This is a genomic window from Campylobacter sp. BCW_6466, from assembly GCF_001762835.1.
GTDB lineage: Bacteria > Campylobacterota > Campylobacteria > Campylobacterales > Campylobacteraceae > Campylobacter_D > Campylobacter_D jejuni.
In genome coordinates this window covers 1-110,140 of the sequence record NZ_MJXO01000072.1, presented here as the reverse complement: position 1 = coordinate 110,140, position 110,140 = coordinate 1, and the positions used below count along the sequence as shown (strand labels likewise).

Sequence of the window (110,140 nt, the reverse complement as noted above, 5' to 3'; positions counted from 1 at the left end):
TAAGAGAATAGGGTGTTTTTAGGGGTTTGGAAGGTTTAGTATATTTGTATGGATTGTATAAATTTAGTTCTTTTAAAAAAGTTGTTTGGGTGATCGGCTACTTGGTTTATTGATAGAATTTTAAATAAAAAATAGAAATTAATATATAAATTCACGATGAAATTGTTAATTTTATTAATTATTAAGTTTAATTAACATAAACTTTATATATAAAAGTTAATATAATTTAAATAAGATAATTTATATCTTAAATTATTTATTTCATAATTATATTATCTTAAAAATTTTATTTATAAGGTGTATCTTATGAAAAAGCTTATTTCTAAGGGAAAGGTTTTAACCCTATTGCTTGGGGTGGGATTTGCTTTAAATGTGAGCAGTGCAGAAAATTCAAATGTTCTTATTCAAGGAGAAGCTGCACAAGATGGCGATACTAAACCAAGAACGCTTGAGGGTTATGTGCACCAAGAAGATGCGTTTTTTAAATATCTTAAAGAACATCATCCTATGTTTAAATATGAAAAAGAAGGTCGTATAGTAGGTAAATATGCTATTAGTGATAGGGAAGAAGAATATGTAGAATTTTCTAATGGTCCTACTTTTGCACAGCAAAACAATCTAGCTCATACTTCAGTGACTTATCGTTTAGGAATGGAATCTTTTTTAGATTTTCCAAATAAATTTGTAGGTCCAAAAAAATGTGGTGAATGTCATCCTGCTCAATATAAAGCTTGGGAAAGATCACGTCATGCAAAAACCGTTCGTTTTCCTGATGAGTTTGAAGAAGTAGGAAATGATTTAAAAAAACCTATGTATAACTCACAATCTACTATTTTACCAGATGGAATTTATCCTGATGATGTCTATGCTGTAATTGGAACACCTAGAACAAAATATGGTTTTATTGATAGATGGTTGGTTCGTGGAACTTATCATGTTGAAGATGGAAATCTTAGCAATATGACAGGAAAAATAGTAGCCGGAGGTAATCAATTTTCAAGACTTTGGAGTGAGTTTTTAACACCTGAAATGACCAAAAAAATAGCAGAATTTTCTCCAGGTTTCCCTACTACTATGGAACAATTTGGAGGTAATGGCTCTCAAGTTTGGGGAACAAATTCTTATGCAGCACAATATCGTAAAAATATGCTTTTTCAGCCTGCAAGTTCTTATTGTGAAACCTGTCATAGTTTTAAATTTGATTTTAAAAGCAAAGAAGAATTTTATAAAGCTTTAGGAAATACTCAAGAGCTTAGAAAACATACAATTTCAAAAGGTATTTCTTGTGAAGAATGTCATGGTGCAGGTGCTCATCTTTATGGTGCTAGAGGTGCAGGTATGCCATCAAACTGCGAAAGATGTCATCAAAGATTTTCTTATAATGAAGAAGATGCTAAGAAAAATCCTAGAAAACCATTTAATGCCTTCTTTAAATCTAGCTGTCCAGCTTGTGGAACTGAAGGTGCGCAAATGTATAGTTCAGCTCACTATGATAAGGGTATGAGATGTTCTACTTGCCACGATCCTCATGAGGTTACTTTCAATGATTGGAAAGATGGATATACTAAAGTAGGGCTTAAAAAAACTTGTACAGATTGTCATGACACACAAGCTAGCTTCTTTAAACAAGGAGGAATTCATTCAAAAGATAATTGTACAGCTTGTCACATGCCAAATATGATGAGTTGTGAAAACTTTGGAGCAGTTCAAAATCCTGATAAAGGTGGATTTGATAATGTTAGAGCTTCTCACATTTGGAAAATAAAAGTTGATAAAACTGCTAAAACTCTTAATCCGCCAGAAGGTAAAGAAAGATCTCCAAAAACTCCAGGATGGACCATCGCTAGAGATGATGATGGAAGATTTTTCCTTGATTTAATGTGGGCTTGTGGACGTACAAGTTTTAGTGATCCAAATTTAATGGGGCCAGGTGCAAGTGGATGTCACAGTGCGGTTCAATCAAATTTACCTAAAAAACTTCATTTTACAGATCAAGAGACTATCTACGACATTGTCGTAGGTTGGCAAAAACCTGTAAAAGATGGATATGAAAATATTCTTAAAGGCGTGAAAGAAATTGATAAAGCTATGGCTGAAAATCCTAAGCTTTCTGTAGAGAAAAAATCTCGTGTTATTACTTTGGCAAATCAAGCAAGGGCTATTGCAGAAAAATTGCAAAAAGATGGTTCTTGGGGTGTGCATGGTCCTGTTTACTCCAAAAAAATAGTAGATGAGGCTTTGGTTTATATACAAGAAGCTAAAAATATTTTAAAATAAAATTTTCGTCCATTTTTTTGGGCGAGTTTAAGGAGTAAATTTTGAAACAAAGTTTAATAAAATTTATATTGCTTGCTGTTTTTTGTTTTTCAACCCCTTTTTTACTTGCCGACGGAAAAATTCAAATAGGTATAGTTGAAGGTGTAACTCCTATCAGTATGAAAGATGCTGAAAAACTTTTAGGGCAAAAAAATGTATATTTTGTGGATGTTAATTCCAAGGAAGAAAGAGAGGTTGCAGGTAATATACCTAATGCTGTTTTAGTTGATGCGCAAAATTGGCAAAATTTATTACCTGATGATTTTAATGCAACTTTAATTTTTTATGGGTCGAATCGTTTTACTTTTGATGCTTCTAATATTGCAAATTTAAGCCAAAAATTAGGCTATACCCATGTTTATGTTATGTTAGATGGTATAGAATCTTGGGTGCTTTCTGGAAGAAAAGTTCAAAAAGAACAAATAGAAAAATGGCAAAACGCTAAAAATTTAGATGATTTTAAAGATAGCATTCATTCAAGAATGTATTTTGGAGATGTTCCAAGTTGCAGGGATTGCCACGGAAAAGGCGAAGATAAAAAATCTATTCGCTACAATAATGCTGCAAATTTAGATCTTATCAATAAAAACTGCGCAAGTTGTCATAAAGATATAGATAAAGAATTTAAACACAGCATTCATCAAAATATCAGCCAAATACAACTTGATAAAGATGGAAAAAAGAAAAAAATTCCAACTTGTACCACTTGTCATGATATCCACAACAACGATCCATTAATGAATGCAATGACCTTAAAACAAAGAAGTGATTTTAAGTGCGGTGAATGTCATCAAGATAAACAAGATCGCTATCATGATACTTTTCATGGTAAGGCTATGGTATTAAATAGTCCTGGTAGTGCTCCAAAAATCGCAGCCTGTTATGATTGTCACGGCAAACACAATATTTTAAAAGTTGAAGATTTAAACTCAACCCTATCGTCTTTAAATCGTGTTCAAACTTGTGCACAGTGTCATCCAAATTCTAATGAAAATTTTGCCAATTTTATTGCACATGCTGATCATAGTGATGGAGAAAACTATCCTTTACTTCACGGTGCTTATATCTTTATGACCGCTTTAGTGATAGGAGTTTTTGTATTCTTTGGTTTGCATACTTTACTTTGGAGTATAAGACTGATTTTAGCAAGATTTTCACATCCTGCAGAATGGAAAAAAGCAAAAGAAAATGCACACAATGACAAGGTTTTAATCAAACGTTTTTCAACCTTCCATAAAATTCAGCATTTCTTTATGGCGGTAAGTTTCTTAGGACTTGCTTTCTCGGGTTTGCCGCAAAAATTTTATACCGCTCCTTGGGCACAAACCATGATAGATCTTATGGGCGGACCAATCGGTGCAACCATAGTGCATCATATTAGTGCTATTGTTATGTTTATAGTCTTTTTCTCTCATATTGGAGAAATCATACTTGTAAACTGGAAAAGAAGAGATTTAGTGCGTGATCCACAAACAGGAAAACTTGATAAAATGAAAATTTTAAAAGCCCTTTTTGGACCTGATTCTTTAATGCCAAATTGGCAGGACTTTAAAGATATGAAAGCACATTTTAAATGGTTCTTTGGCATGGGTGAAAGACCACAATTTGACCGCTGGACTTATTGGGAAAAATTTGACTATCTAGCAGTATTTTGGGGTATGTTTGTTATAGGACTTTCAGGATTGGTTTTATGGTTTCCTACTTTCTTTAGTACCTTTTTACCAGGTTGGATGATCAATCTTTGTTCTTTAGTGCACTCTGATGAAGCTTTACTTGCAACAGGATTTATCTTTGCAATCCACTTCTTCAATACTCATTTTAGAGCAGATCGCTTCCCTATGGATATGGTAATTTTCTCAGGAACCCAAAGTGAAGCCGAGATTAAACAAGAAAGAAATGCGTATTATCAACGCCTAAAAGAAAGCGGAAAGCTTGAAAGTTTATATGAGAAAAACTCTAAATTTGATTCTTATAAAGGCATTGCTAAATTAGCAGGTTATTTGATGCTGATTACGGGAATGATCTTTTTATTCTTGATGATTTATGCTTTTATAGTGGATTTGTTAAAATAATAATTGCCTAGATTTTCTAGGCAATTTTAAATGAAAGGATTTGATGTTAAAAAAACTGATTTTAGGATTTATAATATTGTTATTTTGTGCTTGTAATGATGAAAAAATAGATGAAAATATTCTTTCTAAAGGAACAAAAACTACAGAACAATACAAACAAGATGCAAACAATCTTGATCTCAACTCTTACAAAGAAATCGCAGAATTTTTTAAAGACAATCAAAATATTGTTTTTTCTGACAAACCTGTGCTAATTATTTTTAGTGCAAATAATTGTGTTTATTGCGATAAATTAAAACACGAAATTCAAAACAACAAAGAAGTTCAAAATATCTTAAAAAACACATATAATTCTTATTATATCAATACAAGTTATCATAAAATTCATAATTACGACAATAAAAAAACAAGCACAGAAGAACTTTCAAGAGAATTCAATATAGACGCTACGCCTACTTTGGTATTTTTTACTCCTAAACATAAAACTTTACTGATTTATCCTGGTTTTATGAGTGCTAAACGCCTTGCTTTGACTATGGAAATTTTAAAAGATGAAAAAAATCAAAAGCTTAATGAAGATAAGCTTTTTAAAACACTTTTTCTAGCATACAAGGAGAAAAATGTTTAAGAAAAGCTTTTTTTCCTTTTGGATGAGTCTTATTTTACTTTTTATCTATGCTCTTTCTTGTGCAGTAGCGACTTTTGTCGAAAATGATTTTGGCACAAATGCTGCTAAAGCCTTAGTTTATAATGCTTTATGGTTTGATATCTTACACCTTTTGCTTTTAATCAATCTTATAGGTATTATTTTTATACATAAACTTTTACAAAGAAAAAAATACGCTTCCTTGCTCTTGCATAGTGCTTTTATAGTAATTTTACTTGGCGCTGCAATCACGCGTTATTTTGGCGTAGAAGGAGGTATGCACATTAGAGAAGGACAAAGTTCTGATATCATTGTGACAAGAGATGAATTTATAGCCTTAATGTTTTATAATGATGAAGGTAAGGTTATAGAATATCAATCCTTTGGAGTAGCTTTTAATCCTTTACTCCATAATAGTTTTGAAAAAAAAGTTTCCATGCAGCAAAATAAAACTATAAATTTAAAATTACTTGATTATGAAAAAGCCTCTAATGTAATGAGCAATCCTATCATCAAAATGCAAATTTCTTTTAATAATGAAAGCAAAGAAATTTTACTCACTCCAAATTACAACAATGAAAATGTTTTACCTTTTAGACTAGGAGGTGAAATTTTTGCACTCAACTGGGGTCCTGAAGAGATCAAACTGCCTTTTTCTTTGGCTTTAAAAGATTTTATCCTAGATCGCTATGCAGGTTCTATGAGTCCTTCTTCTTATGCTTCAGATATAGAAGTGATCGATCAAGATAAAAGTTTTGAGTATAAAATTTTTATGAATAATGTTTTAGATTATGGCGGATATAGATTTTTTCAAAGTTCTTATGATCAAGACAAACAAGGCACCATACTTTCAGTCAATAAAGATCCTGGAAAAATTCCAACCTATATAGGCTATACTTTGCTGACTTTAGGTTTTTTATGGATTTTATTTGCTAAAAACTCAAGATTTCAAAAATTATCAAACTATCTTAAAAATCAAAAAAATCTTTTATTAATTCTTTTTTGTCTTTTTGCTTTTAATATAAAAAGTTTTGCCGATGAAAATACCTTAAAGCTTATACAAAATATCAAAGAAAATTCTGCAAAACATTCTATGCTTTTTGGAAGCTTACTTGTGCAAGACTTTGATGGCAGGATAAAACCTATCGATACTTTAGCGATGAATTACATCCATAAGATTACCAAAAAAAATGATTTTTTAGGTTTAAACTATAATCAAATTTTTCTTGGTATGATGATGTATCCACAACATTTTAGACAAATAAAAATGATTAGCGTAAAAACTGCAAAGCTAAAAGAAATTTTAGGCGTGGATAAAAATGAAAAATATCTTGCTTACGATGATGTTTTTGATGGAGATTTTTACAAACTTTCAAACTATATAGAAGAAGCAAATCGCAAAAAACCTGCTCTAAGAGATCAGTTTGATAAAGATATTTTAGCTCTTGATGAAAAAATCAACACTGCTTTTTATATCTATAGCGGAGAAATTTTTAGAATATTTCCTGATCCAAGCCAAAAAACCTATACTTGGTATTCTCCTGCTACACCTATGCCTTTTGATTTAAAGGATATAGAAAATATACAAAGCTTATTGGCAAAATATTTTTTTGATTTTGAACAAGCTCTTAGTACCAAAGATTTTTCTAAAGCCGATGAAAGTTTAGAAAGACTTAAAAATTTTCAAAATTTCTACGGAGCAAATCTTATCCCTACACCTACTCAAATTTCTTTAGAGCTTTTTTTAAATCATTATAATATTTTTGACAATCTCACCCCTATTTATCTTTTACTAGGTAGTATGCTTTTTATCTTATTAGTCTATGAAATTTTAAGCCTTAAAAAAGCTCCAAAAATGCTTAAAAATGCAATTTTTATTCTCATTGCTTTAAGTGTTTTAGCTCATGCTTTAGCTTTAATCTTTCGTTGGTATGTAGGAGATCACGCTCCTTGGAGTAATGCTTATGAAAGTATGGTTTATATAGCTTTTGCTTGTGCTTTTGCGGGACTTGTTTTTTATAAAAGATCTTCTTTAGCGCTTTGTACTGCAAGTATTATGGCTGGAATTTCTCTTTTTGTAGCACATCTTGGTTTTATGGATCCACAAATTACAAATCTTGTGCCCGTTTTAAAATCCTATTGGCTTAATATCCATGTTTCTATCATCACTGCAAGCTATGGATTTTTAGGACTTTGCTTTTTGCTTGGAGTATTTAGCTTGATTTTATTTATGTTAAGAAATCCAAAAAAAGCTCAAATAGATCAAAGTATTTTAAACTTACATTGTATCAACGAAATGGCGATGATAATAGGACTTGCTTTACTCACTATAGGAAATTTCTTAGGTGGAGTTTGGGCAAACGAAAGCTGGGGAAGATACTGGGGCTGGGATTCTAAAGAAACTTGGGCTTTAATTTCTATTATTGTTTATACTATGATTTTACATCTTAGATTTATCTCAAAATTTAACAATCCTTACGCCTTTGCAAGTGCGAGTGTTATAGGATTTTATTCTATTTTAATGACTTATTTTGGGGTAAATTTCTATCTTTCAGGATTGCATTCTTATGCAGCAGGAGATCCTGTGCCTGTGCCTAAATTTTTATATTTTTTCATTGCTTTTACAGTGATTTTAATTTTAGGAGCATTTTTTAAAAGAAGACTTAAAAATCCTGTATAAATTTACCCTTGAAATTTCAAGGGTAAATAAGAAGTTAGAATTCTTTTCTTGTATCCATGGAGCCTACGATTTTTCCAGTTTTTGGATCGACCATGATAGCATTTACATCACCCATATAAGGTTCTTTGGTGATTTTATAGCCCATTTTTTCAAGATTGTTTTGCACATCTTTGATGATTCCAAAAGGCTCTGTTCTGATTTCATCAGGTAGCCACTGCATGTGAAATCTTGGAGCTTCTACTGCTGTTGATATGTCCATTTTATGATCGATCACATTTGAAATCACTTGTAAAACTGTCGTGATGATCCTAGAACCACCTGGACTACCTACTACCATAAATACTTTTCCATCTTTTAGTATGATAGTTGGACTCATAGAGCTTAAAGGTCTTTTTTTAGGTTCTATAGCATTAGCTTCTCCGTCTACAAGTCCGTATAAATTTGGCACGCCTGGTTTGATTTAAAAATCATCCATTTCATCATTGAGTAAAAACCCTGCCCCTTCAACCGCAGCGCCCGAACCATAACTCGCATTGATAGTATAGGTAATGCTTACAGCATTGCCTTTGCTATCTAGTACAGAATAATGAGTGGTATTATATCCTTCGTGAATTTGCCCTAAACCAGGTTTTACTTTTGAGCTTGGTAAAGCCTTATCTTTTGGAATTTTTGCATAAATTTCTTTGGTGTATTCTTTGCTTGTAAGTTTATCAAGTGGGATTTTTACAAAATCAGGATCGCCCATGTATTCTGATCTATCCGCATAAGCTTGACGCATGGCTTCAGTCATTATGTGTAAAGTTTTAGAGCTTGCAAAGCCTAAATTTTCTATATTGGCATTTTCCATGATATTTAAAATTTCGATGATATGAGCACCCCCACTGCTAGGTGGCGACATGGAAATGATATCATAACCCCTATAAGTGCCTTCTACAGGTTTTCTCCAAATAGCTTGGTATTGTGCTAGATCTTCTTTAGTGATAATGCCTTTTTTTTAGCCATATCCGTTGCTATTAAATCAGCGATTTTTCCCTTACAAAAAGCATCAGGACCTTCCTTTGCGATAAGTTTTAAAGTTTTTGCTAGATCTTTTTGGACAAATAAATCCCCGCTTTTATAAGTGCTGCCATCTTTTTTAAGGAAATATTTGCTTGAACTAGGAAATTCTTTAAACATATCTTTAGCTTCTAGCATGGTTTGTTCTTGTCTATCATTGATGAGATAACCTTTTTCAGCTAGTTTTATAGCAGGAGCCATCAAGTCTTTTAGTTTCATAGTGCCGTAGCGATCAAGTATAGCACTCATACCTTTAACCGTTCCTGGTACTCCAGCAGCTAGATAACCTATAGTTGAAGCATCTTTTATAACTTCTCCTTTGCTATCAAGATACATATCTCTGCTTGCTTTTAAAGGTGCCATTTCTCTAAAATCAAGCGTGGTATTTTCTCCATTGGCTAGATGAATGACTGCAAAGCCACCACCACCTATGTTTCCTGCTGCAGGATGCACTACAGCCAAAGCATAACCTACAGTTACAGCTGCATCTATGGCATTTCCGCCTTTGTCAAGAACTTCTTTGCCTATTTTATTGGCTAGCTCGTGACTTGATAAAACAAGTTCTGTGCCCGTTCTATCTTGTATAGGTGGATTAGCTGCACCAAAACTTAGCGTGATTGAAATCGCAAATATAGCTAAATAACGCATTTTACTCCTTTTTAATGATATATAGAATTATTGTAATAAAACTAGGGGTATTGATAAATTTAAAAAATGATATATTTTTATAAAAATATTTAAAATTTTAAAATTTTGTATCAAATATTCTCATTTTATATAATTATTTTTTTATAAAATTACAAAAAGTAACTTTTAAATTTTATACCAAACTTGAGATTTTTTTGCTAAAATATTTAAAATTTATTGAAAGTGCAATATGAAATTTGAAGCTATAAATGAAAAAGAATTTTTAAATCCCTACCACCGCAAAAAGCCTATCTTAGAAACAGAACTAAACGAATTTATCAAAACTTTAAAAGACTATAAAATAAATTTAGAAAACAATCTCAAAAACAACGAAGATTCCCTTGTGGCAAACGCTCTTAGCAAATTTTTTGAAAATTTATCTTTTCAATGCGAAGTCAAAAGCATACACAAAGGCAACAGCGGTATAGACTTAGCCTTAAAAAAAGATGGCCTTACTCAAGTCATCATCGAAGCAAAATTGCCTAATTCTAGAGAATTTTTTAGCCCAAGCAAACCTAATTGCAAGGCTTTACATGAGTGCATTTTATACTATCTTCGCGAAAGAAAAGCGCTAAATTCATCGCTTAAGCACATCATCATCACGGATTTTTATAGCTTTTTTATCTTTAAGGCGGATTTGTTTGAAGAGCTTTTTAACAAAAGCAAGTATTTTAAAGAAGCTTTTGAAAATTTTGAAAGCAAAAACTCGCTTTTTAAAGGCAATACCGATGAAATTTATCAAGAATTTGAAAAGATTTTAAATGGCGATAGCACTTTAAAAGGGCTTTTTGTGAATTTAAAACCTATCTTAGAGCAAGATAAATTAAGCTTTAGTAAGCTTAAGCCTTTGTTTAAAATTTTTAGCAAGGATTGTTTGCTAAGTGAGTTTAACCCCAACGATGCAAATTCACTCAACAACGCTTTTTACAAAGAACTTTTATACATCTTAGGGCTTTATGAGAGCAAACAAAACTCAAAACTCATCATCACAAAAAGCGAAGAAAGTAAAGAAGAGCAAGGAACTTTCTACACCGCTATAAACTCTAAGCTCAAAGAAGAAAATTTTGAAACCATCTTAAAGCTTTTGATCTTATGGCTTAATCGCATTTTGTTTTTAAAGCTTATAGAGTCAAATTTGGTGCGTTTTAATGATGATAAAAATTTGAAATTTTTAAATTTCAAAAAAATTCCTGATTTTGACAAGCTTAGCGAACTTTTCTTTGAAGTTTTAGCCAAAGAAAAAAGCACGAGAAAGAAAAGCGAATTTGCTTATCTGCCTTATCTAAATTCTTCTTTGTTTGAAAAACAAAGCATAGAAAACACACTTGAAATTTCAAGCTTAAGCAATGACTTAAAGCTTTTTTACTATAAAAACACCGTGCTAAAAGATGATAAATGCAAGGCTAAAAAAGGACAATTGGGGCTTTTGGAATACTTGTTTGAATTTTTGGATAGCTTTGATTTTGGTAGCGATGATGAGCAAAGCGAAATTTTAACTCAAAAAGAACTCATAAGTTCAAGTGTTTTAGGAAATGTGTTTGAAAAACTCAATGGCTACAAAGAAGGAAGCTTTTACACGCCAAGCTTTATCACTTCTTATATGTGTAAAGAAAGCATCACAAAAGTTGTGCTTGATAAATTCAACGCTCAATTTGATCTTGATGCTAAAGATATAAGCGAACTAAGAAAGTCTTTAAGAAAAGAAGATAAAAAAGCACAAAAAGAGCTTTTAAACTCTATAAAAATTTGCGATCCTGCGGTGGGAAGCGGGCATTTTTTGGTTTCTGCTTTAAATGTTATGTTGAGCATTTATGATGAGCTAAATCTTTTTGATGAAGAGTTTTACCTAGAAGTGCAAAACGATGAAATTCTCATCACGGGTAGAAAAGGCGAGTTTATAGAGTATAAACGCCCAAGTACGCCTAAAGATAAAGCCCATCTTATCCAACAAGAACTTTTTCACACTAAAAAAGACATCATAGAAAACAACCTTTTTGGAGTCGATATCAACCCTAGCTCATGCGAGATCACGAAGCTAAGGCTTTGGATAGAGCTTTTAAAACATAGTTTTTATCAAAGCTTTGATGATGAGAATTATCACGATCTTAAAACATTGCCAAACATCGATATAAACATAAAATGCGGAAATTCTTTGGTATCTTACTTTGAAACAGGCAAAAGCCTAAACCACTATCCTAACATCAAAGAACGTATGGGCAAATACAAACGCACAGTAAAAGACTATAAAGAAGGCTTTTACACAGATAAAAGCCACATCAGCCAAGAGATAAAAAATCTCAAAATTTCTTTTAAAAATTTGTGCTTTGCGGATAAATTTAAAAAAGAAATGAAAAGCTTTAATGATAAATGTGAAAAATACTCTAAAAAATACGGAAATTTCTTAGCCGTAGATGATGAAAATTTGAAATTCTTTGTTAGTGCGAATTTGACTCTTTTTGACTTTGATGAAAAAGAAGCCGCAAAAGAATTTGCAAATCTTAAAAAAGAATACGACAATATCTTCAACCTAGAAAGCAATCATCCTTTTGAATGGCGTTTTGAATTCCCTGAAATTTTGGACGATGATGGAAATTTCAAAGGCTTTGATCTAATCATCGGCAATCCACCTTATATAAGACAAGAGGAGCTTAAAGAACTCAAGCCCCATTTAGCTAAAAATTATAAGGTTTATAAAGGCACGAGTGATATTTATACTTATTTTTATGAGCTAGGATTTAATGTTTTAAAAGATAGGGGGGGGTATTGAGCTATATCACTTCTAACAAATACACGCGTGCAGGATATGGGGAAGCTTTGCGTGAATTTTTGCTTAAAAATGTTAAGTTTTTAGAATACACTGATTTAAACGGCATAAAAGTTTTTGATAGTGCTACGGTGGATACTTCCATACTTTGTTTTGAAAAATCAAAAAGTAAAGATAATAAATTCAAATACCTTGCCCTAAGCAATGAAATTTTAAAAACTTGTGCCTATAACATTGGCTTATATAAGGACTATGCAGAATTTTCGCAAAATTCTTTAAGCAAAGAAAGCTTCACTTTTAGCAATGAGAATACTAGCGCCTTAAAGGCTAAGATAGAACGCATAGGAACTCCGCTTAAAGAATGGTATGGGCTTAATATCAACTATGGGATAAAAACAGGCTATAATGAAGCCTTTATCATCACTACTGAAAAAAGAAATGAAATTTTAGCAAATTGCAAAGATGAAGCTGAAAAAGAACGCACCGCTAAACTCATACGCAAAATGCTACGCGGACGCGATATAAAAAGATATAGCTATGAATGGGCGGGGCTTTGGATAATAGTTTTTGAATTTGGAAGTTATAAAATTTTAGAAAAAGATTATCCCGCCATATATAATCATTTAAAACAATATAAGAAAAAACTTCAAGCTAGAGGACAATGCACCAATAAACCTGTGACAGATCAAAAGCAGTATTTGGGGCAACATCATTGGATTGAGCTAGACAATAATCCAAACAAAGATTATTTATTACAATTTGAAAAAGAAAAGATAGGTTGGCAAAGAGTAACACAAGAGCCGAGTTTTATTTTAGAAAAAGAATGCATTTTGTTAGACTCTATGGCTTTTATGGTGGCAAATTCTAAAAATGAACTCAAATATCTTTTAGGGTTTCTAAATTCTAGTTTGATATTTTATTATTTTAAAAATATAGGGCATTTGTATTCTGACAAAGGCTTTTTATTATCAAATCAATATGTAGAAAAGTTTCCTATCCCCAAAATAAATTCCAAAAATGAAAAATTAGCCAATGAGCTTATAAATTTAGTCGACGAGATTTTAAAAGCCAAAGAGCAAGACAAAAACGCAAACACATCACCTTTAGAAGAAAAAATAAACAATATGGTTTATAAAATTTACAACCTAACCGAAGAAGAAATAAAAATAATCGAAGGAAAATAATGAATAAAATAAATATTGAATTATTAAAAATGAGATTGCATATAGAAAAAGATGAAAAACGTCGTAAAGAAATAGAAGATATTTTAGAAAAAGATGATGAAGAGTTAGCAGATTTGTATTTGAAAAAACACTATAAAACAATAAAAGAGAAACAATGGATAATAGCTAATGCTTTAAAAATAAAAATAGATGATGTTATTTATGATAGAGCTGAAAAATTTATATCGGGCAATAGAAATAAATTTGAAATTTATAATAAAGCAATAGAGTATTTTGATTTTTACTCTTTAAATGAGTATGAAATACATTTTTATGATTGTGATGTAAATTTTGTTATTTCAAAAGGACCTTCGGTATATGCAGAAGATATAAATTTTAAAAGCTTGTATTTTTTTAATTGCAGGATAAATATTAGTATTTATGATAATTTTTGTTGCGAAAATATGTATTTTAAAAATTGTAAAATCAATTCTTTAAAATGCAATAAAGTTATTGTAAATGGAAATATCAAATTTTCAAATTCTAATTTTATAAATAAATCTATTTTTAATAGTTGCATTTTTAAAGATAATATTTATTTTAATAATTCTCATTTTAAAGATTATGCTGATTTTTGTGCATGTGAATTTGAAAAAACAGCTTGTTTTTATGGTGTTGAATTTGATAAAGCTCCAAATTTTAGTGCTTGTTATTTTAAAGAGCAAAAAGCAGTAAATTTAATAAATGTGAATATAGATAAGCTAGATTTTAGATCAGCTGAAGACTATATAAAAGATAATTATCAAGATGGAAATTATAAAAACGCAATTAAAAATAATGAAAAAATACAAAAAGATGAAAAAGAGCTTTATAGGATTGAAAATGAGCATAAATTAAGATGTGCTAAAAATTTAAAAGATTCTTTTAGGGTTATAAAAGATGTTTTGATAAATCAAAATAATACTTTAGAAGCTCAAGAATGGCATAAATTAGAACTTTATGCGAAAGAGAAAGAATTGGAAATTCAATTAAGTAAAAATAAAAATGACAATTTAAAAAAAGAATCTAAAAATCAAGTATATAATCCTAAGAATTATGAAAAATTTAATTATTCAAAAATTATACCTCTTATAATATTTTTATTAAAAATAATTGGACATTTATCTGTAAATATGTTAATATTTGTTGAGTTAGTTTTGGTCGCTCCATTTTTTACAATAATGTTTTATTGTGTTTATGTTGTATTTTTTATATATAAAATTTTGACATTTATTCTAAAATCATTTTATCCTTTAGATATAAATAAATTTATAATCTTTTGGAGGATAAAATTTAATAAAATTAAAAGAAAATTGATAGTTTCCGGAAGAAAGATGCTAGATTTTACTTTGTGGTCTGATTGTGTTTTGTTACAAGTTTATAGGAATACTAGCAATCACCATACAAATTTCTTAAAAATTTTAAATTTTACAATTTTAATGATTTCATTGTATGCTTTTATGGGTTTTGTATTTTCAAAAACCATAAATTTTATATTATCCTTTAATTCAGTATCGATAATTATAGCAAGCTATATTATTTTGCTTGTATTTGCTTTAATGCTTGTTAATGTTAAAAAACAATTGTATCAATATGGCGTTATTTTGATTTTTATGCTTTGTGGTGCTTTTACAATATCTATGATATTGTTTTTATCATCAGAGTATATTTCAATTTTTTGCTTTTTGATTTATTTTTTAGGCGTATTGATTTTTTATCTTTTTTTTATTTGTAAAATTAAATTATTTATTTTTCTTGTGAGATTTTTTGCTTATATGATTTTTATTGCAATGATTATAACAAAACCACAATTTATAAATCCTTTTACAGGTGTATTTTCATCAGATAAGCTTTATGAAAGTCAATTTGAAAAAAGTTTAAATGATTTAAATGCGAGTGCTATTGTAAATCTAGCAAGCATATTGCAAAATGATTTTAATCTCCATTTAAAAGATCAAAATATTTCTTTTACAGAGTTAAATTCAGCTAAAGCTTTGATAATAGCAAATAAAGAAAAATTAAAAGAAATTTTATCTAAAGTGTATAATGATAAATATGTAAGTGATTATAAAAAGGTTTTAAATGAGCTAGAAAATAACACATCAAATGTAAAAAATATCATAGAAGAGATAGACAATAAAAACAACAATAGCGTTGTATCTGCTCAACTTAATAAATTTTTAAAATTAAATTTTATTCAAGGAATAGATATTTTATATATGATAAAAAGTAATTTTTCTATATCTGAAAAACTATCACCTGAGCAAATGGCTTTTTTTGATCAAAAAGACAGTCAAGATAAATTAAAAAGCGTCTTGGCTCTTTTGAAATTTAAATCAAGTTTTGAAGGAATTTTGGAAGTAATAAATCAAGATGAAATTATCCAAAACACCATAAAATCTACCAGTGTTTTATATAACATTATCCTTTTGCTTTGTATATTCTCTCTCCAAAAAACCGCACGAAAAAATTCCATAGTGCCAAGTTGAAAGGTTAAGTAAAGGGTTAAAATGAAAGAATTTGATGAAAAATTAGCACAATATGGAATTTTTACTATAAATGTTGTGGAAAATATAGATTTAATTAAAAAAGAAATTGTTTTAGAAAATATCAGTATAGAAAGAATAGATTTTAATATTTTACAAGAAAAAGGCATTAAAAGATTAATTATAAAAAATAGTGAAATTTTAGAAATTTATTTTTCTAAGACAAATAATTTTTTTATATATTTTTTAAATTGCGATTTCAAATGTAAATTAATTGCTAAAAAATGTATTTTTCAAGATCAAGTCAAATTTATAAAATGTATTTTTGAAAAATGTGTCGATTTTAATGCTTCAAAATTTAAATCAAAAGTCAGTTTTACAATTTCAATTTTTAAAGAAAATGCTAGATTTATAAAAACTGAATTTTTAGCAAAATGCAATAATCATAAAATTATTGAAAATAATTTTAAAGAAGTAAAATTTTGTAATAATGTTACTTTTAGAAGAGCAAAATTTAAATCAAAAGTTAGCTTTGCAATTTCAATTTTTAAAGAAAATGCTAGATTTATAAAAACTGAATTTTTAGCAAAATGTAATAATCATAAAATTATTGAAAATAATTTTAGTGAAACTATTTTTTATAATAAAACTAATTTTTATAAAGCAAAAATTGTTTCAAAAATAGATTTTAAGATTTCTCGTTTTAAAGGTGAGATTAGATTTGCTGAAACTAAGTTTTTATCAAAATTAGATAATGAAATTGCAAATAATTTTAGAGAAGTTGTATTTGAAGATAAGGTTTATTTTAATAAAACAAAAATTAATACTCAAATAAATTTTAAAATGGCAAAATTTAAAAATAATGTTGAATTCGTAAATTTACACAACAATGTTAGTTTTAATAATGTTAATTTTAAAGGCATTGTAAATTTTGAAAATTTAAATATTAATACTTTAAATTTTAAAAATGTTATATTTAACAATATAGTTAGTTTTGATAATATTAGATTTGATAATAATTGTAAGCCAAATTTTGAAAACTGTACTTTTTCTGATCAATTTAATATAGAACATAAATATATAGAATATAAATTTGATGAGATTGAAAAAACACAAGAATATGATAAATTATTAAATTATAGAGATTTATTTAGAAAATTAAAAAGCAATCGTATAGCTCATCATAATCTAATTGACGCTTCAGAATTAAGAGCTCAAGAGCTTTATGCTAGAGAATTAGAATTAAAACATAAAGAAAACAAAAGTTTAAAAGAAAAAATAGAACGATGGCAACTTGTCTTTTATCGCAAGCTTTGTGATCATCATACAGATTTGCTTTTAAATTTAAAATGGTTGGTTGTAGTGATAGGCTTGTTCGCTTTACTGTATTTTGTTTCACGAATGATTCAGGATATTAGCTTGTTAAAAGCTTTAAATCAATACGGAGTATGTTTAAGTATAGTTGGTGTTTTTAATTTGCTTTGTTTGTATTGGTTTGGATGTATAAAAAAAATTGATTTTTTTGTGTATCTTAATTTGATTGTAGTTTTATGGGTGATATGTTATATGCCGAAAATAATCTTTGGAATAGTAAATATTATAGGTGATAAGAGTTATAATGGCTTTGAAAATGCTTTGATTACGATTTATACCATACTTTTAGCTTTAGTCCTTTTCTCACTCCAAAAAACCGCACGAAAAAATTCTATAGTGCCAAGCTAAGCCTTAAAGCTTAGCTTGAATTTTATCATCAATCTTTTAAGTAGTATTCTATAGTAGAAACCACTCTTATGGTTTTGATGTAAGGGGTGTTTTTATCTCTGTTGCTGATGCTAAATTGTCCTTGAGAAGCCTTTTTTATCTTGCCTAGATGGCTGTTTGAATCTTGTGCGAATTTTATCGCTGCATTTCTAGCATTGAGCGTTGCTTCTTCTATCATTTGAGGTTTTATCTCATTTAGCTTGGTGTAAAGGTATTCTATGTCATAATTATCGATTTTCGTTACTATGCCAAATTTTGCAAGACTTGAAATGTTTTCTAGTATGCTTTTTCCAAGTTTTACGTTTTGCGTATAGATGAGTAAATTCGCAGTGCCTATGTATCGGTATGTAGCTTGAGTGTCGTTGCCATAAGGATCGCTTAAACGATCTATGATGTTTGGCGAGTTGTAGCTGATCTCATCTTCTTTTACACCTTGTTTTTTTAAAAATTTAATGATATTTTCTTTATCTTGTTCTAGTTCTTCGTATAAATTTGTAAGATTGTTATTTGATCTTGTGAATTTTATAGGAAGTATCAAAGTATCTGCTTCGACTTCTTTTTGGCTTAAACCCTTTACACTTACACTTCTTTCAAGTGTTTTAAAATCACTTAAAGCCTTATTAAATCCAAAAGCTAGAATCAAACTTGCCAAAACTATGGCTAAAGCCATAAAAATATTATTTGTTTTCATTTTTTCTCCTAGTTAAAAAATACACTCCATTAGCAACTAGCACACAAGCACACATTACAAAAGCAAGGATTATCGGCGTATTTGCGTTAATAGCTCCAACCACAAAAGAAATAAGCCCTGCAAAACCAAATTGCACCGTTCCAAGCACCGCAGAAGCAGTTCCGCTATGCTCTTTAAACCTTGCCATAGCCAAAGTCGTGGTATTGGGTGCGATGAAACCAAGCATAACGATACTTGTAAAAATACTAAGTTCAAAAAGTAAGAAATTTGGGTGAAAAAAGGCATTTACAAGCAAAATCACAGTCGATATAAACATTATCATCAAAGCTTTTGCTAAGATTTTTTCGCTTTCATATTTTAAAACCAATCTCGCATTGATATTTGCACAGATGACAAAACCTAAAGCATTTGCCCCAAAAAGCAAGGCAAATTTTTGCTCACTTAAGCCAAAAAACTGCGTAAAAACAAAGCTTGATCCTGTGATATAAGCAAACATCGCCGCCAAAGCAAAAGAAGCACATAGTATATAAACCAAAAAGCGTTTATCGCTTAAAACAAATTTGTAGCTTTTCATCGCTTCATGATGGGAAAATTTTTTGTTTTTAAGATGAGGCGCGGACTCTTTTAAGCCAAAAAGTATCATCAAAAAAAGCAAAATTCCCAAAGCAAACAAAGTCGCAAAAATACTATGCCATGAAAAATACTCTAGCAAAATTCCCCCAAAAGTTGGCGAAAGCATGGGAGCAAGAGAACTAAAAACCATCATCAAAGCAAAAATCCCTGCAGCTTCTTTGATCTCAAACAAGTCATTGACAATAGCCCTTGCGATAACCACACCTGCACAACCCCCAAGTGCTTCAAAAAATCTCAAAGCGATAAAAGCATAAATATCATCGATAATCACACAAAACAAACTCGAAACGATGAAGAAAAATATCCCTACCAAAGCTGGAATTTTACGCCCAAAAATATCACTTAAAGGCCCATATATAAGCTGTCCTAAAGCAAAAGCGATAAAAAAACTTGCGATGCTAAGTTGGGTTAAAAAAGAATTAGTTTGAAAACTTTGCTCCACATGAGAAAGTGCAGGCAAATACATATCTGTAGAAAGCGGTGCTATGCTTGACATCAAAGCAAGGATAATAATGAGTTTAAATTTAGCAAAGCCGTGAATTTTGGTGTGTTTTTGCATTTGTAATCCTAATTATTCTAAAAGAATGATTTTAACAAGTCAATCTTAGAATAATCTTTGTTTTTCTATGTTAAATTTAGGGAAAAATTCTAAGGAAATTTTTATGCAAAATTTAAACCAAAATGAACAAATCAAATGCCCAAGTTGTGGAAGTTTTATCGATATCAGCGCTGCTTTATATACTCAAATTTTAGATAAAGCTAAGCAAGAAATGCTAAAACAAAAAAAGGAATTTGATGATGAGGTAAATGCCAAAAGAGCTGAATATACCAAAGCTTTAAATGATTTAAAAACTCAAAAGATAGAACAAGAAAAATTCATAAGCGAGCAAGTAAGCCAAAAGCTTCTTTTAGAAAAGCAAAAATTTGAACAAGAACTTCTCATACAAAAGCAAAATTTCCAAAAAGAATTCAGCGAGAAATTTAACAAAGAGCATGAAAATGAAATGAAAATCATGCAAGAAGAACTTGAGAAAAAAAGCAAAGAACTTAGCGAGTTTTTAAGCATAAAGGCTGAAAATGAAAGACTTAAAAGAGAACAAAAAGAAAATGAAGAAAGATTGAAATTTCAAGCTAAAGAAGAGGCTTTTAAAGAATTTAAAGAACAAGAAAACAAAAATTTGGAATTTGAAAGAGAAAAAATGCGTCTTGAATTTCAAAAAAGCACTCAAGAGCAAGATCTTAAATACAAAGAACTAGAAACGAATTTTAAAAGCGTAGCTCAAAAGCTAGAAGACGCACAACGCAGGATAGAACAAGGCTCACAGCAACTCCAAGGCGAAGCAGCTGAACTACTCATAGAAGAATACATACAAAGTGAGTATTTAAGTGATGAAGTAAAAGAAGTGCCAAAGGGCGTAAATGGAGCTGATTGTCTGCATATAGTAAAGGATAATTTTGGAAATATTTGCGGAAGTATTTTGTATGAGAGTAAACGCACTAAAGAATTTAATAAAGAATGGCTGGATAAACTTAAACTAGATAGCATAGCTGCAAAAAGTGATATAGCGGTTTTGATTACAAAAACTATGCCAAAAGATAAAGAAAAAACGCATTTTAAAGAAGGAATTTTGATATGTACTTTTAATGAATTTAAAGGTGTTTTAGCAGTGCTTAGAGAAAGCATTATAAACGCTTATAAACTCAAAAATGCCCTGCAAAACAAAGATGAAAAAAATCACATTTTATACGAATACTTAAATTCTAAGGAATTTAACACGCAAATCACTTTTATACTCAAAACTTACCAAAATATGAAAGAAGAGTTAGAAGCTGAAAAAAGGGCTTTGCAAAATATATGGAAAAAAAGAGAAAGAGCTATAGAAAATCTAAGTTTTAATTCCACTGCCATAGTGAGTTCTTTAAATGCGATATTTAGCGACTTACAAGGTGGAAATTTGATAGGCGAAGAAGGGATTAAAAGTCTTGAAAATTTAGCCAAAGATGAGGATTAATTTTGGGCTTGGCCCAAAATTAATCATTCTCCTGGGAAGTGATTTGGATTTTTCCAAGGTCCGTATTTTACTTTTATGTATTCTTTAGGATCTAAATTTTGTTGCGGTGAGGCAAAATACTCAGGTTTTAATGATGGGGATTTGCTATAAGCTGTATCAAGTCCTGCACGATTTTCTGTAGTGGTTATAGGCATTCTTACAAAACCTGTATTGACATAAGCTGCTATATCTAGTGCATCTTCATCGCTTAATATAGGATTATCCGCACTCGCACCAAAAGGCATGGCTGATTTTAAAAATCTTGCTAAAAATGGTATCATAGCCATGTGTCCACCATCAGGATAGATAAGTAAAGATGGATATAAATGTCCGCTACCTTGTTTGTAATTATCATTTTTTACCCCAAGTCCTCTTTCGCCATGGCAAGCAACGCAATTTTCTTCAAAGAGCTTTTTCCCACGTACAGGGTCAGCTGGGCGATTTGGAAAATTCATCTTAGCAAAAAAATCTCCTTCAAGCTTTACGCCGTCTTTGATACCATAGGCTTCTTTTAGCCATTTAAAATAAGCTAAAATTGCTTTCATTTCTTTAGAATCATTAGGAAATCTATGAGAGTCAGTTCCGCCCATTCCGCGAATTCTATCTTCAACAGAGATGATTTTCATCGTTTCTATATCAAGTCTTGGATAATTGTTTAGGACATTTAAAAATGGAATAACATATTTTTTTGTCCCTGGTAAACCATTGCCGTCATTGTCCATGTGACAGGAAATACAGTTTACTTCGTTGCTTGTCTTTTTTAGCTTGCTATAGGGTCCTAGAGTGCTTTCTGTCTTGCTTAAAAGCTTTATGCCATAACGGATTAAATCCCCTTGCTTGCCTTTTGGAACATCATTGATGCTTAAATTTTTATTTGGCCATTCTTGCACAGGTCTTTTAGAAAGTTCCTTAAAATACTCTACTCCTTCCTTGTCGCTTAATTCTTCTCCTACTTTGTAGTCACTCACGCTTTTAGCACTAAGACTCAAACTAAGACATAAACCAAGCAATAAAATGTGTTTTTTCATGATTTTCCTCCTTTTTATTTGTAGTTCAAATTGATTTTAGTGTATTTTTTCTTAAATATTAAGCATAATAAGAATAATTTAAATAAAATTAAATTTTAAAGTGTTACTAAAAGTAATATATTTTTAAAGTATATAATTAATATTTATTAAAATTTTATGATATTAACTTTATGTTAGTTATTTAAATAGTTTATTTTTTATAGAGTTTAGATTTTCTTCTAGATTTTTGAAATTGTTTTCTAAATCTTTTTTTATATCTATAAAGAAAGGATTGCTTAAAGTAGCGATAAGATAATGATTTTCTTTAGAAAAGATATGATTTAAAGTGAAATTTTTATCTTGAAGTTTGATATAAATTTGTTCTTCGTTTTCAAAGCTAGGATTTTTGTTTGCACTTAAAATTTCGAGTAAAATTCCGCAAAAAAAGCGTTTGTTTTCGTCCAAAAACTGAATATCGTAAATTTTAAAATCCTTAAATTCAAAGCAGTTTTGACTTTTAAATTCTTTCAAATCCTTTGTAAGTCCTAGTTTTAAAAAGTCTTTTTGGCTTAAACTTTGCTTTTTAAATTTCGCCCCAAAACGACGCAAAAATAAATTTAAAGCGTCAATTTGTAATTCTTTTTGTGCGAGTTTTAGTTTTTTGGCTGTAAAACGAAAGAAAAAAATACCTACAAAAACAGCTAAAATTACTGCAATTAAGGAATCTCTTATAAAAACAAAGGCTAAAAAGCCTACAAGCAAGGCTTCGATAATGCTTAGGAATTTTAAGATCCCTAAGCGTTTAAGTATATAAAGTCTATTATTTTCTAAGCTTTTTAAATCCATTAAGATTTTGCTTTTTCCATTCTTTTTCTTTGAGTTGGATCAAGATAGCGTTTGCGAACACGCACATTTACAGGCGTAACTTCTACAAGTTCATCTTCTTCTATCCACTCTAAAGCTCTTTCAAGGCTTAATTTTCTAGGTGGTACAAGCTTGATTGCATCATCGCTTCCGCTTGCTCTTACATTGGTAAGATTCTTTCCTTTGATAGGATTAACATCTAAATCATTTGGACGAGAGTGCTCACCTATAATCATACCGGTATAAACTTTAGTTTGAGGCTCTATGAAAAGCACTCCACGCTCTTGAAGGTTAAACAAAGAATACCCTAAAGCTACGCCATTTTCCATAGAAATTAACGCTCCATTGTTACGCTTTTCAACCGCACCACTAAAAGGACGGAATTCTAAAAAACTATGATTCATCACGCCTTCGCCTTTAGTATCGGTTAAAAACTGGCTTCTAAAACCTATAAGTCCGCGTGCTGGAATTTCAAACTCAAGTCTTGTTTGTCCATCGCCTGTTGGTGCCATAGTTTTCATTTCAGCTTTTCTTTTGCCAAGTTTTTCTATTACCGCACCACTAAATTCCTCAGGCACATCGATAACTAAATGTTCAAAAGGTTCTGTTTTAACCCCATCTTCAACCTTTACGATAACTTCAGGTCTTCCCATGCAAAACTCAAAACCTTCACGACGCATATTTTCAGCTAAAATAGTGATTTGAAGTTCACCCCTACCGCTTACTTTAAATTTACCTTCGCCTGTGCTTTCGTATTTCATAGCAATATTAGTTTTCATTTCAGCTTCTAAACGTTCAGCAATTTTATTTGAAGTTACATGTTTTCCTTCAGTTCCTGCTAATGGGCCATCATTTACAGAAAATACTATGCTTAAAGTTGGCTCTTCAATGTGCAAAGGATCAAGTGGCATAGGATTGTTTGGATCTACAACGCTATCACCCACATCTAAAGCTTCAAAACCTGCTATAGCTACGATATCTCCACTTCCTGCTTCTTCAATATCCATTTTTTCTAAGCCCATAAAGCCAATGAGTTTTGAAATTCTACCATTTACTTTGGTGCCATCAGCTTTTGCAAGCATTACGCTTTGGTTTTTCTTCACAACCCCATTGAAAATTCTAGCAATGCCTATTTTACCTACGAAATTATCATACCCTAAAGTGAAAACTTGAAGTTGTAAAGGATTGTCATTTGTGCCACTTGGTGCTGGAACGCGTTCAAGTATGGTTTTAAAAAGTGGCTCCATATTATCACTTTCATCGTTTAGATCAAGCTTAGCATAACCATTTTTTGCTGCAGCATAAACTATGGCAAAGTCGAGTTGCTCATCGTTTGCATCTAGGGCTACAAAAAGATCAAAAATTTCATTGATCACTCTTTCAGGATCAGCAGCTGGTTTGTCGATTTTGTTGATTACAACTATAGGTTTAAGCCCTAAAGATAAAGCTTTTTTAACAACGAATTTAGTTTGTGGCATAACACCTTCTTGAGCATCTACTAAAAGCAAAACTCCATCAATCATTTTTAAAACGCGTTCTACTTCTCCGCCAAAATCAGCATGCCCTGGAGTATCTATGATGTTGATTTTTGTGCCTTTGTAATTGATCGCTGTGTTTTTTGAAAGTATGGTAATACCGCGTTCTTTTTCTATATCGTTGCTATCCATAACGCGTTCTGAAATTTGTTCTCTTTCGCTAAAGGTGCCTGATTGTTTTAACAATTCATCTACCATAGTGGTTTTACCATGGTCAACGTGAGCTATAACTGCTATATTTCTAATGTTTTCCAAATTTTCTTCTCCAAAGCTAAATTTTTAAAAGCTTAGATTATACAAAAATTTAACTTAAACTACAAAGTATCAAAACTTGGAACACTTCTTGCTTCAAAAACTTATGAAATTAAAATTTTAAAAAGGAAGTTAAAATGTCAAAACCATTAAATGAAGAGATTTTTGTTGAATTTAAAAGCGATTTAGCTGAGAGAAAAAATGAAGTTTTGCTTCAAGTTTTAGAACTTTTAGAAACTTTTAGATCAGATGAAAACGAAAAAATGGCAAGAATTTCAAGCGAGCTTACAGAAATTTTAGAAAATGAAGAAAATTTAGAGAAAATTTTAAATGCTAAAAATTTAGAAGAGCTTTTAAATATCTTAACTGCTTTAAATGAAGATAAGATGATTAAAGTATATGAAGATTCTTATTTGAAAGAAAAATTTCCTAATGTAATGGTAGATAAATTTTTAAAATAATTTTTTTGAAGGAAAAGTGATGTCAAATTTAGCTCCGCAAAATGATGTTTTAAATCTTACGCCGAGTAAAACTTCTACTACTAGCAGTTCTTTTAGCAAAACCAGTAAAAATAAGGAACATGAAAGTAGCGATAGCAAAAATTCAACTAAAGATGATACGGAGAGTTTTTTAAATTCTTTGCTTAATTCTATCGATGAAACCAATGAATTTTTACCTGATCATATGAAGATCAGTCAAAAAGAAGTTGTTAATGAAGCGATGAACAGACTTCAAAAAGGAGCTTTTGATGAGAGTGATAAGATAAGCATTTTCGAATCTGCTTCTTTTATGCAAATTCTTTCTTTGTTGGATAAGCTAAAAACAGATACAGCAGATGTTAAACTGGCAAATCTTTCTACTCAACTTTCGAGTCTTATCAAAACAGAGGCTAATTTTAATGCTTTAAAAGGCGCATCAAATCTTAGTGAGCTTTTGGACATAGCTAAAGATCTGGGCTTAAATGTAAAAAATATTAAAGTAGATCGTCTTCTTGATCTTAAAGCAACTTTTCCAAATTTAGATAAGGCTGATTTTTTTAAAGGTGCTGTGGATAATGTTTTTAAAGAAATCATCAATAATAAAATTTCCAATATGAGTAAAAATTTAAATCACAATTTACAAAATACAACTCATACTACAAGCACTCATTCTACGCAAAAAACAAATTCTAAAGATAGCGGTTCTTTGCTTTCTCAAACTTTAAAAAATTTAGATTCCATGCTTTCATCCAAAGAAAGCAAACACGAAAAAAATGATAAAGTTAAATCAAAAATAGAAGAAGATACTACAGATGCTAAAAATACTTTAAAAAATATCAAAAATGATGAGTTTGCAAAAAATTTAACAGAAGAGTTAAATATAAAAGATAAAAAAAACCAAGATAATTTAAATAAAGATAACAATCTTAAAGATTTGATTAAAGATAGTACAAAACAAGATAAAAATTTAAACAAAGAGTTAAAAGACAATGCAAGCACTCAGGAGCTTACAAATCTTAAAGATTTAAATAAAGAAAACAAAGATTTTAATAAAGAGTTAAATAAAAATCAAGAAAAAAACAATTTAAATCAAGAGAATATACAAGATCAGAATAAAAATTTAAAGAACAATAATCAAAATTTAAATCTTGATAAAAATTCAAATAAAGAAATTGTCAAAGATACTCAGAATTTAGTTTCAAATTTAACACAAAAAGATTTTAGTTTAAATAAAGAGCCTAAAAACAACAACAAAGAAAATAAAGATATAAAACAGAATTTCTTTGATCAAAAATTAAATTTTGAAAATTTAAATAAAACTCAAGTAGTTCAAAACAAAGAGAATAATGCTAATTTTAACAACAATACCAATAAAGAAACTTTTACTCAAGAGCAAACAAAAACGCACAGTGAAAATGTAGATAAAAATAATTTAGATGACTTAAATTCTTTAGTCAAAGATTTAAGTAAAGTAACACAAAACAATGCTCGCAATATCACGCCTAAAGAGACTTTGCAGTATTTTTCACAAGATTTAAAAGAGGCTGTAGATCAATATAAAGCGCCTATCACTAAACTTAGTATCACTCTAAATCCTAATAATCTTGGAGAAGTGGAAGTAACTTTGATACAAAGAGGTAATAACCTTCATATCAATTTCAACTCCAATACCAATGCAATGAATTTGTTTATCCAAAATCAAGTCGAGTTTAAAAATTCTCTTGTAAATATGGGATTTACTGGACTTGAAATGAATTTTAGTGATCAAGGTAAAAGAGAGCAAAATCAAAATCAAGGAAAAAATCGTAGTGGATATGGTTTTAAAGATGCTTTAGATGGAAAAAATGAAAGTGAAAAAGTCAATCTAGAGCTTGTTTTAGCGAAGTATTTCTAAGTTGGAACACTTATTGCTTTTAATTAAAAAAGACTGAATGTAAAAAAAGGATTTTATCATGGCGACAACAAATTGGAATAGCAATCTTAACTGGACAAATACTGCTAATACTAACCAAACAAGCAACAAGGATACGAAAGTGGATAATTCATCTAGTAGCAATAGCTCTGGTGTGGTTAGTAATCCAAATGCTACCTTAGATAAAGATGCGTTTTTAAAACTTCTTTTGATAGAGCTTCAACATCAAGATCCAACAGATCCTATGGATAGTGATAAAATGCTTACACAAACCTCACAGCTTAGTGCACTTGAAATGCAACAAAATACCAATACAACTATGCAAAAAATGGTTGAAACTATGGAAAAACTTTCCAATTCTTTTAGTACGAGCATGAGTACTGCAGCAGTGGGAGCTATAGGAAAAATGGCTACGGTAAATGAAAACAAAGTCAAATTAACAGGCGCGGATGAGGTTATTGCACTAAAAATGTATTTGCCTGAAGATTCGGATGATAAAGGAATCACCTTAGAGGTTTATGATAAAAATAATAAGTTGGTATTTAGTGAAAAAAGTAATGAGGGAAAAGAAGTATCAAAAGGTTTATTTACATTAGAGTGGCCTGGTAGAAATAATGATGGTGTTTATGCTGGGGATGGAGAGTATAGTGTTAAAGTGGTTTATAATAATAAAAACGGGGAAAAGATCACTGCAAATTATGGAACTTATCCTATAGAGGGTATTAAATTTGTTGATGGGGTTGCTTATGCAAAAATGGGTGGTCAATATGTAAGTTTTGATGATATTGGTGAAATTAGTGATTATAAACTTGGTTCATCTTCAACTTCCGTTGGAGATAGTTCAGGTGGAGACTCAAGTGATGGAGATTCTTCTAATTCTGGATCTACAGAAGAAGGCGACAAAGAGGAAAAGGCATAAGCCATGATGAATTCATTTTATAATGGAATTTCTGGAGTTAAAACAAATAGTTTTGGTATTGATATTTATGCAAATAATATAGCTAATGTTAATACTACAGGTTTTAAGTATTCTGATGCTCAATTTAAAGATATTTTTTATAGCACCATAACTACTCAATCAACTAATCCTGCTCAAGGTGGATATGGCTCAGGATCAGCTTCTTCTAATGTGGTTTTTGAACAAGGTTCTCTTGTGGCAAGCGATAGCGAATTTGATGTGGCTTTACAAGGAAAAGGATTTTTTGGGGTTTTGGGAGCGGATGGTAATGCTTACTATACTAGAAATGGATCGTTTAAAAGAGATGCAAATGGATATTTGGTAGATTCTTATGGAAATTTTGTTTTAGGAACAATGAACCCTGCTTTTACCGGTATCAACTATAGCGATAGGGTTGCGGGGCTTATGGGGGATTATCTTAACACAGGAACTCCGGTAAATAATGGTTTTACCGTAAATTCAAATAATTCTTTCGGTATAGGCACAACCGCTTCTCAAGGGGCTATTAAAGTACCTGTGAATATGTATTTACCTCCTCAAGTAACTCAAAATGTAAAATGGAGTGGAAGTTTAAATACTAACACAACAACAGAAGTGGTCAAAGTGGATCTTGATCCTGGTAAATTTAACATTACAAAAACCGAAGATGGAAAATATGTAGTTAGCGGTAGTGTTAGCAAAGAAGATGTGTTTAGTGCTAAAGTGGGTGATAGGATCATTTTAAATTTCACTGACGATAATGGCGTAAAAAAAAGCTTTGAAGCAACTTTAGATGAAAATCTTAATTTTAAAAGCAATGAGCTTGATTTAAAGGGTTTGGATGAAAATAGCATCAAGCTTGATACAGCTCAAATTTCGACAGAACAACAAAAAGCCAATAAAGATATTTTAGAATCCCCTATTTATAATGCAGATGGAAGTAAAAGTACTTTAAGGGTTACGCTTGAAAGGGTTTTGCCGCAAGAAGGCGATAATATACAATATAAAGCCATTGCCCAAATTTATGATTCTAATGGCAATGCCGTAGGCAATCCAACTGAAGGAAATATGGTTTTTGATAAAAATGGTGCTTTGCTTCAAAACAATATTACAAGCATTGCAAACCCAAATGGCGGAACAATTAATATTGATTTAGGCTCTCCTTATGATGCTAATAAACCTGGTTCGGGTTATAGTGGGATTTATATTAAAGAAGGCGTTGAAAAAAATGTAGTTACACAGCAAGATGGTGTAGCCGAAGGATTTTTTAAGCAATATGATATATCTGATGATGGAAGTATTGTAGCACAATTTAGCAATGGTAAAAATGCCATAGTTGGAAAGCTTGCTTTATATAATTTTATCAATGAGCAAGGATTGGTTGCTATGGGCGATAATATCTTTGCTGCAACAGCTAATAGTGGTGATGCAAGTTTTATTATGAAAAATGGACAGATTATTAATACAGCTAAATTTAAAGGTGGTTTTTTAGAGCAATCTAATGTTGATTTAAGCGTAGAGCTTTCAAATCTTATAGTAACTCAAAAAGCCTTTGATGCAAGCTCAAAAAGCATTACCACAAGCGATCAAATGATACAAAAAGCTATTAATATGAAAAGATAATTTTTAGGAATTATCTTTTTCTAATTTTTCAAAAATAATTTTAATTTCTTCTATATCGCTTTCACTGTAATCCTGACTTGATTTAATATAGCTTGCTTGTTGTCCTTTTTCAAGGTATAAAACCTTTTCATAATCTTTTAAATTTATATGATGTTTTAGTTCAAGGTCGGTGTTTGTTTTAGGATAAAATTTTAAAAAATTATCCTCTCCAATATTTTCGGCTTTTATGTATATTTTTACATTATAAACCATTTCATCTAAAAAATTTAGCTTTGCGTCAATATGATATTTTAATTTTATAAGTTTTTTATATAAGACGCTAAGATGATTGTATTTTTTTATGATATCATGATAAAGATTTGAAAATTTCATATCTATAGCATTAAGTTTTTCAGCTTTTTGAAGTTTGATAATCTTGATTTGATTTTTGACTAGATAATCATAGTAATTTTGCATTTGACTTATGATATTATCAAGTTTACTCTTTGTTTTAAGGCTTAAATTTGTAAGATTTTCAGTTTCTGAGTTTGATTTATTGTTAATAAAATCTAGTGGAGAAATTATAATATTATTTTTAAATTTTATATTATTTGTTATGATTAGATTTTTTTTGGGGTATAAGATATTATCTGCTAATAAATTGCAAATATAGATATTTTCTGCTTCTATTTTTCCACCCATGCAATTTTCAACAAATACATTTTTGGCTATAACTATCCCGTTTTCTAAATTTTTTATATACACAGTATCAGCTTGCAAAGTGCCTTTGTGTGTTGTAATAAAAATATCTTGTGCAAAAATTTCGCTTTTTGCGTGAGTTAGGCCTTTGATGCTAATATTTTTTCCGTAAAGTTTTGTCGCCCCAATGCTTCCATTTACTTTTATATCTGAAGCTTGAACATTTACAATGCCTGATTTAACAGCATCATCGCTTATATCAAAATAAGTGATTTCTAAGTTTATATTTTCATCGATATTTGTTTTGATTGAACCGGTTGTTTTAAGCCCTACTTGTGATAATTTTAAATCATTTGTAACGCTATATCCTGAACGACCTTTATTTAAAAACCCATAATTTGCACTAAAGTATTTAATCCTATCTTCTAATTCTTCTGTGTAAATACTTTCATCTTTTATGATAAAAGGATTATCAAAAAAAGCTATTGGATTTAAATGAAGGATTTCTCCTCTTAAATTTCTACCTTCTTTGCCAAGAATTCTATAAATGTATTCAAAAAGCAGTTCATCTTTTTGAATAGGTTTACAGTAGCCTCCTTCGTCATAGTTAGTATTTTCATCAAAACATGTTTCTTCAATATCTCGATGATAGATAACTTCATCGCTTTTGTGTTCAATCTTATCTACACCTTTGGCAATTTCAAGCTCTATTTCTTTAATAGATGGATTTTTTTGTATTGATAAGATAAAATCATCAATCTTGTCAAATAAATTTTTATCAAGTCTTAAGATTAAAAATTTTTGCTTGATCATTACTTTATAAATATTTTGCAAAATGTCAAATTTTAAATTTGGATAGTATTTAAAATTATCCAAAAAATTAATATTGACCTTAAGATAAGTTAAACTAGGATTAGATTTAAGCTTAACCACGAAACAGTTTTTTTGTGTTTTTGGATAAATTTCTATAAGAAATTTTTGCACCATGGTATTGTAATTTTTTACAAAAAAATCATCCGCATAAAATAAGTCAAAATCCTTTCTTTCATAAGTTTTTGTTTTTGCTGGTTTTATATTAGAACACAGAAGTTTAAAATCTATAATTCTAAAATCAAGAATTTGATCTGTGCTGGCTTGTTCATATTTTAAACTTTCAAAAGGATTGAAAGTTTCTAAAGTTTTTATTTCATAGCTCATCATTACACTCCTATGTTTTCGAGGATATGATTTAACATTTCATAATTTTGATTTAAATCAATATGATCTAAATGCACTAAAATTTGTCCACATTTTTCACATTTTAAAGTATTTTCTTTGCTAACAAGTTCTTCGTGTATGGTTTGTGGAACTGCATGAGTACGCAAATAACAGTTGCAAATATAATCATAGGTTTTTTCAGTCTTTAAATCTTGCCTAATCGATTTTAATTTTATGTATTGCTCTAGATTATAATGAATCTCTTGAAGATGTAGAGCTTTTTTTGTGAAGTTAGCTATCCATAAATCTTCAATAGCAAAATGATCTAAAATCCAATCTTTGGTCAATGTTGAAAGTTCAAATGACATTTTAACAATATCATTTGAGTGTTCTAAAAGTTCTTTAGTCTTTTTTAATAATATTTGATGAGATTTTCTATGTTCTTCAATCAAAGGAAAATCAATGCTTTCCATAAATTTTTCTTCATCTTTGAAATGAATTTTTACATATTGGAATAACTTTGTAAGAATTTGTTTTAAATCATTTTTGTGTTGCACATCATTATCTTGAATTTTTAAAGCTAAATCGTTTGCAATTTCAGCAATTTCAAAAATTAGTTCGTGTTGTTTATCTAATTGCATGTTTTTAATGCTAAAATCTTTACTCCATTTAACTTTCATGATTTTTCCTTAAAAATTTATATAATATATCTATATAATCGTATTTCCTTGAAAAAAACAATAATTTTGCAAATTAAATTTAAAAATTTATATAAAATATAACCAATTTGTTACATATTTATACATTTTTATATTTAGTTTTTATAGCTCAACACTTTTTAAGTATATTATGATATAATTTCTTTGCCTTTTCTTAGACCTGTGCAATGCTATTTTTAAGCACCGCTTCAGGGTGGGAACACAGCAGAGCACTTGATTTTAGTGTGTGCCGCAGTTATCTGGGGAAGGGTTTTCTTCATTTAAAATTCCCTATTTATTTTTCAATTAGACTAGCTTCTTTATAAAGTAAAAATTATGTATATTTGTAACAATAAATTAAAAATTTATTTAAAAATTATAATTTTAAGATTTATTAAAATATTAGTTAACTAGAATTTAAGCATTGTAAATTACATTACCAATATCAAAGGATAAACAATGGATAGAAAGAAAATTCCCTTGTTGGTGCTGTGTATTTTAATTGCAGCTGTGTTTTGGCTTATACCTACTCCTGTAGGTTTGGAAGATAATTCTTGGCATTTTCTTGGGCTTTTTATTGCTGTGATTATGGCAGTGATTTTACAAGTAATGCCTTTGGGGGCTGTTTGTATGGTAGCTATTGCCATAGTAGCTCTTAGCGGCATTACCACTACCCAAAGTTCTGTGCGTGCTACACATATAAAAACTCTTGAGGGAATTGTTTTAAGAGATAATTCTAATATCTATAAAACAACTATGGATGAGGCAGTTGAAGCCACTATTTTGCAGGCTTTAATCAATGCTAATATAAGTAGAAATTTAAAAGCAAAAGTTAATGAAATTTTAAAATCAAGCACAGATATAAATTACCAGATTGAAAATCTAAGTAAAATTTACACCAAGGCTACTTCAAAAACTTCTACGCAACAACTTATTGATGAGACTAAAATTTCAGCTTTAAATACTTTAGCACTTGATTTTTTATCTCAAAAGAGTATAGATGAAAAGGTAAATACTGCTATATCAAATTTAAAATCTAAAACAGGTATAAAAGATGCTTTAAGTGGTTTTTCAAATTCTCTTATTTGGCTTATAGTGATTTCTATTATTGTGGCTCGTGGAGTTATTAAAACAGGACTTGGAGAGCGTTTGGCTTATCATTTTATCAGTATTTTTGGTAAAAAAACCTTAGGTATTGCTTATTCTATAGCTTTTTGTGAAACCATTTTAGCTCCAGTTGCTCCTTCAAATACTGCAAGAGCAGGGGCTATCATAAATCCTATAGTTCAAGCTATTGCAAGAAGTTTTAAATCCACTCCTGAAGATGGAACGCAAAATAAAATAGGTACTTATCTTTCTTTGGTAAATTATCAAGCTAATCCTATTTCATCAGCTATGTTTATTACAGCTACAGCTCCAAATCCTTTGGTGGTTGATCTTATAGCACAAGCTACAAATTTAGAAGTGCATTTAACTTGGGGGCAATGGGCTTTAGGAATGTTTTTACCTGGTATAGCTGCTATGCTTTTGATGCCTTTGGTGCTTTATTTTCTCTCTCCACCAGAAATTAAATCCACGCCTAATGCTTCCACTTTTGCTAAAGATAAATTGAAAGAACTTGGAAAAATGAAAAATAGTGAAAAAATCATGCTCAGTGTTTTTGTCTTGCTTTTGCTTTTATGGGCTGGGACTTTTGGTTTGCTTTTTGGAATTTCTCTTGATGCGACTAGTGTGGCTTTGCTTGGGTTGTCTTTGGTGTTGATTAGTGGAGTTTTAACTTTTGGGGAAGTTTTGGCTGAAAAAGCTGCTTGGAATACTTTAGTATGGTTTTCAGCTCTTGTAATGATGGCAACTTTGCTTGGCAAACTTGGTGTTACTCAGTTTTTAGCTGAAGCTTTAGGTGAATTTGCTTCTGCTATGGGACTTGGGGAAATTTCTATTATGATATTTTTAAGCCTTGCTTTTTTATATACGCACTATTTCTTTGCTTCTACTACAGCTCATATATCAGCAATGTTTTTTGTTTTTTATAGCGCAGGGCTTGCCTTAGGAACACCACCACTTCTTTATGCTTTTATTATGATAGCTTCAGGTAATGTTATGATGGCATTAACTCACTATGCAACAGGAACAGCTCCTGTTATTTTTGGAACAGGCTATGTAACTCTTAAAAAATGGTGGAGTATAGGTTTTGTGATTTCCATAGTTGATATAGTAGTGATGATAGCTGTTGGACTTATTTGGTGGAAAATTTTAGGATTTTATTAATAATTTCTAGGAATTAATTCCTAGAAATTATTCTATAAAACCGCTTGCTATGACTTTATCATAATCATAAAAGACTGCCATTTGTCCGCTAGCAAGTCCATAAACAGGATTTTTTAGAGTGATTTTTGCACTTTTATCTTCATAAATTTCTACCTTGCAAGGTGTAGATTTTGAACGATAGCGGATTTTTACTTCGCAATCAAGCTCTTTAGCATCTATAAAAAGATTGATATTTTTTAGCTTAAATTCACTGATTTTAAGTTCTTCTTTGGTTCCTACGATGATTTGATTTTGCTTAGGATTGATTTTTAAAACAAAATGTGGTTCATGTGCCCCACGCACTTCAAAGCCTCTTCTTTTGCCTATAGTATAGTGCATATAGCCCTCATGTTTGCCTACTACTTTTCCGCTGCTATCTAATACTTCTCCAGGAATTTTTGTATCCATAAACTGATCTAAAACTTGCACATAAGTATCTTCAACAAAGCAAATTTCAGAACTTTCCTTTTGAGTGGCAAAAGATTTTAAAACCTCTATAGTGGAAGCAAATTTTTTCACATCTTCTTTTTTCATTTCGCCTAGCGGAAAAATAAGATATTTTAAAGCTTCTTTATCTGCACTGGCTAAAAAATAGCTTTGATCCTTGCTTTCATCTACTGCGGTTTTTATTAAGTTGTTTTCAAGTCTTGCATAATGCCCCGTGGCAAGTTTTTCACAACCTAAACTTTTAGCAAATTCTAAAAGTTTTCCAAGTTTGATAAAACGGTTACATAAAGCGCAAGGATTTGGTGTTTTACCCTCTTTATAAGTATCTACAAAAGGCATATAAACTTTGTTTTTAAAATCTTCTTGTAAGTCTAAAATATGATAAGGAATTTGTAAAAAATTTGCAACTTTTTCTACTTTTTTGATATTTTCTTCGTGGTAATTTGGTTTGCCATGAAGCTTCATATAACAACCTATAACTTCATGACCTAAATTTTTAAGTTTATAAGCAGTGACTGTACTATCAACTCCACCGCTCATAGCGACTAGAATTTTCATTAAATTTCCTTTAAAGTATTAATTATAAAATTCAAGTCGTCAGTGATTTTATACTTTAACTCATCTCCTTTAGAAATCACTTCAAGTTTGAGCAAAGAATTTCTGACGAACTCATCAAAACCTCGCCAAAATTCACCCCCAAACAAAATAATAGGAACATCTTTTTTAAATTCTAGTTGTTTTAATGTAAGAATTTCACACAATTCATCAAGTGTTCCAAAGCCGCCTGGGAAGATCACAAAAGCTAGACTCTTTTCAATAAGAGCCATTTTGCGTATGGCTAAGCTCTCAAAAGTAATATTATATTCTACAAAATCATTAAGTTTTTGCTCGTGAGGTAAAAATATATTAAACCCTACAGAACTCATTGAATTTGTATTATTTTTTTGTGAAAAAGCACCTTCGTTGGCTGCACGCATAATACCTCCTCCTCCACCGCTTATCACACAAAAACCATTTTGAGCACATTTTTGTGCCAAAATTTTAGCCTGCTGATAATAAAAATTATCTTCTTTAAGTCTTGCTGAACCAAAAAAAGTAACAGCCTTTTCTAGTTCGGGTATATTTTCAAATTTTTCAACATCTTTTATGATTTTTGTATCCATCAAATACCTTTTTTAGCAAAACTATAAAAAATGATTATAGCTAATTTTTTTAAATTTATAGAGTAATTTTATCTTAATTGCTCTAATCTTTCTTTTTTAGATCCGATTTCTGTGATTTGAACACCAAAGTTACCATCGACAATTACTACTTCACCATAAGCAATTCTTTTATCTCCGATTAAAATTTCAAGCGGATCATTTGCAAGTTGATTAAGCTCTACAACTGAACCTATATCCATAGTTAAAACATCTTTTAAAAGCATTTTTTTATTGCCTATACGCACACGAACAGGTAAGCGTACATCCATGATAAGATTGATATTTTTAAGTTCTTCGCTAAGCATGATTGTTTTTTCTTCAGTATTGTGATTAGAATCAGTGCTTACATTTCCTGTTTCAGCAGGTTTCCCGCTTAGGATGTTATGGAGTGTTTGATCCATGGCTAAAGAAACTTGTTCTTCTAAATCGCCTATTTTTACATCATATAAAAATAATTTTTTAAAATCTTTAAAATCTACGCTTTCAGGCACAAATTCACAAGATTCTATACTAAAATCCATTTTTGGAATGTCTTTTTGGGCTCCTAAGGTTGTAGAAAATGCTGAAACGATGTTTTGGATAGCTTCTTTAGCTGCATCCATTTCATCAGGACCTAGTTTATCGTTTTTGGTGATCTCTTCTTCACCCATCATCCATTCACCAATAGCACTCATTAAAACAGCACCAGCTAAAATTCCTATTTTTCCACCATTTGCTATATCAAATATAGCATACACTAAAGGTGCTTTTAAAGTATCACTTGCATTGACATCAAATTCTTTATATTCGCTAAATTCAGCACTTTTTCCTGTTAAACCTTCAATGGTGCTGATGCATTCATTTGTAAACATTTTTAAAAAATCATTGATCATATTTCTTCATCCTCCTCTTCAGGCTCATCATAAACACTAGCTTTAGCTTTACGTTCTTCTTCGTATTTTTCCAAAATTTCTTTGATTTCATCTTTATCTGTGCGTATGAGTTCTAAAATTTTAATAGATTTTCTAAAACGATGCAATCCAATTTGTGCTAAGAAAACATCTTTTTTATCGATGCTTACTATAGCTTTATCATCTGCTTCTCTATCAAGCCTTAAAATATCGCCTTGTTTAAGTTCTAAAAATTCATGAACATTAATTAAGGTTTTTCCTAAAATTGCCTCATATACCACTTCAGCACGACCGATTAAAGTTTTAAGTTCTTTGTTACGTGATTTTTTGGCTGAGGTTTCACCCATCATAATATCGCGGTTTGCCAAACGGCTTAATATACTTTCTAAATGCACTACAGGATAGCAGATATTTACCATTCCGCTTGAATTTCCTATGATGATTTCCATTACCACCATGATAACAATCTCATTTTGAGATACGATTTGTACAACATTTGGACTTGATTCTTTAGCTTCAATACTAGGATAAATTTCAGTTACAGTAGCCCAGCTTTCTTTAAGTCTTTGCATAATGATACGCAAAATAGAATCAAGCAAATTAAGCTCAATATCCGTAAGCTCACGCGAAGCTTCATAGCTATCACCTTGACCACCTAAAAGCCTGTCTATCATAGGAAAAGCTATGCTTGGATTGATTTCTAAAACACAGTTTCCATCTAAGGGTTTGATAGAAAAAACGTTAAAGCTTGTTGGACTTGGTAAAGACATTAAAAATTCTCCATAAGTCATTTGATCGACTGAATGAAGTTTAGTTTCAACAATACTTCTCATCATCGATGAAATTTGAGAGGCTAAATTTCTTGCTAATTTATCATGTATGCCTTTGATTGTCCTAAGTTGTTCTTTTGAAACTCTGTTGGGACGCTTAAAATCATATACAACGATATTTCTTTCATCTTTTTCATCTTTTGAATTTGAGGCTATGGGTGTGTCGGTGTTATCATCGACAACTTCAAGCAGGGCATCAATTTCTTCTTGGGAAAGTATCTCAGCCATTACACTAGCCTTTCTCTAAGTTTTTTAAGGAGTTTTTTGTGAATTTGTGAAATTCTACTTTCACTGATTTGTAAAATTTCACTGATTTCTTTTAGGCTTAATTCTTCATAATAATAAAGCTGAATAATTAACTGATCGCGCTCTTTAAGATCATCTAGCACTTTGTGAATTTTTTCTAAAAGTTCTTCTTTTTCAATTTTTTCTAAAGTATTGTCTTCGTTATAAAGTTCGATTTGCTCATCGATGGGCAGGGTATAGCTAATAGCATGAGCTGTTCTTACCTCTTTGATTTTTTCTACATCTAAATCAAGTTTTTTGGCTAGATACTCATCATCAGGTTCGCATTCATTCTCAAGGAAATATTCATCCATGATTGCATCAATATCTTTAATAATTTTGCGATTATTGCGACTCATTACATCAAGACTTCTAAGATAATCAAGCATAGAGCCATTAACTCTTTTTCTTGCAAAACCCCAGAAGTTATCATTTTGTTCTTTATCGTAACGGCGTGAAAGCTTTATCATTTCTTCAACGCCTATGCTAATAAGATCATTAACATCTATGCTTGAAGGCAAGCGTTCTTTTAGTCTAAAAGCCATAGCACGTAGGGCTGGCATGTAAGAAAGCACAAGCTCATCTTGCTCTTTCTTTAGCATTTGTGCATAAGCTTTAGGCGGCTCTTTTAGCATTTCTTCGTCTTTCTTTGGATTCATTTTTCTTTAGCTCTTCTCTTTCTTCATTGAGCTTTTCTAAAATTATATCCATTTTCTTTTCACGAATAACTAAATCGTTGATAATATTATTGCTAGTTTTTTCATAATCGTGTTTATTAAAGATTCTGCCACTAATTTTCTTTACATCTATAAAATTCATAATAGCAATATGAACAAAAACATAAAACATAAAAGTAATAAAACAAGTAAAAATCAGTATATCAAAGGCTTCATCTATACTAATAATGCTAAATGCAAGTCCTATAAAAAATCCACAAACAGTGAAAAATGCTACGTAATTTTCTGGCCTCATAATCTCTTCTCTTTATTGCTAAAATCTTTCAATAATTTTTCTAAAAAAACTTGAAAAACTACGATTTGAAACATTATCAAGCACTTTCCGTTCCAATCTATATAAAAGCTTGGAAGCTAGGGCTTTAAGCTCATCACTTGAGGCTGTGTTTTCATCGCTAAATAAAGTTCTTTTTTTAATACTACCACTTACATCTTTAGAAGCGCTTAAATGACCTAAGAATTCTAAATTTAAAGGATTTTTAATGTTTGCATCTGCAACTTTTTTAATATTTTCAAAAACTTTTAAAGCTTCATTTTCATTTTTTACAACATTAAAGAGCATTAGTAAATTTTCTTTTGTCTTAGAAGTTGTTTTTATGGTTGCATACGCATCAGTGATTGCTGCAGGATCAGGAACAGTTACTACTATAACTTCATCAGCCATTTCTAAAAAATTTAAAATATTTCCACCAATACCCGCGCCTGTGTCGATAATAAGAAAATCAAGCTCATCTAAAATACTTGCTTGATTTAAAAATCTCTCGTAAATATTTTTATCATTATATTTTAAAATCTCATCTCCACTTTCGCCTGGGATGAGCCATAAATTTGGCTTAACTTCTATTAAAATATCTTCCAAGGAGCATTCTCCACGTAAAACATGCAAGAGATTTTTTTGTATGCGTACATTTAAAATGACATCCAAATTTGCCAAGCCAATATCAGCATCAAAAAGCCCAACTTTATAGCCATTATTTGCTAAAACATTGGCTAGATTTGCGCTAATCGTACTTTTTCCAACGCCACCTTTTCCACTTGTAATAGCTATAAAATGAGTGTTTTGGGATTTTTTGGTTCCATTTTGACTCATGAGATTGCGAAGTTTATTTGCTTGGTTATTCATTATTTTTTCCTTTATTAAACCCTTCTAAAATACAATGAACTAGAAAATCACTATTGGCTACTTCTAAATCATCTGGCACTTCTTGTCCTGTAGAGAAAAAGCTTAGAGGAATATTCGTTTCATAAATAAGAGAGAAGATATTTCCAAAAACCTTTGTTTCATCAAATTTAGTAATAATCAAAGTATCAATATTTAAGAATGAAAAATTTTTATAAATTTCCATTAAATCTTCATGTTTGGTGTTTGCAGAAACCACTAAATTTACATCAATTTCTGCATTTGAGTGCATTAAAAATTCTTTAGTTTTAGAAAGTTTACTTTGATCGTATTGTGAATTTCCTATAGTATCAACCAAAATTACTTCGCAATTATTTAAGCTTTTTATCGCTTCATCTAAATCCTTTGGTTCTATGCTATCAATAATAGGAAGTTTCATCATTTTTGCATACTGAAAAAGTTGCTCAACCGCACCGATTCTATAAGTATCAAGCGTAATAATACCTGTTTTATAACGCTTATCTCCATAAGCATAGCGAAAAGCTAACTTAGCTAAGGTTGTTGTTTTTCCGACTCCTGTTGGGCCTACTAGCATCATGATTTTTTGTTTTTTTATATCGCTTTCAACACGACAAGGCAAGATATTTCTTAAAAGTGAGTGAAAATATCTTTGAACCGCATCTTTGTTGGTTTTCATAGCAGCTGGCATATTTTCTATAGTTGCCTTCATAATCGCTTCTAGATGATTTTCAAGCATTCCACTTTCTTTGGCTTGTTTATAAATACTTGCAAATTCAGGAGGTATCATAAGATTTTTTCTAGCTTCGGCTTTATCGTCCCACATCATATCTGCAAGAAGATCTATTTTATCGTTAAGCTTGTTGATTTGTTTTTCAAATTGCTTTTCAAAATTTTCTATTTTTTTATTATAATTTAGATTAGGGGTGTAATTTTCTAAAGGTGTGTTTGTGACTTTAGAAATTTCATTACTAACTTCACTTAGCTTTTCTTTAAAATCATCAAAGTCTAGAGTCTTATTTTGATGAGGGTTGATTTTGTTTTGTGGAAAATCTTGATAGGTTTTTTTAGTTAAGTCATTGTTTTTTACAGTGTTTAAATTTCTATTTAAGCGAGTATTTGAGAAATCCAAGACTACATCTTCATCTTCTTGAGGGATTTGAGATCTAATTTTTTCTTCTGCAAGAGAGGTAGAAGATGGTTTTGGCGAGCTTTTTTTTGCAGGTAAAGATTTCCCTTGTTTTTTTAAGTGTTCTTCATAGTCGCTTTCTTCTATGGCTACCATAACCTCATAAAGTGCATTGCGATTTAAGGTTTTAGGACGAATTTGTTTATTTGTTATAATTAAAGCTTTATCTCCGTAATCTTCTTTTACTTTGGGTATAATTTGTTCTGTATCTTCAACAGTAAAAGTATGTATAAGTTGTCCCATATTATATTCCTTATATCATGCCTAAAGGCAAAATTACACTCACTCTTTCTTTAGCCCCTTTATGAGGCACCTCACACCACTTATCACGCTTGACTTTTTGTGAAAAGTATAAAAGATCTAAATCAAGCGTTCTAGGAGCGTTTTTGAAAGTTCTCTTGCGTTTAAATTTTACTTCATAATAAAGTAAAACTTTCAAAAGTGCTCGTGCATGCAAATTAGTTTGTATCAACATAACAGCATTGGTAAAATCTTTTTGCTCTTTAAAACCAAAGGCTTCATTTATCAACATAGGAGATGTGGATAAAATTTTAAATCTTTTATCATCCATCATTACTCGAAAAAGCATATCAAATCTTTTTTTTTCAGGTTCTATATTGCTTCCTAAGCCTATAAGGGCTAAATATTTAAAAGATCGTATATTTTGACTAAAAAAAGGAAAAAAACGACTTTTTTCAAAGTGTTTTACTCCTTGAATTTTTAGCATTATTATTTATTCGTTTGTTGTGCTTGTTGCATCGCGCGCAAATTTTTTATTTGTTCGCAAATTTGAATTACGCCCATTAAAGCCAAGTGATAGCCAAAAGGACCAAAACCAACAATAGTTCCAGAACATACAGGTGCTATAAGACTTTTTTGACGAAATTCTTCTCTACGATAAACATTGCTAATATGCACTTCAATTGTAGGCAAAGCTACTGCTGCAATAGCATCGCGAATAGCTACTGAAGTATGAGTATAACCTGCTGCATTGATAATAATTCCATCAACTGTTCCAAGGCATTCTTGAATTTTATCTACGATTTCACCTTCAAAATTACTTTGGAAAAAGTCAAGTTCTACATTGTTTTGCGATGCTGCAAGTTTCATTTGCTCATGAATTTCTTCCATTTTCATAGCACCATAAATTCCCACTTCTCTTACGCCAAGCATATTAACATTTGGGCCTTGGATAATCATTATTTTCATGGATTTAACCTTAAAAATTTATTTTTAACCTTTTATTATAACATTTTAAAAATAAATTTTTGCTACAATGTAATTTTTGAAAGGAAAATCGTGTTTATAGCTGCTGCAAGATATCTTTTTTTATGCGATGAAGATTTTACAATACTAGAAAATCAAGCTTTTGTTTTTGAAGATAAAATTTTAGAATTGGGTGAATTGGATAATTTAAGAAAAAAATATCCCAAGGCTAAAATCATCAAAACACCTAAAAATTCGGTTATTTTACCTGCTTTTATAAATCCTCACACACACTTAGAATTTAGTGCAAATTCAACAACTTTACATTTTGGAGAATTTTTAATTTGGCTTAAAAGTGTTATAAATTCTCGTTCTATGTTAAATGCACAGGCCAAAGAAGAATTAATACTTCAAAGCATTAAAAAAATGCAAAAAAGCGGTATAGGCACTATAGGTGAAATTTCAAGTTTTGGGAGTGATTTAGATCCTTGTTTAAAGGCTAGTCAAAAGGGTATGCGTATAGTATTTTTTAATGAAATTTTGGGTACAAATGAAAATCAAGTTGAAGATAAAAAACAAGAATTTTTAAAAAGATTTGAAAATTCTTTGAAATTTAAAAATGATTTTTTTATTCCAGCAATTTCGATTCATTCTCCTTATTCAACTCATCCTAGTTTGGCTTATTTTGCTCTTGATTTAGCTAAAAAGCAAAATTTACTAGTTAGTACGCATTTTTTAGAAAGTAAGACTGAAAATATCTGGCTTAGAGAGTCTAAAGGGGGTTTTAAAAAATGGCTTGAAAATTTTACACTTCACCCTAAGCCTCTTTATACAGCAAAGGATTTTGCTAAACTCTTTAAAGGAGCAAGGACTCTTTTTACACATTGTGTTTATCTAAAAGAATATGAATGGTTAGATAAGAATTTACATTCTATTACACATTGCGCATTTTCAAATCGCCTTTTAAGTCAAAAAAGCTTAGATTTAAAAACAGCTTTAAAAAGTGGATTGAATATCCATTTAGGAACCGATGGACTTAGCTCAAATATTTCATTGTCCTTACTTGATGAAATGCGCGCGAATTTGCTTATACATAAGAATTTTGATTTATTAGAGTTAGCCTCTAAGCTTTTGCAAATGGTAACACTTTATCCTGCAAAGGCTTTAAATTTAAATTTAGGAGAGCTTAAAAAAGGTAAAATTGCTGATTTTAGCGTATTTGAGCTAGGAGAATGTGATAAAAAGCAAGCTCCTTTGCAGTTTATTTTAAATGCTAAGGAAGTGGATAAATTATTTATAAAAGGAAAAGAATGCAAATTTTAAAATCATTTTTTAAGGCTTTAGGATGCGGTATAAAATTTATCAATACTTATTTTAAAACCTTTGTTTTACTGTTGATTGTTATATGGATTTTAATGTCTAGTGCAAATTCAAGCTCCAACCTTGCAAATTTAGAACGTATTGATTTAAAGGGTGAAATTTTTGATAGCTCTGCGGTTTTAGAAAAAATTATCAATACTAAAAATGATAGCAATATCAAAGGAGTGCTTTTTGTTATAGACTCTCCTGGTGGAGCTTTTGCTCCTAGTATGGAACTAGCTCTAGCTATAAAGGATTTAAAAATTAAAAAGCCCGTGCTTGTCTATGCAAGCGGAACTATGGCAAGCGGAAGTTATTTAGCAGGAGTTGGAGCCAATAAAATTTTAGCCAATCCGGCAAGTTTTATAGGCTCTATCGGTGTGATTATGCAAGGAGCTGATTTAAGTGGATTGGCTAATAAACTCGGTATTAAAGAACAAACTATTCAAGCAGGTGAATTTAAAAGTGCTGGAACTTTTGCAAGAGCTTGGAATGAGAATGAAAGAAATTTTTTACAGGGTTTAATAGATCAAAGTTATGATCTTTTTACAGGTTTTGTTGCTAAGGAAAGAGCATTAGATCTTAACAAAAAAGATCAATGGGCAAATGCAAGAGTGTTTTTAGCTGCCAAGGCTAAGGAGCTTGGTCTTATAGATGAGCTTAGTAATTATGAAAATGCTAAAAAGGAGCTTGAAAAACTTGCTAATGTTTCAAATCCCGTTTGGAAAGAAGAAAATAAGATTGATAAATTTCTTAACCGCCTAGAAGGACAAGCATCAAACTTGATAAGTAAAAGCTTAATCGAAATCGCTTATAAGACTAATAGCAGTTTTATAAACGCTAGATAAAATATATAAATATTTTTATTTAATTTTTGTAATATTTTTATGCAATAATTATTTATATTTTAGATAAGGAGTAAAATAATGAAAAAAAATATTGTTTTTTTTGAAGTTAAAGGTGGGAGTGATAAAGGTGAAGATGGTTATAGAAAAGATACTATACCTATGGTAAATGCCTTAAAAGCTAAGGGTTGGAATGCTGAGGTGATTTTTTTTGAAGTGAGTAAAAAAGATGAAATTTACAAATATGTGAAAGAAAATTTTGATGGTTATGTTTCTCGCATCAATCCTGGCAATCTTAAAGAAGAAAATGAGTATTTTGATATGTTAAGAAAACTTTGTGCCGATAGGCTTGTAGGTATGCCTCATCCTGATGCTATGATAGGTTATGGTGCTAAAGATGCACTTACAAAATTAGCAGATACTGATCTTGTTCCAAGCGATACTTATGCTTACTATGATATTAAGACTTTTAAAGAAAATTTTCCAAAAAGTTTGGCTAAAGGTGAAAGGGTTTTAAAGCAAAATCGTGGCTCTACAGGAGAGGGAATTTGGCGTGTGAGTGTAGAGGGTAGCGTTAGTGGAGATAGTTTGCCTTTAAACACAAAAATCAAGTGTACGGAAGCTAAGGATAATCATGTAGAACATAGAGAGCTTGGGGAATTTATGGATTTTTGTGAGCAATATATCATAGGTGATAATGGTATGCTTGTGGATATGACTTTTTTACCGCGCATTAAAGAAGGTGAAATCAGACTTTTAATGCTTTATAACACTCCTGTAAATGTAGTACATAAAAAACCAGCCGAAGATGCCGATGCTTTTTCTGCTACGCTTTTTAGTGGGGCAAAATATCGTTATGATAAGCCAGAAGATTGGAAAACTTTGGTGGATATGTTTTTAGGCGAGCTTCCTAAGGTAAGGGAAAGATTAGGCAATTACGACTTACCATTGATTTGGACGGCTGATTTTATTTTAGATACTGATGAAAAGGGCAATGATAAATATGTTTTAGGCGAGATTAATTGTTCTTGTGTAGGCTTTACTTCTCATTTAGAGCTTGCTGATGAAGTGGCTTCAAATATTATTAATATTGTAAGTAAAACTAAGGCTTAGTTTTTAAGTTTAATGTCCATTTTATTATTGAAAAATGGACATTCTTTTTCTATTGTTTTTAAGTTTGAGCTATATTCTATTGGGAAAAAATTTTCACAAAATGAGCATTTTGTATCTTTGGTTAGTATAGGATAGGAATAGTCAAATTTATCCAAAATAAAATATTTTATTTTTTATCCATTAAATTTCCTTCTTTGACTAACTTATACTTTATTTATTATTTTAACGCATAAATAGTTAATTAGAAATTTTCTGAATATTTTTTATAAAACTGTATGGCTTCTTTACATTTTTTACATTTAAATTTTACACCCTTAAGTTGAATTTTTGATGAATTCCAAAAGGTACATCATGCATTTGTCCTACGCATTCACATGTATAAAGATAAACTACATTTTCATCATCTTTTTCTTCTTTGACTTCTTCAAAGCTTACTTCCCCATCATCTTCAGAAGCTAAAGAAGATCTTCTGTATTGTTCAACTTTCATATCTTCATAGAGTATATGTTCTAAAAGCAATTTTTTAGAAACTGTGTAAAGCTTCTCTTTTAAATCATTAGTGGTTTTTATGTTTTGTATAAGATAAGACATATCATGAACGATATTTTATACATGATTTTGTGTTCATTTAAACAAGGATAGTGAATTTATTGCATATAATCTTCTTCGTTGCTAAAATGTTCTTTTATTATAGTTAAAAAGTTCTATTAAAATTTCTTTTAACTCATCTCTTTGAACAAATTTATAAACCATATTTTCTATTTTTGCTGCAAGTTCAAAAAGTTTTTGGTGTTGAATGTCAATCATTGTGTCATGAATACTGTATTTTTCATTCCAAGTTGGAATTAGTTTATCCAAAAGCACCTTCTTTAATTTTTGTATTTAAAATTAATTTCATATATTTGAGTGAAATATTATATTTTATTAAAATATTATTAATTGAAAATTATTTATTTTATTTATATTTGTATAATATAAAAAATATATATAATTAATATTAAAAATTAAGACTTACTGATTCTAGTATAGAATCAGTAAATAATAATATGTGCAATTTGTGGCCCATGAACACCAAAAATAGTGATAAGTTCTATATCTGCTGTTCTTGAAGGCCCTGCTATAAATAAGATATTAGTAGGTAAGATTTCATTTTCTTTTTTTACCAAATTTAAAGCCTCGCTAAGACTTTTAACAACATTTTCTTTTTTAAGTAGCACTATACAAAGTTTAGGTGCAAGGCTTAGCATTCTAGGTTGAGTTTTGCTTGAAGGTACAAGTGCAACTCCGTGAGAGCTTACCCCTGCTCTTGCATGAATGATGGAAAAATCACTATGAAAAACCTCAGATCTTAAATTTTCGATTTCTTTATCAAAGCAAATCTTTTTTTCTGCTTTGATTTGTTCTAAATTTAAATTTAAATCTAGCCCATAAATCATACTTTTAAAGTCATATTTTGCGATAATTTCATTGATTTTTTCTTCTAAGGTATCTTTTGTAGCATTTTCAACGATGTATTTGTTATCATTCATTTTTTGTTTCATTTCTGCAAGCATATCTTGGGTGGTTTGGATATGTTCTACAGGATCTATACTTTCAATGCGTGTGAACGTTGTTTCTTTGTAAGCTTTTTTAAGATGTTCTAAAATACTTGCTTTACTTTTGCTTGAAATTTCATCGATTTTACTCATAGCTTACTCCTTCTAGTTTTTGCACTTCTTTATAAAGATCCATTTTAATTTGAGGTAATTCTTTAAAAGCGTGCCATTTTTTAATCACAGGTAAAACGCTTGCGAAATTTTGTACCGTCCAGTTGAAATAATGTGCTTTTGAAAGTGAAAAACGCCATTTATTGCCATTGGTTGCGATATTTTTAAATTGTTTAAAAGCAAAGGCTTCTAAGGCATTGCGATGAACATTATTTGCTCCTAAAGGTGGATTTTTACCTTGTCCTATTTTATCACATCTTAATTTGCGAATAAGATCAGCCAAAGGAATTTGCACTGGACAAACTTCAGAACAACGCCCACAAAGTGAACAGAAATTTAAAATATCTCCTGTATGATCTATACCAAAAATATTAGGACTGATTACTTCTCCTATAGGTCCTGGATAAGTGGTTTGATAGGCATGTCCGCCGATTTGATCATAAACAGGGCAAAAATTCATACAAGCCCCACATCGAATACAACGCAAAGCCTCATAATAATCCTCATGAGCTAACATTTTAGAGCGATTGTGATCAAATAAAATCACATGCACTTCTTTAGGACCATCTAAATCCCCATTTTTTCTAGGGCCTGTAATGATATTATTATAAGTTGGTATAAATTGTCCTGTGGCTGAAGGAGTGAGTAAAGAAACCATAGTAGCCGCATCTTCAAAGCTTTCCATGACTTTTTCTATGCCGCAAAGTGCGATATGAATATCAGGTGCTGTAGTGCACATTCTACCGTTTCCTTCATTTTCTATAAGCCAAAAAGCTCCTTCTCTTGACATGGCAAAATTGACCCCACTAAGTCCAAGTTTTAAGCCTTCAAAATCTTTTCTTAAATGCTCTCTAGCTACCGCATTTAAACTTTCAGGTTCATTGTTTTCTAAATTCGCTCCTAATTTTTCTTTGAAAATTTCTCCGATTTCATGGCGGTTTCTATGTATAGCAGGTACAACTATATGTAAAGGAGGCTCTTCATTAAGCTGTAAAATAAGCTCTCCAAGATCGGTTTCTATAGCTTTTAAACCTTTTTTTTCTAGGTAGTGATTTAGGCCTATTTCTTCGCTTGCCATAGATTTACCTTTTAAAAGCTTGGTAATATTTTTTTCTTTCATGATTTCATAGACGATTTCACAGGCATCTTCATCACTACTTGCCCAATGCACTTTAATGCCATTTTTTGTAGCATTTTTTTCAAATTCTAAAAGCCTTTCTTCTAAACTCATTAAGGCATTGTTTTTAGCTTGTTTAGCTTTAGCTCTTAAACCCTGCCAGTCTTTAAATCTAGCATCAATAACATTGAGTCTATTTTTTTGTAAAGTATGCATGGCAGTCATTAAATTTTCTTGCATTTGCTTGTCATTGAGTTTAATTTGAACGATTTGTTCGTGAGGAATTTTTTGACTCATAGTCTTTCTCCTTCCAAGCGTTTAAGTAAAAAGTCATATAAATGTATGCCTTTTATATCTAAACCCATTCTTTTCATTGTGCCATCTATGTTTAAAAGACAACCTCCATCGCCACTGATGAGATATTTTGCACCGCTATTTTGTATATCTTTAATTTTACTTCTTACCATAGCATTTGAAATTTCAGGCTCTTTTACTGAAAAAGTTCCGCCAAAACCACAACATTCTTCCTCGTATTGAAGTTCTACTAATTCTACATTTTTTAGTTTTTTGATAAGATTTTTACTCGCTTGTATGCTTTTTTGCACTCTTAAAGCATGGCAATTAGAATGCCAAGTTACTTTTATAGGTGCACCTTTATCTTCATAATCTACTTTTAAAACTTCATCAAGGTATTGTGAAAGTTCTATGACTCTAGAGCTAAAATCTTTGACTTTAGAAAATTCAGGTTTGTTTTTAAAAAGTTCTTTATAGTCATGACTCATCATACCCGCACAAGATCCGCTTGGCACAACGATGGGGTAATCTTTATCAAATAAATCCACATTATATAAAGCAATCTCACGACTTTCATCGAAATAACCTGAGTTAAAAGAAGGTTGAGCGCAACAGGTTTGATTTTTTTTAAAAATCACTTCAATACCTTCACGCCTTAAAAGTTTTATTGCATTTAAAACGCTTTGTTGCATAGCAGTACTTCCTAAGCATGTGGCGTAAAAATACACCTTTTTCATGATCTCTCCTTTTGGGATAATTTAGGATAAATATTCTAATCCTATAAAAATAAAAGCAAAGTAAATTTTCCAACAAATATTCTAAAAACGAATATTTGTTGAAGCAAAACTTAAATTTTTTAATTATTTCACTATAACTTCAGGGATGATTTCTTGTAAGAAAAAAGCTATAATGCAAGTCCAAATTCCTATTAAAATAATAAAAGCTACAGAATATTTTAATGTGAATTTGAAAAGATCAGATTCTTTTCCTACAAGTCCAACTGCTGCGCAAGCTATAGCAATGCTTTGTGGACTGATCATCTTTCCAACGACCCCACCTACTGAATTAGCTGCTAAAAATAAAGCTTCACTAACACCTAGTTTTTGAGCACTTACTTGTTGCAAGGTTCCAAAAAGTAAATTAGCACTTGTATCAGAGCCTGTTAAAAATACCCCTATCCAGCCAATGATTGGTGAAAAGAAAGAAAAAGCATCACCTGTATGTGCAAAAGCAAGTCCTAAAGTAGTGCTCATACCACTATTTTTAGAAATAAAAGCAAAAGCCACAACTAAACCTATGGTGATACAAGGTATAGCCATTTCTTTTAAAGTAGCCCAAAAGCATCCTGCTGCATCTTCAGCTTTGATTTTTAAAATAGCTATACTTAAAAAAGCTGCAAGCAAAATCGCTGTTCCTGCTTGAGCTACGGTTTTTCCATTGATTAAATCTATACCTAAAGCCAAAGATAAAGGCTTAGCTTCTCCTATGCCTGTGATAGAAGGGCTTAAAATTCCAGTTGTGATATTGCTAAATTGTAAAGTAATGCTTGTATAGCTTAAAATTCCATCCTTATCAAAGAGAGCTTTAAACCAAGGTTGTGTCCAAATGATAATACAAACAATGAGTAAAATAAAAGGCGACCAAGCTTTTAAAATTTGATTAAAGCTTAGAGTGTTATCTTGAGTGAAATTGCTTTCATTATCAAATCTAAAAATATTTTTTGGTTTCCAAAATTTTAAAAATACAGTTGTAACCGCTAAAGAAACTACAGCTGAGATAATATCAGGTAATTCTGCTCCTAAGTGATTTGAGCTTAAAAATTGAGTAGTTGTAAAACTTAGTGCCGCAACTAAAATAGCTGGAAAAGTTTCTTTAACGCCTTTAAATCCATCCATTAAAAAAACTATGAAAAAAGGTATAGTAAGACTTAAAGGAACTAGCATTCTACCTACCATGGCAGAAACTGAATGCTGTTCTATGCCGACAAGATTTGCCATAGCAATAATAGGAATTCCCACCGCACCAAAAGCAACAGGAGCGGTATTTGCGATAAGACAAAGTCCTGCAGCTTGCAAAGGACGCAAACCAAGTCCTACTAAAAGTGCAGCAGTTATAGCCACAGGGCCACCAAAACCTATAGCACCCTCTAAAAATGAACCAAAACAAAAACCTATTAAAATCACTTGAATTCTATGATCTGGAGTAATGCTCATCACGCTTTTTTTAATGATTTCAAAAGAACCCGACTTGATAGAAAGTTTGTAAAGAAAGATTGCCGCAATGATAATCCAAGCTATAGGCCACATACCATTTGTAAAGCCTTGAATAAAACTTGCGCCCACTAAATTCCAAGGCATTTTATAGGCAAATAAAGCTACCAAAGTAGCAAGTATAACAGTTAAAAAACCTGCTTGATAACCTTTAAGTTTTAAAACAACCAAACAAACTAAAAAACATAGTATAGGTAAAAATGCCACTAAAGCACTTAGCCAAATGTTTGAAAAAGGGTCGTAAACTTGTTGCCATGTTAAAATTTGCTCCAATTTTTCCTCCTTGATAATTATTTATGTATAAATTTATTGTAACAAAAAATTAAATTAAAATAAAAAAATTATAGAGTAAAGTAAATTATATTGTGTTGTTATTGATTATTTTGTGTATTTTTGTAATATCATAAATATTAAATAAATATAAAAATAGAATAATAAAAAATCTTATTCTAAAGGGGTAGAAGCTGTTAAAGGTGGAGTTATAGTCATTAGTTCGTTTACTTCATAAAAAATTAGGATCTAAGGTGCAAGGGGCTATTCTAAAGCGTTTTTGTGTAGGAATATTTGGATTAAAAAGTTACCATACATTCATCAGATTCCAAAACTAAAGAACAAATTTGCACAGCTGAAGTTGCTGTTGGCATTATAGAAAATACAGTTTCTAATTTACCATCTTTTAGATCATCTTGACAAGATTTTGCTCCAAAGGTTCCGTCTTCTAGGATGGCCAAACAAAGATCGCTTTCCTTTGGATTTGTAAATTGCACATAACCAAAAGGAAGTTCATTAGCTAATTTATCTTTTTGTTTTAACTCATTACTTAAAACAATTTCTTTAATATTCCAATTTTGATCAATAGGATCTTTTGAGATATCTCTAAAGGCACTTAAAAAAATTTCCGTTTCCAAGCTTCTTATAGAAACCATTTCGGTAAAATCTTTCAAATCTCCAGTAGGAGTTGCAAAGGCTAAAGTTATAAACATAAAAAACAAAGTAATAATTTTTTTCATATTAAATGTCCTAAAATTTTCTAAAATTTACTGGAAAATGATCCGAAACTATATGAGATCTTAAACTTGCAAGCATTAAAATCGCAGCTAAAAGCGGTGGAGTATAGGTTTGTTGTCTATTTGAATTTCCTGTAATTGCATAATCAAGAGTCCCTCCGTTTGCTTGAGTTGCACTAGTTGGAAAAACCACTCTAATTTTATTTGCTAATCCTCTATCCACTGTATTTGTTATAGTAGAAGGATCACGGTTAAAATCCCCTGCTATCATCCAGTTAGCTTGAGGTATATTTACAAAATGTGTATTTATGGGCTGTGATAATTGCTCCTACATCTGTTCCTTCATTGGCTAAAACATAGATATTGAAAAAAAGCATCACTTCCATCGCGAATTCCTATAATGGGTCTTGAAACTATAGCTAAATTTACACGATTAGCTCCTACATCAACGCGAGAATAATAAATTAAAAACCCTATCAGGTCTTGAAAGAGTCCTCAAATTCTACTCATATTCATCAATAGGCGTTCCACTTTGTTGCACATGGCGTCCTATTGGAGTGGCTATTCTTAGTAAAGTTCCTATTTCTTGTATCATCAAGATATCTAAGGGGTTTGCTCCACTTGCAAGTTGTCTTACTGCATTATTGTTGATGCTACTAGTTAAAGGTGGGGTAAATAGGAGTAATAAGTACTAAATCAGCATTGCTAATTAAACTTGGAATTTCTTGATTGGTAGGAAAAATAGGTTCAAAATCCAGTTTTAAAGAGTGAGTATCTTCAAATTCTCCAAATGAACACCTCAAAGGATTTACATTTTCAAAATTTAGAAGAACATGCATTAAAGAAAAAAATCATAAAAAACATAAAAACTTTAATTTTTTGCATTAAAAACCTTGATTATGTATTTAAATTTTTTAAGAAAATAATAACATAATTTTCATTATAATTTTCCGCTCCTTAAAATGTTTTATTTTGTTGTTTTTAAAGGTAGAATTTACATGTATCTTAAACACTTATATTTTAGTATTTCTCAAATTTTTAATTTTTACAAAGAAGGTTTTAAAAATTTAACTCTTGGAAAGACCCTTTGGAAAATTATCTTTATCAAACTTTTTGTTATGTTTGTGATTTTAAAACTTTTTGTTTTTGATGTAAATTTTAATTCTATTTTTAAAAGCGACAAAGAAAAAAGCACTTTTGTACTCAAAAATCTTACACTCGAAGGAAAATAAATGAACGAATTTAGTAGCGTTGATTGGTCAAGAGCGCAGTTTGCTTTAACTGCACTTTATCATTTTTTGTTTGTGCCTTTAACCTTAGGCTTATCTTTTATCATTGCTATCATGGAGACTATCTATGTAAAAACTAAAAATGAAAGATGGAAAAAAATCACCAAATTTTGGCTTTCATTATTTGCTATAAATTTTGCTATCGGTGTAGCTACAGGTATTATAATGGAATTTGAATTTGGAACAAACTGGGCAAATTATAGCTGGTTTGTGGGAGATATTTTTGGTGCACCTTTGGCGATTGAAGGTATTATGGCATTTTTTTTAGAGGCTACTTTTTTTGCAGTTATGTTTTTTGGCTGGGATAAAGTAAGTAAGGGTTTTCACTTACTTTCAACTTGGTGTGTGGCTATAGGAAGCAATCTTTCTGCTTTTTGGATTTTAGTGGCAAATGGTTGGATGCAATATCCTGTAGGAATGAGCTTTAACCCTGATACAGCAAGAAATGAAATGCAAAGCTTTTTTGAAGTAGCACTTTCTCCTGTGGCTATTTCAAAATTTTTACATACCATAGGCAGCGGTTATGTGATTTCAGCTTTATTTGTAATAGGAATTTCAGCTTGGTTTATGTTAAAGGGACGCCATATTATCGAGGCTAAAAAAAGCTTAGTTGTAGGAGCTAGTTTTGGTTTGGTTTGTTCAATCTTTTTGTTTTTCAGCGGAGATGAAAGTGCTTACCGTGTAACTCAAACTCAACCTATGAAACTTGCAGCTATGGAAGGGGTTTATCAAGGTGAACATCGTGCAGGACTTGTGCCTTTTGGAATTTTAAACCCTAAAAAAACCATAGACAATAACGAAAGTGTGTTTTTATTTGACATTACTATACCTTACGCTCTTTCTATATTAGGAAACCGTGATCCAAATTCTTTTGTTCCAGGAATTGAAGATTTAATCTATGGAAATGAAAGCAAAGGTATAGAACCTATGCAAAATCGTATCGATAGAGGAAAAATCGCTATACAAGCTCTAAAAGACTATAAACTTGCTAAAGAAAACAATGATACAATAGCTATGGCAAATCACAAATCTATTTTAGAAACTCATTTTAAAGATTTTGGTTATGGATATTTAGAAAAACCAAGTGATACTATTCCGCCTGTGGCTTTAACTTTTTATAGCTTTCATATTATGGTTGCTTTAGGAAGTTTTTTCTTTTTACTTTTCATTGTTACACTTTATCTTACTATGGCAAATGATATTGAGAAATTTAGAAAAGTACTTTGGGTGTGTTTGTTATCCATTCCATTGGGTTATATCGCCGCTGAAGCAGGCTGGATTGTTGCTGAAGTAGGCAGACAACCTTGGGCAATTCAAGACTTACTTCCCGTACATATCGCAGCAACACAACTTGGAAAAGTCAATGTTCAAATTTCATTTTGGATTTTTGCAGTACTTTTTACAGCCTTATTGATTGCAGAAGTTAAAATAATACTTACTCAGATTAAAAAAGGTTTTGACGCACATGCAGGACATACTCCACTTATGGGCAAAGGAGAAAAATAATGTTTTTTGGTTTAGAACTTGAAGGTTTGCAAATTTATTGGTGGTTGATTTTAAGTTTGCTCGGTGGACTTTTAGTTTTTATGTTTTTTGTCCAAGGTGGACAGACTTTAATCGATGAGCTTAGCAAGGATGAGCTTGAAAAAACCATGCTAGTCAATTCTTTAGGGCGTAAATGGGAGCTTGGTTTTACAACTCTCGTACTTTTTGGCGGAGCAGCTTTTGCAGCTTTTCCACTTTTTTATAGTACCAGTTTTGGCGGAGCTTATTGGGCTTGGCTTTGTATTTTATTTTGTTTTATTTTACAAGCTGTGGCTTATGAGTATCGTAAAAAAGAAAATAATGTTTATGGCTCTAAAACCTATGAAATTTTTCTTAAAATCAATGGATATTTAGGGGTATTTTTAATCGGAGTTGCAGTAAGTAGCTTTTTTAGCGGTTCTGAATTTATCTTAAATGAGCATAATTTTGTTTCTTGGCAAAACCCTTTGCACGGCTTAGAACTTTTACTCAATCCTTTTAATTATCTCTTAGGCTTAGCTTTGGTATTTTTAGCAAGGCTTTTAGGCGCAGCGTATTTTATGAACAATATCAATGATGAGAATATCAAAATAAGAGCTATGAAAAAACTTATGATCAATAGCATTTTGTTTTTACCTTTTTTCTTAGGTTTTTTAGCGTGGATTTTTTTAAAAGATGGTTTTAGCGTAGATGCCAATGGAACTGTAAGCATGAGTGCGAATTTGTATTTATATAATTTCTTAAATCAAATGATTTTTGCTATCTTGCTTGCTATCGGTGTGATTTTAGTGCTTTTAGGTATGATTCAAGGAGCAAAAGGTTGCTCTAAAGCTATTTTTACCCTAGGACTTGGAACGGTTTTAACAGTTTTTGCTTTATTATCAAGCATTGGTTTAGGTCAAAGTGCTTTTTACCCATCTTTAAGTGATTTGCAAAGTTCTTTAACTTTAAAAAATGCAAGTTCAAGCTATTATACTCTAAGCGTCATGGCTTATGTGTCTTTACTTGTACCCTTTGTTTTAGCTTATATTATCTATGTTTGGAATGCAATGGATAAAGTAAAAATTACACGCGAAGAAATCGCAAACGATGATCACGCATATTAAGGAGAAAAAATGTTACATGCTTTGTTTTTATTGGCTTGGCCTTTAGTAATTTATCTAAGCTATAAATTTATAATGCTAAATATCAATCAATTAGAAAAAGATAGCAAACTATAAAGCAAGATAAGATTTAAACCGATATAAGTATAAATCTTTTCAAAATATTGCAATTTGCCCATTTTTGGGCATCTTTTAATCATAAATCTTTTAAAGCTTCATTAGCAGCATCAAGGGCGTGAATAAGGCTTGTGTCAAAAATTTTAATATTTGTATCATTTTTGGATATTAATAAACCAATTTCAGTGCAAGCTAAAAGCACTCCCTTTGCCCCTTTTTCTTGTAGTTTTTTTATAATATTTAAATATTTTTCTTTAGAATCTTGCTTGATTTTACCTTTGCAAAGCTCATTAAAAATAATATCATTAACGATTTTTATATCTTCATCACTAGGAGTAATAACGCTAATATTTTCTTCAATCAGTATTTTTTTATAAAAATCCTGAGTCATTGTGTATTTAGTACCCAATAAACCAATTTTTTGTATGTTTTCTTGTTTTAAAGCCTTAGCAGAACTTTTTGCAATATGCAAAATAGGGATATTTATGTTTTGTTGAATTTCATCAAAAACCTTATGCATAGTATTAGTTGCAATTATTATAAAATTAGCCCCTGCAAGTTCTAATTTTTTAGCACATTGAGTCAAAATTTGTGCAGCTTCTTGCCATTTATCTTGGCTTTGTAAATTTTCTATTTCTTCAAAATTAACACTGTAAAGTAAAATTTTTGCAGAATTTAAAGATTTTAATTTATCATTTATAGCTTGATTTATTGTTTTATAATAAGTAATAGTGCTTTCAAAACTCATTCCGCCTATAATACCAATGGTTTTCATTTTTCTCCTTAAGAATTAATTTTTGAGTTATTTTATTGCAATATATTTCATAGAAATATAATTTATTTTTAAATAAATAAATATATTTTAATATTTTTATTAAAATTTAAAATAATTTTTTAAACTATTTTCCAATCTATAGGAATTTTACCAACTTTTTTTAAAAATTCATTAGCTTTTGAAAAATGCTTACAACCTAAAAATCCTGTTCTAGCTAAAGGGCTTGGGTGGGCCGCTTTTAAAATCAAATGCTTAGTATTATCAATCAAAATCTCCTTGCTTTTTGCGTAATTTCCCCAAAGCATAAAAACAAGCCCTGATTTTTCATTGCTTAATTTATGTATTATAGCATCACTAAATTCTTGCCAACCCCACGAACTATGACTAGCTGCTTTACTTGCTTCAACGCTAAGAATAGAATTTAAGAGCAAAACTCCTTGTTTTGCCCAAGAGCTTAAATCTCCGCTTTTTGCTGGAGTGATGTTTAAATCATTTTGCAATTCTTTAAAAATATTATTAAGACTTGGTGGGATTTTTACATTTTTTGGAACCGAAAAACTAAGCCCCATTGCTTGGTTTGGTTGATGATAGGGATCTTGTCCTAGGATAATAATTTTAATTTCTTTTAAGGGACATAAATTAAAAGCATTAAAGATTAAATTTGCAGGCGGATAAATAATTATATTTTGATCAATTGCATTTAGGTATTGTTTTTTGATTTCTAGAAAATATTTTTTTTGAAATTCGTCTCTTAAAAATTCTTTCCAGTCATCATTTATTTTAATCTTATCTATGTTTATTGTAATTTCTTCCATGTTATCCCTAATTATTTAAATTATTAAAAATTTTATTCTAGCAAAAAAAGCTTGCAAAAATATATTAATTTTTTTTGAATTAAATAAAATTTTTTATATTAATAAAAATTAAATATAAAGACATAATTTAGGATATAAAAATACTTAATTTATTATATTTTGAAAGTATTTTAATTATTAACCAATTATTAACTAAAAATGCAATATCATTATTTTATGATTTAAATCAAAAATTTTTGATTTTAAATTAAAATACTTTTTATGAAAGGTTCAAAATGGGAACAAGAAAAGAACATGATTTTATTGGGGAATTGGAAATCTCTGATGAGGTTTATTATGGAGTGCAAACTTTTAGAGCTGTTGAAAATTTTGATATTTCTCATGATAGATTAAAAGATTTTCCTCGCTTTGTTAGAGCTTTGGCTAGAGTAAAAAAAGCTGCAGCTATGGCAAATCATGAATTAGGTCTTTTGGATAAAAATATCCAAGATGCGATTATTAAAGCGTGCGATAAAATTTTAGAAGGCGGGTATTATGATCAATTTGTAGTAGATATGATCCAAGGAGGTGCTGGAACAAGTACAAATATGAATGCTAATGAAGTTATAGCAAACATAGGACTTGAACTTATGGGTCATAAAAAAGGTGAATACCAATATCTTCATCCAAATGATCATGTTAATTTAAGCCAAAGTACTAACGATGCTTATCCTACAGCTTTACACCTTGCTTTGCATGATTATTTAAGTGATTTGGCAAAAGCTATGGAACATCTAAAAAAAGCTTATGAGAGAAAAGCTGAAGAATTTAAAGATGTTCTTAAAATGGGTAGAACCCAACTGCAAGATGCTGTACCTATGACTTTAGGTCGTGAATTTAAAACTTTTGCCGTAATGATAGGTGAAGATATACAAAGAGTATTAGAAGCTAGAAAATTGATTTTAGAGATCAATTTGGGTGGAACTGCTATTGGAACGGGAATTAATTCTCATCCTGATTATCCGAAGGTTGTAGAAAGAAAAATAAGAGAAGTGACAGGTTTTGAATATACTGTGGCTGAGGATTTGATCGAGGCGACTCAAGATACGGGAGCTTATGTACAAATTTCAGGTGTTTTAAAACGTGTTGCAACAAAACTTTCTAAAGTATGTAATGACTTAAGACTTTTAAGTAGTGGTCCAAAATGTGGCCTTAATGAGATTAATCTTCCAAAAATGCAACCAGGTAGTTCTATCATGCCAGGTAAGGTAAATCCTGTTATTCCTGAAGTAGTTAATCAAGTTTGTTATTTTGTTATTGGAGCAGATGTAACTGTAACTTTTGCTTGTGAGGGTGGACAATTACAACTTAATGTTTTTGAACCAGTTGCAGCATATAGCTTATTTAATTCTATTGTAATGCTAGAAAAAGCAATGTATACTTTAGCTGATAAATGTATAGATGGTATTACTGCAAATGAAAAAATTTGTTCAGACTTTGTCTATAATTCAGTAGGTATAGTAACAGCTTTAAATCCTTATATTGGTTATGAAAATTCAGCTTCTATAGCTAAAGAGGCAATGAACACTGGAAAAAGAGTGGCTGATATTGCGCTTGAAAGAGGGCTTTTAAGTAAAGAACAAATTGATGAAATTTTAACACCATCAAATATGCTAAATCCTCACATGGAAGCTAAAAAATAGCATTTTAGGATTTAATATGGATATAATGATAATTTTGCAAGTAATCGTCCTTCTTGGGGCAATTTTTATCGGTATTCGCCTAGGCGGTATTGCTATAGGTTATGCTGGAGGATTAGGTGTAGTTATACTAGGACTTGTTTTAGGTATGAAACCTGGTAATATTCCTTGGGATGTTATTTTAATTATTGCTGCAGCTATTGCAGCAATTTCTGCTATGCAACAAGCAGGTGGACTTGATTATATGGTAAGGGTGACAGAAAAAATTTTAAGATCAAGCCCTAAATTTATAAATTATTTAGCTCCAGCTTGTGGATGGTTGCTTACAATCTTAGCAGGAACAGGAAATGCAGTATTTTCTTTAATGCCTGTTGTAGTTGATGTTGCAAAATCTCAAAACATAAAACCTAGTGCTCCACTTTCATTAATGGTTGTTTCTTCGCAAATTGGAATCACTGCTTCTCCTGTGAGTGCAGCTGTGGTTTATATGAGCGGAGTTTTAGAGCCACTTGGATGGAATTATCCAACTTTAATTGGAATTTGGATCAGTACAACTTTTATAGCTTGTATGCTTACAGCTTTTATAGTGAGTTTAATCACTCCTATGGATTTAAGCAAAGATAGCGTTTATCAAGAACGCTTAAAAGCAGGACTTGTTAAAGATGCAGGAGCTATTTTACATGGTGAAGATAAACCAGGTGCTAAACTTTCAGTAGGAATTTTCTTGATCACTGTTTTGGCAGTTGTACTTTATGCAACCGCAATTTCGAGCAATATTAAATGGATTGATCCTGTTGTGGTTCCAAGAGATGCAGCTATTATGAGCTTTTTACTTACTGCAGCAACTTTGATCACTTGGCTTTGCAAAGTTGAACCAGGTAAAATTCTTGATACCAGTGTATTTAAAAGTGGTATGACTGCTTGTGTTTGCGTTTTTGGTGTAGCATGGCTTGGAAATACTTTTGTTGCAGGACACGAAGCTTCTATTAAAGAAGTAGCAGGCGACTGGGTTAAACAAACCCCTGCTATGTTAGCAGTTGCATTTTTCTTTGCAAGTATGCTTTTATATTCTCAAGCAGCAACCGCAAAGGCCATTGTACCTGTAATTATCACCGCTTTAGGAATTTCGGCAGCAAATCCGCATGATTCTTATATGCTTGTAGCTTGTTTTGCAGCAGTTTCAGCGCTTTTTGTGCTTCCAACTTATCCAACCTTACTTGGCGCTGTGCAAATGGATGATACAGGAACGACTAGAATTGGTAAATTTATATTTAATCACTCTTTCTTTATACCAGGAGTTTTAGCTATTGCAATTGCTGTAGCATTAGGCTTTGTATTAGCTCCTATGCTTATTTAAATCAAACCCTAGGTTTTTTCTCCTAGGGTTAAATTTTTTCATTAGTTTTTAAGTATATACTACGCTATAATATTCATTTTTAATTTTCTTTAAGAAAGGAATTTAATGAAGATAAAAGTTGGGTTGATTTTTTCAGGTATTGTTTGCCTTTTTTTAACAGCTTGTGTTAATCAGGTTAAACAAAATACAACATTTGAAAATGCTTTAACACAAAAATATTGTGGTGATGATTTTTTCAATCAAAATTTAGAAAAAATTAAAAAAAATGATGATGTCATTTATACAGGATTAAATGCAGGTTTGATTGCTAGAAATTGTGGTGATTTTAACAAAAGTAATGTATTTTTTGATGCTGCGGAAGAATCTTATAAATATGATGTGGATTTAGAAAATGTAGGCTCTAAAGCAGCTAAATTTGTTGGTACAACCTTGCTTAATGATAATATAGTAGATTATGATGGTTCTTTATATGAAAGAATTATGGTTAATATATATAAAGCTCTAAACTATATGGAAGAAGATGATTATGAAAATGCAAGAGTTGAGTTTAATCGTGCTTTAATGCGTCAAGATAAGGCAAAAGAATATTTTGCTAAAGAAATTGAAAAAAATCGTGCTGATTTAGATAAGGCAAAAGAAGATAAAAATTATGATAAAAATATGAATGAAAACTCAAAAGTTATAGAAGAGCAATATGGCAACTTATTTAAAGAATTTGATACAACAAAAAATTTCATAAATCCTTATGCGACTTATCTTGCTTCAATATTTTTCTTTATGGATAAAGATTATAGAAAAGCTGCAGATTTATTTAGAGAAGTAGCTATTATTTATCCAAAAAACAAAACTATCAAAAAAGAGGCTAAAATTTTTAAAGAATATGCCACAAAAATAAAAGTCAAAAAAGCTAAAAAATATGTTTTTGTAGTTTATGAAAATGGATTTGGTGTAGTTAAGGATGAATTTGCTTTAACCTTACCTTTTATAGTGGATAAAAAAATTATTAGCACAAATATTGCTTTACAAACCTTGAAAAAAAGGGAAGCTTCTTTTGCAAATTTAAATATAAATGGTCAAAATACAAATGATTTTGTAAATTTAGACAATATTGTCGCTACTGAATTTAAAATAAATATGCCTGCAATGATTGCTAAAGCCTTAGCTCAAACTATAATTAAAACCACTTTAAATGTAGCTGTTGCAAATAATGACTCTACAGGTGGATGGCTAAGTCTTGCAACAGCAGTAGCAACTGCTGCAACCAATAAAGCTGATGTGCGTTCTTGGAGAGGTTTACCAAAAAGTATTGCCATAGCAACAATAGAAAACGACGGAAATTTAGAAATCAAAGATCCACAAGGCAATATTTTGTTTCAAAAATCATTGGACAAAAATAAAAATGCTCTTGTGATAGTGCGTTCTTTTGCTCCGTATTTACCTGCAAGTGTTGCTATCATGGAAAAATAAGGCTAAAAGATGAAAAAAATTATTTTATTTATTTTAATGTTTTTACTTAGTGCTTGTGCACCAAGTTATCAAATAAATTCAAATCAAAATACTGTAATTTTAGGTTCAAATTTACCAAAAAGTTTAGTAAAACAATTTCAAAAGCGTATAAATAGCAATGGTTATTTAGAATTTGAAGTGATTTTACGCAGTACTTTTGTTAAAGATGTAATTTATAAAGTAGATTGGTTAGATAAAGATGGTTTTGTGCTAAGAGATGTTTTAAATGAGGACTATCAATCCCTTAGAATTCCAGCAGGACAAGAGGTGATTCTTCGTAAACTTGCATCTGATATAAGAGCGAAAGATTTTAGATTAGAAATTAAAGCAAAAAATTAATCTCATTTTAGGAAGGATAAATCATGAAAAAAACAAAAATTTTAGGAACAGCTCTTATTGGAGCTTTGCTTTTTAGTGGTTGTGCGCAAACAGCTTATACAGATGGAAAGGCAAGTCAAGTGAAAAAAGGCGATGCTTTAACCTTGGGTCTTGATAGACAAGATTTTGAAAGTGCAGCTGAAACTATGATAAATAGTATGTTAAGCGATCCTGCTTTTGCAAATATTAAACCAGGTACAAGAAAGGTTATTGCTATTGGTAGGGTTGTAAATGATACCCCACAAAGAATCGATACTGAAAAACTCACCGCAAAAATCACTTCTGCATTAAGAAAATCAGGTAAATTTGTTCTAACTTCAGCAGTTGCTGCAGGCGGAGCACTTGATAGCATGAGTGAAGATGTAAGAGAATTAAGAGATAATGATGAGTTTAATCAAAAAACCATAGCAAAAAAAGGGACATTGGTATCGCCTGATTTTTCTCTTGCGGGTAAAATTAGACAAGATAATGTAAAACTTAGCAATGGTAAAACTCAAGTAGAATACTTTTTCTTACTAAGACTTACTGATTTAACATCAGGTTTAGTTTATTGGGAAGATGAACAAACTATTGATAAAACCGGTTCTAGTAAATCAGTTACTTGGTAAAATAAAAATTAATTTATGAATAAAATTTTTAGCTCAAGTGTTTAGCTTGGGCTTTTTTTATCATTTTTAAAAGGATACGAAATGAAAAAAATATTATTTATCGGCTCTTTAGTTATGGCAAGTTTACTTTATGCACAAGGTTCCCAGCCTGTAGAAATTACACAACAAGATATAAATACTCAAAATGAAATGTCTGACGCAAGTACTAAGGATATTACCCCAAAATCAATTGAAGATTTTTTTGAAGAATTTGCCGATAATTTCGGTATAGAATATGGTATAACCAAAGATGGAAAAACTTTTTATACGGGAAAAAGTACTGTTGCTGTAAATGATACTGATCCACAATTTGCACAAGCTTTGCAAAATGCTTATCAAAAAGCAATGTTAAATTTGCAAAGCGAATTTATAAGAGATGCTTTTGGAAGAATTGCTACAAGCAGGATTCAAAATTATGAAGCAGACAATTCTACTAATGCTAAGGAATTTGATGAATTGCCAAAAGGTGATAAGGTTGATCAAATTTTAAATAAACTTACACAATTAGCTGGTGCTCAGCTTGATAAGGCATTAAAAGATTTAGGTATAGATACAAATTCTTTAAGTGAAGACAGAAAAAAGACTTTATTAAAGCAAGAATTTCTTAACAAAACTATGACAAATGCCATAGGTTCTATGAGTGGACTTGTTCCTGTGCAAACTATAGTTACACAAAGAAGAGGTGAGTATGATGTAGGTGTTATTGCTGTTATTTCCAATAAAACTCGCCAATTGGCAAAAGATATGGCACTAGCAAGACAGAGTGCTATTAAGGGTAAAGGCAAGGCAATAAGTGAGTATCTGCCAAAAGATACAAAAGGCTTTTTAAATGAATATGGAATTCGCTTAGTTTATGATGAAAATGGTGCGCCTATTATTTTAAGTTATGGAAACTGGGGTTATGTAGCAGATCCTAGCAATGCTAAAAAAACAAATATTTTAGAAGATAGAGCCAAAGAAACAGCACTTGCTATGGCTGATGCTGCTATTATAGAGTTTATTAATACAAATTTAAGTCTTAAAGATGAAAGAACAACTGGTGATACTTACGAGGAAATCATCAAACAAAGTATTAATGTTAATGATAGTTCCACTCAAGAACAAACTCAAAACATAACAAATATTATTGATAAAGTAAATAGTAAAATAAAAGCAAGCGCAAGCGGTAAAATTCGTGGTATTCGTACTCTTGAAAAATGGAGCTATACAAGTGAAAATGGTATTGAACATGTAGGAACTGTGAGATTTTATTCTTATGAAAATTTAGCCAACACAAATGAGGCTTTAAATTCAAAGTCAAATGCAACAAAAAATGAAGCTAAAAAATCTTCTAGCATACAAAGAAGTTCTAATGTTGTAAATAGCATGGATGATTTTTAAAGGTAAAAGATGAAAATAACTAAAATTCTTTTTTTAGGCTTATTTTTAAGTCTAAGTCTTAATGCTAAAGTTATAACCACAACTTCAACAAAATCAAGCACAGGCGAAGGCACAGGTTTAACTAGGGAAGATGCGATAAACAATGCCATTATAGAAGCTATAGGAAAAATGAGCGGAGTAAGCATCAATTCTCTTAAGGAATCTAACACTAGCGTTTCAACTGATAATTCAGGTTCAAACATACAAGATAATTACAGCGAGCAAATTTCAAAAGCCACCAAAGGTAGAGCCGATACTTATGAAATCAATAGTGTTGAACAAGATGCAAATGGTAAATATACAGCCAATGTAACGATTTTTAAAACCACAACAACAAAAAAGTATCAAGCTCCAGGTTTAAGTGCAGATAATAGAAGAAGTATTACTGTTTTTGATTCTACTCCAGATGTTGCAAAAAGAGGTATAGGCTCAGCTTTGCAACAAAAAATCATTTCTGATTTATTGCAAAGTCGTAAATTTAATGTTTTAGACCGTGATTCTAGTGGCTATTATGAAATGGAAAAAGCTTTAATCAAAAGTGGCGACGCAGCTAGCGATGAAGTTTATAAACTTAAAAATGTGTTAGCAACAGATTATATTTTATTGTTTTCTATTTCAGGACTTGAAGGTAAACAAAAAACAAGCAATTTAACAGGAAAAAGCAAAACTGAAATTGAAGTTATCGTAGATTATCGTGTGCTTTTATTTGCTACAAGACAAATTAAATTTTCTAATACTTTAAGTATGAAAGTCAATCTTAAAGACAATAGTCTTAGTGCCAATGAAACCGCACTCAAACAAATTGCAAATCGTATTGCAGGAGATATTTTAAATGCAATTTATCCTTTGAAAGTTGCAAGCGTTGAAAACAATGAAGTAGTATTTTCTCAAAGCTTAAATCAAGGTGATATTTATGAATGTTTTGCTCTTGGGAAGGTTATAAAAGATGCTTATACAAAAGAAAATACAGGAAGAGTAGAAAGCAAAACAGGAAGTATTGAAATCACTCGCACAAGCCCTAAACTTTCTTATGCAAAAATCACAGAAGGTAGTGTAAAAGTAGGCGATATTTGTAGACCTTTAATTGGTAGCAATAGTGGAAATGGTTATACTATAGGTCGTGATGCAAATTATGAAACCCAAGAAGGTGGCGGAGTAAATCTAGGCTTTTAAATTTTTAGAGTTTGATTTTTCTCAAACTCTAAATCCTTTCTTAAATTCATCAAAAATTAAAGAAAAATTTTGTAAAATCAAAATTTTATTAAACCACTAAAGCTTTTAAATCCGTTATTGCGGTGCTTTATGGTACTACCAATTTATAAGGAAAAGCAATGTATGCTATTATCAAACACAGTGGAAAGCAATACAAAGTAAGTGTTGGCGATGAGCTAAAACTAGATCACTTTGAAGCTGAAAGCAAAGCAAGTATTGAAGTAAGCGAAGTTCTTGCTATCAATGATAAAGAATTAAAGGTAGGTGCGCCTTTCGTAGCAGGTGCAAAAGTTGTTTTGGAAGTGATCAATCACGGAAAAGATAAAAAAGTTGTGATTTACAAAAAAAGACGCAGAAAAGATTCTAAACTCAAACGCGGTTTTAGAAGACAATTTACTCGCGTTGTAGTAAAAGATATCAAAGCTTAAGGAGTAAAGAATGGCACACAAGAAAGGTCAAGGTTCAACTCAAAATAACCGCGATTCTATAGGTCGTCGTTTAGGTGTTAAAAAATTTGGTGGCGAGTTTGTTAGAGCTGGAAATATCATCATCCGCCAAAGAGGAACTGCAACTCATGCAGGTAACAATGTAGGTATGGGAAAAGATCATACTATCTTTGCTTTGATTGATGGTTTTGTAAAATTCGAAAGAAAAGATAAAGATAGAAAAAAAGTTTCTGTATATCCTGCATAAGTTTTTAGGACGCTTTTTAGCGTCTTGAAAACTTTAAATTTATAAATTTAACTTCTTTTATTTACTCAAATTTAGCTTTATAAATTTAAAGTCAAAGGCAATTTAAATGTTTATTGATAGTGTTAAAATTACTTTAGCTTCAGGCGATGGTGGTAAAGGTGCTGTAAGTTTTCGCCGTGAAAAACATGTTCCACTTGGTGGCCCTGATGGAGGAGATGGTGGAAATGGTGGCGATATTATTTTCGTATGTGATAATAATACCCACACTCTTGTAAATTTCAAAGGCAAAAGAGAATTACGCGCGCAAAATGGTGCTGGTGGAATGGGACGCAATAAAAATGGCAAAAAAGGTGAAAATTTAGAACTTATAGTGCCAGAAGGAACGCAAGTTATCGATGCACAAACTAATGAAATTTTACTTGATCTTACCAAAGAAGGACAAAAAGAGCTTTTTTTAAAAGGTGGAAAAGGCGGACTTGGTAACACTCATTTTAAACACGCCACCAATCAACGCCCCGATTACGCACAACCTGGTATAAAAGGAGAAAGTCGCTTAGTCAGACTTGAACTTAAACTTATTGCCGATGTAGGGCTTGTAGGCTTTCCAAATGTAGGAAAATCTACTCTTATAAGCGTTGTTTCAAATGCAAAACCTGAAATTGCAAATTATGAATTTACCACCCTTACTCCAAAACTTGGACTCGTAGATGTAGATGAGTATAATTCCTTTGTTATGGCTGATATTCCAGGGATTATCGAAGGAGCAAGTGGAGGCAAAGGCTTAGGACTTGCCTTTTTAAAGCATATAGAAAGAACAAGCTTTTTGCTTTTCGTACTAGATCCTATGAGAGAAATGCCTTTAAAAGAACAATTTATAGTACTAAGAAAAGAACTTGAAAAATTTTCCAATGAACTTTTTGGGCGTAAATTTGGTATCATGATTTCAAAAAGTGATAGTGTTAATTTAGGAGAAGAATTTGCCGAGCAAATTACTTTAAACATTAATGAGTTAGAAAATTATCTCAAAGAAATAAATAATCCGCAAAGCTTTTTAATCAAAGTCTCAAGCCTTGAAAAAACAGGACTTAAAGAACTTAAATTCATGCTTTTAGAAGAAATTAAAACTTTAAGAAATAACAAATAAAAATTTTAACAATCTAGGAAGTGTTTTATATTAAAAGTTTCAAACACTCCCTATTTTTTCAAAAAATAACTAGTTTATATGAAATTTTGGCTAAAATTATAAAAATTTTTCAAGGAATAAGCATGAAAAGAATAGTTGTTAAAGTGGGTTCTCATGTGATTAGCGAAGAAAACACTTTAAGTTTTGAGCGTCTTAAAAATTTAGTTGCATTTTTAGCTAAACTCATGGAAAAATATGAAGTGATTTTAGTAACTTCAGCGGCTATTTCAGCAGGACACACCAAACTAGATATCGATAGAAAAAATCTCATCAATAAACAAGTTTTAGCCGCTATTGGACAACCTTTTTTAATCAGTGTTTATAATGAGCTTTTAGCCAAATTTAATAAACTAGGTGGACAAATTTTACTTACAGGTAAGGATTTTGACTCTAGAAAAGCTACCAAACACGCAAAAAATGCTATCGATATGATGATAAATTTAGGAATTTTACCTATTATCAATGAAAATGACGCTACAGCTATAGAAGAAATTGTCTTTGGTGATAATGACAGCTTAAGTGCTTATGCTACGCATTTTTTTGATGCGGATTTGCTTGTGATTTTAAGCGATATTGATGGATTTTATGATAAAAATCCTAGTGAATTTAGTGATGCAAAGCGTTTAGAAAAAATCACTCATATTAAAGAAGAATGGCTACAAGCAACCATAAAAACAGGTAGTGAGCACGGAACGGGTGGTATAGTAACCAAACTTAAGGCAGCTAAATTTTTACTTGAACACAATAAAAAAATGTTTTTAGCAAGTGGATTTGATTTAAGTGCGGCAAAGACATTTTTATTAGAAGATAAACAAATAGGTGGAACTTTGTTTGAGTGATTAATTTATTAAATTCTCTTTTAAAATCAAATAAGTTATAATTAAAACTTTTAATTTCACACAAAGCGAAAAAATGAAAAAAATTATTTTTATGGGTACTCCATCTTACGCAACTTGTATTTTAAAAGCACTAGTAGAAAATGAAAATTTTAAACTCGTAGCACTTTTTACCCAGCCTGATAAAGCTGTAGGTAGAAAGCAAATTTTAACTCCAAGTGATACTAAGGCTTTTTTAAGTCAAAATTATCCTAGTATTCCTATTTTTACTCCAAGTTCTTTAAAAGATGAAAATATTATAAGAGAGATTAAGGATTTAAATCCTGATTTTATCGTGGTTGCTGCCTATGGAAAAATTTTACCTAAAGCCATTTTGGATTTAGCACCTTGTGTGAATTTGCACGCTTCTTTACTTCCAAAATACCGTGGTGCCAGTCCGATCCAAAGTGCAATTTTAAACAAAGATGAAAAAAGTGGAGTTTGCACCATACTGATGGAAGAAGGGCTTGACACAGGTGCTATACTTGAAAGCTTAGAATGTGATATAAAAGATAAAAATTCAAGTGAAGTTTTTGAACTTTTAGCAAATTTGGCCGCTAAGCTCATCCTCTCTACTCTTTTAAATTTCGATAAAATCACCCCTAAAAAACAAGAGGAAAGTCTAGCAACACTTTGTAGAAAAATCAAAAAAGAAGATGGACTTATAAATTTGCAAAATGCAAGAGAACTTTATCAAAAATATCTAGCTTTTACTCCTTGGCCTGGAGTTTTTTTGGAAAATGGACTTAAATTCTTAGAACTTGAACTTGTGGATGAATTAAAACAAAATGCTAGGATGGGTGAAATTTTAGAATTAGAAAAAGAAAGTTTTTTGCTTGCTTGCAAACAAGGAGTTTTGCGTATTAAAAAACTTCAAGAAAGTGGAAAAAAAGTTCTTGATGGTAGGACTTATTTAAATGGAAAAAGGCTTAAAAGTGAAGATAGTTTGTGTTGAAAGTATAGACTCAACTCATCTTTTTTTATGCGAGCAAATACGCAATGGAAAGATTGATGGAAATTTTGCTATTTATGCTTTAGAACAAACAAATGGAGTTGGAAGCAGGGAAAATTCTTGGCAAAGCTCTAAAGGAAATTTACATCTTTCTTTTTGTATTAAAGAAGAAGATTTACCAAAAGATTTACCTTTGGCCTCTGTGAGCATTTATTTTGCTTATTTACTTAAAGAAGTTTTACAAGAAAAAGGTTCTAAAATTTGGCTTAAATGGCCTAACGATCTATATTTAGATGATAAAAAAGCTGGAGGGGTTATAAGTGCTAAAATTTCAAATTTTATCATAGGCGGTATGGGTTTAAATCTGAAATTTTCACCCCAAAATACAGCTTTATGCGATATAGAAATTTCGCTTAAAGATTTAGTGAGCGAGTTTTTGCAAAAAGTAGAAAAAAAAATTTTATGGAAGAATATTTTTAGCAAGTATATGTTAGAATTCGAAAAATCAAGAAAATTTAGCGTCCATCATGAAGGTAAAGTTTTTTCACTTGAAAATTCTTTTTTGTATGAAGATGGTTCAATTTTACTAGGTGATAAAAGGGTGTATAGTTTAAGATGAGCGAAATTATTACAATAGCAAATCAAAAAGGTGGAGTAGGAAAGACTACAACAGCAGTAAATTTAGCCGCTTCTTTAGCTGTGGCTGAGAAAAAAGTACTTTTGATTGATGTTGATCCGCAAGCTAATGCGACTACAGGACTTGGTTTTAATCGTAATAATTATGAGTATAATATTTACCATGTTTTTATAGGAAGAAAAAAGCTTTCAGATATTATTTTAAAAACAGAATTGCCACAACTTCATTTAGCTCCTTCAAATATAGGTCTTGTAGGTATAGAACAAGAGCTTGCTAAAGGTGAAAATAATGAGAAAAAAATGCTGCTTAAAAATCAAATTCAAGAAGTGATTGATGAGTATGATTTTATTATTATTGATTCTCCACCTGCTCTTGGAAGTATTACTATAAATGCTTTTGCAGCAAGCGATAGTGTAATTATCCCTATACAGTGTGAATTTTATGCGCTTGAGGGTGTAGCTATGGTTTTAAATACAATTAAAATTATCAAAAAAACTATTAATTCTAAACTCAGGGTTCGTGGATTTTTACCGACAATGTATAGCTCTCAAAATAATCTTTCTAAAGATGTTGTAGATGATTTGAAACAAAATTTTAAAAAACAACTTTTTACTATTAATGGAAACGAAGATGACTTTATTGTGATCCCTCGCAATGTAAAACTTGCAGAAAGTCCAAGTTTTGGAAAGCCTATAATTCTTTATGATATTAAATCGCCAGGTTCTGTTGCTTATCAAAATTTGGCGTATTCTATATTAGGATAATTATAATGGGGTTAAATAAAGATAGGGGTTTAAGCAGTTTAATCAGTGATATGGATACTGTTTATAGTAAAGAATTGGGTTTTGATAAAAATCAAAGCACTATGATAGAAATTGATCAAATTTCACCCAATCCATTTCAGCCAAGAAAGAAATTTGATCAAGAAGCTTTAGATGAGCTTGCTAATTCTATCAAAGAATTTGGACTTATTCAGCCTATTATTGTATTTAAAAAAAATAGTAAATTTATTTTAATTGCTGGAGAACGTCGCTTAAGAGCAGTGAAAGCATTAGGAAAAAAAGAAATTCTAGCTTTTATTGCTGATATTGATGAGAATAAGCTTAGAGAATTGGCTCTTATTGAAAATATACAAAGAGAAAATTTAAACCCTATTGAGCTTGCTAATTCTTATAAGGATTTGATGCAAGTTCATAAAATTACTCAAGAGAATTTAGCAGAACTTATTCATAAGTCTCGTACTCAAATAACAAATACTTTAAGACTTCTGAATTTAGATATTAGAACTCAAGAGTTGATTGCTTCTGGAAAAATTTCTCAGGGTCATGCTAAAGTTTTGGTTGGTTTAGATCAAAAAGATGAAAAAATGTTGGTTGACAGTATAATAGGTCAAAAACTTAATGTTAGAGATACCGAAAAAATAGTTAAAAAAATAAAAAATAATGAAAGCTTACCTAATCAAGAATTTGAAGATGAAATAAAGAAATTAAAACACATACTAAATCGCTTTGGATTTGACTGCAAAAATAAAAATAATGATTTTGTAATTCATTTAGAAAATATTGATAAAATTAAAAAATTAATCAAAATGCTTGAAAAGTTTTAACCAAAATCTTAGCTTTTTTATGGTAGAATAGTCCTTCAAAAATTCTAACCAAGGAGAATTATGTTTGAAGATATGCATCCTTCCATAATGCTTGCTACTATGGCTATTTTTTTAGCTATGATAGTTATTTTAAATAGTATGCTGTATAAGCCACTTTTAAAATTTATGGATGAAAGAAATGATTCTATAGAAAATGACGAGAATAAAGTAAAAGAAAATTCTCAAGAAGTTTTAGATGTGAATAATGAATTAGAAGCTATTCATATTAACACTAGAGAAGAAATTCAAAAAATTAAACAAAGTGCTATAGCTACTGCTAAAGAAGAATCGGAGCAAATTCTTAGAAGCAAGAAAGAAGAATTAGAAAGAAAAATGGCCAGCTTTTATGCAGATTTAGCTATTCAAAAACAAGAATTACAAGAACATTTAAACATACATTTACCTGAGCTTAAGCAAGCTTTGCAAAATAACATAAAGAGAATTTAAGAGGAGAGAAATGAGTAAGTTATTCTTTATTATATTTTTGCTACCTTTGTATGCTTTTGGTGCATCAAATGTTAGTGGAGAATATGATATTATTCCAAGGACTATTAATTTTCTAATTTTTGTGGCTATATTGTATTATTTTGTTGCAACTCCATTTAAAAATTTTTACAAAAACCGTATTGTAAAAATTTCTTCTAAGCTTGATGAAATTCAAAAAAAACTTTTAGAAAGTAAAGCTAAGAAATTAGATACGATGAAAAAACTTGAAGAAGCTAAAGCAAATGCTGCTGCTGCTTTAGTTACAGCAAGAAAAGAAGCTGAAATCTTAGTTCAAAATATTAAGAAAGAAACTCAAGATGAGTTGGATTTGCTTCAAAAACATTTCGAGGAACAGAAAGATTATGAATTTAGAAAAATGGAAAAAGAATTAGTATCAAATACTTTAAATGAAATTTTTTCTGATCCAAATATGACATTAAAACAGAGTGAAATAATAGAACTTATGATGAAGAAGGTATCTTAAATATGGAAAATATAATTGCAAGAAGATATGCAAAAGCGATAGCTTCAAGAGCTGATATAAATGATTTTTATCAGAATTTGTGTATTTTAAATTCTGCTTTTGTTTTGCCAAAATTTAAAAATATTATAGAATCTAATGAGATTAAAAAAGAAAGAAAAATGGAATTTCTTGATTCTTTTTTTGATATTAAAAATTCTAGTTTTCAAAATTTTTTAAGACTTTTGATTGAAAATTCAAGATTAGAATGCATTCCTCAAATAGTTAAAGAACTTGAAAGACAAAAAGCTTTTAAAGAAAATATTTTTGTTGGTATTGTATATTCTAAAGAAAAATTAAATCAAGAAAATCTTAAAGATCTTGAAGTAAAACTTAATAAAAAATTTAATGCAAATATTAAATTAAATAATAAAATCAGTCAAGATGATAGCATTAAAATAGAATTGGAAGAATTAGGTTATGAACTTTCTTTTTCTATGAAAGCTCTTCAAAATAAGCTAAATGAATATATATTGAAAATTATCTAAGGAGAAAAAGTAAATGAAATTTAAAGCTGATGAGATCAGTTCAATAATCAAAGAAAGAATTGAAAATTTTGATTTAAATCTTGAAATTGAAGAAACAGGAAAGATTATTTCTGTAGCTGATGGTGTTGCTAAGGTATATGGACTTAAGAATATTATGGCTGGAGAAATGGTAGAATTTGAAAATGGTGATAAAGGAATGGCCTTAAACCTTGAAGAGTCGAGTGTAGGTATTGTTATACTTGGAAAAGGAGAAGGTTTAAAAGAAGGTGCTTCTGTAAAAAGACTTAAGAAATTACTTAAAGTTCCAGTAGGTGAGGCTTTGATCGGTCGTGTTGTAAATGCTTTAGGTGAACCAATTGATGCTAAAGGTGTAATCAATGCTAATGAATATCGTTTTGTTGAAGAAAAAGCAAAAGGTATTATGGCGAGAAAAAGTGTTCATGAGCCTTTGCATACAGGAATTAAAGCTATTGATGCGCTTGTGCCAATTGGTCGTGGTCAAAGAGAGCTTATCATAGGTGATAGACAAACAGGTAAAACTACTGTTGCTGTTGATACTATTATATCTCAAAGAGGTCAAGGGGTTATCTGTATATATGTTGCAATTGGTCAAAAGCAAAGTACAGTAGCACAAGTGGTTAAAAGACTAGAAGAACATGGTGCTATGGGATATACTATTGTTGTAAATGCTGGTGCTTCAGATCCTGCAGCTTTACAGTACTTAGCTCCATATACTGGTGTAACCATGGGCGAATTTTTTAGAGACAATGCAAAACATGCTTTAATTGTTTATGATGATTTGAGTAAGCACGCTGTAGCTTATCGCGAAATGTCTTTGATTTTGCGTCGTCCCCCAGGTCGTGAAGCTTATCCAGGCGATGTTTTTTATCTTCATTCAAGATTGCTTGAAAGAGCAAGCAAGCTAAATGATGAATTAGGTGCTGGTTCTTTGACGGCATTGCCGATAATTGAAACACAAGCGGGAGATGTTTCTGCTTATATTCCAACTAATGTTATTTCAATTACAGATGGACAAATTTTCTTAGAAACTGATTTATTTAACTCAGGAATTCGTCCTGCAATCAACGTTGGTTTATCGGTATCTCGTGTAGGTGGGGCTGCTCAAATTAAAGCTACAAAACAAGTTTCAGGTACATTAAGACTTGACCTTGCTCAATATAGAGAGCTCCAAGCTTTTGCACAATTTGCTAGTGATTTAGATGAGGCAAGTAGAAAACAACTTGAACGTGGACAAAGAATGGTTGAACTCTTAAAACAACCACCTTATTCTCCGCTTAGCGTTGAAAAACAAGTAGTTTTAATTTTTGCAGGAACCAAAGGTTTCTTAGATGATATTGCTGTTTCTAGAATTAAAGAATTTGAAGATGGAATTTATCCTTTTATTGAGGCAAAACATCCAGATATTTTTGAGCAAATTCGCTCTAAAAAAGCTTTAGATTCTGACTTGGAAGAAAAACTAGCTAAAGCAATTAATGAGTTTAAAGCAAATCATTTATAAGGTCTTTTATGTCTAATTTAAAAGAAATTAAAAGAAAAATTAAAAGTGTTCATAACACTCAAAAGACTACAAATGCTATGAAGCTAGTTTCTACTGCTAAGTTAAAAAAAGCAGAAGAAGCAGCTAAAAGATCAAAAATTTATGCACAAAAAATCGATGAAATTTTGAGTGAAATTTCATTTCAGATCAATAAAATTGTTCACAATGAAGATGATGTGCGTTTATCTTTGTTCCATAAAAAAGAACAAATTAAAACCGTAGATTTAATATTTATCACTGCAGATAAAGGTTTATGTGGTGGTTTTAATATTAAGACTTTAAAAACAGTAAGTGAAATGCTAAAAGAATATGAAGCAAAAAATATTAATATTCGTCTTAGAGCTATAGGTAAAACTGGGATTGAATATTTTAATTTTCAAAAAATAGAATTGTTAGAGAAATATTTCCATCTTAGTTCTAGTCCTGATTATGAGAAAGCATGTGAAGTAATTCATGCTGCTGTAGATGATTTTTTAAATGGAAATACAGATGAAGTGATTTTAGTTCATAATGGTTATAAAAATATGATTACCCAAGAACTTAAAATCAATCATCTTATTCCAGTTGAACCAAAGAGTATTGAACAGACTCATAATTCTCTTTTAGAGCTTGAACCGGAAGGAACTGAGCTTTTAGAAGATTTAATGAAAACATATTTTGAGTATAATATGTATTATGCGTTAATCGATTCTTTGGCGGCAGAGCATAGTGCAAGAATGCAAGCTATGGATAATGCAACTAATAACGCAAAGGCAAGAGTGAAACAACTAAATTTAGCTTATAACAAAGCAAGACAAGAATCTATTACCACTGAGCTTATAGAAATTATCAGTGGTGTTGAATCGATGAAATAGTAAATTTTAAGGAGAAGATAAATAATGCAAGGATTTATTTCACAGGTATTAGGTCCGGTTGTTGATGTAGATTTTAACGACTATTTACCTCAAATTAATGAAGCAATTGTTGCAAATTTTGAAAGCGAAGGAAAAAAACATAAACTTGTTTTAGAAGTAGCAGCTCATTTAGGAGATAATAGAGTTAGAACTATTGCTATGGATATGACAGATGGTTTGGTAAGGGGCTTAAAAGCTGAGGCTTTAGGTGCTCCTATTAGTGTTCCTGTTGGTGAGAAAGTTTTAGGAAGAATTTTCAATGTTACTGGAGATTTGATTGATGAAGGTGAAGAAGTTCCTTTTGATAAAAAATGGGCAATTCATAGAGATCCGCCAGCTTTTGAAGATCAAAGCACAAAAAGTGAGATTTTTGAAACAGGAATTAAAGTTGTAGATTTGCTTGCTCCTTATGCAAAAGGTGGTAAAGTAGGTCTTTTTGGCGGTGCAGGTGTTGGTAAGACTGTTATTATTATGGAGCTTATTCACAATGTTGCATTTAAGCATAGTGGCTATTCTGTATTTGCAGGTGTGGGTGAGAGAACTCGTGAAGGAAATGACCTTTATAATGAAATGAAAGAAAGTAATGTTTTAGATAAAGTTGCTCTATGTTATGGACAAATGAATGAACCACCAGGGGCAAGAAATCGTATTGCTTTAACAGGTTTAACAATGGCTGAGTATTTTAGAGATGAAATGGGTCTTGATGTGCTTATGTTTATTGATAATATCTTTAGATTTTCACAATCAGGTTCTGAAATGTCAGCACTTTTAGGAAGAATTCCGTCAGCTGTGGGTTATCAACCAACCCTAGCAAGTGAAATGGGTAAATTCCAAGAAAGAATTACTTCAACTAAAAAAGGCTCAATCACTTCAGTTCAAGCTGTTTATGTTCCAGCTGATGACTTAACCGACCCAGCTCCAGCAACTGTTTTTGCTCACTTAGATGCTACAACAGTTTTAAATAGAGCTATTGCTGAAAAAGGTATTTATCCTGCAGTTGACCCACTTGATTCAACTTCAAGAATGCTTGATCCAAATATCATTGGAGAAGAACATTATAAAGTTGCTCGTGGTGTTCAATCGGTACTTCAAAAATATAAAGATTTACAAGATATCATTGCCATTTTAGGTATGGATGAGCTTAGCGAAGAGGATAAACTTGTAGTTGAAAGAGCAAGAAAGATTGAAAAATTCTTATCACAACCATTTTTCGTTGCAGAAGTTTTCACAGGTAGCCCAGGAAAATATATAAGCCTTGAAGATACAATAGCAGGATTTAAGGGAATTTTAGAAGGTAAATATGATCATTTACCAGAAAATGCTTTCTATATGGTTGGAAATATAGATGAAGCTATTGCAAAAGCGGATAAATTAAAAGGTTAATTTATGAACGATTTGATTAATTTCGAGATAGTTACGCCTTTGGGTGTAATCTATCAAGGAGAAGTAAAATCTGTTACTTTACCAGGTAGTGAAGGAGAATTCGGCGTGCTTAAAGGACATGCTGCTTTGGTTTCTTCTTTAAAATCTGGAGTAATTGATATTGAAAAAGCTGATTTAAATCATGAATTAATTGCTATTGATGCTGGACATGCAAAGGTAGATGAAGATAAGATTTGCGTGTTAGCAAAGGGTGCGATTTGGATTTGCGGAAGTGATGAAAGTGAGATTGAAAAAAATCTTGCTCAAGCAAAAGATTTGATTAAATCTATGAGTTCTGATAATGTAGCCTTAGCAGCAACTTTTTCAAAATTTGATAATGCAAGGATGCATTAATGAATTTTGAAGCTATATTTCATTTTTTCAATAGTTCAAGTATTATTACTTATATAGTTTTATTATGGCTTTCTTTATATTTTATTTTAGCGTTTAGTATTTTGTTTGCTAGATTGACTTATTTGGCTACATGGAGAAATAAAGAAAAAGAAAGTTTAGAAACTTTGCTCTTGGGTGAGAAGGATTTAAGTCGTACTGATTCGATTTTAAGAAAATGCAATGATACAACTTCAAATCATTTAGAAATTTATAAAAATTTAGCAAGTCGTCGCGCTTCTGCTGGACTTACTTGGCTTAGTATTATTGCTTCAACTTCACCTTTTATAGGTCTTTTTGGGACAGTTATTTCTATACTTGAAACTTTTGGTGGGCTTGGAACTCAAAATTCTTTAAGTATCATAGCTCCTAAAATCAGCGAGGCTTTAGTTGCTACAGGTTGTGGTATTTTAGTAGCAATTCCTGCTTATACATTTCATCTCATCATTAAAAGAAAAGCTTTTGAACTTTTAAGCATTATTGATAGCGAGATTAAAGTTATAAGTTCGAGTAAATAAGGTTAAAAATGCCATTTGATGATGAAAAACCTGAACTTAATATCACACCTTTAGTAGATATTATGCTTGTATTGCTTGCGATTTTAATGGTAACAGCTCCAAGCATTACTTATGAAGAAAAAATTAATCTTCCACAAGGTAGTCAAAAAAATACTAGTGCTCCAACTGTTAAGAGTTTAATTATTAGTGTTAATGCAAAAAAAGAAATTTTTTTAAATCAAGAAAAATACGATTTTATAAGTTTTGCTGACAATCTTGCTCAAAGAAAAGCACAATTTAATACCGAAGATCCGGTTTTTATACGCGCTGATAAAAGCTTAAAATATGACGATGTTATTTCAGTCTTAAGAAGTGTAAAAAATTTAGGATTTAATAAAGTTGCTTTACAGACTGAATAATCATGAAAAATTATGGTTTGAGTAATTTAAATTCGTTTTTACTTGCTTTAGCAATATATATTAGTATAGTAATTCTTGTTTTTTTTAGACTTGTAAGCGAGGTTGAACCTGCTATACAATATACTGATATAAAAGATAGTTTTGTAGATATTGAACTTGCTGAACCATCAAAACAAGTTATTACTCAAAGCAACACTCCTAAAGAAATACAAAAACCAACAGAGCAAATTGATATAGAAAAGCTTTTTGCTCAGACTACAAATAAAACAGTTAAAACCGAAGATATTGACCAAAAGGCAAGTAATTTTAATGAGCTTTTTGGAAATATCAAAGAAATACAAGAAGAAAAGACTACAAAAATTCAATCAAGTGCTAAATCAGGAGCTTCTAGTGCCCCAAAACCTCAAGCTTCCGAACTTGTAAAGCAACTTAATGATAGTTTACTTCAAGAAGAAAGTTCAACGCAAGGCGAAAGCACAAAGGCGCAAAAGATTGGAATTTATGATGAATTTTTAGGGAAAGTTGTGCGTATTATCACTCAAAGATGGACTCAGTATTATCCAAATAGTGAAAAAATTTCTGTTAAGGTAAAAATTTTTATTGATGAAAATGGAAAATTTGGCTATACTTCAGTTGAAAAAAGTGGGAATCCTTTATATGATGCTAAAGTGGCTGAATTTTTAGAAAGTCAAAAAGGTAAATTTATTACTTATCCTCCGCAAAATAAAAATATAAGCATTACCATGAATTTAAGAGATGAAGCAAAAGTTAAAAATGATTAGGAGAAAAAAATGAAAAAAATTGTAGCAATTTTTTTAGTCTTTTTAGGAAGTCTTTGGGCAGAAGATCCAGTGATTGATGTTGTTAATTCTGGTGTAGTTTTACCAAAGATTATTGTTAAAGACAATTCAAATTTAAGTGATGAGAATTTAAAGAAAAGCTTTTATAATATCATTGTGAACGATTTGAAAGTAAGTTCAAACTTTGAAGTTGTTGCTAATGCAACTGAGACAAGTAATTATACTTTTGAATACGCTTTAAATAAAAATGGTAACACTTTGAGTTTAAATGTAAAAATAAAAGCTGGCGGTTCTGATAAGTCAGAGCAAACTTATACTTTAAATGGTTTAGAGCAATATCCATTTTTGGCACATAAAAGCGTCAAAGCTTCTGTAAATGCGTTAGGACTTGCACCTGTTGATTGGATGGATCATAAAATTTTGATCGCGAGAAATTCTAGCTCTAAGAAAAGTCAAATTATTATGGCTGATTATACTTTAACTTATCAAAAAGTTATTGTTGATGGTGGGCTTAATTTATTTCCAAAATGGGGAAATAAAGAACAAACTCTATTTTATTATACAGCTTATGATCATGATAAGCCAACTTTATACCGTTATGATTTAAATACCAATAAAGCTAGTAAAATTTTATCAAGCGGCGGTATGGTTGTAGCAAGTGATGTGAGTGTAGATGGAAGTAAACTACTTGTTACCATGGCTCCAAAAGATCAGCCTGATGTTTATTTATATGACTTAAATACCAAAAATCTAACACAATTAACTAATTATTCTGGTATTGATGTTAATGGAAATTTTATTGGCTCAGATGATAGTAAAGTGGTATTTGTAAGCGATCGTTTAGGATATCCTAATATTTTTATGCAAGATTTAAATAGCAATAGTGCTGAACAAGTTGTTTTTCATGGTAGAAACAATTCGGCTGTTTCGACTTATAAAGATTTTTTGGTTTATTCAAGTCGTGAACCAAATCAAGCAGGTGTTTTTAATATTTATTTGATGTCAATTAATAGTGATTATATTCGTCAACTTACAGCAAATGGAAAAAATTTATTTCCAAGATTTTCTAGTGACGGTGGAAGTATAGTATTTATTAAATATTTAGGTGCGCAAAGTGCTTTAGGTGTTATTCGTGTAAATGCAAATAAGACTTTTTATTTTCCTCTTAGGGTTGGAAAAATTCAATCAATTGATTGGTAAAAATTTCAATTTTAGGTTAAAATTAATTAAAAATTAGATATAATAGTAAGAATTTATTAACTTTGAAAGGTCATAAATGAAAAAAATTCTTTTTACTTCAATTGCAGCTCTTGCAGTTGTTATTAGTGGTTGTAGCACAAAAAGCACTAGCGTAAGCGGTGATAGTAGTGTTGATTCAAATCGTGGTTCAGGTGGAAGTGATGGTTGGGATATTGATTCAAAAATTTCTCAACTTAATGATACTTTAAATAAAGTATATTTTGATTTTGATAAATTCAACATTCGTCCTGATATGCAAAATGTTGTAAGCACGAATGCTAATATCTTTAACACTGAAGTAAGCGGTGTAAGTATTACTGTTGAAGGAAACTGCGATGAGTGGGGAACTGATGAATATAACCAAGCTCTAGGTTTAAAAAGAGCAAAAGCTGTAAAAGAAGCTTTAATCGCTAAAGGTGTAAATGCTGATAGAATTGCTGTTAAGAGCTATGGAGAAACAAATCCTGTGTGCACTGAAAAAACTAAAGCTTGCGATGCGCAAAACAGACGTGCTGAATTTAAATTATCAAGATAATTAATGAAAAAAATATTCACAGTAGCTCTTCTTGGAGCTACTTTACTTTATGCAGAAAGCTCAGCTTTTGGTGCAGGAGATATAACAAGCAATTCTTCTTATGGTTTAACTTCAAATGAAAAATTATTTAAAGAAAAGTTAGATAATTTAAATAATGAAAATATACAAACAAATGCTAGAATTAATGAAATTAACGAAAGAATCGAGGGTTTACAAAGCACTTTAGAAGGTATAAATTCTCAATATGCTAAATCAAATTCTAGATTAAGTCAAGTTGAAGAGAATAATCAAAATATTGAAAATAATTTTACTAGTGAAATTCAAAAATTAAAGGCTTATGTTGAAGAAAGTAGAAAAATTCAAGAAGCTAATAATAAGCAAGTAAAAAAAGTTTTAGCCGAACTTAGTTCTTTAGTAGATGCTATTAATGCAAATTATATTTCTAAAAACGAATTAAATGATGCAAATTTAAGCGTTAAAACTATTACACCTAGTGTTGTTGTTTCAACTACAGATTCAAATAGTACCATTGAAAACAATAATACTCAAAATACCCAAGATGATAAAGCAAAACAAATTGATGAATCTTGGAAAAAGAAAAAAAATAATGAAATTTTAGAATTAGCGATAAAAGATGTTGATAAAAATGCTTTTGAAGATTCCAAAGCAAAATTAAATTTTCTCATAACAAAGCAGTATAAACCTGCAAGAGCAAATTTTTGGTTAGGGGAGATCGAGTATAAACAAAAAAATTATAACAATGCTATTGTTTATTATAAAAAAAGTTCTTCTTTGAGTACAAAAGGGGATTATTTCCCAAAACTTTTATATCATACTGCCATTTCATTGGATAAAACAGGTGATACAAAAACAGCAAATGGTTTTTATAAAGCTTTAAAAACTAATTATCCAAATTCACCCGAAGCAAAAGCTTCACCCAATAGAAAATAAATTAAGGAGATAAAATGGCTATAGAAAAAAATAGTGTAGTTTCAATGTTTTATGAGTTAAAAGACGCAAATACAAATGAAGTTTTAGAATCAAATTTATACTCTCAACCTATTTCTTTTATTTTAGGCAAAGGTCAGATTTTAGAAAGCTTAGAAGAAGAAGTGATGAAGCTTGATTGCCCTAGCAATGCTGATGTGGTAATTAAAAAAGAAAAAGGTTTAGGCGAATACGATGAAAATGCCGTTCAAACTTTACCAAAAGAGCAATTTGCAGGTATTGATTTAAAAGTAGGTATGGAGCTTTTTGGCGAAGGTGAAAATGGCGAAACCGTTCGTGTAACTGTAAAAGAGATTGGCGAAAATGATGTCACAATTGATTATAATCATCCTTATGCGGGTCGTGATTTGCTTTTTTCTTTAAATATCGTAGATGCTAGAGCTGCAAGTGAAGATGAAATTCTTACAGGTATTATTGCAGGAAGTCATAGTTGTGGTTGTGGAAGCGGACATGGACACGATCATCATCACGGACACGGTGGCGGCGGTTGCTGTGGTGGCGGCGGTTGCGGTTGTCATTAATGAAGACTGCGTTCATATTTCCAGGTCAAGGCTCACAAAGTCTTGGCATGGGAAAAGATTTTTATGAAAACTCTATAAAAGCCAAAGAACTCCTTCAAAACGCAAGTGATTTTTGTAAGATTGATTTTAAACATTTGCTTTTTGAAGAAAACGAAAAACTCAATCAAAGTGAATTTACTCAACCCGCCATCGTTTTAAATTCCTTAATGGCTTATAGTGTTTTACTTGAAAAAAAACCTGATTTAAGTTCGAAATTTGCTTTAGGGCATTCTTTGGGAGAATTTTCAGCCTTAGCTGTCAATGGTGCTTTTGATTTTTTAGAGGCTCTTTCTTTGGTCAATAAAAGAGGGCTTTTTATGCAAGAAGATTGTGTAAAAGTTGAAGCGGGTATGATGGTTGTTTTAGGGCTTGATGATGAAAAGGTTGAAGAGCTTTGTCAAAAAGCACAAAAAGAAAACAAGCAAATTTTTGCTGCAAATTATAACTGCGATGGACAAATCGTTGTAGCAGGTTTAAAACCTGATTTAGCAAGTTATGAAAGTGTATTTAAAGAAGCAGGAGCTAAAAGAGCTATGCTTTTAAATATGAGCGTGGCAAGTCATTGTCCTCTTTTGGAAAATGCTTCAGCTAAGCTTTGTGTGGAGCTTGAAAAGGTGTTAAAACCAAATTTTAAAGCCGTAATTTCTAATGCAAATGCCAAAATTTATACAAGCAAAGAAGAAGCCCTTGAACTTTTAAAAGCACAACTTATCTCTCCTGTGCTTTATAAACAAAGCATTAAGGCATGTGAAAATGAAGTAGATTATTTCATAGAATTTGGTGCAAGCGTGCTTAAGGGTTTGAATAAAAAAATCACTTCAAAAGAAACTTATGCTTTAACAAATATGAATGATATTGATGAATTTTTAAAGGTTATATGATGAAAATAGCAATTTTAGGAGCCATGAGTGAAGAAATCACTCCTTTGCTTGAAACACTTAAAGATTATACAAAAATAGAACACGCTAATAATACTTATTATTTTGCAAAGTATAAAAATCATGAACTTGTTTTAGCGTATTCTAAAATCGGCAAGGTAAATTCTACTCTTAGTGCTAGTGTGATGATAGAAAAATTTGGCGCACAAGCTTTGCTTTTTACAGGAGTTGCAGGTGCTTTTAATCCTGAACTTGAAATTGGTGATTTGCTTTATGCAACAAAATTAGCCCAATACGATCTTGATATTACCGCTTTTGGGCATCCTTTGGGTTTTGTTCCAGGTAATGAAATTTTTATCAAAACCGATGAGAAATTAAACAATCTTGCTTTAGAAGTTGCTAAGGAATTAAATATCAAACTGCGTGCAGGTATTATTGCAACGGGTGATGAGTTTATTTGCGATGAAGCAAAAAAAGCAAAAATTAGAGAAATTTTCAATGCGGATGCTTGTGAAATGGAAGGCGCAAGTGTGGCTTTGGTTTGCGATGCTTTAAAGGTGCCTTGTTTTATCTTAAGAGCTATGAGTGATAAAGCAGGGGAAAAGGCTGAATTTGATTTTGATGAGTTTGTGATCAATTCAGCTAAAATTTCAGCCAATTTTGTGCTTAAAATGTGCGAGAAATTATGATAAATCTTAGCAAAAAACTTATACGCCAAGTTGCACAAGCTAATGCTAAATTTGGACTTATTAAAGATGGAGATAGGGTTCTTTTAGGGCTTAGCGGCGGGAAAGATTCTTTGGCTTTAGCCCATCTTTTAAATCGTATGCAAGCTCATGCTCCTTTTAAATTTGAACTTGAAGCGGTAACTTTGAGTTATGGCATGGGCGAGGATTATTCTCATCTTCATGCACATTGTGAAGAACACGGCATTAGACATAGCGTGCTTGATTCAAATATTTATGAAGTTTCAGGTGATACCATAAGAGAAAATTCAAGTTTTTGTAGTTATTTTTCGAGAATGCGTCGTGGAGCTTTATATACTTACGCTCTTGAAAAAGGTTTTAACAAGCTTGCTATAGCCCATCATTTAGATGATGCAGCAGAAAGCTTTTTTATGAATTTTATTCATAATGGAGCTTTAAGAACCTTAGCGCCTATTTATCAAAGCAAACGCGGTGTAATTGTGATACGCCCTTTGATTTTTGTGCGAGAAAGACAGCTTAGGGATAATGCTACGCAAAATGAACTTAGCGTGATAGGAAATGAATTTTGTCCTGGTATGAAACTCAGCGAAAAAAATGTAAAATTCCCCCACGCTAGAGAAGAAGCTAAACAGCTTTTAGCAAATTTAGAAAAAGATCATCCTAAGCTTTTTACAAGTTTAAAAACCGCTTTTGCCAATTTACACACGGAGAGTTTTTGGCTTCAAAAGGCATAAAAGCATGAAAAAAGCTTTTGTTTTAGTGGATTATCAAAATGATTTTATTGATGGAAGTTTAGGTTTTGATAAGGCTTTAAAGATCAAAGAAAATATTCTTAAAGCCTTAAATCAAATCGATTTTAATAACACGCATTTGCTTTTAACCTATGATACGCATGATGAGCATTATCTACAAAGTAAAGAAGGTTTAAATTTACCTGTAAAACATTGCATTAAAGAGAGTTTAGGTTGGCAAATGCCAAAGGAATTTGAACCTTTTTTACAAAAAGCTCATAAAATTTTTTATAAAAATACTTTTGGTAGCTTAGAATTAGCTAATTTCATACAAAAAAGTGATTATGAAGAACTTCATTTTGCAGGGCTTGTTTCTCATATTTGTGTGTTTTGTAATATTATTTTAGCTTTTGGTGCTAAGCCTAATGCAAGGATAATTTTACACCAAAATTTAAGTGCAAGTTTTGATGAAAATTTAGAAAAATCCGCTTTTGATATACTTAGGGCTTATGGTATTGAAATTGTTTAATGCAAGGCTTTATACTTCATACTCAAAAAGTTAAAGATGAGGATTTGATTGTTTATATTTTAAGTCCTAAAATGCTTATTAAGGCTTATCGTTTTTATGGACTTAGACATTCTAGTATTTTAAGCGGCTATAAAATCGACTTTGCTTTAGAAGAAAATCCTAGTTTTTTACCAAGACTTAAAGATGTATTGCATTTGGGATTTTTATGGATTATGCAAAGGGATAAAATGCTTATTTGGCAAGAATTTATCCGTCTTTTATATAGACACTTAAAAGATGTGGAAGAGCTTGATAGTTTTTATTTTGATTTACTTGATGAGTGTGTGAAAAGGTTTGAAAAACAAAATCCAAAGCGTGTTATTGTTGATGCTTATTTAAAAATTTTGGAATTTGAAGGAAGATTGCATAAAGATTTTTTTTGTTTTGCCTGTGATGAGAAAATTCAAAATTCCATTACATTACTAAGGGCTTTTTTACCTTCGCATTCTCAATGTGCTTTAGGATTTGAGTTTGAAGAGAAAAAACTAAAACAATTTTATAGCAGTAAAAATTGTGCGATTTTTGATGATGAAGAAATAGAAAATTTATATCATTTGATTAAGGAAGGTTTATGATATTAAGTGATGAAAAATGTGATTTTTTAGAATCAATAGCAAGTTTTTTAAGTCCTAAAGATGTGGAGCTTGTCTTTGTGGATAGTAAAGAAATGCAAGAAATTAACTTAGAGCAAAGAAAACAAGATAAAACCACTGATGTACTTTCTTTTCCGCTTGAAAATATCGATGAGAGTTTGCCTTTGGGTTCTGTTGTGATCAATGTGGATTTGGCAAAAGAAAAGGCTAAAGAGTTAGGGCATAGCTATGAAGAAGAAATAAGCTTGCTTTTTATCCACGCTATGCTTCATTTGTTAGGTTTTGATCATGAAAATGATAATGGAGAAATGAGAGAAAAAGAGAAAGAACTTATAGAGCATTTTAATTTACCTAAAAGTTTGATTGTAAGGACTTTGGGATAACTCCACCCCAAAACGGAACAGATCTTGCTTATATTATTTTAATATATTTAGGTTGAAGGCAAAAAAATCTAAATCAAGGAATTAATATGAGTATCTTTAGCATCAATGATAACTCAAACTATAATTCTATACTTTCACAAGCAAAAGCTAATAAAGAAAGTAAAGAAAATTCTAAAATAAGTTTTGCTAATTCTTTTTTAAAACAAAATGCTAGTAAATTAAATGAAATTCAAAATGCAAATTCACAAACTCTAGCAAGAAGTGAAGTATTAAATTCTACTAATACAACAAATACTAGCAATAACACTAATTTTAGTATAAGTAGTAAGACAAGTTCTCCTAATTATGATATATCAAGTGAATTTAAAAACTCTATTTATACTCTAAAATATAAACAAGCAGATATAAGCAATACTTCTACTAATACAGCCTATGGCTATAGTGTAGATAAAGATGGTTATATGGGAAGTGATTTTAACAAAGCTGCGGGACTTCCTGAAGATTTTAAGATACATAAATCTACTTTAGATGAGATTCAAAGATATAATGAGAATAGTTATTTTTTTGCAGATAAAAAAGAATATTTAGGGATTAGCGGTAATTATTTTACAAACATAGATATGGCAGATACCATTAAACAATATTATAATCAATTTAATCAAATTATAAATCATACTTTTAACGATACCAATAAAACAAGTTTTACTGAAGCAGATTTAAATAGTTTGCCTAAAGGATATAGTGTATCTGATACAAATAAAGATTTTGCTTCACTTGAAAGATTAGATACACAAACCATAACAAATTATTACAACACCCAAGAACAATACGATGAAATGGAACAATTGGGAACGATTGCAAGTATTAGCTTAGGATTACAGCCATTAGATTTTACTCCACAAAGCATGCAAACTCAAAATTTAGATCAAGACAGTGCAAGAGATACTTTTAATCCTGATATGTCATTTTATCCAAAAAATGAAGATGGAACTTATACTAAAGAAGACTTATTTATGAGTTTTTTAAAAGCTTCTGGCGGAGAAGTTTTAGCAGGTGGTGATACTAAAATTAACCCCATAATCCAATCTTTCAGAGAAGCTATGGCTAAAGAAAGCTTTGATGGATCATTAGCTTCCTTAGATGACATCATGACAGGTAAGGTAGATTTTGCAAGTTTATTAAAAGGCTATGCACAAGATGGTTGGCTTGACGCAGATATATATGCAATGGAAAAAGGAATTAAATGGCAAAATCATATAGGTTATGGTGGTAGAGCTTGGTTTGAAAGAGAGCTTAATCAAGCAAAAGCTAATGGTTGGAAAGCAAGCAGTGAAAGTATAAATTCTTATGTTAATTCTATAATGGATAGATTAAATAATCTTATAGGACAAACTAGGGTTTAGAAAAAATTTTCGATTTTTTCTTGCATTATCTTAGCATCATTGATACGATTGACTTCATCTCTAAAGGCTGAAGCGTCTTTATGCCCTTTAGAATACTCGTGTAAATGCTTGCGAAATATACTTACACCTTGATCTTTGTAGTGTTTTATCATTTCATCAAAATGAGTGAGTATGATTTCTTTTTTGAGTTTTTCATCTACGCTTTTACCGCTTTTGATTTCATAAAATATCCAAGGATTTCCCACGCTTGCACGCCCTATCATGAGTCCATCGCATTTTGTGATTTCATAAACTTCTTTAGCGTTTTGTGCGTTAATATCACCATTTGCAATCACAGGAATTTTCACGCTCGCTTTAGCACTGGCAATGGATTCATAATCGGCTTTTCCGCTATAAAGCTGTTTTCTTGTGCGTCCGTGGATGCTTACAAAATCCACCCCCAAGCTTTCACAAATTTTAGCCATTTTTTCAGGATATTTTTCATTAAATCCTAGTCGAAATTTCACACTTGTAAGGCTTTTTTTATTGTTTTCTTTAATTACTCCTACAAGATTTTTAAAAAGCTCTAATTTTTCTAGCAAAGCACTACCAGCGCATTGTTTAACAACTTTATTTACAGGGCAACCGCAATTAAAATCAATCCCATCTACAAAATCCATTTCATTTAGCATTTGCACTGCTTTTTTTAGCACTTCTTTATCTCCACCTGCAATTTGGACTATATAAGGATTTTCTAATTCAGCTCTTTCTAGCATATGTAGAGTTTTAGAACTTTCATAAACTAAGGCATTAGAACTTATCATTTCGCTTATGGTGATATCAGCACCAAATTTTTTTACTACATTACGAAAAGGCAGATCTGAAAAACCTGCCATAGGAGCTAAAAATAAAGGTTTTTTGCTAAAATCTATCATTGTATGAGTTGGTTTAGATTGATTTTGATATTTTTTTCACGCAAGGCTAAAAAGGCCTTAAAATCATTAAATTTCTTATCATCATTGTGAATTTGCTCTCTTAACTCATCTAAAAGTCCAAATTCAGCTAAAAGATATAAATGTGCTCTTAAAGCTTCGCTTTTTTCATTTTTAATTTTGTTAAAAATTCCTAAAATAGCATCAGGATTTAAAAGTTTAGTACTTAGTTTTGCTGCGTTAAGATAGTCTTTTTCGCTTAGTATATTGTGTGAAAGTAAAACTTCGTATTCTGCTGCACTAAGTTCTAAATTTCCTTCTTTAAAACGCTTGATAAGTGTGAGAACTTCAGAAGGCTTTTTAGGGATTTTTACATTTTTAATTTGTTCATAACTAGCTTTTTCTATAAGAGTATTAAAAGCAATTTCTTCAAATTCATCTTTGATTTCATTAAGGTTTTTAAGTTTGCTATAGGCATAATTTGCATCGTTTTTGAGATGATTTTTTTCATTTTGCAAATATAAAACATTGTTATTTTCGAGTTTAAATTTACTAAGGTTAAAAAATTCGTTTTTATTTAAACCATCAATAAGATCTAAAATTTCATTGATTTTATTTGAGTGTGGAATTTTTTCATGTGTTTTTAGGGTTTTAAAAAGCTGTGCCACAGCTCTAAATTCTTTTGTTTGAAAAGTGGTTTTAAGATCTTTTTCAAGGAGCAAATCTTGAGTATAAGCTTCAAATTTAGTTGCATCTTTAAAAAAATGCTTAAATTTTAAATAACGCAAAAATCCATAAAATGCTATGTGCAAAACGGCTAAAATCATATAAACAAATAAAGGAATAACAAGCCATATCATAATAGGTAGTTCAAAGGTATAAGTACTGATATTTAGAGTATAGCTTCCTAGTTCTAGATGCCAAGCAAAGGCAAAAATAAGTGCTATATAAATAAAACTTGCAAGTAAAAAGAGTTTAATTTTCATGTTTTTTTCCTTGTTCTGCAATTTGACGGCAAGTGATACAATATCTTGCGTGAGGTTTGACTTTTAGTCTTTGAGAGTCGATTTCATCATCGCAAGATTCGCAAATTCCATAAGTGCCGTTTTTGATTTTATCTAAAGAATTTTCGATTTCTATAAGTTCTTCTTTGAGATTGGTGCTGATAGTAAAGTCAATTTGAGAGCCTGTTTCTATGATAGAAAAATCTACACTATCGCTTGGGACGCTATTGTGAAGAGCTTCGATTTCATTTGAATTGCTTTGCAAATTTTCTAAGATGGTTTTTTTTCTTTCTTCTAAAATATTTTTGAAATTTTGTATTTCATTTTTTTTCATTTTAAAACTTTCTATTTGTGATAAGGGTGATTGTTGTTGATGCAAAATGCACGATAAATTTGTTCTAAAAGTAAGGTTTTAACAAATTGATGTGCTAAAGTAAGTTTGCTTAATGATAGTCTAAAATCCAAACTTTGATTAAATTCTTCTCTTAAACCATAAGCACCACCTATAAAAAAACTTAATTCATTTTTATCTTGGATGAGTTTTGCAAATTCTATACTTGTAAGTTCTTTCCCTTTTTCATCAAGAGCGATACAATAGCCTTTTTTATAAGGCATAAAAGCTTCTTCATAGCTTTTTTTTGCTTCTATGGCATTTAAATTTTGAGCTAAGGCTATTTTTTTATTAAAAACATTTATTTCTTTTAAAGTGGCGTATTTAGAAATAAGTTTAGAGTATTTCTCACTCCAAGTTTTAAATTCATCACTTTTTTGAATACAAAAGATATTAACTTGCAAATTATTTTCCACTGAAAAATTTTAGCACATCGCTAAGATATTGTTTTTGTTCTCCTCTTTCAACTATGGCATCTATAAGTCCATGTTCTAACAAGAACTCTGCTTTTTGAAAGCCTTCAGGTAAATCTGCTCCTATAGTTTGTTTAATAACTCTTGCACCAGCAAAACCGACTAAAGCTTCAGGTTCAGCGATGATTAAATCTCCAAGCCAAGCAAAAGAAGCACTTACCCCACCCATAGTAGGATCAGTTAAAATGCTAATATAAGGAAGTTTTTCTTTGCTAAGAAGTTTAAGTGCGGCGCTAGTTTTGCTCATTTGCATCAAAGAATAAGTACTTTCTTGCATTCTAGCTCCACCGCTTGCACTTACGATGACAAGAGGGGTTTTGCTTGTGATGGCTCTTTGTACAGCTCTAACGATTTTTTCTCCTTCAACAGAACCTAAAGATCCGCCCATAAAAGAAAAATCAAATACAATAAGTTGGGTTTTTAAACCATTGATTTCACATTCTCCACTAATAACAGAACTTTTTCTACCTGTTTTACTTTCACCTTCGCTAAGGCGTTTTTTATAGGATTTGCTATCAACAAATTTTAAAGGATCTATAGCCTCTAAATTTGCATCATACTCAATAAAACTGCCTTCATCGCTTAAAAGTTTAATACGTTCATCAGCTGAAATTCTCATGTGATAATTACATTTAGGGCAAACATTAAAACAAGATTCTATTTCTTTATAATACATCAAAGCATGACAACTTTGGCATTTTACCCAGTGATTTGGAGCTTCTTTAACGCTAGGTTGTTGTCTTCTTATTTTTGAAAAAATATCTGCAAAATTCATATATTCACCTAATTATTTTTTAAAAATTTTAAGATTATATCAAAAATTTTTTTGTCTTGGCTTAGGAGAAGGAAATTTTCATTTTTTTCTATATATAAATTTTGATGAATTGTTAAAGCAGCTACTGTATCAAAAATTCGTGTTTTTCCAAGAATTAATACAAAACTAAAATACGAAGCATAAGCGAGACTTAAGGCTGTTGCGCCCAAAGAGCGAAATTTTAATTGATTTTTTGTTAAAAAATCGAGAAGTTCTGGATAAAGTGAAATTTTTTCAACTATACCTATTTTAGAAAATAGATTAGGTGTTAAGGGTGAGTATTTTGGATCGGAAAGATTAGATTTAAAAGCTTGATTGTTATTAAAAGCAAAAATTTCTTGACTGACAAGATTGCAAACAAAAGCGCTTTTTGCCTGATCTTTTTCTATGAGAGCTATAGAAGTTCCATAAAATGGTATTTTAGAAACAAAATTTGAACTTCCATCCAAAGGATCAAGAATCATTTGTTTTGGGTTATCTTTCCCGATCAAGCCACTTTCTTCAGAAAAAATTTGCCCAAAACAACTAAGGTATTTTATGAAAATTTGTTCACATTTTAAGTCAAGCTCATAGCCTTGATTTTTATCATAGCCTAATTTAGAGCAAAGTTTAAGATCATTTTGTGGGATATTGTTTAGATACTTGCGTATTTGCAAATTTGCATTCAAGCAAGCATCTAAAAATTCTTTCATTAAAAGCGTGTTCCAAGATTAAATTCAAAACTATTAGTATCATCACCTTTTTTATCATTAAGAGGTTTGGCAAATACAAGCTGTAAAGGCCCAATTGGTGTAATCCATTCAATGCCTATACCTGTACTCATTCTTTTTATTTCATCTAAATTTTTACGCCCTATCATACCATAATCAAAAAACACGCTACCACGAAGTTTGATTCTATCAATCAAAGGGAAGCTAAGTTCTACGGAATTGGCAAAAGCTATGGTTCCTCCCACTTCATCTCCCCATTGGTTTTTAGGACTTACCGTTCTGCTTTCAAAACCGCGTATCGATCTAATACCACCTAAATAAATTCTTTGATTAATTGGCAAATAGCCTTCATCCCATACTTTATAAAAACTCGCTTTATAACGATAAATAAGATCATATCCTATATAGTCTTGCAAACCTTGATAAAAGTTAAATTTAGAGCTTGATGAAATAAATTCTTGATCTCCGCCAAGTCCAGCGTATTCTAAACTAGTTGAAGCAATGATACCTGATCGTGGCAGATAATAATCATCTGTATTGTTAAAGGTGATTGCTGGAGTTATAGAGCTTTTAATACTTTTGCCAAGTTCATATCCTGTTCTTAAAAGAGTTGGACTTAAGTGATAAATATCGCTTTGTTCAAGATTATAAGTTAAGCTTACATTATAGTATCTTGCAAATTGGCGTCCAACTGTTATATCAAAGCCGTAATTTTTTTCTGAATAATTATCCCATTCATAGTCATTTGAATAAAGTGTTCCACCTAGGCTATATTGACTATCAAGAACGCGTGGATTTATGAGACTAATCCTTCCTGATAAGGTATCATCGCTTTTATCTACGCTTACAGAGCTTTTTATTCCTGAACCAAAGATATTTGTATCTGATAAAGAAGCATTAAGTAAAATACCATCGCTTGATCCATAGCCAATGCCTCCAGAAATAGCTCCTGTAGAAGCTTCTTTAACATCAACAATCAAATCAATATGTGTATCATCAACTTTTTCTTCTTTGATATTTACATCGTCAAAATAAGAAGTTCTTTTTAAAGCATTTTTTGACTCGCTTAAGTCTGTTCTATTGTATAAATTACCTTCTGTTATATATAATTCTCGGCGTATGACGCGATCTACAGTGCGTGAATTTCCTGAAATAATAACATTTCTTATATAAACTTTATCGTGAGGGATTACTTTAAATACAACGGTAGCTTCTTGAGTTTGATCATTTTTTTGAATATCAGGATAGACTTCTACAAACGCATAACCTAAATCAGCACTTTGTGTTTCTATGGTTTTAACATCTTTTCTAATGTCTTCAATATTGATAGTTTTGCCAGCGCTTGATCTTAAATCTTTTACGGTTTGTGCATTTTGTTTATCATCAAATAAAGGATTTTCTATGTTTATACTTTTAATTTTATAAGGCTTTCCTTCTTTGATAAAATAAGTCAAATTTGCTTGATAAGTATCTGTGTAGGTTTTAAGATAAGGAGGAGATACTTGAACATCTAAATATCCTTTTTTCATGTACTCATCAGCAATTCTTGAACTATCATTACTAAGCTCAAAAACTTTTAATTTTCCATCATTGCGCCCCCACATCCAACCCATAAATTCTTTTTCTTTATTGACAATTGAAGGTTCTATATCAGAATATGAAAATTTCTTGGCTCCACTTAAATGAACATTATCAATAATGATATTTTCACCACGATTTACTATAAATTCAAGCTCTAATCCATCGGTATTTTCTAAAGTCTTTTTTTTGTATTCTACAATAGTATCAAAATAACTTTTTGCTTCATAATAAGCTTTAATGCGTTCAATAGCTTCTTTTATACTTCCTTCATCAAGTAGCGTACCTCTTTTAATCCCTAAAATACTTTCAACTTGTTTTCTATCATTTGAAGCTATACCTGTGATAGTAACCTTTGCTATAGTTGGTTTTTCAGTAACTATAATTTCCAAAATTCCATTGTTGTTTTCTACTGCAATATTTTCGAAATAATTTTGTTTATAAAGATTAAGAATAGCAGTGTTGATTTTTGCAGGATTTATTTCTTCTCCTATTTTAAGCCCTGTAATATTTATGGCACTTGTATTTGATAAGTGGTTTAATCCGATAAATTTAATATCCTTAATGGTTGCTGCATTGGCTATAGCAACTAAAGCACAAATACTAATAAGATGTTTTTTCATTGATTTTTTACCTAAAGCTTTATTAAAAGCTGTATAATAGCAAAAAAAATTTAACAAAAAAACTAAGGTAGAAAGTATGAAAATAGCAATTATAGGGCTTGGGCTTATGGGTGGATCTTTAGGGCTTTGTTTGAAAGAAAATAAGCTTATTTCTTGTGTTTATGGTATGGATTTAAGTAAAGAAAATGAAAAAGATGCCCTGCGATTAGGTCTTATTCATGAGCTTATAGAATTTAAAGATTTAGCTTTATGTGATATGATTTTTGTCGCAACTCCTGTTAATGCTATTATAGAAATTTTGCAAAAGTTAGTTGATTTGCCTTCTAATGTAACAATTATAGAGCTTGGAAGTACAAAAAGAAAAATTATAGAAAGTTTGCCTAAGAATTTAATCAAACAAACTCTTTTTGCTCATCCTATGACAGGAACTGAAAATTCAGGTCCAAAAGCGGCTTTTAAAGAGCTTTATAAAGATGCAGTTTGTGTTCTTTGCGATAGTGAAATAGCTGATGATTTGCATCAAAAAAGAGCAGTAGAAATTTTTTCTCATTTAGGGATGAAAATTGTTTTTATGGATAGTAAAGCCCATGATCATCATGCTGCTATTATTTCTCATTTGCCTCATGTTATAAGTTTTTCTTTGGCTAATTTTGTAATGAAAGAAGAGGATAAAAGAAATATTGTTCATTTGGCTGGAGGATCTTTTAAAGGTATGAGCAGAATTGCCAAATCATCACCACAAATGTGGGAAAGTATTTTTTTACAAAATAAAGATAACTTATTAAGTTCTATTGATTTTTTTCAACAAGAATTAGAGAGATGTAAACAAATGATACAATTAGATAAAAACGATGAATTAAGAGAATGGATGAAACAGGCTAATACTCTAAGAGAAATTTTATAAATTTGCTAGATATTTACTGAAAATATAATAGAATTTATACTAAAAACAACAAAAACATCGAAAATTTTTAAGGAAGGTTATGGCAAAAAGAAAAGGCAAAACTTATTTATCTGTTTTAATTTTAGTTTTAATAGCAATTTTGATTTTTTTTATTTCAAGATTAAGTATTTTTGAAAAAAATCCTCCTCAAATTTTAATGCCAGATGTTGTATATACTGATCTTAAAAAACCTATTTTAGTGCATGTTAAAGATGATGAAAGTTCTATCAAAAATGTACAAATTATATTGCATAAAGACGACAATACTAGTGCAATGGTTATAGCAGATGAAAAGATTTCTAATTTAAAAGATATTACCTTACAAGTTGCTTTGCCAAAATTTGGTTACAAAGAAAATGTAAAATCTTTTGTTTTGGAGGTGATAGCTAAAGATTCTAGTTTTTGGAATTTTTTTAGTGGTAATGAAGCAAGAAAACAAATTGCGGTATTAGTAGATAATACGGCTCCAAAAATCAATATCATAAGCAATTCTTACCAAATCGAGCAAGGCGGTGCTGGGGCTGTTGTTTTCAAGGCTGATGATGCTAATTTAGATAAGGTATATATAGAGACAAATAAAGGTAAAATTTTTAAAGCTACGCCTTATATAAAACAAGGGTATTATGCAGCTTTAATTGCTTGGGATGCAAGAGATGAGGAATTTCGTGCATTTGTTATCGCTACGGATAAAGCGGGAAATATTTCAAAAGAACGTATAAGGTATTATTTTGTTAATCGTAAATATCGTGTTTCAAATATCAATCTAACGGATAAATTTTTAGATGGAAAGATTGAGAATTTAGCAAATCAATACGCTCCAAAAGATAATAATTTCAATCGTTATGAAAAATTTAAGTTTGTCAATGAAACTTTAAGAAATAGTAATGAAAAACTTATCCATGAAATCACTTCAAAAGTACCTGAGGAAAAAATTGATAATTTTGATTTGAATTTATTTTTACCTCTTAAAAATGGTATGAAAGTAGCGGATTTTGCTGATCATAGGTATTATTCTTATAATGGGCAATTTGTGAGTGATTCTTATCATATGGGGCTTGATCTAGCAAGCGTAGCACAAGCTCCTATCATAAGTAATAACGCGGGCAAGGTTGTTTTTGCTGCTGAAAATGGGATTTACGGTTTAAATTTAATTGTTTATCATGGTTTTGGTGTTTATAGTCTTTACGGGCACTGTTCTTCTAAAAATGTTGATTTAGATGAAATGATTAATAAACAAAGTATTATAGGCAAAACAGGAACAAGTGGGTTAGCCTTAGGCGATCATTTGCATTTTGGAGTTTTGGTTCAAGGAGTTGAAACGCGTCCTGAACAATGGCAAGATAAAAAATGGATAGAAAATAATATTTACAATGTTTTAAATGATGGTAAAAAGATAATTTTAGGAAAAAATTAATGAAACAATTAACTTTAGCAAAAACTGTCAAAGGCGTAGGTATAGGACTTCATAAGGGTGAACCTATAGAAATTACTTTAGAGCCTTTAGAAGCAAATAGTGGTATAGTATTTTTTAGAAGCGATCTTAATGCAAGCTATAAGGCAAGTCCTGAAAATGTGATCAATACTCAAATGGCAACTGTTTTAGGAGATGATCGTGGATTTATTTCTACAATAGAGCATTTAATGAGTGCGATTAATGCTTATGGAATCGATAATGTACGCATAGTTTTAAATGCAAATGAAGCTCCTGTTATGGATGGATCAAGTATTAGTTTTTGTATGATGCTTGATGAAGCAGGGGTAAAAGAACTTGATGCGCCTAAAAAAATTATGGTAATTAAAAAGCCTATAGAAGTAAGAGATGGTAATAAATTTGTGCGTTTAACTCCTACTAAAGAACCCCGTATTAATTACACAATTAAATTTGACAATGCTGTTATAGGTGAACAAAGTTACAATTTTGAATTTAGCAAAAAAAATTATATAGAAAACATAGCAAGGGCTAGAACTTTTGGTTTTTTAAAAGATGTTCAAGCTCTTAGGAGTATGAATTTAGCACTAGGTGGAAGTTTAGAAAATACTATAGTGGTAGATGAAAATCGTATTTTAAATCCTGAGGGTTTGCGTTTCAAAGATGAGTTTGTAAGACATAAAATTTTAGATGCAATTGGAGATTTAACTTTACTTGGATATCGTGTTTTTGGAGATTATACTTCATATGCTGGGAGTCATCATTTAAATCATTTGCTTACTAAAGAAGTTTTAAAAGATAAAGATGCTTATGAAATTGTAAGCCTTGAAAAAACAACCCAAAAAGCTTATGAAAAGGTATTTGCATAAAAACCTCTCTTTTGCTTAATGCTTTATCTAAGCCTTTAATGATCGGAATTTATCAAGATGATGAACTTATAAAAACTTATAAAAGTGAAGAAAAAGCAAGCGAATTTTTACCAAAAATTTTAGATGAATTGCTTAAAGAATATGATTTTACAAGTTTAATTTATGCTAATGGTCCAGGTTCTTATATGGGGATTAAAATTTCTTATGTAAGTTTGAGTACTTTAAGTATAGTAAAAAATATTCCTTTATTTGCGGTGAGTGCTTTTGAATTAAATGGCTATAAACCCATAAGTGCAAATAAAAATTTTTGTTTTGTATATAAGGAAGGTGAAATTTGTTTAGAGCAAAATATCCCAGCAGAGTTTTTTTTACCAAAAAATTTACAAGAGCTTAAACTAAATAATGATAATCTTCCCTTTTATTTTTTAGATGCAATTTAGGATGAAATTTGAAAATTTTAGTTCCCGCTACGAGTGCGAATTTAGGGCCAGGTTTTGATTGTTTAGGACTTAGTTTAAAGCTTTTTAATGAAACTCAAATTCAAAAATCAGGTGTTTTTAGCATTAGTATTGGAGGTGAGGGCAGTGATAATATTTTTCTTAAAAAAAACAATATATTTGTAAATATTTTTTATGAAATTTATGAAAAACTAAGCGGAAAAAAAGATAATTTTCGTTTTATTTTTCAAAATAACATTCCTCTTTCAAGAGGGTTAGGAAGCTCTTCAGCTGTGATTGTTGGAGCTATTGCCAGTGCTTATTATATGAGTGGATTTAAGGTAGAAAAAGAACGTATTTTAGATGAAGCTTTAATTTACGAAAACCATCCAGATAATATCGCTCCAGCTACTCTTGGTGGTTTTGTGTGTTCTTTGGTTGAAAAAAATAAAGTTTATAGTATCAAAAAAGAGATTGATAAAGATTTAGCTGCTGTGGTTGTGATCCCAAATTTGGCAATGAGCACAGAACAATCACGCCAAGCTTTGGCCAAAAATTTAAGTTTTAATGATGCGGTTTTCAACCTTTCCCATGCTTCATTTTTAACCGCTTGTTTTTTGGAGAAAAAATATGAATTTTTAAAATTTGCAAGTCAAGATAAACTCCATGAAATCAATCGTATGAAAAACTTACCCGAGCTTTTTAAAGTGCAAAAATTTGCCTTAGAAAATAAAGCTTTAATGAGCACACTTTCAGGTTCGGGATCGAGCTTTTTTTCTTTAGCTTTTAAAGATGATGCTTTAGCTTTAGCAAAGAAAATGCAAACAAAATTTAAAGATTTTCGTGTGCAATATTTAGAATTTGATGATAATGGCTTTGAAATTTGCTAAAAAATATAAAAAAAAGATATAATTTTGAAAAAACATATACCAATTAGAATGTGCATAGTGTGTAAAAACCGCTTTGAGCAAAATATGTTATTTAGATTTAAAGTTGTTTTAGGAGATATTGTGCCTAAAGCAGAACATGGAAGAAGCGGATATTTATGTCAAAATTGTATTGAGAAAGAAGATAAAATCTTACAAAAAGCATTTTCTAAAATATGTAAAAATTTAAATACTAAAATTACTCAGCAAGGACTTAAGGAGATATTTTTAAATGGCAAAGATTAGAATTCATGAAATCGCAAAAGAATTAGGTTATGATAGTAAGGAAATTATTGAAAAGGCAAATGAATTAGGACTTGGAATTAAAACAGCATCAAATGCTGTAGAGCCTGAGATCGCAGCAGCTATTTATGAGTATATACAAACAAGAGAAATTCCAGAAGCTTTTAAGAAAAATATCAAAACTCCTACGGCAAAAAAGCCTAAAAAAGAAAATATAAAAGAACAAGAAAAGCTAAATGAATCTGAAAAAAAAGAAACTAAAAAAGAAGAAAAGCTTAAACAAGAAGTTAAAAAAGAAGAATTAAAAGTTGAAAAAGAAAATGCAAAAGAGGAAGAAAAACAAGAAATTATTGATACTCATAAGCCACAAAGCCTTGCTAGTGCAACTTTAGCCAAAAGACGCGGACTTGTCATTGTTAAAAAGAAAAAAGACGAAGAAGAAATTCAAGTTAAAAAAGAAGAAGTAAAAAATTCAAATGATATATCTATCAATAATGAAGAGCGCTTAAGTTTAAAAACTATGTTTTCAAATGCTGATGAGAGTTTAAAGAAAAAGAAAAAAGAAAAAAAATCTATTGCTGCGAGTAAAAAAGAAAGTACCGAAAAAATGAATTTTTTAGATGAACATGATTTTGGTGATATTTCTTTAGATGATGAAGATGAGGTAGTGTTACCTGATTTTAGTGTAAAAGAACAAGAAAAACCACAAAATATCAATAAAAAACAACCTAATTTTATAAGACAAGCTGTTGGAAATTCTGCGGGTTTTGGGCTTGAAGGTGGAATTCAAAGAAGAAGTCGCAAAAAACCACCTAAAAAGATTGAAAAAAAGGAAGTAGAAGAAGTAAGTAGTGTTTCTATTTCTAAAGAAATTCGTGTGTATGAATTCGCAGATAAGATAGGAAAAAGCACTAGTGAAGTGATTTCAAAACTTTTCATGCTTGGAATGATGACAACAAAAAATGATTTCTTAGATGAAGATGCGATTGAAATTTTGGCTGCTGAATTTGGTATAGAGATCAATATCATTAACGAGGCTGATGAGTTTGATTATGTAAAAGACTATGAAGAAGAGACTGATGAAAAAGATTTAGTGACTAGAGCACCTGTGATTACCATCATGGGGCATGTTGATCATGGTAAAACTTCTTTGTTAGATTATATCAGAAAATCACGCGTTGCAAGTGGAGAAGCAGGGGGTATTACCCAACACGTGGGTGCTTATATGGTAGAAAAAAACGGGCGTAAAATTACTTTTATCGATACTCCAGGTCACGAAGCTTTTACTGCTATGCGTGCAAGGGGTGCAAGTATCACTGATATTGTAATCATCGTTGTAGCCGCAGATGATGGGGTAAAACCACAAACCAAAGAAGCGATAAATCATGCTAAAGCAGCAGGTGTGCCTATTATTATCGCTATTAACAAAATGGATAAAGAAGCGGCAAATCCTGATATGGTAAAAACTCAACTCGCAGAAATGGAAATTATGCCAGTAGAATGGGGCGGATCTTATGAATTTGTAGGAGTTTCGGCTAAAACAGGAATGGGGATTGAAGATTTACTTGAGATCGTGCTTTTACAAGCTGATATTTTAGAACTTAAAGCCAATCCAAAAAGTTTTGCCAAAGCAAGCATTATAGAAAGTTCTGTGCAAAAAGGGCGTGGTGCGGTAGCTACTATTATCGTGCAAAATGGAACACTTACTGTAGGAAGTACTGTGGTTGCAGGCGAGGCTTATGGAAAAGTGCGTGCGATGAGCGATGATCAAGGTAAAGCTTTAAAAGAAATCAAACCAGGTGAATGTGGGGTTATCGTAGGACTTAGTGAAGTAGCAGATGCAGGTGAAATTTTAATCGCAGTAAAAACCGATAAAGAAGCAAGAGAATACGCTAATAAACGCCACGAATACAATCGCCAAAAAGAACTTAGTAAATCTACTAAAGTTAGCATTGATGAGCTTGGAGCTAAGATTAAAGAAGGTAATCTAAAAGCCTTACCTGTTATTTTAAAAGCTGATGTGCAAGGATCTTTAGAAGCTTTAAAAGCAAGTTTAGAAAAACTTAGAAATGATGAGATTAAAGTGAATATCATTCATAGCGGGGTAGGAGGAATCACGCAAAGTGATATAGAGCTTGCAAGTGCGAGTGAAAATTCTATAGTACTAGGTTTTAACATACGCCCAACAGGGGAAGTTAAAGAGCGTGCTAAAGATAAAGGTGTAGAAATTAAAACTTATAATGTGATTTATAATCTACTTGATGATGTAAAAGCTTTGCTTGGTGGTATGATGAGTCCGATTATTTCTGAAGAGCAATTAGGACAAGCAGAGATTAGACAAGTGATCAATGTACCAAAAATCGGACAAATCGCAGGTTGTATGGTAACTGAAGGGGTGATTAACCGTGGAGCCAAAATTCGCCTTATCCGTGATGGAGTTGTGGTTTATGAAGGAAATGTAAGCTCGCTTAAACGCTTTAAAGATGATGCTAAAGAAGTGGCAAAAGGCTATGAGTGTGGCGTAGGTATAGAAGGGTGTGATGATATGAGAGTGGGTGATTATATAGAAAGCTATAAAGAAGTACAGGAACAAGCAAGTCTATGAACCCAAGTGAGATTAAAAAACTACGCACTGAAAGTATCTTAAAAGAGCTGATCCCTGAAGCTTTAGCAAATTTAGATGATGAAAATTTGAAAAATCTTTGTGTGGTTGATGTGGAATGTAAAAAGGGTAGATATGATGCTTTTGTGTATCTTGATAAGATGTTTTTTAATGTTCATGAGCAAGAAAAAATTTTATCTTCTTTAAAAAAGGCAAGTAGAGCTTTGCAAAATTACTGCATGAGTGAGCAGGGTTGGTATAGGTGTCCGAATTTTCATTTTAAATTTGATGATAGACTTGAGTATCAAAACCATATGGATGCACTTTTTGAAAAAATAAAAAAGGACAAAAATGAATCTTGAAGCCCTTTGCAAAGAAGCAGAACTTAGCTTTTATGATGATGAGCTAGTAAGTGAAAATGGTAGAAAAATTTATCGAATTTATGTACAAAAAGAAGGTGGGGTAAATCTTGATGATTGTGCAAGGCTTAGTGAAATTTTATCGCCTATTTTTGATGTAGAGCCACCTGTAAATGGGGAGTATTTTTTAGAAGTATCTTCACCAGGACTTGAAAGAAAACTGAGTAAGATAGAACACTTTGCTAAAAGTATAGGTGAACTTGTGAAGATCACAACCAATGAAAAAGAAAAAATCGAAGCAAAAATCATTGCTGTAGATGATGAAAATATCACTTTAGAAAATTTAGAAAATAAAGAAAAAACTACTATAAATTTTAATGATATAAAAAAAGCTAGAACCTTCATACAATGGTAAAAATTTAGATTTTTTTTATATAATTAAAATAAAAACAAAAAATCAAAAGGCATGCAATGTTAGAAAATAAATGTGATTGGAAAATAAGTAAGGCAGATCAAAATGGTAATGTGTATTATTATTTTCCAAAAGATGAAGATGAATTTAAAGAAGCAGTTGTAAAAAATGGCGGTATGAGTGTGTATGTTTATCAAGATGATAAGTTAATAGATGAATTTCATACAAAGAGTCAAGGCTATAAATGGACTTCACCCGTTTTTACCTATTTAAGAACTATGAATAAAAATGGGGAAAGATTTTATAGATATTATAAAAATTGTAAATTTTTTGCAGTTGTGGATTAAGGGGAAAATAGTATGAATATTGTTGAATTTCGCTTTTCAAATGAAAATAAAATACAAGCACAAATAGAAAACTCAAACGAAAAAATTTTTAGAATATTTTTGGAAAAAAGATTAAAGATTGTTAATCAATATATCAAAGCCACAAAAGATATAGTTAAAGAATGCAAAAGATTAAATATTGTTAATAGAGATGATTTTGATATATTTCAAATAAATTCTATGGAAGTTTTAATAAATTTGTTATTTGAATTGAAAAATGGGCTATTGCAAGAATATGATATTAAGAGCGGAAAAGGCTGCCCACATGCTTGTATTAAATCTCATTATTTGGAATTTGTAAAATATGTTAATGCCTATAAAAATTATGTTTCAAAAGATATGGTTAAGTATTTGAAAACAAGAGGCGGTGAGAAAGAATTTAAAGTAGAAATAAAAAATCAAAAGATAGAAATTATTGCTAGTATTAATAATATTAGAAAATACTCTTCGAATAGATTTTTGGAATATAGTGTTTTAGGTAAAAATGAAGATGAGTCAAGTTATGCTAAACCATTATTTGAAGATATATTAAGCAGCTCAAATCTTAGTGTAATTAAGCAAAGTGAAAATGAAAGAATTTACAAAGAACAATATTTTGAAAATGAAAAAACACCAAGTGAAAACCAAAATCTACCTTTAAATCAAATTCTTTATGGGTCTCCGGGTACAGGAAAAACTTATTACACTATAGATAAAGCTTTGGAAATTTTTGGCGAAAATTTAGAAAGTAGAGATGAGAAAAAAGCAAAATTTGATGAGTATGTAAGAAAGGGACAAATAGTTTTTACTACTTTTCATCAAAGCTATGGATATGAAGAATTTGTAGAAGGTATAAAGCCTCGTATAGATAGCAAAGAAAATTATAAAGAAATAGAATACGAAATAAAAGATGGAATTTTTAAAGAATTTTGCGAGAGAGCTCTTGATACAAAACAGAAATTTAACTTTGTTCAGATTAAGGATAATTTTTTAAATCATTGTAGAGAAAAAAAATCAATAATATATAAAAATAAAGAATATAAATTTGAAGAACCAAATAATTTAATTACTGGAAATTTAAAAATCCATATTAATTATATCAGGGATATGATAGAGCAGATTGGTTTGTCTTATGGTAATTTATCTGATACTGAAATAGAAGGATATATAAGGTCGAAAATTGATAGCGGTGATAATATTATAAAGAATTATAAGATTATTTTGGATTATTTTTATTATAAATATATCAATTTTTCTTTTGTATTTGTTATAGATGAAATCAATCGTGGTAATGTGAGTAAGATTTTTGGTGAGCTTATAACCTTGATAGAGCCTAGCAAAAGGATAGGCGCAAAAGAAGAGTTAAAAGTAAAATTGCCTTATAGTAAAAAAGAATTTGGAGTGCCTAAAAATGTTTATATCATAGGCACTATGAATACAGCCGATAGAAGCATAACTTCTCTTGATACAGCTTTGCGAAGAAGATTTGAATTTATTGAGATGATGCCTGATGTGAGCAAATTATCTATGGATTGCGAAGGTATTAATTTACAAGAATTATTAAAAGCTATAAACACTCGTATAGAATATTTACTAGATAGAGAAAAAACCATAGGTCATGCATTTTTTGTAAGTGTTGAAAATTTAAATGATTTAAAAAGTATTTTTCAAAACAAAATTATCCCGCTTTTGCAAGAGTATTTTTATAATGATTATGCTTTGATTAATGCGGTTTTAAATGATAATGGTATGATTTTTGAAGATAAAAAAGATGATAAATATCTTCAAAAAATAAAAAATCTAGATAGTGTTAATAGCGAGAGAAATATTTATAATATTGCTTCATTTGATGATAAAATTTGGGATAAAATAGAAATATATCAAGCAATTTATAATGATGAAATAGCAAATAAATTAAAAAACGAAAATGAATAGCACTTTTTCCATCATCGAACACCAAGCTTTTTCTAAAGAAGATTTAAAAGAAATTTTCAAAGAAAAGGCCGAAGGGTTTTATAAAGAGCTAGAAGATTTTGCAAAAAATAATGAAAATCTTCTAGGCTTTAAAAATAAAAATACCTTAAAAGCTAAAAATTATGTCGGCATTATACAGACTAAAAGTGGGGTTTTGGAGATCTTGCCAAAATGCACGAATTTAGATAGCTATAAAAAAGAAGATAGCTCTTCAAATCACGATAAAGAAAAACTAAAAAGATACTATGAATTAGACAATATTTCTAAAAATAATGATTTTTATGAAAAAGATTTTAAATTTAATCCTAAAAATCTTTTGATAAATATGCTAAAAACCTTAAAAAACTCCCCCTTTAAAAAATCGCAAATTTCATCTTTGCAAAGTTCTAAAATTCCTTTATTTGAAGTGTTTATCACTATGTTTTTAGATGAATTTGATAGCGTGCATAAAAAAGGCTTGATGAGATCTTATCTAAGTTGCGAAGAAAATAGGGTTTTTTTGAAGGGAAAATTACTATTTAACGAACATATCAAGCAAAATTTGATACACAAAGAAAGATTTTTTACAAGCAATGATGAGTTTGTTTTAGATATAGCACCCAATCGTTTGATAAAATCAACGCTAAATTTTTTAAAATCCAAAACAAGTTTGAATAAATTTAGACTTATAAAAGCCATGCAAATGCTTGATGAGGTAGAATTTTCTAAAAATTATGAAAAAGATTTTAGTTATAAAATTTCAAGACATTTTGATTATTATGAAAACTTGCTTTTGTGGTGTAAAATTTTCTTAAAAAATGAAAGTTTTATGCCTTATCATGGTAAAAATGAAGCTTTTGCTTTGCTTTTTCCTATGGAGAAAATTTTTGAAGATTATGTAGCTTATATGCTAAAAAAAGTAAATCCAACTCAAGATATTAAAGTTCAAAACAATGGAAAGTATTTAATCTCAAAAAATGATGAAAATTGTTTCATGTTAAAGCCTGATTTATATATAGAAAATAAAACGATCCTAGATACCAAATGGAAAATTCCAAATGATAGTGAAGATGAGAAAAAACAGGGTATAGCACAAAGCGATTTGTATCAAATGTTTGCTTATGCTTGCAAATTTAAAATTTATGATATTAAACTTGTGTATCCTTTATGTGAAAAAACTCAAGATTTACAAAGAAAAATCGCAGAAAAATTTTTTGTTTTTAAGGCAAGCGAACATTTGTATTTTAAAGAACAAGGGCAAAAAGATATAAAAGTGCAAGTGTTATTCGCACCTTTACCTTTTTAAAAATTTTCCTATCAAATGCACTAAAAAACCAAAACAAGCTACAGCTATGATGCAAGCACCGCTTGAGAGATTAAGATAATAGCTAAGTATAAGTCCTAAAACACAAAAAATCATACTTAAAAAACTTGCCAAAATCATGATAAAGCCAAGTCTTTTAGTGAAATTTTCAGCAATAAAGCTTGGGATACTAAGTAAAGCCATAACCAAAATAAGCCCTACAAGGCGTATAGAAATAACTATACATAAAGCCATAAGGGCGATTAAAAGATAATGAAAAAAACTTGTATTGATACCACGAACTTTTGCAAATTCCGCATCAAAGCTTAATGCTTCAAATTGTCTATAAAATAAAAAGATCAAAAGTACTACCACGCTATCAACCAAAGCCATAAGCCATAAATCTTGCGTTCCTACAGCCAAAATGCTCCCAAAAAGATAAGCCATTAAATCTGTGTTATAATTAGGGCTTAAATCGATTAAAATAATCCCAACAGCCATTCCAAAAGCCCAAATTACAGCGATAATACTATCGCTTCTGTGTTCATAGTGTTTAGCTAAAAAAGCTACTAAAAAAGCCAAAAATAAAGTAAATATTCCCGTGCTTAATAAAATAGGTAAAGAGAAATAAAAAGCTATACCTATACCACCAAAAGCCCCATGTGTTATACCTCCAGCCATAGAAAAAAGGCGATTTATCATCACCAAAGTGCCTATGATCCCACAAGTTATACTGACTAAAATCGCTCCTAATAAAGCGTTTTGAAAAAAGGTGAAATTTAAAATTTCAAGCATTATTTTCCTTTGAAAATTTTAAACAAAAATTTTCTTTTTTAAATTCTGTTTTTTTCAAATTTCTTCTTGTAAATTCTTGTTCGCATAGTTTTTTACTATCGCAATTTTCTTCATCGCAAAAACAAGTATTTAAACTCATTTCTACATCACAAAAATGAGAGTGGTTTTCGTATAAATGTTTTAAAAATGAACTTTTTTCTTTTTCTTTAGTGTTGGTATGCAAGAAAAGTTCTTTATTTAAATGTGCAATTTTATCGCTATAAGCTAATACAAGGTTGATATCGTGACAAATGAGTAAAATTCCCATACCTTTTTGGTGCAAGGAGCTTAGAAGTTCAAAAATTTGTATAGCAGATTTGTTATCAACGCTTGCGGTAGGTTCATCTAAAATAAGCATCTTACATTCACTAGCTAAGGCTCTTGCAATAAAAACACGTTGTCTTTGTCCTCCGCTTAGAGAATCAATTGTTTTGTTACAAAATTTTTCCATCCCTACGCTTTTTAAAGCTTGCATTGCTTTTTCTTTATCTTTTTTCCCATAAAAACCAAAAATTTTTTTACTTACAAGTCCCATAAGAACGATTTCAAGTACTCTTGGACAAAAATTAGGATTGGCTAGAGTGTGTTGAGGAACATAGCCTATTTCTTTTCTTTGAAGAGCTTTGAAATGGATTTTATTTTTGGATTTTAAAAGTCCTAAGATAAGTTTTACGAGTGTTGATTTTCCTGCACCATTTGGACCTATGATAGAGAGAAAATCTTTATTGTCATAGCTAAGATTGATGTTTTTTAAGATGATTTCATTATCATAAGCGTAGTTTAGATTAGAAATTTCAAAAAAAAGCATCAAAAAACCTGATTATAAATTATGAGAAAAGGCATCAGCAGTTTTTAAAAGCTCATTTTCCCAATCATAAGATAAATGATCTATTTTGTAAATTTTTGCATCACATTCTTTAGCAAGTGTTTTTGCTGCATTTTCAGGGAAACCATTTTGAACAAAAATGACTTTTAAATTTTTATCTTTCATTAGAGTGATAAGTTTTTGCAAATCTTTGCTTTTTGGCTCCTTGCCTAAAATTTCTACAGGAATTTGTATAAGATTATAGCGTTTTGCAAAATATGTCCAAGAAGGATGATAAACTACAAATTCTCTATTTTTTAATTTTTCTAATTTTGAGGCAATTTGTAAATTTAAACTATCTAATTCTGCTAAAAATTTATCTAAATTTTGTTTATATAAATTTTTATTTTGTGGATATTTTTGAATCAAGGTGTCATAAATATTTAAAGCCATAGTTTGGACCAAAATAGGATCTAGCCAAGTATGAGGATCAAAATGCTCATGTTCGTGGTGTTCATGCTCATGAGAGTGTTCGTGTGTATCATGAGTTTGAATCAAAGCTATGTTTTTTTGCATATTTACAACTTGAAGTTTTGGAAAATTTTGTTTAAATTTATCCGTAAAAACTTTTTCAAATTCTAAGCCTATGGTGAAATAAATATCACTTTTTTCAAGTTTTTTCATAGCACTTGGTTTAAATTCAAAATTATGCTCATTGCTATTTGAGGGCAAAATAACATTGACATCTAGAGTATTTGCAGCTATTTTTTTAACAAAAAATGCTTGAGGTGCTATACTGACACTAACTAAATTGCTATTGTTATTTTGATCTTGTTCGAAGTTTTTAGCTTGTGTGAAAGTATAAAATATCCCTAAAGATAAGATAAATAATATAATTTTTTTCAAAATATTTCCTTCGATATAAATTTTTCTAAATTATAACGATATTAAGCTTAATACATAGAATTTTCGAAGCGATATTACTTTAAATAAAAATAATAAATATAAATTAATTTAATAAATATTAAATTAATTTTTTATAACTTTTAAATTTAAGTAAAAATTTAAATTTTTTAATTTATAATTATAAAACTTTATGTAGATATCCCTATAAAATAATATTAGAAAGGAGCGCTTAAATTATGAAAAGCGTAAAATTGAAGGTTTCACTGATTGCAAATTTAATCGCAGTAGTGTGTTTGATAATTTTAGGTGTTGTAACATTTATATTTGTAAAGCAAGCAATTTTTCATGAAGTTGTGAATGCTGAAATAAATTATGTTAAAACGGCTAAAAATTCTATGGAGTCTTTTAAGGCAAGAAATTCTTTAACTCTTGAAAGTTTGGCTAAAAGTATTTTAAAGCATCCTGTAGAACAGTTAGATAGTCAAGATGCTTTAATGCATTATGTTGGAAAAGATTTAAAGAATTTTAGAGATGCTGGAAGATTCTTAGCAGTTTATATTGCTCAACCAAATGGCGAACTTGTTGTAAGTGATCCAGACTCTGATGCTAAAAATTTAGATTTTGGAACTTATGGAAAAGCTGATAATTATGATGCTAGAACAAGAGAATATTATATAGAAGCAGTTAAAACAAATAAACTTTATATCACCCCATCTTATATTGATGTAACTACAAATTTACCTTGCTTTACATATTCTATTCCACTTTATAAAGATGGTAAATTTATAGGAGTTTTGGCCGTAGATGTTCTTGCAGCAGATTTGCAAGCTGAATTTGAAAATTTACCAGGTAGAACTTTTGTATTTGATGAAGAAAATAAAGTATTTGTTTCTACAGACAAAGCTCTTTTACAACAAGGTTATGATATTAGTGCAATTGCAAATCTTGCAAAAACCAAGAAAGATTTTGAACCTTTTGAGTATACTAGACCAAAAGATAATAGTGAAAGATTTGCTGTGTGTGCAAAAGTTTCTGGAATTTATACTGCTTGCGTTGGAGAGCCAATAGAACAAATAGAAGCTCCAGTTTATAAAATTGCATTTATACAAACTGTGATTGTTATTTTTACAAGTATTATTAGCGTCATCCTCCTTTATTTCATCGTATCAAAATATCTCTCTCCGCTTGCAGCTATCCAAA

100 protein-coding genes, 1 other RNA gene and 6 pseudogenes are annotated in these 110,140 nt (G+C 30.5%); 69 read left to right on the top strand and 38 right to left on the bottom strand.

The genetic code is table 11. From position 1 onward, the window contains the following. Positions 1 to 306: 306 nt before the first annotated feature. From AJ887_RS08145 to ccsA, 4 genes are read left to right on the top strand one after another with little or no spacing between them, the layout of a single operon-like run. On the top strand, positions 307 to 2,277 hold the full coding sequence (locus AJ887_RS08145) for a cytochrome c3 family protein (RefSeq protein ID WP_002854177.1): 1,971 nt from the start codon (positions 307 to 309) through the stop codon (positions 2,275 to 2,277). Positions 2,278 to 2,318: 41 nt separating this feature from the next. Then, complete coding sequence (locus AJ887_RS08140; RefSeq protein ID WP_079860893.1) at positions 2,319 to 4,388, top strand: rhodanese-like domain-containing protein; 2,070 nt, start codon at positions 2,319 to 2,321, stop codon at positions 4,386 to 4,388. A gap of 43 nt (positions 4,389 to 4,431) precedes the next feature. Continuing rightward, a complete protein-coding gene (locus tag AJ887_RS08135; protein ID WP_070240505.1) occupies positions 4,432 to 5,016 on the top strand; it encodes a SoxW family protein in 585 nt (194 codons plus the stop codon). After that, on the top strand, positions 5,009 to 7,714 hold the full coding sequence (gene ccsA, locus AJ887_RS08130) for a cytochrome c biogenesis protein CcsA (protein WP_070240504.1): 2,706 nt from the start codon (positions 5,009 to 5,011) through the stop codon (positions 7,712 to 7,714). The genes AJ887_RS08135 and ccsA overlap by 8 nt, the downstream gene beginning before the upstream one ends. A 34-nt stretch (positions 7,715 to 7,748) precedes the next feature. Here ccsA and ggt read toward each other — a convergent pair. Continuing rightward, positions 7,749 to 9,418, bottom strand: a pseudogene (gene ggt, locus AJ887_RS08125) (gamma-glutamyltransferase). A gap of 229 nt (positions 9,419 to 9,647) precedes the next feature. On the opposite strand from ggt, the pseudogene AJ887_RS08120 reads away from it, so the two are divergent. The 3 genes and pseudogenes from AJ887_RS08120 to AJ887_RS10620 form a co-directional block, all read left to right on the top strand. Next, positions 9,648 to 13,405 (top strand): annotated as a pseudogene (locus tag AJ887_RS08120) (class I SAM-dependent DNA methyltransferase). Next, positions 13,405 to 15,912, top strand: a complete 2,508-nt coding sequence (locus tag AJ887_RS08115; protein WP_070240503.1) for a hypothetical protein — start codon at positions 13,405 to 13,407, stop codon at positions 15,910 to 15,912. The pseudogene AJ887_RS08120 and the gene AJ887_RS08115 overlap by 1 nt, the downstream one beginning before the upstream one ends. A 1,638-nt stretch (positions 15,913 to 17,550) precedes the next feature. Beyond that, a pseudogene (locus AJ887_RS10620) lies at positions 17,551 to 17,631 on the top strand (hypothetical protein); the annotation flags it as partial. A gap of 28 nt (positions 17,632 to 17,659) precedes the next feature. On the opposite strand, the gene AJ887_RS08105 reads toward AJ887_RS10620, so the two are convergent. Next, on the bottom strand, positions 17,660 to 18,361 hold the full coding sequence (locus AJ887_RS08105) for an SIMPL domain-containing protein (RefSeq protein ID WP_070240501.1): 702 nt from the start codon (positions 18,359 to 18,361) through the stop codon (positions 17,660 to 17,662). Then, positions 18,348 to 19,553 (bottom strand): multidrug effflux MFS transporter, encoded by a 1,206-nt coding sequence (locus AJ887_RS08100; RefSeq protein WP_070285073.1) that lies wholly within the window; start codon positions 19,551 to 19,553, stop codon positions 18,348 to 18,350. The genes AJ887_RS08105 and AJ887_RS08100 overlap by 14 nt, the downstream gene beginning before the upstream one ends. 103 nt (positions 19,554 to 19,656) lie before the next feature. Here AJ887_RS08100 and AJ887_RS08095 point away from each other — a divergent pair, with 103 nt between their 5' ends. Further along, positions 19,657 to 21,006 (top strand): DUF2130 domain-containing protein, encoded by a 1,350-nt coding sequence (locus AJ887_RS08095; protein ID WP_070285072.1) that lies wholly within the window; start codon positions 19,657 to 19,659, stop codon positions 21,004 to 21,006. Positions 21,007 to 21,029: 23 nt separating this feature from the next. Here the strand turns inward: AJ887_RS08095 and AJ887_RS08090 are convergent, their stop codons facing one another. The 3 genes from AJ887_RS08090 to typA all read right to left on the bottom strand — a co-directional run bounded on the left by AJ887_RS08090 (position 21,030) and on the right by typA (position 24,706). Further along, on the bottom strand, positions 21,030 to 22,073 hold the full coding sequence (locus tag AJ887_RS08090; protein ID WP_070240498.1) for a c-type cytochrome: 1,044 nt from the start codon (positions 22,071 to 22,073) through the stop codon (positions 21,030 to 21,032). 177 nt (positions 22,074 to 22,250) lie between these two features. Continuing rightward, positions 22,251 to 22,898 carry a poly(A) polymerase gene (locus AJ887_RS08085; protein ID WP_070240497.1) on the bottom strand — a complete coding sequence of 216 codons (648 nt, stop codon included), beginning with the start codon at positions 22,896 to 22,898 and terminating at the stop codon, positions 22,251 to 22,253. Then, positions 22,898 to 24,706: a translational GTPase TypA gene (typA, locus tag AJ887_RS08080; RefSeq protein ID WP_002799607.1), complete on the bottom strand. Its 1,809-nt coding sequence runs from the start codon at positions 24,704 to 24,706 to the stop codon at positions 22,898 to 22,900. Before typA ends, AJ887_RS08085 begins: the two co-directional genes overlap by 1 nt. A gap of 134 nt (positions 24,707 to 24,840) precedes the next feature. On the opposite strand from typA, the gene AJ887_RS08075 reads away from it, so the two are divergent. Genes AJ887_RS08075 through AJ887_RS08060 form a run of 4 tightly spaced genes read left to right on the top strand, consistent with a single transcriptional unit; the run spans position 24,841 to position 29,654 of the window. Beyond that, a complete protein-coding gene (locus AJ887_RS08075) occupies positions 24,841 to 25,164 on the top strand; it encodes a hypothetical protein (protein ID WP_002782892.1) in 324 nt (107 codons plus the stop codon). Positions 25,165 to 25,180: 16 nt separating this feature from the next. Beyond that, positions 25,181 to 27,076, top strand: a complete 1,896-nt coding sequence (locus tag AJ887_RS08070; protein WP_079861545.1) for a flagellar hook-length control protein FliK — start codon at positions 25,181 to 25,183, stop codon at positions 27,074 to 27,076. A gap of 58 nt (positions 27,077 to 27,134) precedes the next feature. Then, positions 27,135 to 28,013 (top strand): flagellar basal body rod modification protein, encoded by an 879-nt coding sequence (locus tag AJ887_RS08065; RefSeq protein ID WP_096738025.1) that lies wholly within the window; start codon positions 27,135 to 27,137, stop codon positions 28,011 to 28,013. Between the two features lie 3 nt (positions 28,014 to 28,016). Beyond that, positions 28,017 to 29,654 carry a flagellar hook-basal body complex protein gene (locus AJ887_RS08060; RefSeq protein WP_070285069.1) on the top strand — a complete coding sequence of 546 codons (1,638 nt, stop codon included), beginning with the start codon at positions 28,017 to 28,019 and terminating at the stop codon, positions 29,652 to 29,654. Between the two features lie 3 nt (positions 29,655 to 29,657). On the opposite strand, the gene AJ887_RS08055 is transcribed toward AJ887_RS08060, so the two are convergent. Continuing rightward, positions 29,658 to 31,529 (bottom strand): flagellar assembly protein A, encoded by a 1,872-nt coding sequence (locus AJ887_RS08055; protein ID WP_070285076.1) that lies wholly within the window; start codon positions 31,527 to 31,529, stop codon positions 29,658 to 29,660. 2 nt (positions 31,530 to 31,531) lie between these two features. Further along, positions 31,532 to 32,209, bottom strand: coding sequence for a hemerythrin family protein (locus AJ887_RS08050; RefSeq protein WP_070285067.1), 678 nt, complete (start codon positions 32,207 to 32,209; stop codon positions 31,532 to 31,534). A 190-nt stretch (positions 32,210 to 32,399) separates the two neighbouring features. On the opposite strand from AJ887_RS08050, the gene ffs reads away from it, so the two are divergent. Continuing rightward, positions 32,400 to 32,497: signal recognition particle sRNA small type (ffs, locus tag AJ887_RS08045), an RNA gene on the top strand. Between the two features lie 189 nt (positions 32,498 to 32,686). After that, the gene (locus AJ887_RS08040) at positions 32,687 to 34,495 is read left to right on the top strand and encodes a DASS family sodium-coupled anion symporter (protein WP_070285065.1); all 1,809 of its coding nucleotides are present in this window, start codon (positions 32,687 to 32,689) and stop codon (positions 34,493 to 34,495) included. Positions 34,496 to 34,522: 27 nt separating this feature from the next. Here the strand turns inward: AJ887_RS08040 and mnmA are convergent, their stop codons facing one another. The 10 genes from mnmA to aroQ form a co-directional block, all read right to left on the bottom strand. Beyond that, complete coding sequence (mnmA, locus tag AJ887_RS08035) at positions 34,523 to 35,539, bottom strand: tRNA 2-thiouridine(34) synthase MnmA (RefSeq protein ID WP_002860896.1); 1,017 nt, start codon at positions 35,537 to 35,539, stop codon at positions 34,523 to 34,525. Next, positions 35,539 to 36,144, bottom strand: a complete 606-nt coding sequence (locus AJ887_RS08030; RefSeq protein WP_044779358.1) for a TIGR00730 family Rossman fold protein — start codon at positions 36,142 to 36,144, stop codon at positions 35,539 to 35,541. The genes mnmA and AJ887_RS08030 overlap by 1 nt, the downstream gene beginning before the upstream one ends. A gap of 68 nt (positions 36,145 to 36,212) precedes the next feature. Further along, on the bottom strand, positions 36,213 to 37,055 hold the full coding sequence (gene fliY / locus AJ887_RS08025) for a flagellar motor switch protein FliY (RefSeq protein ID WP_070210676.1): 843 nt from the start codon (positions 37,053 to 37,055) through the stop codon (positions 36,213 to 36,215). After that, the gene (gene fliM / locus AJ887_RS08020; RefSeq protein WP_002851710.1) at positions 37,052 to 38,131 is read right to left on the bottom strand and encodes a flagellar motor switch protein FliM; all 1,080 of its coding nucleotides are present in this window, start codon (positions 38,129 to 38,131) and stop codon (positions 37,052 to 37,054) included. Before fliM ends, fliY begins: the two co-directional genes overlap by 4 nt. Continuing rightward, the gene (locus AJ887_RS08015; RefSeq protein WP_032603269.1) at positions 38,131 to 38,823 is read right to left on the bottom strand and encodes an RNA polymerase sigma factor FliA; all 693 of its coding nucleotides are present in this window, start codon (positions 38,821 to 38,823) and stop codon (positions 38,131 to 38,133) included. Before AJ887_RS08015 ends, fliM begins: the two co-directional genes overlap by 1 nt. Next, the gene (locus AJ887_RS08010) at positions 38,804 to 39,160 is read right to left on the bottom strand and encodes a hypothetical protein (RefSeq protein ID WP_002854547.1); all 357 of its coding nucleotides are present in this window, start codon (positions 39,158 to 39,160) and stop codon (positions 38,804 to 38,806) included. The genes AJ887_RS08015 and AJ887_RS08010 overlap by 20 nt, the downstream gene beginning before the upstream one ends. An 18-nt stretch (positions 39,161 to 39,178) precedes the next feature. Next, complete coding sequence (flhG, locus tag AJ887_RS08005; RefSeq protein ID WP_002854691.1) at positions 39,179 to 40,045, bottom strand: flagella biosynthesis ATPase FlhG; 867 nt, start codon at positions 40,043 to 40,045, stop codon at positions 39,179 to 39,181. Then, positions 40,038 to 41,492, bottom strand: a complete 1,455-nt coding sequence (gene flhF, locus AJ887_RS08000) for a flagellar biosynthesis protein FlhF (protein WP_044779360.1) — start codon at positions 41,490 to 41,492, stop codon at positions 40,038 to 40,040. The genes flhG and flhF overlap by 8 nt, the downstream gene beginning before the upstream one ends. Before the next feature lie 10 nt (positions 41,493 to 41,502). Beyond that, positions 41,503 to 41,976: a 2-amino-4-hydroxy-6-hydroxymethyldihydropteridine diphosphokinase gene (folK, locus tag AJ887_RS07995; RefSeq protein WP_002851803.1), complete on the bottom strand. Its 474-nt coding sequence runs from the start codon at positions 41,974 to 41,976 to the stop codon at positions 41,503 to 41,505. 2 nt (positions 41,977 to 41,978) lie between these two features. Next, positions 41,979 to 42,458, bottom strand: a complete 480-nt coding sequence (gene aroQ, locus AJ887_RS07990; RefSeq protein ID WP_044779361.1) for a type II 3-dehydroquinate dehydratase — start codon at positions 42,456 to 42,458, stop codon at positions 41,979 to 41,981. 90 nt (positions 42,459 to 42,548) lie between these two features. Here aroQ and AJ887_RS07985 point away from each other — a divergent pair, with 90 nt between their 5' ends. The 3 genes from AJ887_RS07985 (at position 42,549) to AJ887_RS07975 (ending at position 45,772) form a co-directional block, all read left to right on the top strand. After that, positions 42,549 to 43,778, top strand: coding sequence for a metal-dependent hydrolase (locus AJ887_RS07985; RefSeq protein ID WP_070210677.1), 1,230 nt, complete (start codon positions 42,549 to 42,551; stop codon positions 43,776 to 43,778). Then, positions 43,766 to 44,662: a signal peptide peptidase SppA gene (sppA, locus tag AJ887_RS07980; RefSeq protein WP_070210678.1), complete on the top strand. Its 897-nt coding sequence runs from the start codon at positions 43,766 to 43,768 to the stop codon at positions 44,660 to 44,662. Before AJ887_RS07985 ends, sppA begins: the two co-directional genes overlap by 13 nt. 78 nt (positions 44,663 to 44,740) lie before the next feature. Further along, a complete protein-coding gene (locus AJ887_RS07975) occupies positions 44,741 to 45,772 on the top strand; it encodes a Cj0069 family protein (protein ID WP_070210679.1) in 1,032 nt (343 codons plus the stop codon). 241 nt (positions 45,773 to 46,013) lie between these two features. Here the strand turns inward: AJ887_RS07975 and AJ887_RS10510 are convergent. From AJ887_RS10510 to AJ887_RS07925, 8 genes and pseudogenes are all read right to left on the bottom strand, one after another. Then, positions 46,014 to 46,630, bottom strand: a pseudogene (locus AJ887_RS10510) (bacteriohemerythrin). Positions 46,631 to 46,803: 173 nt separating this feature from the next. Then, positions 46,804 to 47,460 carry a lactate utilization protein C gene (locus AJ887_RS07955; RefSeq protein WP_002932947.1) on the bottom strand — a complete coding sequence of 219 codons (657 nt, stop codon included), beginning with the start codon at positions 47,458 to 47,460 and terminating at the stop codon, positions 46,804 to 46,806. Beyond that, positions 47,453 to 48,892, bottom strand: coding sequence for a LutB/LldF family L-lactate oxidation iron-sulfur protein (locus AJ887_RS07950; protein WP_002860914.1), 1,440 nt, complete (start codon positions 48,890 to 48,892; stop codon positions 47,453 to 47,455). Before AJ887_RS07950 ends, AJ887_RS07955 begins: the two co-directional genes overlap by 8 nt. Next, positions 48,889 to 49,629 carry a (Fe-S)-binding protein gene (locus tag AJ887_RS07945; protein ID WP_079860088.1) on the bottom strand — a complete coding sequence of 247 codons (741 nt, stop codon included), beginning with the start codon at positions 49,627 to 49,629 and terminating at the stop codon, positions 48,889 to 48,891. Before AJ887_RS07945 ends, AJ887_RS07950 begins: the two co-directional genes overlap by 4 nt. Positions 49,630 to 49,749: 120 nt before the next feature. Next, a complete protein-coding gene (locus AJ887_RS07940; protein ID WP_070285063.1) occupies positions 49,750 to 51,432 on the bottom strand; it encodes an L-lactate permease in 1,683 nt (560 codons plus the stop codon). Between the two features lie 171 nt (positions 51,433 to 51,603). Beyond that, positions 51,604 to 52,169: pseudogene (locus AJ887_RS07935) on the bottom strand (cytolethal distending toxin subunit A). Positions 52,170 to 52,179: 10 nt separating this feature from the next. Beyond that, a pseudogene (locus AJ887_RS10300) lies at positions 52,180 to 52,806 on the bottom strand (cytolethal distending toxin subunit B family protein); the annotation flags it as partial. A gap of 16 nt (positions 52,807 to 52,822) precedes the next feature. Then, entirely contained in the window at positions 52,823 to 53,005 is a 183-nt protein-coding gene (locus AJ887_RS07925) for a toxin (protein WP_070285061.1), read from the bottom strand. Between the two features lie 159 nt (positions 53,006 to 53,164). Here AJ887_RS07925 and AJ887_RS07920 point away from each other — a divergent pair, with 159 nt between their 5' ends. From AJ887_RS07920 to cydB, 3 genes are read left to right on the top strand one after another with little or no spacing between them, the layout of a single operon-like run. After that, positions 53,165 to 53,398 (top strand): DUF4492 domain-containing protein, encoded by a 234-nt coding sequence (locus AJ887_RS07920; protein WP_002851632.1) that lies wholly within the window; start codon positions 53,165 to 53,167, stop codon positions 53,396 to 53,398. Then, positions 53,399 to 54,961, top strand: a complete 1,563-nt coding sequence (locus AJ887_RS07915) for a cytochrome ubiquinol oxidase subunit I (protein ID WP_070210683.1) — start codon at positions 53,399 to 53,401, stop codon at positions 54,959 to 54,961. Then, positions 54,961 to 56,085, top strand: a complete 1,125-nt coding sequence (cydB, locus tag AJ887_RS07910; RefSeq protein ID WP_002860923.1) for a cytochrome d ubiquinol oxidase subunit II — start codon at positions 54,961 to 54,963, stop codon at positions 56,083 to 56,085. The genes AJ887_RS07915 and cydB overlap by 1 nt, the downstream gene beginning before the upstream one ends. 193 nt (positions 56,086 to 56,278) lie before the next feature. On the opposite strand, the gene AJ887_RS07900 is transcribed toward cydB, so the two are convergent. Next, complete coding sequence (locus AJ887_RS07900; RefSeq protein ID WP_002860924.1) at positions 56,279 to 56,974, bottom strand: aspartate/glutamate racemase family protein; 696 nt, start codon at positions 56,972 to 56,974, stop codon at positions 56,279 to 56,281. 119 nt (positions 56,975 to 57,093) lie between these two features. Further along, complete coding sequence (gene ung, locus AJ887_RS07895; RefSeq protein WP_070240493.1) at positions 57,094 to 57,789, bottom strand: uracil-DNA glycosylase; 696 nt, start codon at positions 57,787 to 57,789, stop codon at positions 57,094 to 57,096. 275 nt (positions 57,790 to 58,064) lie between these two features. Between ung and aspA the strand changes: the two genes are divergently transcribed. The 36 genes from aspA (at position 58,065) to AJ887_RS07715 (ending at position 88,050) form a co-directional block, all read left to right on the top strand. Further along, positions 58,065 to 59,471, top strand: coding sequence for an aspartate ammonia-lyase (aspA, locus tag AJ887_RS07890; RefSeq protein ID WP_002854440.1), 1,407 nt, complete (start codon positions 58,065 to 58,067; stop codon positions 59,469 to 59,471). A 16-nt stretch (positions 59,472 to 59,487) separates the two neighbouring features. Beyond that, positions 59,488 to 60,825: an anaerobic C4-dicarboxylate transporter gene (locus AJ887_RS07885; RefSeq protein WP_044794035.1), complete on the top strand. Its 1,338-nt coding sequence runs from the start codon at positions 59,488 to 59,490 to the stop codon at positions 60,823 to 60,825. A 105-nt stretch (positions 60,826 to 60,930) separates the two neighbouring features. Continuing rightward, on the top strand, positions 60,931 to 62,292 hold the full coding sequence (locus AJ887_RS07880; protein ID WP_002871093.1) for a COG3014 family protein: 1,362 nt from the start codon (positions 60,931 to 60,933) through the stop codon (positions 62,290 to 62,292). A 9-nt stretch (positions 62,293 to 62,301) separates the two neighbouring features. Beyond that, positions 62,302 to 62,670: a YcfL family protein gene (locus AJ887_RS07875; protein ID WP_070240492.1), complete on the top strand. Its 369-nt coding sequence runs from the start codon at positions 62,302 to 62,304 to the stop codon at positions 62,668 to 62,670. A gap of 23 nt (positions 62,671 to 62,693) precedes the next feature. Continuing rightward, positions 62,694 to 63,317, top strand: coding sequence for a penicillin-binding protein activator LpoB (gene lpoB / locus AJ887_RS07870; RefSeq protein ID WP_002851945.1), 624 nt, complete (start codon positions 62,694 to 62,696; stop codon positions 63,315 to 63,317). An 81-nt stretch (positions 63,318 to 63,398) separates the two neighbouring features. Continuing rightward, positions 63,399 to 64,736, top strand: a complete 1,338-nt coding sequence (locus AJ887_RS07865) for a DUF6844 domain-containing protein (protein ID WP_070240491.1) — start codon at positions 63,399 to 63,401, stop codon at positions 64,734 to 64,736. Between the two features lie 9 nt (positions 64,737 to 64,745). Next, the gene (locus AJ887_RS07860) at positions 64,746 to 65,948 is read left to right on the top strand and encodes a CsgG/HfaB family protein (protein WP_070240490.1); all 1,203 of its coding nucleotides are present in this window, start codon (positions 64,746 to 64,748) and stop codon (positions 65,946 to 65,948) included. A 158-nt stretch (positions 65,949 to 66,106) separates the two neighbouring features. Beyond that, positions 66,107 to 66,415, top strand: a complete 309-nt coding sequence (gene rplU / locus AJ887_RS07855) for a 50S ribosomal protein L21 (protein WP_002778820.1) — start codon at positions 66,107 to 66,109, stop codon at positions 66,413 to 66,415. Positions 66,416 to 66,425: 10 nt separating this feature from the next. Further along, entirely contained in the window at positions 66,426 to 66,680 is a 255-nt protein-coding gene (gene rpmA / locus AJ887_RS07850) for a 50S ribosomal protein L27 (RefSeq protein ID WP_002800974.1), read from the top strand. A 106-nt stretch (positions 66,681 to 66,786) separates the two neighbouring features. Beyond that, complete coding sequence (gene obgE / locus AJ887_RS07845; protein ID WP_044305684.1) at positions 66,787 to 67,824, top strand: GTPase ObgE; 1,038 nt, start codon at positions 66,787 to 66,789, stop codon at positions 67,822 to 67,824. Between the two features lie 122 nt (positions 67,825 to 67,946). Next, entirely contained in the window at positions 67,947 to 68,702 is a 756-nt protein-coding gene (gene proB, locus AJ887_RS07840; protein ID WP_002871097.1) for a glutamate 5-kinase, read from the top strand. Between the two features lie 73 nt (positions 68,703 to 68,775). Then, the gene (fmt, locus tag AJ887_RS07835) at positions 68,776 to 69,693 is read left to right on the top strand and encodes a methionyl-tRNA formyltransferase (protein ID WP_070240489.1); all 918 of its coding nucleotides are present in this window, start codon (positions 68,776 to 68,778) and stop codon (positions 69,691 to 69,693) included. After that, positions 69,656 to 70,309, top strand: a complete 654-nt coding sequence (locus tag AJ887_RS07830) for a biotin--[acetyl-CoA-carboxylase] ligase (RefSeq protein ID WP_002872257.1) — start codon at positions 69,656 to 69,658, stop codon at positions 70,307 to 70,309. Before fmt ends, AJ887_RS07830 begins: the two co-directional genes overlap by 38 nt. Next, on the top strand, positions 70,306 to 71,091 hold the full coding sequence (locus AJ887_RS07825; protein ID WP_002851697.1) for a ParA family protein: 786 nt from the start codon (positions 70,306 to 70,308) through the stop codon (positions 71,089 to 71,091). The genes AJ887_RS07830 and AJ887_RS07825 overlap by 4 nt, the downstream gene beginning before the upstream one ends. A 5-nt stretch (positions 71,092 to 71,096) precedes the next feature. Next, the gene (locus AJ887_RS07820; RefSeq protein ID WP_002871098.1) at positions 71,097 to 71,933 is read left to right on the top strand and encodes a ParB/RepB/Spo0J family partition protein; all 837 of its coding nucleotides are present in this window, start codon (positions 71,097 to 71,099) and stop codon (positions 71,931 to 71,933) included. 60 nt (positions 71,934 to 71,993) lie between these two features. Beyond that, positions 71,994 to 72,419, top strand: a complete 426-nt coding sequence (locus AJ887_RS07815) for a FoF1 ATP synthase subunit B' (RefSeq protein WP_070240488.1) — start codon at positions 71,994 to 71,996, stop codon at positions 72,417 to 72,419. A 10-nt stretch (positions 72,420 to 72,429) separates the two neighbouring features. Further along, positions 72,430 to 72,942, top strand: coding sequence for a F0F1 ATP synthase subunit B (locus AJ887_RS07810; protein ID WP_002860937.1), 513 nt, complete (start codon positions 72,430 to 72,432; stop codon positions 72,940 to 72,942). 2 nt (positions 72,943 to 72,944) lie between these two features. Then, the gene (locus tag AJ887_RS07805; protein ID WP_002871100.1) at positions 72,945 to 73,466 is read left to right on the top strand and encodes a F0F1 ATP synthase subunit delta; all 522 of its coding nucleotides are present in this window, start codon (positions 72,945 to 72,947) and stop codon (positions 73,464 to 73,466) included. A 13-nt stretch (positions 73,467 to 73,479) separates the two neighbouring features. Further along, the gene (gene atpA / locus AJ887_RS07800) at positions 73,480 to 74,985 is read left to right on the top strand and encodes a F0F1 ATP synthase subunit alpha (protein WP_002860939.1); all 1,506 of its coding nucleotides are present in this window, start codon (positions 73,480 to 73,482) and stop codon (positions 74,983 to 74,985) included. A gap of 8 nt (positions 74,986 to 74,993) precedes the next feature. After that, complete coding sequence (atpG, locus tag AJ887_RS07795) at positions 74,994 to 75,878, top strand: ATP synthase F1 subunit gamma (protein ID WP_002860587.1); 885 nt, start codon at positions 74,994 to 74,996, stop codon at positions 75,876 to 75,878. 24 nt (positions 75,879 to 75,902) lie between these two features. After that, complete coding sequence (atpD, locus tag AJ887_RS07790) at positions 75,903 to 77,300, top strand: F0F1 ATP synthase subunit beta (protein ID WP_070240487.1); 1,398 nt, start codon at positions 75,903 to 75,905, stop codon at positions 77,298 to 77,300. A gap of 3 nt (positions 77,301 to 77,303) precedes the next feature. Next, positions 77,304 to 77,693, top strand: a complete 390-nt coding sequence (atpC, locus tag AJ887_RS07785) for an ATP synthase F1 subunit epsilon (protein WP_002871102.1) — start codon at positions 77,304 to 77,306, stop codon at positions 77,691 to 77,693. Next, positions 77,693 to 78,247: a MotA/TolQ/ExbB proton channel family protein gene (locus tag AJ887_RS07780; RefSeq protein WP_002854361.1), complete on the top strand. Its 555-nt coding sequence runs from the start codon at positions 77,693 to 77,695 to the stop codon at positions 78,245 to 78,247. The genes atpC and AJ887_RS07780 overlap by 1 nt, the downstream gene beginning before the upstream one ends. An 8-nt stretch (positions 78,248 to 78,255) precedes the next feature. Then, positions 78,256 to 78,645, top strand: a complete 390-nt coding sequence (locus tag AJ887_RS07775; RefSeq protein WP_002871103.1) for an ExbD/TolR family protein — start codon at positions 78,256 to 78,258, stop codon at positions 78,643 to 78,645. Positions 78,646 to 78,647: 2 nt separating this feature from the next. Continuing rightward, the gene (locus AJ887_RS07770; protein WP_002876984.1) at positions 78,648 to 79,427 is read left to right on the top strand and encodes a TonB C-terminal domain-containing protein; all 780 of its coding nucleotides are present in this window, start codon (positions 78,648 to 78,650) and stop codon (positions 79,425 to 79,427) included. A 9-nt stretch (positions 79,428 to 79,436) separates the two neighbouring features. Next, positions 79,437 to 80,645 (top strand): Tol-Pal system protein TolB, encoded by a 1,209-nt coding sequence (tolB, locus tag AJ887_RS07765; protein ID WP_002860943.1) that lies wholly within the window; start codon positions 79,437 to 79,439, stop codon positions 80,643 to 80,645. A 76-nt stretch (positions 80,646 to 80,721) separates the two neighbouring features. Next, the gene (pal, locus tag AJ887_RS07760; RefSeq protein WP_002851617.1) at positions 80,722 to 81,219 is read left to right on the top strand and encodes a peptidoglycan-associated lipoprotein Pal; all 498 of its coding nucleotides are present in this window, start codon (positions 80,722 to 80,724) and stop codon (positions 81,217 to 81,219) included. A gap of 3 nt (positions 81,220 to 81,222) precedes the next feature. After that, positions 81,223 to 82,170 (top strand): tetratricopeptide repeat protein, encoded by a 948-nt coding sequence (locus AJ887_RS07755; protein WP_002871105.1) that lies wholly within the window; start codon positions 81,223 to 81,225, stop codon positions 82,168 to 82,170. Positions 82,171 to 82,184: 14 nt separating this feature from the next. After that, entirely contained in the window at positions 82,185 to 82,748 is a 564-nt protein-coding gene (locus AJ887_RS07750) for a peptidylprolyl isomerase (RefSeq protein WP_070240486.1), read from the top strand. Positions 82,749 to 82,795: 47 nt separating this feature from the next. Then, entirely contained in the window at positions 82,796 to 83,668 is an 873-nt protein-coding gene (locus tag AJ887_RS07745; protein WP_230099754.1) for an ACP S-malonyltransferase, read from the top strand. Then, complete coding sequence (gene pfs / locus AJ887_RS07740; protein WP_002859787.1) at positions 83,665 to 84,354, top strand: aminodeoxyfutalosine nucleosidase; 690 nt, start codon at positions 83,665 to 83,667, stop codon at positions 84,352 to 84,354. Before AJ887_RS07745 ends, pfs begins: the two co-directional genes overlap by 4 nt. Further along, the gene (locus AJ887_RS07735; RefSeq protein ID WP_002871110.1) at positions 84,351 to 85,106 is read left to right on the top strand and encodes an ATP-binding protein; all 756 of its coding nucleotides are present in this window, start codon (positions 84,351 to 84,353) and stop codon (positions 85,104 to 85,106) included. Before pfs ends, AJ887_RS07735 begins: the two co-directional genes overlap by 4 nt. Before the next feature lie 4 nt (positions 85,107 to 85,110). Beyond that, positions 85,111 to 85,632: an isochorismatase family cysteine hydrolase gene (locus AJ887_RS07730; RefSeq protein WP_002785057.1), complete on the top strand. Its 522-nt coding sequence runs from the start codon at positions 85,111 to 85,113 to the stop codon at positions 85,630 to 85,632. Beyond that, a complete protein-coding gene (recO, locus tag AJ887_RS07725; RefSeq protein ID WP_002851895.1) occupies positions 85,632 to 86,246 on the top strand; it encodes a recombination protein RecO in 615 nt (204 codons plus the stop codon). The genes AJ887_RS07730 and recO overlap by 1 nt, the downstream gene beginning before the upstream one ends. Next, positions 86,243 to 86,647: an rRNA maturation RNase YbeY gene (gene ybeY / locus AJ887_RS07720; RefSeq protein WP_002866735.1), complete on the top strand. Its 405-nt coding sequence runs from the start codon at positions 86,243 to 86,245 to the stop codon at positions 86,645 to 86,647. The genes recO and ybeY overlap by 4 nt, the downstream gene beginning before the upstream one ends. An 86-nt stretch (positions 86,648 to 86,733) precedes the next feature. Next, positions 86,734 to 88,050: a Cj0814 family flagellar-dependent secreted protein gene (locus AJ887_RS07715; protein WP_070285059.1), complete on the top strand. Its 1,317-nt coding sequence runs from the start codon at positions 86,734 to 86,736 to the stop codon at positions 88,048 to 88,050. Here AJ887_RS07715 and AJ887_RS07710 read toward each other — a convergent pair. The 7 genes from AJ887_RS07710 to bamA are packed head-to-tail and all read right to left on the bottom strand — an operon-like array spanning position 88,047 to position 94,554. Beyond that, positions 88,047 to 88,964, bottom strand: coding sequence for a tRNA dihydrouridine synthase (locus AJ887_RS07710; protein WP_070240287.1), 918 nt, complete (start codon positions 88,962 to 88,964; stop codon positions 88,047 to 88,049). The two genes, AJ887_RS07715 and AJ887_RS07710, sit on opposite strands and share 4 nt — an antisense overlap. Then, positions 88,961 to 89,947 carry a hypothetical protein gene (locus AJ887_RS07705; RefSeq protein WP_002870402.1) on the bottom strand — a complete coding sequence of 329 codons (987 nt, stop codon included), beginning with the start codon at positions 89,945 to 89,947 and terminating at the stop codon, positions 88,961 to 88,963. Before AJ887_RS07705 ends, AJ887_RS07710 begins: the two co-directional genes overlap by 4 nt. After that, the gene (dksA, locus tag AJ887_RS07700; RefSeq protein ID WP_002870403.1) at positions 89,937 to 90,299 is read right to left on the bottom strand and encodes a molecular chaperone DnaK suppressor DksA; all 363 of its coding nucleotides are present in this window, start codon (positions 90,297 to 90,299) and stop codon (positions 89,937 to 89,939) included. Before dksA ends, AJ887_RS07705 begins: the two co-directional genes overlap by 11 nt. 11 nt (positions 90,300 to 90,310) lie before the next feature. Then, positions 90,311 to 90,760 (bottom strand): 23S rRNA (pseudouridine(1915)-N(3))-methyltransferase RlmH, encoded by a 450-nt coding sequence (locus tag AJ887_RS07695; protein ID WP_002870404.1) that lies wholly within the window; start codon positions 90,758 to 90,760, stop codon positions 90,311 to 90,313. 1 nt (position 90,761) lies between these two features. Next, positions 90,762 to 91,604 carry an acetyl-CoA carboxylase, carboxyltransferase subunit beta gene (accD, locus tag AJ887_RS07690; protein WP_070240289.1) on the bottom strand — a complete coding sequence of 281 codons (843 nt, stop codon included), beginning with the start codon at positions 91,602 to 91,604 and terminating at the stop codon, positions 90,762 to 90,764. Between the two features lie 8 nt (positions 91,605 to 91,612). Beyond that, positions 91,613 to 92,335, bottom strand: coding sequence for an inositol monophosphatase family protein (locus AJ887_RS07685; RefSeq protein ID WP_002870405.1), 723 nt, complete (start codon positions 92,333 to 92,335; stop codon positions 91,613 to 91,615). After that, positions 92,335 to 94,554 (bottom strand): outer membrane protein assembly factor BamA, encoded by a 2,220-nt coding sequence (bamA, locus tag AJ887_RS07680; RefSeq protein WP_070240291.1) that lies wholly within the window; start codon positions 94,552 to 94,554, stop codon positions 92,335 to 92,337. The genes AJ887_RS07685 and bamA overlap by 1 nt, the downstream gene beginning before the upstream one ends. A 76-nt stretch (positions 94,555 to 94,630) precedes the next feature. Between bamA and AJ887_RS07675 the strand changes: the two genes are divergently transcribed. The 12 genes from AJ887_RS07675 (at position 94,631) to AJ887_RS07620 (ending at position 106,398) form a co-directional block, all read left to right on the top strand. Continuing rightward, a complete protein-coding gene (locus AJ887_RS07675; RefSeq protein WP_002860956.1) occupies positions 94,631 to 95,458 on the top strand; it encodes a prephenate dehydrogenase in 828 nt (275 codons plus the stop codon). A 79-nt stretch (positions 95,459 to 95,537) separates the two neighbouring features. Continuing rightward, positions 95,538 to 96,911, top strand: a complete 1,374-nt coding sequence (locus tag AJ887_RS07670) for a M23 family metallopeptidase (RefSeq protein WP_052858945.1) — start codon at positions 95,538 to 95,540, stop codon at positions 96,909 to 96,911. Continuing rightward, on the top strand, positions 96,911 to 97,795 hold the full coding sequence (gene lpxC / locus AJ887_RS07665) for a UDP-3-O-acyl-N-acetylglucosamine deacetylase (protein ID WP_002859351.1): 885 nt from the start codon (positions 96,911 to 96,913) through the stop codon (positions 97,793 to 97,795). The genes AJ887_RS07670 and lpxC overlap by 1 nt, the downstream gene beginning before the upstream one ends. 38 nt (positions 97,796 to 97,833) lie before the next feature. Then, a complete protein-coding gene (locus AJ887_RS07660) occupies positions 97,834 to 98,235 on the top strand; it encodes a tRNA threonylcarbamoyladenosine biosynthesis protein TsaB (RefSeq protein ID WP_032599159.1) in 402 nt (133 codons plus the stop codon). An 8-nt stretch (positions 98,236 to 98,243) separates the two neighbouring features. After that, positions 98,244 to 99,122, top strand: coding sequence for a homoserine kinase (thrB, locus tag AJ887_RS07655; RefSeq protein WP_002870409.1), 879 nt, complete (start codon positions 98,244 to 98,246; stop codon positions 99,120 to 99,122). 24 nt (positions 99,123 to 99,146) lie between these two features. Beyond that, positions 99,147 to 99,404, top strand: coding sequence for a DUF448 domain-containing protein (locus tag AJ887_RS07650; protein ID WP_002870410.1), 258 nt, complete (start codon positions 99,147 to 99,149; stop codon positions 99,402 to 99,404). Continuing rightward, positions 99,391 to 102,006 (top strand): translation initiation factor IF-2, encoded by a 2,616-nt coding sequence (infB, locus tag AJ887_RS07645; protein ID WP_070240295.1) that lies wholly within the window; start codon positions 99,391 to 99,393, stop codon positions 102,004 to 102,006. Before AJ887_RS07650 ends, infB begins: the two co-directional genes overlap by 14 nt. Next, complete coding sequence (gene rbfA / locus AJ887_RS07640) at positions 102,003 to 102,365, top strand: 30S ribosome-binding factor RbfA (protein WP_002778650.1); 363 nt, start codon at positions 102,003 to 102,005, stop codon at positions 102,363 to 102,365. The genes infB and rbfA overlap by 4 nt, the downstream gene beginning before the upstream one ends. Continuing rightward, positions 102,355 to 102,777: a ribosome maturation factor RimP gene (rimP, locus tag AJ887_RS07635; protein WP_002859355.1), complete on the top strand. Its 423-nt coding sequence runs from the start codon at positions 102,355 to 102,357 to the stop codon at positions 102,775 to 102,777. Before rbfA ends, rimP begins: the two co-directional genes overlap by 11 nt. Before the next feature lie 56 nt (positions 102,778 to 102,833). Next, positions 102,834 to 103,121: a hypothetical protein gene (locus AJ887_RS07630; RefSeq protein ID WP_070240297.1), complete on the top strand. Its 288-nt coding sequence runs from the start codon at positions 102,834 to 102,836 to the stop codon at positions 103,119 to 103,121. 12 nt (positions 103,122 to 103,133) lie between these two features. Then, complete coding sequence (locus AJ887_RS07625) at positions 103,134 to 105,074, top strand: McrB family protein (RefSeq protein ID WP_070240300.1); 1,941 nt, start codon at positions 103,134 to 103,136, stop codon at positions 105,072 to 105,074. Further along, positions 105,067 to 106,398 (top strand): McrC family protein, encoded by a 1,332-nt coding sequence (locus tag AJ887_RS07620; protein ID WP_070240302.1) that lies wholly within the window; start codon positions 105,067 to 105,069, stop codon positions 106,396 to 106,398. Before AJ887_RS07625 ends, AJ887_RS07620 begins: the two co-directional genes overlap by 8 nt. Here AJ887_RS07620 and AJ887_RS07615 read toward each other — a convergent pair. From AJ887_RS07615 to AJ887_RS07605, 3 genes are read right to left on the bottom strand one after another with little or no spacing between them, the layout of a single operon-like run. Then, on the bottom strand, positions 106,387 to 107,190 hold the full coding sequence (locus AJ887_RS07615) for a metal ABC transporter permease (RefSeq protein ID WP_070240304.1): 804 nt from the start codon (positions 107,188 to 107,190) through the stop codon (positions 106,387 to 106,389). The genes AJ887_RS07620 and AJ887_RS07615 overlap by 12 nt on opposite strands. Then, a complete protein-coding gene (locus AJ887_RS07610; protein WP_070240306.1) occupies positions 107,183 to 108,037 on the bottom strand; it encodes an ABC transporter ATP-binding protein in 855 nt (284 codons plus the stop codon). Before AJ887_RS07610 ends, AJ887_RS07615 begins: the two co-directional genes overlap by 8 nt. Before the next feature lie 12 nt (positions 108,038 to 108,049). After that, entirely contained in the window at positions 108,050 to 108,940 is an 891-nt protein-coding gene (locus AJ887_RS07605; RefSeq protein WP_070240308.1) for a metal ABC transporter solute-binding protein, Zn/Mn family, read from the bottom strand. Between the two features lie 236 nt (positions 108,941 to 109,176). Here AJ887_RS07605 and AJ887_RS07600 point away from each other — a divergent pair. Continuing rightward, a partial coding sequence (locus AJ887_RS07600; protein WP_214283775.1) for a cache domain-containing protein occupies positions 109,177 to 110,140 on the top strand: 964 nt, incomplete at its 3' end.

Bases quoted from the DNA above. Each gene is read 5' to 3' on its own strand.
- AJ887_RS08145 (WP_002854177.1), top strand. From the start codon at position 307: ATGAAAAAGCTTATTTCTAAGGGAAAGGTTTTAACCCTATTGCTTGGG.
- AJ887_RS08135 (WP_070240505.1), top strand. From the start codon at position 4,432: ATGTTAAAAAAACTGATTTTAGGATTTATAATATTGTTATTTTGTGCT.
- ccsA (WP_070240504.1), top strand. From the start codon at position 5,009: ATGTTTAAGAAAAGCTTTTTTTCCTTTTGGATGAGTCTTATTTTACTT.
- AJ887_RS08115 (WP_070240503.1), top strand. From the start codon at position 13,405: ATGAATAAAATAAATATTGAATTATTAAAAATGAGATTGCATATAGAA.
- AJ887_RS08105 (WP_070240501.1), bottom strand. From the start codon at position 18,361: ATGAAAACAAATAATATTTTTATGGCTTTAGCCATAGTTTTGGCAAGT.
- AJ887_RS08100 (WP_070285073.1), bottom strand. From the start codon at position 19,553: ATGCAAAAACACACCAAAATTCACGGCTTTGCTAAATTTAAACTCATT.
- AJ887_RS08095 (WP_070285072.1), top strand. From the start codon at position 19,657: ATGCAAAATTTAAACCAAAATGAACAAATCAAATGCCCAAGTTGTGGA.
- AJ887_RS08090 (WP_070240498.1), bottom strand. From the start codon at position 22,073: ATGAAAAAACACATTTTATTGCTTGGTTTATGTCTTAGTTTGAGTCTT.
- AJ887_RS08085 (WP_070240497.1), bottom strand. From the start codon at position 22,898: ATGGATTTAAAAAGCTTAGAAAATAATAGACTTTATATACTTAAACGC.
- AJ887_RS08075 (WP_002782892.1), top strand. From the start codon at position 24,841: ATGTCAAAACCATTAAATGAAGAGATTTTTGTTGAATTTAAAAGCGAT.
- AJ887_RS08065 (WP_096738025.1), top strand. From the start codon at position 27,135: ATGGCGACAACAAATTGGAATAGCAATCTTAACTGGACAAATACTGCT.
- AJ887_RS08060 (WP_070285069.1), top strand. From the start codon at position 28,017: ATGATGAATTCATTTTATAATGGAATTTCTGGAGTTAAAACAAATAGT.
- AJ887_RS08055 (WP_070285076.1), bottom strand. From the start codon at position 31,529: ATGAGCTATGAAATAAAAACTTTAGAAACTTTCAATCCTTTTGAAAGT.
- AJ887_RS08050 (WP_070285067.1), bottom strand. From the start codon at position 32,209: ATGAAAGTTAAATGGAGTAAAGATTTTAGCATTAAAAACATGCAATTA.
- AJ887_RS08040 (WP_070285065.1), top strand. From the start codon at position 32,687: ATGGATAGAAAGAAAATTCCCTTGTTGGTGCTGTGTATTTTAATTGCA.
- mnmA (WP_002860896.1), bottom strand. From the start codon at position 35,539: ATGAAAATTCTAGTCGCTATGAGCGGTGGAGTTGATAGTACAGTCACT.
- AJ887_RS08030 (WP_044779358.1), bottom strand. From the start codon at position 36,144: ATGGATACAAAAATCATAAAAGATGTTGAAAAATTTGAAAATATACCC.
- fliY (WP_070210676.1), bottom strand. From the start codon at position 37,055: ATGATCAATGATTTTTTAAAAATGTTTACAAATGAATGCATCAGCACC.
- fliM (WP_002851710.1), bottom strand. From the start codon at position 38,131: ATGGCTGAGATACTTTCCCAAGAAGAAATTGATGCCCTGCTTGAAGTT.
- AJ887_RS08015 (WP_032603269.1), bottom strand. From the start codon at position 38,823: ATGCTAAAAGAGCCGCCTAAAGCTTATGCACAAATGCTAAAGAAAGAG.
- AJ887_RS08010 (WP_002854547.1), bottom strand. From the start codon at position 39,160: ATGAGGCCAGAAAATTACGTAGCATTTTTCACTGTTTGTGGATTTTTT.
- flhG (WP_002854691.1), bottom strand. From the start codon at position 40,045: ATGAATAACCAAGCAAATAAACTTCGCAATCTCATGAGTCAAAATGGA.
- flhF (WP_044779360.1), bottom strand. From the start codon at position 41,492: ATGGGACAACTTATACATACTTTTACTGTTGAAGATACAGAACAAATT.
- folK (WP_002851803.1), bottom strand. From the start codon at position 41,976: ATGCTAAAAATTCAAGGAGTAAAACACTTTGAAAAAAGTCGTTTTTTT.
- aroQ (WP_044779361.1), bottom strand. From the start codon at position 42,458: ATGAAAATAATGATTATCCAAGGCCCAAATGTTAATATGCTTGGCGTA.
- sppA (WP_070210678.1), top strand. From the start codon at position 43,766: ATGCAAATTTTAAAATCATTTTTTAAGGCTTTAGGATGCGGTATAAAA.
- AJ887_RS07975 (WP_070210679.1), top strand. From the start codon at position 44,741: ATGAAAAAAAATATTGTTTTTTTTGAAGTTAAAGGTGGGAGTGATAAA.
- AJ887_RS07955 (WP_002932947.1), bottom strand. From the start codon at position 47,460: ATGAGTAAAATCGATGAAATTTCAAGCAAAAGTAAAGCAAGTATTTTA.
- AJ887_RS07950 (WP_002860914.1), bottom strand. From the start codon at position 48,892: ATGAGTCAAAAAATTCCTCACGAACAAATCGTTCAAATTAAACTCAAT.
- AJ887_RS07925 (WP_070285061.1), bottom strand. From the start codon at position 53,005: ATGCATGTTCTTCTAAATTTTGAAAATGTAAATCCTTTGAGGTGTTCA.
- AJ887_RS07920 (WP_002851632.1), top strand. From the start codon at position 53,165: ATGTATCTTAAACACTTATATTTTAGTATTTCTCAAATTTTTAATTTT.
- AJ887_RS07915 (WP_070210683.1), top strand. From the start codon at position 53,399: ATGAACGAATTTAGTAGCGTTGATTGGTCAAGAGCGCAGTTTGCTTTA.
- cydB (WP_002860923.1), top strand. From the start codon at position 54,961: ATGTTTTTTGGTTTAGAACTTGAAGGTTTGCAAATTTATTGGTGGTTG.
- AJ887_RS07900 (WP_002860924.1), bottom strand. From the start codon at position 56,974: ATGAAAACCATTGGTATTATAGGCGGAATGAGTTTTGAAAGCACTATT.
- ung (WP_070240493.1), bottom strand. From the start codon at position 57,789: ATGGAAGAAATTACAATAAACATAGATAAGATTAAAATAAATGATGAC.
- aspA (WP_002854440.1), top strand. From the start codon at position 58,065: ATGGGAACAAGAAAAGAACATGATTTTATTGGGGAATTGGAAATCTCT.
- AJ887_RS07885 (WP_044794035.1), top strand. From the start codon at position 59,488: ATGGATATAATGATAATTTTGCAAGTAATCGTCCTTCTTGGGGCAATT.
- AJ887_RS07880 (WP_002871093.1), top strand. From the start codon at position 60,931: ATGAAGATAAAAGTTGGGTTGATTTTTTCAGGTATTGTTTGCCTTTTT.
- AJ887_RS07875 (WP_070240492.1), top strand. From the start codon at position 62,302: ATGAAAAAAATTATTTTATTTATTTTAATGTTTTTACTTAGTGCTTGT.
- lpoB (WP_002851945.1), top strand. From the start codon at position 62,694: ATGAAAAAAACAAAAATTTTAGGAACAGCTCTTATTGGAGCTTTGCTT.
- AJ887_RS07865 (WP_070240491.1), top strand. From the start codon at position 63,399: ATGAAAAAAATATTATTTATCGGCTCTTTAGTTATGGCAAGTTTACTT.
- AJ887_RS07860 (WP_070240490.1), top strand. From the start codon at position 64,746: ATGAAAATAACTAAAATTCTTTTTTTAGGCTTATTTTTAAGTCTAAGT.
- rplU (WP_002778820.1), top strand. From the start codon at position 66,107: ATGTATGCTATTATCAAACACAGTGGAAAGCAATACAAAGTAAGTGTT.
- rpmA (WP_002800974.1), top strand. From the start codon at position 66,426: ATGGCACACAAGAAAGGTCAAGGTTCAACTCAAAATAACCGCGATTCT.
- obgE (WP_044305684.1), top strand. From the start codon at position 66,787: ATGTTTATTGATAGTGTTAAAATTACTTTAGCTTCAGGCGATGGTGGT.
- proB (WP_002871097.1), top strand. From the start codon at position 67,947: ATGAAAAGAATAGTTGTTAAAGTGGGTTCTCATGTGATTAGCGAAGAA.
- fmt (WP_070240489.1), top strand. From the start codon at position 68,776: ATGAAAAAAATTATTTTTATGGGTACTCCATCTTACGCAACTTGTATT.
- AJ887_RS07830 (WP_002872257.1), top strand. From the start codon at position 69,656: ATGGAAAAAGGCTTAAAAGTGAAGATAGTTTGTGTTGAAAGTATAGAC.
- AJ887_RS07825 (WP_002851697.1), top strand. From the start codon at position 70,306: ATGAGCGAAATTATTACAATAGCAAATCAAAAAGGTGGAGTAGGAAAG.
- AJ887_RS07820 (WP_002871098.1), top strand. From the start codon at position 71,097: ATGGGGTTAAATAAAGATAGGGGTTTAAGCAGTTTAATCAGTGATATG.
- AJ887_RS07815 (WP_070240488.1), top strand. From the start codon at position 71,994: ATGTTTGAAGATATGCATCCTTCCATAATGCTTGCTACTATGGCTATT.
- AJ887_RS07810 (WP_002860937.1), top strand. From the start codon at position 72,430: ATGAGTAAGTTATTCTTTATTATATTTTTGCTACCTTTGTATGCTTTT.
- AJ887_RS07805 (WP_002871100.1), top strand. From the start codon at position 72,945: ATGGAAAATATAATTGCAAGAAGATATGCAAAAGCGATAGCTTCAAGA.
- atpA (WP_002860939.1), top strand. From the start codon at position 73,480: ATGAAATTTAAAGCTGATGAGATCAGTTCAATAATCAAAGAAAGAATT.
- atpG (WP_002860587.1), top strand. From the start codon at position 74,994: ATGTCTAATTTAAAAGAAATTAAAAGAAAAATTAAAAGTGTTCATAAC.
- atpD (WP_070240487.1), top strand. From the start codon at position 75,903: ATGCAAGGATTTATTTCACAGGTATTAGGTCCGGTTGTTGATGTAGAT.
- atpC (WP_002871102.1), top strand. From the start codon at position 77,304: ATGAACGATTTGATTAATTTCGAGATAGTTACGCCTTTGGGTGTAATC.
- AJ887_RS07780 (WP_002854361.1), top strand. From the start codon at position 77,693: ATGAATTTTGAAGCTATATTTCATTTTTTCAATAGTTCAAGTATTATT.
- AJ887_RS07775 (WP_002871103.1), top strand. From the start codon at position 78,256: ATGCCATTTGATGATGAAAAACCTGAACTTAATATCACACCTTTAGTA.
- AJ887_RS07770 (WP_002876984.1), top strand. From the start codon at position 78,648: ATGAAAAATTATGGTTTGAGTAATTTAAATTCGTTTTTACTTGCTTTA.
- tolB (WP_002860943.1), top strand. From the start codon at position 79,437: ATGAAAAAAATTGTAGCAATTTTTTTAGTCTTTTTAGGAAGTCTTTGG.
- pal (WP_002851617.1), top strand. From the start codon at position 80,722: ATGAAAAAAATTCTTTTTACTTCAATTGCAGCTCTTGCAGTTGTTATT.
- AJ887_RS07755 (WP_002871105.1), top strand. From the start codon at position 81,223: ATGAAAAAAATATTCACAGTAGCTCTTCTTGGAGCTACTTTACTTTAT.
- AJ887_RS07750 (WP_070240486.1), top strand. From the start codon at position 82,185: ATGGCTATAGAAAAAAATAGTGTAGTTTCAATGTTTTATGAGTTAAAA.
- AJ887_RS07745 (WP_230099754.1), top strand. From the start codon at position 82,796: ATGGGAAAAGATTTTTATGAAAACTCTATAAAAGCCAAAGAACTCCTT.
- pfs (WP_002859787.1), top strand. From the start codon at position 83,665: ATGATGAAAATAGCAATTTTAGGAGCCATGAGTGAAGAAATCACTCCT.
- AJ887_RS07735 (WP_002871110.1), top strand. From the start codon at position 84,351: ATGATAAATCTTAGCAAAAAACTTATACGCCAAGTTGCACAAGCTAAT.
- AJ887_RS07730 (WP_002785057.1), top strand. From the start codon at position 85,111: ATGAAAAAAGCTTTTGTTTTAGTGGATTATCAAAATGATTTTATTGAT.
- recO (WP_002851895.1), top strand. From the start codon at position 85,632: ATGCAAGGCTTTATACTTCATACTCAAAAAGTTAAAGATGAGGATTTG.
- ybeY (WP_002866735.1), top strand. From the start codon at position 86,243: ATGATATTAAGTGATGAAAAATGTGATTTTTTAGAATCAATAGCAAGT.
- AJ887_RS07715 (WP_070285059.1), top strand. From the start codon at position 86,734: ATGAGTATCTTTAGCATCAATGATAACTCAAACTATAATTCTATACTT.
- AJ887_RS07710 (WP_070240287.1), bottom strand. From the start codon at position 88,964: ATGATAGATTTTAGCAAAAAACCTTTATTTTTAGCTCCTATGGCAGGT.
- AJ887_RS07705 (WP_002870402.1), bottom strand. From the start codon at position 89,947: ATGAAAATTAAACTCTTTTTACTTGCAAGTTTTATTTATATAGCACTT.
- dksA (WP_002870403.1), bottom strand. From the start codon at position 90,299: ATGAAAAAAAATGAAATACAAAATTTCAAAAATATTTTAGAAGAAAGA.
- accD (WP_070240289.1), bottom strand. From the start codon at position 91,604: ATGAATTTTGCAGATATTTTTTCAAAAATAAGAAGACAACAACCTAGC.
- AJ887_RS07685 (WP_002870405.1), bottom strand. From the start codon at position 92,335: ATGAAAGAATTTTTAGATGCTTGCTTGAATGCAAATTTGCAAATACGC.
- bamA (WP_070240291.1), bottom strand. From the start codon at position 94,554: ATGAAAAAACATCTTATTAGTATTTGTGCTTTAGTTGCTATAGCCAAT.
- AJ887_RS07675 (WP_002860956.1), top strand. From the start codon at position 94,631: ATGAAAATAGCAATTATAGGGCTTGGGCTTATGGGTGGATCTTTAGGG.
- AJ887_RS07670 (WP_052858945.1), top strand. From the start codon at position 95,538: ATGGCAAAAAGAAAAGGCAAAACTTATTTATCTGTTTTAATTTTAGTT.
- lpxC (WP_002859351.1), top strand. From the start codon at position 96,911: ATGAAACAATTAACTTTAGCAAAAACTGTCAAAGGCGTAGGTATAGGA.
- AJ887_RS07660 (WP_032599159.1), top strand. From the start codon at position 97,834: ATGATCGGAATTTATCAAGATGATGAACTTATAAAAACTTATAAAAGT.
- infB (WP_070240295.1), top strand. From the start codon at position 99,391: ATGGCAAAGATTAGAATTCATGAAATCGCAAAAGAATTAGGTTATGAT.
- rbfA (WP_002778650.1), top strand. From the start codon at position 102,003: ATGAACCCAAGTGAGATTAAAAAACTACGCACTGAAAGTATCTTAAAA.
- rimP (WP_002859355.1), top strand. From the start codon at position 102,355: ATGAATCTTGAAGCCCTTTGCAAAGAAGCAGAACTTAGCTTTTATGAT.
- AJ887_RS07630 (WP_070240297.1), top strand. From the start codon at position 102,834: ATGTTAGAAAATAAATGTGATTGGAAAATAAGTAAGGCAGATCAAAAT.
- AJ887_RS07625 (WP_070240300.1), top strand. From the start codon at position 103,134: ATGAATATTGTTGAATTTCGCTTTTCAAATGAAAATAAAATACAAGCA.
- AJ887_RS07620 (WP_070240302.1), top strand. From the start codon at position 105,067: ATGAATAGCACTTTTTCCATCATCGAACACCAAGCTTTTTCTAAAGAA.
- AJ887_RS07615 (WP_070240304.1), bottom strand. From the start codon at position 107,190: ATGCTTGAAATTTTAAATTTCACCTTTTTTCAAAACGCTTTATTAGGA.
- AJ887_RS07610 (WP_070240306.1), bottom strand. From the start codon at position 108,037: ATGCTTTTTTTTGAAATTTCTAATCTAAACTACGCTTATGATAATGAA.